General features: G+C 67.0%; 112 protein-coding genes (1 of these 112 cut by a window edge). 41 read left to right on the top strand and 71 right to left on the bottom strand.

The window, feature by feature from the left end:
- Positions 1-331: 331 nt before the first annotated feature.
- The 8 genes from rpsO to rimP form a co-directional block, all read right to left on the bottom strand.
- Complete coding sequence (rpsO, locus tag R2733_15210) at positions 332-610, bottom strand: 30S ribosomal protein S15 (protein ID MEZ5377854.1); 279 nt, start codon at positions 608-610, stop codon at positions 332-334.
- Between the two features lie 163 nt (positions 611-773).
- Positions 774-1730 (bottom strand): bifunctional riboflavin kinase/FAD synthetase, encoded by a 957-nt coding sequence (locus R2733_15205; protein ID MEZ5377853.1) that lies wholly within the window; start codon positions 1728-1730, stop codon positions 774-776.
- Positions 1731-1774: 44 nt separating this feature from the next.
- The gene (gene truB, locus R2733_15200; GenBank protein MEZ5377852.1) at positions 1775-2647 is read right to left on the bottom strand and encodes a tRNA pseudouridine(55) synthase TruB; all 873 of its coding nucleotides are present in this window, start codon (positions 2645-2647) and stop codon (positions 1775-1777) included.
- Positions 2647-3108 carry a 30S ribosome-binding factor RbfA gene (rbfA, locus tag R2733_15195; GenBank protein MEZ5377851.1) on the bottom strand — a complete coding sequence of 154 codons (462 nt, stop codon included), beginning with the start codon at positions 3106-3108 and terminating at the stop codon, positions 2647-2649. The genes truB and rbfA overlap by 1 nt, the downstream gene beginning before the upstream one ends.
- An 85-nt stretch (positions 3109-3193) precedes the next feature.
- Complete coding sequence (locus R2733_15190) at positions 3194-3484, bottom strand: DUF503 domain-containing protein (protein ID MEZ5377850.1); 291 nt, start codon at positions 3482-3484, stop codon at positions 3194-3196.
- A gap of 29 nt (positions 3485-3513) precedes the next feature.
- On the bottom strand, positions 3514-6339 hold the full coding sequence (gene infB, locus R2733_15185) for a translation initiation factor IF-2 (protein MEZ5377849.1): 2826 nt from the start codon (positions 6337-6339) through the stop codon (positions 3514-3516).
- Between the two features lie 373 nt (positions 6340-6712).
- On the bottom strand, positions 6713-8074 hold the full coding sequence (gene nusA, locus R2733_15180) for a transcription termination factor NusA (protein ID MEZ5377848.1): 1362 nt from the start codon (positions 8072-8074) through the stop codon (positions 6713-6715).
- Complete coding sequence (rimP, locus tag R2733_15175) at positions 8067-8756, bottom strand: ribosome maturation factor RimP (protein MEZ5377847.1); 690 nt, start codon at positions 8754-8756, stop codon at positions 8067-8069. The genes nusA and rimP overlap by 8 nt, the downstream gene beginning before the upstream one ends.
- 184 nt (positions 8757-8940) lie before the next feature.
- Here rimP and R2733_15170 point away from each other — a divergent pair, with 184 nt between their 5' ends.
- Positions 8941-9369, top strand: coding sequence for a hypothetical protein (locus R2733_15170; protein MEZ5377846.1), 429 nt, complete (start codon positions 8941-8943; stop codon positions 9367-9369).
- A gap of 5 nt (positions 9370-9374) precedes the next feature.
- On the opposite strand, the gene ispG is transcribed toward R2733_15170, so the two are convergent.
- The 12 genes from ispG to R2733_15110 all read right to left on the bottom strand — a co-directional run bounded on the left by ispG (position 9375) and on the right by R2733_15110 (position 23901).
- Positions 9375-10613: a flavodoxin-dependent (E)-4-hydroxy-3-methylbut-2-enyl-diphosphate synthase gene (ispG, locus tag R2733_15165; GenBank protein ID MEZ5377845.1), complete on the bottom strand. Its 1239-nt coding sequence runs from the start codon at positions 10611-10613 to the stop codon at positions 9375-9377.
- 23 nt (positions 10614-10636) lie between these two features.
- The gene (locus R2733_15160; GenBank protein MEZ5377844.1) at positions 10637-11935 is read right to left on the bottom strand and encodes an RIP metalloprotease; all 1299 of its coding nucleotides are present in this window, start codon (positions 11933-11935) and stop codon (positions 10637-10639) included.
- Positions 11932-13128, bottom strand: coding sequence for a 1-deoxy-D-xylulose-5-phosphate reductoisomerase (gene dxr / locus R2733_15155; protein MEZ5377843.1), 1197 nt, complete (start codon positions 13126-13128; stop codon positions 11932-11934). The genes R2733_15160 and dxr overlap by 4 nt, the downstream gene beginning before the upstream one ends.
- The gene (locus tag R2733_15150) at positions 13125-14414 is read right to left on the bottom strand and encodes a CDP-archaeol synthase (protein MEZ5377842.1); all 1290 of its coding nucleotides are present in this window, start codon (positions 14412-14414) and stop codon (positions 13125-13127) included. The genes dxr and R2733_15150 overlap by 4 nt, the downstream gene beginning before the upstream one ends.
- A gap of 84 nt (positions 14415-14498) precedes the next feature.
- On the bottom strand, positions 14499-15068 hold the full coding sequence (gene frr, locus R2733_15145) for a ribosome recycling factor (GenBank protein ID MEZ5377841.1): 570 nt from the start codon (positions 15066-15068) through the stop codon (positions 14499-14501).
- Positions 15065-15796, bottom strand: a complete 732-nt coding sequence (gene pyrH / locus R2733_15140; GenBank protein MEZ5377840.1) for a UMP kinase — start codon at positions 15794-15796, stop codon at positions 15065-15067. The genes frr and pyrH overlap by 4 nt, the downstream gene beginning before the upstream one ends.
- A gap of 153 nt (positions 15797-15949) precedes the next feature.
- Positions 15950-16729 (bottom strand): translation elongation factor Ts, encoded by a 780-nt coding sequence (gene tsf / locus R2733_15135; protein MEZ5377839.1) that lies wholly within the window; start codon positions 16727-16729, stop codon positions 15950-15952.
- Between the two features lie 38 nt (positions 16730-16767).
- Positions 16768-17739 carry a 30S ribosomal protein S2 gene (rpsB, locus tag R2733_15130; protein MEZ5377838.1) on the bottom strand — a complete coding sequence of 324 codons (972 nt, stop codon included), beginning with the start codon at positions 17737-17739 and terminating at the stop codon, positions 16768-16770.
- A 360-nt stretch (positions 17740-18099) separates the two neighbouring features.
- Positions 18100-19758 (bottom strand): peptidoglycan DD-metalloendopeptidase family protein, encoded by a 1659-nt coding sequence (locus tag R2733_15125; protein ID MEZ5377837.1) that lies wholly within the window; start codon positions 19756-19758, stop codon positions 18100-18102.
- A gap of 373 nt (positions 19759-20131) precedes the next feature.
- Positions 20132-20908 carry an RNA polymerase sigma factor WhiG gene (gene whiG / locus R2733_15120; protein ID MEZ5377836.1) on the bottom strand — a complete coding sequence of 259 codons (777 nt, stop codon included), beginning with the start codon at positions 20906-20908 and terminating at the stop codon, positions 20132-20134.
- A gap of 282 nt (positions 20909-21190) precedes the next feature.
- Positions 21191-22387 (bottom strand): DNA-processing protein DprA, encoded by a 1197-nt coding sequence (locus R2733_15115; GenBank protein MEZ5377835.1) that lies wholly within the window; start codon positions 22385-22387, stop codon positions 21191-21193.
- Positions 22387-23901, bottom strand: coding sequence for a YifB family Mg chelatase-like AAA ATPase (locus R2733_15110; protein ID MEZ5377834.1), 1515 nt, complete (start codon positions 23899-23901; stop codon positions 22387-22389). The genes R2733_15115 and R2733_15110 overlap by 1 nt, the downstream gene beginning before the upstream one ends.
- Before the next feature lie 209 nt (positions 23902-24110).
- Here R2733_15110 and R2733_15105 point away from each other — a divergent pair, with 209 nt between their 5' ends.
- On the top strand, positions 24111-24371 hold the full coding sequence (locus R2733_15105) for a hypothetical protein (GenBank protein MEZ5377833.1): 261 nt from the start codon (positions 24111-24113) through the stop codon (positions 24369-24371).
- 44 nt (positions 24372-24415) lie between these two features.
- On the opposite strand, the gene R2733_15100 is transcribed toward R2733_15105, so the two are convergent.
- Complete coding sequence (locus R2733_15100; protein MEZ5377832.1) at positions 24416-24802, bottom strand: cytochrome c; 387 nt, start codon at positions 24800-24802, stop codon at positions 24416-24418.
- 177 nt (positions 24803-24979) lie between these two features.
- On the opposite strand from R2733_15100, the gene R2733_15095 reads away from it, so the two are divergent.
- Together R2733_15095 and R2733_15090 are read left to right on the top strand one after the other, a co-directional pair.
- Positions 24980-25330: a hypothetical protein gene (locus tag R2733_15095; GenBank protein ID MEZ5377831.1), complete on the top strand. Its 351-nt coding sequence runs from the start codon at positions 24980-24982 to the stop codon at positions 25328-25330.
- A gap of 82 nt (positions 25331-25412) precedes the next feature.
- Complete coding sequence (locus R2733_15090; protein ID MEZ5377830.1) at positions 25413-25727, top strand: ArsC/Spx/MgsR family protein; 315 nt, start codon at positions 25413-25415, stop codon at positions 25725-25727.
- 140 nt (positions 25728-25867) lie between these two features.
- Here the strand turns inward: R2733_15090 and R2733_15085 are convergent, their stop codons facing one another.
- The 12 genes from R2733_15085 to R2733_15030 all read right to left on the bottom strand — a co-directional run bounded on the left by R2733_15085 (position 25868) and on the right by R2733_15030 (position 35306).
- Positions 25868-26242, bottom strand: coding sequence for a YraN family protein (locus R2733_15085; GenBank protein ID MEZ5377829.1), 375 nt, complete (start codon positions 26240-26242; stop codon positions 25868-25870).
- A 43-nt stretch (positions 26243-26285) separates the two neighbouring features.
- The gene (locus R2733_15080; GenBank protein ID MEZ5377828.1) at positions 26286-26573 is read right to left on the bottom strand and encodes a DUF2469 family protein; all 288 of its coding nucleotides are present in this window, start codon (positions 26571-26573) and stop codon (positions 26286-26288) included.
- Positions 26574-26600: 27 nt separating this feature from the next.
- Entirely contained in the window at positions 26601-26948 is a 348-nt protein-coding gene (rplS, locus tag R2733_15075; protein ID MEZ5377827.1) for a 50S ribosomal protein L19, read from the bottom strand.
- Positions 26949-27098: 150 nt separating this feature from the next.
- A complete protein-coding gene (gene trmD, locus R2733_15070; protein ID MEZ5377826.1) occupies positions 27099-27821 on the bottom strand; it encodes a tRNA (guanosine(37)-N1)-methyltransferase TrmD in 723 nt (240 codons plus the stop codon).
- Positions 27822-27832: 11 nt separating this feature from the next.
- The gene (gene rimM / locus R2733_15065) at positions 27833-28306 is read right to left on the bottom strand and encodes a ribosome maturation factor RimM (GenBank protein MEZ5377825.1); all 474 of its coding nucleotides are present in this window, start codon (positions 28304-28306) and stop codon (positions 27833-27835) included.
- Complete coding sequence (locus R2733_15060) at positions 28303-28560, bottom strand: KH domain-containing protein (protein MEZ5377824.1); 258 nt, start codon at positions 28558-28560, stop codon at positions 28303-28305. Before R2733_15060 ends, rimM begins: the two co-directional genes overlap by 4 nt.
- Positions 28557-28892 (bottom strand): 30S ribosomal protein S16, encoded by a 336-nt coding sequence (gene rpsP / locus R2733_15055; GenBank protein MEZ5377823.1) that lies wholly within the window; start codon positions 28890-28892, stop codon positions 28557-28559. Before rpsP ends, R2733_15060 begins: the two co-directional genes overlap by 4 nt.
- Positions 28893-29090: 198 nt before the next feature.
- Positions 29091-30581, bottom strand: a complete 1491-nt coding sequence (ffh, locus tag R2733_15050; GenBank protein MEZ5377822.1) for a signal recognition particle protein — start codon at positions 30579-30581, stop codon at positions 29091-29093.
- Between the two features lie 12 nt (positions 30582-30593).
- The gene (gene ftsY / locus R2733_15045) at positions 30594-31805 is read right to left on the bottom strand and encodes a signal recognition particle-docking protein FtsY (protein MEZ5377821.1); all 1212 of its coding nucleotides are present in this window, start codon (positions 31803-31805) and stop codon (positions 30594-30596) included.
- A gap of 78 nt (positions 31806-31883) precedes the next feature.
- The gene (locus tag R2733_15040) at positions 31884-33221 is read right to left on the bottom strand and encodes a trypsin-like peptidase domain-containing protein (GenBank protein ID MEZ5377820.1); all 1338 of its coding nucleotides are present in this window, start codon (positions 33219-33221) and stop codon (positions 31884-31886) included.
- 166 nt (positions 33222-33387) lie between these two features.
- Complete coding sequence (locus R2733_15035) at positions 33388-34590, bottom strand: HAMP domain-containing sensor histidine kinase (GenBank protein MEZ5377819.1); 1203 nt, start codon at positions 34588-34590, stop codon at positions 33388-33390.
- On the bottom strand, positions 34587-35306 hold the full coding sequence (locus R2733_15030) for a response regulator transcription factor (GenBank protein ID MEZ5377818.1): 720 nt from the start codon (positions 35304-35306) through the stop codon (positions 34587-34589). The genes R2733_15035 and R2733_15030 overlap by 4 nt, the downstream gene beginning before the upstream one ends.
- Positions 35307-35375: 69 nt before the next feature.
- Here R2733_15030 and R2733_15025 point away from each other — a divergent pair, with 69 nt between their 5' ends.
- The 3 genes from R2733_15025 to R2733_15015 are packed head-to-tail and all read left to right on the top strand — an operon-like array spanning position 35376 to position 38766.
- On the top strand, positions 35376-36806 hold the full coding sequence (locus R2733_15025; GenBank protein ID MEZ5377817.1) for an AAA family ATPase: 1431 nt from the start codon (positions 35376-35378) through the stop codon (positions 36804-36806).
- Positions 36803-37795: a DUF58 domain-containing protein gene (locus R2733_15020; GenBank protein ID MEZ5377816.1), complete on the top strand. Its 993-nt coding sequence runs from the start codon at positions 36803-36805 to the stop codon at positions 37793-37795. Before R2733_15025 ends, R2733_15020 begins: the two co-directional genes overlap by 4 nt.
- Positions 37792-38766 carry a VWA domain-containing protein gene (locus R2733_15015; GenBank protein ID MEZ5377815.1) on the top strand — a complete coding sequence of 325 codons (975 nt, stop codon included), beginning with the start codon at positions 37792-37794 and terminating at the stop codon, positions 38764-38766. The genes R2733_15020 and R2733_15015 overlap by 4 nt, the downstream gene beginning before the upstream one ends.
- Here R2733_15015 and smc read toward each other — a convergent pair.
- The 6 genes from smc to rpmF form a co-directional block, all read right to left on the bottom strand.
- Positions 38735-42337 carry a chromosome segregation protein SMC gene (gene smc / locus R2733_15010; protein MEZ5377814.1) on the bottom strand — a complete coding sequence of 1201 codons (3603 nt, stop codon included), beginning with the start codon at positions 42335-42337 and terminating at the stop codon, positions 38735-38737. The two genes, R2733_15015 and smc, sit on opposite strands and share 32 nt — an antisense overlap.
- Before the next feature lie 154 nt (positions 42338-42491).
- Positions 42492-43319 carry a DNA-formamidopyrimidine glycosylase family protein gene (locus tag R2733_15005; GenBank protein MEZ5377813.1) on the bottom strand — a complete coding sequence of 276 codons (828 nt, stop codon included), beginning with the start codon at positions 43317-43319 and terminating at the stop codon, positions 42492-42494.
- Positions 43312-44031 (bottom strand): ribonuclease III, encoded by a 720-nt coding sequence (rnc, locus tag R2733_15000; protein MEZ5377812.1) that lies wholly within the window; start codon positions 44029-44031, stop codon positions 43312-43314. Before rnc ends, R2733_15005 begins: the two co-directional genes overlap by 8 nt.
- Positions 44031-44297 carry a phosphopantetheine-binding protein gene (locus tag R2733_14995; GenBank protein ID MEZ5377811.1) on the bottom strand — a complete coding sequence of 89 codons (267 nt, stop codon included), beginning with the start codon at positions 44295-44297 and terminating at the stop codon, positions 44031-44033. The genes rnc and R2733_14995 overlap by 1 nt, the downstream gene beginning before the upstream one ends.
- A gap of 106 nt (positions 44298-44403) precedes the next feature.
- Positions 44404-45402 carry a phosphate acyltransferase PlsX gene (plsX, locus tag R2733_14990; GenBank protein ID MEZ5377810.1) on the bottom strand — a complete coding sequence of 333 codons (999 nt, stop codon included), beginning with the start codon at positions 45400-45402 and terminating at the stop codon, positions 44404-44406.
- Between the two features lie 46 nt (positions 45403-45448).
- Positions 45449-45628: a 50S ribosomal protein L32 gene (gene rpmF / locus R2733_14985; protein ID MEZ5377809.1), complete on the bottom strand. Its 180-nt coding sequence runs from the start codon at positions 45626-45628 to the stop codon at positions 45449-45451.
- Positions 45629-45888: 260 nt separating this feature from the next.
- On the opposite strand from rpmF, the gene R2733_14980 reads away from it, so the two are divergent.
- Positions 45889-46563 carry a hypothetical protein gene (locus R2733_14980; GenBank protein MEZ5377808.1) on the top strand — a complete coding sequence of 225 codons (675 nt, stop codon included), beginning with the start codon at positions 45889-45891 and terminating at the stop codon, positions 46561-46563.
- Positions 46564-46587: 24 nt separating this feature from the next.
- Here R2733_14980 and R2733_14975 read toward each other — a convergent pair whose 3' ends face one another.
- The 4 genes from R2733_14975 to R2733_14960 all read right to left on the bottom strand — a co-directional run bounded on the left by R2733_14975 (position 46588) and on the right by R2733_14960 (position 48949).
- A complete protein-coding gene (locus R2733_14975) occupies positions 46588-47130 on the bottom strand; it encodes a DUF177 domain-containing protein (protein MEZ5377807.1) in 543 nt (180 codons plus the stop codon).
- Position 47131: 1 nt separating this feature from the next.
- Positions 47132-47686, bottom strand: a complete 555-nt coding sequence (locus R2733_14970) for a hypothetical protein (protein MEZ5377806.1) — start codon at positions 47684-47686, stop codon at positions 47132-47134.
- Positions 47683-48162, bottom strand: coding sequence for a pantetheine-phosphate adenylyltransferase (gene coaD, locus R2733_14965; protein MEZ5377805.1), 480 nt, complete (start codon positions 48160-48162; stop codon positions 47683-47685). Before coaD ends, R2733_14970 begins: the two co-directional genes overlap by 4 nt.
- A 148-nt stretch (positions 48163-48310) precedes the next feature.
- Positions 48311-48949 carry an RsmD family RNA methyltransferase gene (locus R2733_14960; protein MEZ5377804.1) on the bottom strand — a complete coding sequence of 213 codons (639 nt, stop codon included), beginning with the start codon at positions 48947-48949 and terminating at the stop codon, positions 48311-48313.
- 32 nt (positions 48950-48981) lie between these two features.
- Here R2733_14960 and R2733_14955 point away from each other — a divergent pair, with 32 nt between their 5' ends.
- Complete coding sequence (locus R2733_14955) at positions 48982-49158, top strand: hypothetical protein (GenBank protein MEZ5377803.1); 177 nt, start codon at positions 48982-48984, stop codon at positions 49156-49158.
- 100 nt (positions 49159-49258) lie between these two features.
- On the opposite strand, the gene recG is transcribed toward R2733_14955, so the two are convergent.
- Positions 49259-51451: an ATP-dependent DNA helicase RecG gene (recG, locus tag R2733_14950; protein ID MEZ5377802.1), complete on the bottom strand. Its 2193-nt coding sequence runs from the start codon at positions 51449-51451 to the stop codon at positions 49259-49261.
- Between the two features lie 294 nt (positions 51452-51745).
- Here recG and R2733_14945 point away from each other — a divergent pair, with 294 nt between their 5' ends.
- Positions 51746-51985 carry a hypothetical protein gene (locus tag R2733_14945; protein MEZ5377801.1) on the top strand — a complete coding sequence of 80 codons (240 nt, stop codon included), beginning with the start codon at positions 51746-51748 and terminating at the stop codon, positions 51983-51985.
- Between the two features lie 67 nt (positions 51986-52052).
- Positions 52053-53726, top strand: a complete 1674-nt coding sequence (locus R2733_14940; GenBank protein ID MEZ5377800.1) for a phosphoenolpyruvate carboxykinase (ATP) — start codon at positions 52053-52055, stop codon at positions 53724-53726.
- Positions 53727-53805: 79 nt separating this feature from the next.
- Here the strand turns inward: R2733_14940 and R2733_14935 are convergent, their stop codons facing one another.
- Positions 53806-54165, bottom strand: coding sequence for a hypothetical protein (locus tag R2733_14935; protein ID MEZ5377799.1), 360 nt, complete (start codon positions 54163-54165; stop codon positions 53806-53808).
- Between the two features lie 74 nt (positions 54166-54239).
- On the opposite strand from R2733_14935, the gene R2733_14930 reads away from it, so the two are divergent.
- Complete coding sequence (locus tag R2733_14930) at positions 54240-54533, top strand: hypothetical protein (GenBank protein MEZ5377798.1); 294 nt, start codon at positions 54240-54242, stop codon at positions 54531-54533.
- Positions 54534-54647: 114 nt separating this feature from the next.
- Here the strand turns inward: R2733_14930 and R2733_14925 are convergent, their stop codons facing one another.
- From R2733_14925 to R2733_14915, 3 genes are all read right to left on the bottom strand, one after another.
- Positions 54648-55442 carry a PIG-L family deacetylase gene (locus R2733_14925; GenBank protein ID MEZ5377797.1) on the bottom strand — a complete coding sequence of 265 codons (795 nt, stop codon included), beginning with the start codon at positions 55440-55442 and terminating at the stop codon, positions 54648-54650.
- A 93-nt stretch (positions 55443-55535) separates the two neighbouring features.
- Positions 55536-56681 (bottom strand): CaiB/BaiF CoA-transferase family protein, encoded by a 1146-nt coding sequence (locus R2733_14920; protein MEZ5377796.1) that lies wholly within the window; start codon positions 56679-56681, stop codon positions 55536-55538.
- A gap of 82 nt (positions 56682-56763) precedes the next feature.
- A complete protein-coding gene (locus R2733_14915) occupies positions 56764-57639 on the bottom strand; it encodes an alpha/beta hydrolase (protein ID MEZ5377795.1) in 876 nt (291 codons plus the stop codon).
- A 65-nt stretch (positions 57640-57704) separates the two neighbouring features.
- Between R2733_14915 and R2733_14910 the strand changes: the two genes are divergently transcribed.
- From R2733_14910 to R2733_14885, 6 genes are all read left to right on the top strand, one after another.
- Positions 57705-58187, top strand: coding sequence for a GNAT family N-acetyltransferase (locus R2733_14910; GenBank protein ID MEZ5377794.1), 483 nt, complete (start codon positions 57705-57707; stop codon positions 58185-58187).
- Entirely contained in the window at positions 58184-58849 is a 666-nt protein-coding gene (locus tag R2733_14905; GenBank protein ID MEZ5377793.1) for a redoxin domain-containing protein, read from the top strand. The genes R2733_14910 and R2733_14905 overlap by 4 nt, the downstream gene beginning before the upstream one ends.
- Positions 58849-59433: a hypothetical protein gene (locus R2733_14900; protein ID MEZ5377792.1), complete on the top strand. Its 585-nt coding sequence runs from the start codon at positions 58849-58851 to the stop codon at positions 59431-59433. The genes R2733_14905 and R2733_14900 overlap by 1 nt, the downstream gene beginning before the upstream one ends.
- A gap of 35 nt (positions 59434-59468) precedes the next feature.
- On the top strand, positions 59469-59924 hold the full coding sequence (locus R2733_14895; protein ID MEZ5377791.1) for a DUF3291 domain-containing protein: 456 nt from the start codon (positions 59469-59471) through the stop codon (positions 59922-59924).
- Between the two features lie 76 nt (positions 59925-60000).
- Positions 60001-61050, top strand: a complete 1050-nt coding sequence (locus R2733_14890; protein ID MEZ5377790.1) for a CoA ester lyase — start codon at positions 60001-60003, stop codon at positions 61048-61050.
- A gap of 15 nt (positions 61051-61065) precedes the next feature.
- Entirely contained in the window at positions 61066-61944 is an 879-nt protein-coding gene (locus R2733_14885; protein ID MEZ5377789.1) for a CoA ester lyase, read from the top strand.
- 21 nt (positions 61945-61965) lie between these two features.
- On the opposite strand, the gene R2733_14880 is transcribed toward R2733_14885, so the two are convergent.
- From R2733_14880 to R2733_14855, 6 genes are all read right to left on the bottom strand, one after another.
- Complete coding sequence (locus R2733_14880) at positions 61966-62427, bottom strand: response regulator (GenBank protein ID MEZ5377788.1); 462 nt, start codon at positions 62425-62427, stop codon at positions 61966-61968.
- A complete protein-coding gene (locus R2733_14875) occupies positions 62424-64307 on the bottom strand; it encodes a CHASE domain-containing protein (GenBank protein MEZ5377787.1) in 1884 nt (627 codons plus the stop codon). Before R2733_14875 ends, R2733_14880 begins: the two co-directional genes overlap by 4 nt.
- A gap of 134 nt (positions 64308-64441) precedes the next feature.
- Positions 64442-65845, bottom strand: coding sequence for an NAD-dependent malic enzyme (locus tag R2733_14870; GenBank protein ID MEZ5377786.1), 1404 nt, complete (start codon positions 65843-65845; stop codon positions 64442-64444).
- 31 nt (positions 65846-65876) lie between these two features.
- A complete protein-coding gene (locus R2733_14865) occupies positions 65877-66122 on the bottom strand; it encodes a DUF2510 domain-containing protein (GenBank protein MEZ5377785.1) in 246 nt (81 codons plus the stop codon).
- A gap of 75 nt (positions 66123-66197) precedes the next feature.
- Positions 66198-66878 (bottom strand): helical backbone metal receptor, encoded by a 681-nt coding sequence (locus R2733_14860; protein ID MEZ5377784.1) that lies wholly within the window; start codon positions 66876-66878, stop codon positions 66198-66200.
- Positions 66879-66931: 53 nt separating this feature from the next.
- Positions 66932-67570, bottom strand: a complete 639-nt coding sequence (locus R2733_14855) for a PH domain-containing protein (GenBank protein ID MEZ5377783.1) — start codon at positions 67568-67570, stop codon at positions 66932-66934.
- 40 nt (positions 67571-67610) lie between these two features.
- On the opposite strand from R2733_14855, the gene R2733_14850 reads away from it, so the two are divergent.
- Positions 67611-69608 (top strand): ATP-dependent DNA helicase UvrD2, encoded by a 1998-nt coding sequence (locus tag R2733_14850; protein ID MEZ5377782.1) that lies wholly within the window; start codon positions 67611-67613, stop codon positions 69606-69608.
- Positions 69609-69649: 41 nt separating this feature from the next.
- Here the strand turns inward: R2733_14850 and R2733_14845 are convergent, their stop codons facing one another.
- Complete coding sequence (locus R2733_14845; GenBank protein MEZ5377781.1) at positions 69650-70396, bottom strand: PaaI family thioesterase; 747 nt, start codon at positions 70394-70396, stop codon at positions 69650-69652.
- Entirely contained in the window at positions 70389-71180 is a 792-nt protein-coding gene (locus tag R2733_14840) for an exodeoxyribonuclease III (GenBank protein MEZ5377780.1), read from the bottom strand. The genes R2733_14845 and R2733_14840 overlap by 8 nt, the downstream gene beginning before the upstream one ends.
- Before the next feature lie 69 nt (positions 71181-71249).
- Here R2733_14840 and R2733_14835 point away from each other — a divergent pair, with 69 nt between their 5' ends.
- The gene (locus R2733_14835) at positions 71250-71849 is read left to right on the top strand and encodes a DsbA family protein (GenBank protein ID MEZ5377779.1); all 600 of its coding nucleotides are present in this window, start codon (positions 71250-71252) and stop codon (positions 71847-71849) included.
- Between the two features lie 69 nt (positions 71850-71918).
- Positions 71919-75710 carry a multifunctional oxoglutarate decarboxylase/oxoglutarate dehydrogenase thiamine pyrophosphate-binding subunit/dihydrolipoyllysine-residue succinyltransferase subunit gene (locus R2733_14830; GenBank protein MEZ5377778.1) on the top strand — a complete coding sequence of 1264 codons (3792 nt, stop codon included), beginning with the start codon at positions 71919-71921 and terminating at the stop codon, positions 75708-75710.
- An 87-nt stretch (positions 75711-75797) separates the two neighbouring features.
- Here R2733_14830 and R2733_14825 read toward each other — a convergent pair whose 3' ends face one another.
- Complete coding sequence (locus tag R2733_14825) at positions 75798-76448, bottom strand: HAD-IA family hydrolase (protein ID MEZ5377777.1); 651 nt, start codon at positions 76446-76448, stop codon at positions 75798-75800.
- A gap of 68 nt (positions 76449-76516) precedes the next feature.
- Between R2733_14825 and R2733_14820 the strand changes: the two genes are divergently transcribed.
- The 7 genes from R2733_14820 (at position 76517) to nucS (ending at position 84565) form a co-directional block, all read left to right on the top strand.
- A complete protein-coding gene (locus tag R2733_14820; protein MEZ5377776.1) occupies positions 76517-78133 on the top strand; it encodes a hypothetical protein in 1617 nt (538 codons plus the stop codon).
- A 169-nt stretch (positions 78134-78302) separates the two neighbouring features.
- Positions 78303-79994 carry an energy-dependent translational throttle protein EttA gene (ettA, locus tag R2733_14815; GenBank protein ID MEZ5377775.1) on the top strand — a complete coding sequence of 564 codons (1692 nt, stop codon included), beginning with the start codon at positions 78303-78305 and terminating at the stop codon, positions 79992-79994.
- A 99-nt stretch (positions 79995-80093) separates the two neighbouring features.
- A complete protein-coding gene (locus R2733_14810; GenBank protein ID MEZ5377774.1) occupies positions 80094-80333 on the top strand; it encodes a hypothetical protein in 240 nt (79 codons plus the stop codon).
- A gap of 28 nt (positions 80334-80361) precedes the next feature.
- Positions 80362-81132, top strand: a complete 771-nt coding sequence (locus tag R2733_14805; GenBank protein MEZ5377773.1) for a 3'(2'),5'-bisphosphate nucleotidase CysQ — start codon at positions 80362-80364, stop codon at positions 81130-81132.
- A 10-nt stretch (positions 81133-81142) separates the two neighbouring features.
- Positions 81143-81982, top strand: a complete 840-nt coding sequence (locus tag R2733_14800) for an enoyl-CoA hydratase-related protein (protein ID MEZ5377772.1) — start codon at positions 81143-81145, stop codon at positions 81980-81982.
- A gap of 146 nt (positions 81983-82128) precedes the next feature.
- A complete protein-coding gene (locus R2733_14795; GenBank protein ID MEZ5377771.1) occupies positions 82129-83859 on the top strand; it encodes an AarF/UbiB family protein in 1731 nt (576 codons plus the stop codon).
- Positions 83860-83908: 49 nt separating this feature from the next.
- Positions 83909-84565 (top strand): endonuclease NucS, encoded by a 657-nt coding sequence (gene nucS, locus R2733_14790; GenBank protein ID MEZ5377770.1) that lies wholly within the window; start codon positions 83909-83911, stop codon positions 84563-84565.
- Between the two features lie 105 nt (positions 84566-84670).
- On the opposite strand, the gene R2733_14785 is transcribed toward nucS, so the two are convergent.
- Positions 84671-85540, bottom strand: coding sequence for a MaoC/PaaZ C-terminal domain-containing protein (locus R2733_14785; GenBank protein ID MEZ5377769.1), 870 nt, complete (start codon positions 85538-85540; stop codon positions 84671-84673).
- A 10-nt stretch (positions 85541-85550) separates the two neighbouring features.
- The gene (locus tag R2733_14780) at positions 85551-86477 is read right to left on the bottom strand and encodes an SDR family oxidoreductase (GenBank protein ID MEZ5377768.1); all 927 of its coding nucleotides are present in this window, start codon (positions 86475-86477) and stop codon (positions 85551-85553) included.
- Between the two features lie 141 nt (positions 86478-86618).
- On the opposite strand from R2733_14780, the gene R2733_14775 reads away from it, so the two are divergent.
- The 4 genes from R2733_14775 to R2733_14760 all read left to right on the top strand — a co-directional run bounded on the left by R2733_14775 (position 86619) and on the right by R2733_14760 (position 93314).
- The gene (locus R2733_14775; protein ID MEZ5377767.1) at positions 86619-88481 is read left to right on the top strand and encodes a VanW family protein; all 1863 of its coding nucleotides are present in this window, start codon (positions 86619-86621) and stop codon (positions 88479-88481) included.
- Position 88482: 1 nt separating this feature from the next.
- Entirely contained in the window at positions 88483-89760 is a 1278-nt protein-coding gene (locus tag R2733_14770) for a geranylgeranyl reductase family protein (GenBank protein ID MEZ5377766.1), read from the top strand.
- A gap of 99 nt (positions 89761-89859) precedes the next feature.
- Positions 89860-91524 (top strand): AMP-binding protein, encoded by a 1665-nt coding sequence (locus R2733_14765; protein ID MEZ5377765.1) that lies wholly within the window; start codon positions 89860-89862, stop codon positions 91522-91524.
- Between the two features lie 167 nt (positions 91525-91691).
- Entirely contained in the window at positions 91692-93314 is a 1623-nt protein-coding gene (locus R2733_14760; protein MEZ5377764.1) for an AMP-binding protein, read from the top strand.
- Here R2733_14760 and R2733_14755 read toward each other — a convergent pair.
- The 4 genes from R2733_14755 to R2733_14740 are packed head-to-tail and all read right to left on the bottom strand — an operon-like array spanning position 93311 to position 98691.
- Positions 93311-94645 (bottom strand): hypothetical protein, encoded by a 1335-nt coding sequence (locus R2733_14755; GenBank protein MEZ5377763.1) that lies wholly within the window; start codon positions 94643-94645, stop codon positions 93311-93313. The genes R2733_14760 and R2733_14755 overlap by 4 nt on opposite strands.
- 19 nt (positions 94646-94664) lie before the next feature.
- Positions 94665-96005, bottom strand: a complete 1341-nt coding sequence (locus R2733_14750; GenBank protein MEZ5377762.1) for a hypothetical protein — start codon at positions 96003-96005, stop codon at positions 94665-94667.
- Entirely contained in the window at positions 96002-97351 is a 1350-nt protein-coding gene (locus tag R2733_14745; protein MEZ5377761.1) for a zinc ribbon domain-containing protein, read from the bottom strand. Before R2733_14745 ends, R2733_14750 begins: the two co-directional genes overlap by 4 nt.
- Positions 97348-98691 carry a zinc ribbon domain-containing protein gene (locus R2733_14740; GenBank protein MEZ5377760.1) on the bottom strand — a complete coding sequence of 448 codons (1344 nt, stop codon included), beginning with the start codon at positions 98689-98691 and terminating at the stop codon, positions 97348-97350. Before R2733_14740 ends, R2733_14745 begins: the two co-directional genes overlap by 4 nt.
- Before the next feature lie 87 nt (positions 98692-98778).
- Between R2733_14740 and R2733_14735 the strand changes: the two genes are divergently transcribed.
- Together R2733_14735 and R2733_14730 are read left to right on the top strand one after the other, a co-directional pair.
- Positions 98779-99210, top strand: coding sequence for a CBS domain-containing protein (locus R2733_14735; protein MEZ5377759.1), 432 nt, complete (start codon positions 98779-98781; stop codon positions 99208-99210).
- 115 nt (positions 99211-99325) lie between these two features.
- Positions 99326-100789: an NAD(P)/FAD-dependent oxidoreductase gene (locus R2733_14730; protein MEZ5377758.1), complete on the top strand. Its 1464-nt coding sequence runs from the start codon at positions 99326-99328 to the stop codon at positions 100787-100789.
- Between the two features lie 146 nt (positions 100790-100935).
- On the opposite strand, the gene R2733_14725 is transcribed toward R2733_14730, so the two are convergent.
- The 5 genes from R2733_14725 to R2733_14705 form a co-directional block, all read right to left on the bottom strand.
- Positions 100936-102018 (bottom strand): DUF459 domain-containing protein, encoded by a 1083-nt coding sequence (locus R2733_14725; protein ID MEZ5377757.1) that lies wholly within the window; start codon positions 102016-102018, stop codon positions 100936-100938.
- Positions 102019-102091: 73 nt separating this feature from the next.
- Positions 102092-103534, bottom strand: coding sequence for an MBOAT family protein (locus R2733_14720; GenBank protein ID MEZ5377756.1), 1443 nt, complete (start codon positions 103532-103534; stop codon positions 102092-102094).
- Between the two features lie 49 nt (positions 103535-103583).
- The gene (locus R2733_14715) at positions 103584-104015 is read right to left on the bottom strand and encodes a Zn-ribbon domain-containing OB-fold protein (GenBank protein ID MEZ5377755.1); all 432 of its coding nucleotides are present in this window, start codon (positions 104013-104015) and stop codon (positions 103584-103586) included.
- Positions 104015-105169 carry a thiolase domain-containing protein gene (locus R2733_14710; protein ID MEZ5377754.1) on the bottom strand — a complete coding sequence of 385 codons (1155 nt, stop codon included), beginning with the start codon at positions 105167-105169 and terminating at the stop codon, positions 104015-104017. Before R2733_14710 ends, R2733_14715 begins: the two co-directional genes overlap by 1 nt.
- Entirely contained in the window at positions 105166-106002 is an 837-nt protein-coding gene (locus R2733_14705; GenBank protein ID MEZ5377753.1) for an enoyl-CoA hydratase, read from the bottom strand. The genes R2733_14710 and R2733_14705 overlap by 4 nt, the downstream gene beginning before the upstream one ends.
- 193 nt (positions 106003-106195) lie before the next feature.
- Here R2733_14705 and R2733_14700 point away from each other — a divergent pair, with 193 nt between their 5' ends.
- The 4 genes from R2733_14700 (at position 106196) to R2733_14685 (ending at position 109333) form a co-directional block, all read left to right on the top strand.
- Positions 106196-107098, top strand: coding sequence for an SDR family oxidoreductase (locus R2733_14700; protein ID MEZ5377752.1), 903 nt, complete (start codon positions 106196-106198; stop codon positions 107096-107098).
- 30 nt (positions 107099-107128) lie between these two features.
- On the top strand, positions 107129-107755 hold the full coding sequence (locus R2733_14695; GenBank protein ID MEZ5377751.1) for a phosphatase PAP2 family protein: 627 nt from the start codon (positions 107129-107131) through the stop codon (positions 107753-107755).
- A complete protein-coding gene (locus R2733_14690) occupies positions 107748-108470 on the top strand; it encodes a mismatch-specific DNA-glycosylase (GenBank protein MEZ5377750.1) in 723 nt (240 codons plus the stop codon). The genes R2733_14695 and R2733_14690 overlap by 8 nt, the downstream gene beginning before the upstream one ends.
- Positions 108471-108553: 83 nt before the next feature.
- On the top strand, positions 108554-109333 hold the full coding sequence (locus R2733_14685; GenBank protein ID MEZ5377749.1) for a hypothetical protein: 780 nt from the start codon (positions 108554-108556) through the stop codon (positions 109331-109333).
- A gap of 49 nt (positions 109334-109382) precedes the next feature.
- Here the strand turns inward: R2733_14685 and R2733_14680 are convergent, their stop codons facing one another.
- Positions 109383-109649, bottom strand: coding sequence for an antitoxin (locus R2733_14680; GenBank protein ID MEZ5377748.1), 267 nt, complete (start codon positions 109647-109649; stop codon positions 109383-109385).
- 191 nt (positions 109650-109840) lie between these two features.
- Here R2733_14680 and R2733_14675 point away from each other — a divergent pair, with 191 nt between their 5' ends.
- On the top strand, positions 109841-112279 hold the full coding sequence (locus R2733_14675) for a DUF87 domain-containing protein (protein MEZ5377747.1): 2439 nt from the start codon (positions 109841-109843) through the stop codon (positions 112277-112279).
- A gap of 21 nt (positions 112280-112300) precedes the next feature.
- On the opposite strand, the gene R2733_14670 is transcribed toward R2733_14675, so the two are convergent.
- Both R2733_14670 and R2733_14665 read right to left on the bottom strand, forming a co-directional pair.
- Entirely contained in the window at positions 112301-113263 is a 963-nt protein-coding gene (locus tag R2733_14670) for an LLM class F420-dependent oxidoreductase (protein ID MEZ5377746.1), read from the bottom strand.
- 50 nt (positions 113264-113313) lie between these two features.
- Positions 113314-114312 (bottom strand): hypothetical protein, encoded by a 999-nt coding sequence (locus R2733_14665; protein ID MEZ5377745.1) that lies wholly within the window; start codon positions 114310-114312, stop codon positions 113314-113316.
- 116 nt (positions 114313-114428) lie between these two features.
- Between R2733_14665 and R2733_14660 the strand changes: the two genes are divergently transcribed.
- A complete protein-coding gene (locus tag R2733_14660) occupies positions 114429-114614 on the top strand; it encodes a hypothetical protein (protein MEZ5377744.1) in 186 nt (61 codons plus the stop codon).
- 35 nt (positions 114615-114649) lie between these two features.
- Positions 114650-114815: the 5' end (the start) of a steroid 3-ketoacyl-CoA thiolase gene (locus tag R2733_14655; protein ID MEZ5377743.1), read on the top strand. The gene runs 1034 nt beyond the window's last position; only the first 166 of its 1200 coding nucleotides appear in the window; the start codon lies at positions 114650-114652; the stop codon falls past the right edge of the window.

Here is a 114815-nt window from a genome sequence, read left to right as displayed (position 1 = left end):
CAGAGCCCAGATTTCGGCCACTGCACCGTGCACGACCATCCGTGACGCCGCTACGACCTGGTCGAACGGGGCGCGCTCATCGCTGACCTGGGTCAACGACCGGCACCGACGCGGGAAACAGTCAGGCCGGGCGGGAGGAGGTGGGCGGGCTCAGGGGCCGGAAACTGGTCGCTGATCTACCGTCAAACGTCGCCGACACGATGCCGACGACCCTCCAGAGGCTAGCGGGTGCGCGTCGAAACCACGCGGATCGGCCGCGCAAGGGCCACCCGGCCCAGCGACACAGCGTGTCGCCCGACCCAGGAACCTCGTTGTGAGGAGCGAGCGAGGATCAGCGGCGCAGGCCGAGTTCGGCGATCAGCGCCCGGTAGCGCTCGACGTCGATGCCGGCGAGGTAGTCGAGCATGCGACGGCGCTGACCGACGAGCATCAGAAGGCCACGACGGCTGTGGTGGTCCTTCTTGTGCTCCTTCAAGTGAGCGGTCAGGTGGTTGATCCGATCCGTCATGAGCGCGATCTGCACCTCGGGCGACCCGGTGTCGTTCTCGCCGCGCGCGTGCTTGGCGATGGTCTCGGCCTTGTTGGGCAGGTTGGCGGCAGGCTTGCTCATGATGGAATGCTCCTCGAAGCGTGTGGGATCGTTGGCCCGGCCGTGTCACGCGTCGGACGGGGTGTCCGGTCGTCGCGCACAGCGGCGGACAACGCTAGCGGGGTGATCCCCGACCTCCACTCGTGACGAGGGCGCGTCAGCATCGCTCGCTGACGCCGGCGCGTCAGGACTGCTCGTCGCGGGCCAGGATGTCGATCGCTTTGGCGATGTCGAGATCGAGCTGCGCCTTCAGCGCCTCGATGCCGTCGAAGCGCTGCTCGGACCGGATCAGCTCGACGAACTGCACCCGGGCGAGCTCGCCGTAGAGGTCACCGCCGAACCCGATCAGGTGTGCCTCGACCAAGGAATGCTCGGCCTCTTGGTAGAACGTGGGCCGCTTGCCGATGTTGATGGCCGCCGGGTGTCGGGTGCCGTCGGGGCGCACGTACCAGCCCGCATACACGGCGTCGGCCGGCTTGGCTCGCTCGAGCGGGACCGCCACGTTCGCTGTCGGGAACCCGATGGTGCGACCTCGTTGATCGCCGCCGACGACCACACCTCGGATCTCATGGTTGCGCCCGAGCAGTGCGGCGGCGGTGCGCACCTCACCACCGGCCAGTGCTCGCCGGATGGCGGTCGACGACACGGATTCGACCTTGCCGTCGGGACGAGGCAGCAGCTGGATGCCCTCGACCACGAAGTCATGCTCGATGCCCAATTTCGTGAGCACGTCGACGTTGCCGGCGCGGTTCTTGCCGAAGTGGAAATCATGACCGACGACCACGGCCTTCGCACGCAAGCAGTCGACGAGGACGTTGACGACGAACTCCTCGGCGGTCTCCTCGGCTCGTTCGGCGTCGAAGGGCACGACCACGACGGTGTCGACGCCACTCGCTTCGAGCAGTTCGAGCTTCTGGTCGAGATCGGTCAGCAGCTTGGGCGCCGAGTCGGGCCGCAGCACCTGGGCCGGATGGGGGTCGAAGGTGACGACGGCGCTCTGGAGGCCACGCTCGGCCGCCATGGCCCGGGTCGCAGCGATGACCGCCCTGTGCCCCTGGTGTACGCCGTCGTAGGCGCCGATGGTCAACGCATGACCAGGGCCATTCGATGGGCACGACTTCGGATCTCGGATCACCTGCACAGGACGGAAACGGTACCGGCAGTGGGGTCCGGCGGCACAATTGGTCAGTGCGCCAGCACCTTCAGGGGTTTGAGCAGACCATCGACCGCCTCGTAGATGGCGACGACGTCGCCGGCATGGTTGCAAATGGCGAAGCGTCCGGAACCGGCGCTCTCCCCCAGCGGTCGACCATTGCGCACCAACGCGAGCACGTCGTCGTCGACCTCGAGCCGAGGCATGCCTCGCAGCATCTCGCCCACCGGCAGGAGCACCGGCTCGTCGAGCGTCGAGGCGTCGGCCAGCGTGAACGGACCCACCGACGGGCGGCGCAAGGCGCGAATGTGGGCACCGCCGCCGAGTGCAGTGCCCAGGTCGGCCCCGAGCGTGCGCACGTACGTGCCGGAGCTGCAGTGGACTGCCATGGTGTAGACCAGCGGATCGTCGGTTGCTGCCGTGGCCAGTGAGAAGACGGTGACGGGTCGGGCCTCGCGTTCGACCTCGATGCCCTCACGGGCCAGCTCGTGGAGACGCTTCCCGTCGATCTTGATCGCCGACACCATGGGTGGCACCTGCAGGATGTCGCCGACGAACTGCTCGGCGGCCTCGGCCACCTGCTCGGGCCGGAGGTCGGCCATGTCGTGGCGGCTCGTCACCTCGCCCGCAGCGTCGAGCGTGTTGGTCTCGGTACCGAAAACGACCTCGCACTCGTAGGTCTTGTCGGCGCCGCTGACGAACTGGAGCAGCTTGGTGGCCTTGCCGACCCCGAGCACGAGCACACCGGTGGCGTCGGGATCGAGGGTGCCGGCGTGCCCGACCTTGCGGGTGCCGAGCGAACGACGCAGCCGGTCGACGACATCGTGGCTGGTCATGCCGGCAGGCTTGTCGATGATGCAGCAGCCCGACACCCCGGAGTCCGGGCGCTTGGATCGGCGGGCCATCAGTCGGTGCCACCGTCGAGATCGTCGGTGCCAGTGCCGTCGACCTCGGTGTCATCGACCTCAGTGTCGGGGTGGAGGTCGAGCGTGGCGAGGATCTCCTCGACCCGGGCGCCGTGGCGAACGCCCTGATCGAACTCGAACACGACCATCGGCGTCTTGCGCAGCTTCGCCTCGGTGGCGATCGCCCGCTGGACCGGCTTGCGGTGGCTGTCGAGCGCCTCGAGCAGCTCGTCGTCATCGTCGCTCGCGCCTCCCAGTGTGGACACGAAGACCTGGGCGACGTTGAGGTCGGCGTCGACCTCGACCCCGGTGATGGTGAGGAATCCGAACCGATCATCGTCGGCTCGCTCGAAGTAGTCGGCGACGATCTCGACCAGCAGCGAGTTCAGACGCGCCGTGCGAGGGAAATGCCGCTTCGTTGCCGGTCGGGACTTGCGTCCTCCGCTCGATCGCTTCGCCATGGTGGTTCCTCGCTCCTCGGGGAGCTGACGATCCTACCTGGGCCCAACCGAGCGAGGCGCCGGGAGGCCAACCGGCGACGGGCCGTCAGCCCAACCACGACCAGGTGATCTCGAGGACCTCGATGTCAGGTCGCGACCAGACGTAGCGCTCGACGGCATCGGCCCGTTCCTCCACCGACGCGGCGCTGCTGCCCACCACCGCAATGCCGATGGCCGTCCGTTGCCACAAGTCTTGATGTCCGACTTCGGACGCGCCGACGCCGGTCCATCCGTCGAGTGTGCGAACGATCGACTGCACGATCGAACGCTTCGCCTTCAACGATTGGGCGACCGGCAGATGGAGCTCGGCGCAGAGGGTGACGGAATGCAGCGACACCGCAGAACGAGGCACAGCCGTCCGTCGACTCAGGTGCGGGGGATCTCCCGCTCCTCGTAGGTTTCGATGATGTCGCCTTCCTTGAGATCTTGGAAGTCGGTGAGGCCGATGCCGCACTCGAATCCGGACTGGACCTCTCGGACGTCGTCTTTGAATCGACGCAGCGAGTTGACCGCACCCTTCCAGATGATGGTGCCGTCTCGGAGGAAGCGCACCTTGGAGCCACGGGTGATGGTGCCGTTGAGGACGTAACAACCGGCGATCCCGCCCACCCGGGGCACCCGGAAGACCTCGCGGACCTCGGCTTCGCCGGTGACGACCTCTTCGAACTCCGGAGCGAGCAAGCCGAGCATCGCGTTCTCGATGTCTTCGAGGAGCTTGTAGATGATCTCGTAGTTACGGATCTCCACCTTCTCCTGCTCGGCGAGCTCGCGAGCCTTGCGGTCGGGACGCACGCCGAAACCGAGGATGGTCGAGTTGGTCGCTGCGGCCAACTGGACGTCGTTCTCGGAGATGCCGCCCACACCGCGCAGCACGAACGACAACTTGACGTCGTCTCGCTCGAGCTTCTTCAGGCTGTCGGTGACCGCCTCGAGCGAACCGTTGACGTCGGCCTTGACGATGAGGTTGAGCGTGGCGGTCTCGCCCGACTGGATCTGCTTGAAGATGTCTTCGAGCTTCGCGCCACCACCGGTGGCCGAGGCATCACGACCGAGACTGGCCAGGCGCTGCCAGTGCTCGCGGGTGTCGGCGACCTTGGAGGCGATCTTCTCGTTGGGAGCAACGCTGAACGAATTGCCGGCGGTGGCGACGTCGGACAGGCCGAGCACCTGGACCGGCTTCGACGGCCCCGCAGTAGTGACGTTCTCGCCCTTGTCGTCGAGGAGGGCACGGACCCGACCCCAGGCGGCGCCGGTGACCATCGGGTCGCCGACCGAGAGGGTGCCCTGTTGGACGATGACCGTAGCTACCGGGCCACGACCGATGTCGAGGTGCGACTCCAGCACCGAGCCGACGGCCCGACCATTGGGGTTGGCCCGCAGGTCTTCGAGCTCGGCGACCACGGCGAGGTTCTCGAGCAGGTCGTCGATGCCGTCGCCGGTCATGGCCGAGATCGGCACGTAGATGGTGTCGCCGCCCCACTGTTCGGGCACGAGCTCGCGCTCGGCGAGCTGGGACATGACACGGTCGGGGTCGGCACCTTCGCGGTCCATCTTGTTGATGGCCACCACGATCGGCACCTCGGCCGCCCGGGCGTGCTGCAAGGCCTCGAGGGTCTGGGGCATGACGCCGTCGTCGGCGGCGACGACCAACACGACGATGTCGGTGGCCTCGGCGCCGCGAGCTCGCATGGCGGTGAACGCCTCGTGGCCCGGGGTGTCGAGGAAGGTGAGGGTTCGACCATCGGTGTCGACCTGGTAGGCGCCGATGTGCTGGGTGATGCCGCCCGCTTCGCCCTCGATGACGTTGGCGGAACGGATGCGGTCGAGCAGCAGGGTCTTGCCGTGGTCGACGTGGCCCATGACCGTGATGACCGGCGGCCGCAGCGGGTAGCCGGCGAGCACGTCGTCGTCGACGTCTTCGTCGAGTTCGATGTCGAGCAGCTTCAACAGCTCGACCTCTTGCTCTTCACCCGGGTCGACGAGGCGGATCTCGGCACCGATGTCGTCGGCGAATGCCTGGATCATCTCGTCGTTGAGCGACTGGGTGCCGGTGACCATCTCACCGTTCATGAGCAGGAAGCGCACGACGTCGGCCGCTGTCCGGTTCAGCTTCGAGCCGAGGTCTTGAGCGGTGGAGGCGCGCTCGATGACGACCACACCTTCGGGCACCGACGCATCGGACGAGGTGTAGGTGGGCACATCCATCGGCGTGAGTTCCTCGGAGGAACGACGACGACGGCTCTTGCGACGGGGGCGACCGCGGTTGGGACCGCCACCACCGGGGCGGCCACCACCACCGGGGCGACCACCACCACCGGGAGGGCCACCACGACCGGGGAACCCACCGGGGCCGCCAGGAGGCGCTCCGCCGGGAGCGGGACGCGCCCCACCAGGGCCGCCGCGATAGCCACCCGAACCGGGGCCACCACGACCGGGGGTCGGGGCAGGACGAGGCTTGCCACCGCCGGGAGGCGGCGGGATGGGCTTGCCACTACGACCACGGGGCGGACCGGGGGGAGGCGGAATTGGCTTACCACCCGGAGTACGCGGGGGCGACGGCGGACCGTCGGCCGCCGGACGAGTCCCGGGCGGCGCAGGCTGCGGGGCGCGTGGCGGCGCCTTCGGTGCGGCGTCGGCCACCGCCGGCGCCGGTGCTTCAGCAGCGGGAACAGCCGCAGGCGCCGCAGGAGCCTCGGCCGCAGGCGCCACAACAGGTTCGGCGACGGGAGCAGGGGCTTCGGCCGCTGGGGCGGGAGCGGCGGCCGGAGCTTCGACGGGCGGGGCTGGCGCTGGCGCTGGAGCCTCGGCCGCAGGGCGCGGTGCAGGACGAGCCGCCGGGGGCGGCGGTGGGCTGGCCGGACGGGCGGGCTCAGGGCGCGATCCGCCCGACGACACGACGCCGCCCGAGGTGCCGCTGGCGGTCGACTTCACCGCTCGAGCCTTCTTGGCGATCGGCGGGGCCGGCTTCTCTGGCTCGGGTTCCGGCTCGGGCTCGTTGTCGTCGTCTTCGACCACGTCACGGACGAGACCTTCACGGTGCGCCTTGCGCCGCAACCGGTCCGCCTGGGCCTCGACGATGCTCGACGAGTGGCTCTTCACCCCGATGCCGAGTTGCTCACACAACTCGAGGGTCTCCGCGTTGGAGAGACCCAGTTCTCTCGCTAGCTCGTAGACGCGGACTTTGGATGCCACAGGTAAATCTCACCCTCGAGGGTTGGCGGCTCATCGTGAGCCGGACGCGGCCACGGCGGCAGCGCGAAACGAACTCAGAGCCTACCCCGGCCGTGCGGTTGTACCACGTTGAACGCCAATGCCGAGTTCAGTCACCAACACCTCGATCAACTCACCCGAGACCGGGCGGCGGAAGGCGCGAGCGAAGCCGCCACGTTTGGCTGCCTGCTCGACGCACCCGATCAAGGTGTCGGCGCAGAGCCACGCGCCGCGTCCTCCGGCTCCGACCACCGGGCCGCCGCGGTCATCGAGCCGGATCCGCACCAGTTCGGCGCGATCGCGAACCGCCCGACACCCGATGCAGGTGCGGGGGTTCGCACGCTTCGTCGTCGACTCAGTCGTCGGCGACCTCTTCGTCGACCACCTCGCCGTCGGTCGCCTCTTCGACGGGGGCGGCAGCCTCGTCGACGGGGGCAGGAGCCTCGTCGGCGGCAGCGGTGTCGCTCGCCTCGGCAACGGCTTCGGCATCGCCGGCGGCGTCATCGCCAGCCTCGTCACCGGTCTCGTCTTCGGCCGCGTCGGCTTCCGATTCCGCCACGACCTCGGCGTCGTCGCCGTCGTCGGCCTCGATGATGATGTCGCCGCCCTGGTGCCACTCTTCGGCCGAGATCGCCTCGCTGCCGTCGGCCGGCTGCCACTTCTGCTCACCGGTCTCGGGATCGACGATCCACTCGCCCTGTGCCCATTCCTCGGTGTCGTAGTCTTCGATCCCGAGGGCCTCCTCGGCCAGCTGGGTCTCGGACTTGATGTCGATGCGCCAACCGGTCAGGCGGTGAGCGAGCCGGGCGTTCTGGCCCTCCTTGCCGATGGCGAGCGACAGCTGGAAATCGGGAACGATGACCTCGGCGGTGCCGGTGTCTTCGTGGATCCGGACCTCTTTGACCTTGGCCGGCGACAGCGCCTTGGCCACGAAGTCGTAGGTGTCCTCGCTGAAGGGGATGATGTCGACCTTCTCGCCGTTCAACTCGTTCACGACCATGCGCACGCGCGAACCGCGAGCGCCGACGCAGGCGCCGACCGGGTCGACGTTCTGGTCGTGAGACCACACGGCGATCTTGGTGCGGTGTCCGGGTTCACGGGCGACGGCCTTGAGTTCGACGATGCCGTCGGCGATCTCGGGAACCTCGAGTTCGAACAACCGCTTGACCAGACCTGGGTGCGTGCGGCTGACCACGATTTGCGGGCCCTTGGCGGTCTTGCGGACCTCGACGATGTAGGCCTTCAAGCGGCTGCCCGCCTCGGCCCGAGGGCCCACCGACACCTGTTCGGCCTGCGGCAGGAGCGCCTCGACCCGACCGAGGTCGAGCAGGGTGTAGCGAGAGTCGGTCTGCTGGACGATGCCGGTGACGATCTCACCCTCTTTGCCCGCGTACTCCTCGTATTTCTGCTCGCGTTCGACCTCGCGGATGCCCTGCATGAGGATCTGCTTGGTGGTCTGGGCGGCGATGCGGCCGAAGTTCTCGGGGGTGACGTCATATTCGTCGCCGAACGGCTCGCCGTCTTCGTCGATCTCCTGAGCCCACACGCGAATGTCGAACGTGGCCGGGTCGATGGTGACCCAGCTGTATTCGTAGCTGTCGGGCTGGCGCTTGTAGGCCGACTCGAGGGCGTTGGCCATGATGCCGAACAGCTTCTCGACCGAGATGCCACGGTCTTCGGCGAGCGCCTGGAGCGCATCGATCATCTCATTACTCATGACGAGAAGCCTCGCTTCGTGTTGACGACGGGTGGGGTTCCGAGCTCGGCGGTGGGTCGAGCTCGTCTTGCTGTTTGACCTTGGGCTGCTTCTTGGCCTTGGGCTGACCGGGCCGGGGCTGACCGGCGGTGCGCTGGTCGGGTTTCGCCTTGGCGGCCGACTTCTTGGCCGCCTTCTTCGCTCCCGAGGGGCCGCCGATCTTGGGAGTGGGACCCCAGGCGAAGACGGTGCGGGTCTTGGCGATGTCGGCGAGCGCGAGCAGGTGGGTTTCGGGGGATGCCAGGTCGACACCGTCGAGTTCGACGGCCTCGACCGTGATCGTGCCGGCCGCCTCGTCGAAGGCGCTCAGGCGGCCCTTGACTCGCCGGGGCTCGTTGCCGGCCTCGAGCTTGACGACGACGTCTTCACCGATGGCTCGGGCGTAGTGGAGCGGCTTGGTCAGCTTGCGTTCGACGCCGGGGCTCGACACCTCGAGGGTGTAGCGGCCAGGGACCGGGTCGTGCTGATCGAGGATCGGCGAGATCAGCCGATTGACGTCGGCCAGCCGATCGGTGGTGATGCCGTCGGCTTCGTCGACCACGATGCGAAGGCTCGATCCGACCCACTCGACATCGATCAGCTCCACGCCGAGGGTGTCGATCACGGGGCCCAACAGTTCGGTGACGTTGTCGACGACGGACATGGGGCCACCTCCTTCGTGGGCTCGGCCGGAATGGATCGAATGGACAGGGTTGTTCGCAACCGGATTGCCGGAGGCACGGGTGCAGAGCAAAGTTCAGAGACAGGGGTGCATGAGACAACAAAGGCGTGGGCCAGAGCCCACGCCTACCCGGCATGCCACGACAGCATAACCCTAAGATGCCGCCATGGGACTGTTGGGCTCGATCACCCGCTGGCTACGCAAGGAGTCCGCCGACATCGGCGAGGCGCTCGACGACGTCACCGAATCACTCGATCGTGACCTGAGTCGCAAGGAACGTGAGCTCGCTGCCAGCCCAGAAGAACGGATCTCGATGATCCAAGACGAGATCGCCGACGACCCGTTTGCCGCCATCCGTGACCGGATCGAGGCCAGCTCGGCACACGCCGACGCCGAGGCCGACGTCGATGCCATCGATGGGCCGGTCATCGAGGACGACGCGAGCGGTGCCGAGTTCAGGACCGGCGAGGTCGGCGACCACGAGGTCACCGAAGCGGAGATCGCCGACGCCGAGGTCGTCGAGGACGCAATCGTCGACGAAGACAGCGCCGACGAAGACAGCGCCGACGAAGGCAGCACCGACCGCGAGGGCTGAGCCGCTCAGTCGTCTCGCTTTCGCTGGATCTCGGAGATGATCACCTCGGTGTGGTTGGCGTCCTCGCCGCGTTCGCCGAGATTGCGATCGCGATCCTCTTCGGCGGCCCGTCGTGCCTGGTCACGGGTCGATGCCGCCCGCTCCATGGCCGCCTCGGTCCCGTGCTCGTTGATGAACTCGGCCCACTCGACGAGCGCGGCCACCATCTCCCGCTCGGGGACGACGGCGACATTCGTGCCCTTCACGAACAGGTGGCCCCGCTTGTTGCCGGCGGCGATGCCGATGTCGGCGTCGCGGGCCTCACCCGGACCATTCACGACACAACCCATCACGGCCACCTGGAGCGGGAGCTGTTTGTCGGCGAACGCGGCCTGCGCCTCGGCCGCGATCTTGTAGACGTCGATCTCGGCCCGACCACATGACGGGCAGGCGATGAGGTCGACGTTCTTGCGCTCTCGCAGCCCGAACGCCTCGAGCAGGGCCCGACCGGCCCGGGCCTCGTCGACGGGATCGGAGGTCAGCGAGTAGCGGATGGTGTCGCCGATGCCTTCGGCCAGCAACGTGGCAATACCGGCGGTGGCCTTGAGCAGGCCATTCGGTGGAGGACCAGCCTCGGTGACGCCGAGGTGCAACGGGTAGTCCACAGCATCGGACAGCTGACGGTACGCCTCGATCATGAGCGGAACGTTCGACGCCTTCACCGAGATCTTGATGAGATCGAAGTCGACCTCCTGGAAGTAGCGGATCTCCTGCAGGGCGGACTCGACCATGGCCTCGGGCGTGACGCGGCCGCCGTACTTCTCGTAGAGCTTGGGGTCGAGGCTGCCGCCGTTGACGCCGATCCGGATCGGCACGCCACGGTCCTTGGCTTCCTGCGCGACCGCCTTGATGTGTTCCGGCTTGCGGATGTTGCCCGGGTTGAGCCGCAGGCAGTGGACCCCGGCTTCGAGGGCTTCGAGCGCACGCCGGTACTGGTGGTGGATGTCGGCGACGATCGGCACCGGGCTCCGGGGCACGATCTTGGCCAGGCCGACGGCCGCCTCGGGCTCGTTGCAGGTGCAGCGCACGATGTCGCACCCGGCCGCAGCGAGTGCGTAGATCTGCTGCAGCGTGGCTTCGTGATCAGCGGTCTTGGTGATGGTCATCGACTGCACCGTGATCGGGGCTCCGCCACCGACCGGCACATTGCCGACCATGATCTGCTTGGTCTTCTTGCGTGGGAAGGTGACCGCTCCAGCGTCCATGCGTCGAATCTATCGGCGAGTGATCAACCGATGGGTTGGACGATGTCGAGCCAGACCGTCGACATCATCAGGAACGCCAGCAGCGCCACGACGGCGTAGGTGAGTGGCAGCAGCTTGGCCACATCGACCTCGTGGCGCCGGCCCTTGCGCGAGCGAAGCTTCTCGTAGGTGGCAATGGCGGCGTGGCCCCCATCGAGCGGGAGGAGCGGCACCAGGTTGATGAGGCCGACCGAGACGTTGACCAGCGCCAGCATCTCGATCGGGATCGACCAATCGAAGCCCGGATTCCCGGCGATCCGGACGGCGCCGACTACCGAGATCGGCCGGTCCTCGATCTCGCCGGTGTCGGGATCGGTGCCCGAGTTCGAGTCGAAGACCGCCGAGGCAAGCCGCCCGAAGGTCGACGGGCTGAGGAAGTCGGGAATGAACCCGAGCGTCTGGACGAACATCGAGCCGAACTGCTCGGCGCCCGCGAGCGGCCCGTAGGTGACGCGGTCGAAGGTGGGTCCGATGCCGATGAACCCTCGGGTGGTGCCGTCGGGGTCGGTGTACTCCACCAGTTCGACCGTCGACGTGGTGGTCGTGCCGTCGGCCTTGCCGACGACGATGGTGACTTCTTCACCCGCCCGGTCCTCGACCGCCGGGCGCAGATCGTCCCACGTCGGGATCGGGACGCCGTCGATCGACACGATCGTGTCACCCGGCTCGATCCCGGCCGCCACGGCCGGCACTTCACCGGTGGTCAGGCCGGAGATCTCCCCGACGGTCCATGCACCGGTGGGAAGCCTCGGCACACCGACCACCGAGTACAGCAGCGTGAACAGCACGATGGCCTGGAGGAAGTGCATCATCGATCCGGCGGTGATGACCACCATGCGCTTCCAGTAGGCCTGGTTCTTGTAGGCCCGGGGCTCGTCGCCCGGCGGGACCGGATCGAGGTTGTTCATGCCGATGATGCGGACGAACGCCCCGGCGGGAATGGCTCGCACGCCGTACTCGACCTCACCCCGTTTGAACGACCAGATGCGAGGTCCCATGCCGAGGAAGAACTGGGTGGCCTTCATGCCGGTCCAGCGAGCGGTCATGAAGTGACCGAGTTCGTGCAGGAAGATCATGATGACCAGGCCGACGACCACCAGGAAGTAGCGGGGTCCGGCGGCGAAGTACAAGAACGCGAACAGCCCCACGAGCATGATGAGACCGAGCGGGTTCGACGCCGGTTCGGCGTCGGGTGCGTCGACCGGATCGCCCATCACCCACGAGCCGCGACGCTGTTCGGGGTCGGGAGGGTTCATCTGTTGCAGATCGGTGGCGCTGGTCACGCATGTTCCTTTCCAGCGACGATGGCCGCAGCATGGGCACGAGCCGCGGCGTCACCGTCGAGAACCCCGTCGAGGGTCAATCCATTTCCACCATCATGCATGCTGAGGACCACCTCGTTGACGTCAGCAATATCGACCCAACGGATCCGACCCTGTAGGAATGCGTCGACGGCGACCTCGTTGGCTGCACTCAGCCAGGCCGGTGCCGTTCCGCCGAGGCGACCCGCGGCGTACGCAAGACCGAGACAGGGGAAGGCGTCGAGGTCGGGCGGTTCGAAGTCGATCCGGCCGAGCGTGGTCCAATCGATGGCGCCATAGGCGACGCCTCCACGATCCGGGTAGGCGAGGGCGTAGGCGATCGGCAGCTTCATGGTCGGCAACGAGAGCTGGGCGATCGTCGACCCGTCGGTGAACGTGGCCATGGAGTGCACGATCGACTGGGGGTGGACCACCACGTCGATCTCGTCGAGGCCGATGTCGTGCCCGGCGTCGCCGGCGGGTCGCCCGAACAGCTCATTGGCCTCGATGACCTCGAGTCCCTTGTTCATGAGGGTCGAGGAATCGACGGTGATCTTCGGCCCCATCGACCAGGTGGGATGGGCGAGGGCGTCGTCGACGGTCACGGTCTCGAGGTCGGTACGACTCCGCCCTCGGAAAGGACCACCCGAAGCTGTCAGCTGGATCCGGGCGAGGCGTTTCGGCACGTCGTTCGATCGCAGGCACTGGTGGACGGCGGCATGTTCGGAGTCGACCGGTACCAGTTCTGCACCCGGCGTGCGGCGGGCCTGCTGCACGACCGGGCCGGCGGCGATCAGCGACTCCTTGTTGGCCAAGGCGAGCCGCTTGCCCGCCTCGAGCGCAGCGAGGGTGACGGTGAGGCCGGCGAAACCGACCACGCCGTTCACGGTGACGTCGGCCATACGGGCGCACTCTGCCAGTGCCTCGACACCGGCGCCGACCTCGATCTCGGCGGGCAGCGCCTCACGCAGCCGAGGACCGAGATCCGGATCGGCGATCGCCACGAACTGCGGCCTGACGGCGAGTGCCTGCTCGATCAGATGGTCGACCGAGCGGCCGGCGGCGAGCGCGACGATCTCGTAGCGATCCGGCTCGTCCTTGACGACGTCGATGGTCTGCGTGCCGATCGAGCCGGTGGAGCCGACGACGGCGACCGTGCTCGGGCCGTCGCTCATGCGAGATCGAGAAGGAGCGCGAGGTAGTACGTCGCCGGAAGGACGAACAACAGCCCGTCGATGCGATCGAGCACGCCGCCGTGACCGGGGAGGATGTTCCCCATGTCCTTCACACCGAGATCTCGCTTGACCATCGACTCGGTGAGATCGCCGATCGGGGCCATGATGCCGGCGAGCAGGCCGAGGATCACGGCGTGCTCGATCTTGATGCTGAAGGGCGAGACGTCGAGGATCCCCATGACGGCCCCGGCAGCGACGGCGGCGAGCACACCGGTGATGGTGCCTTCCCAGGTCTTGTTGGGGCTGGCGGAGTGGAACTTGTGGCCGGGCCGGCCGAAGACCGATCCGCCGGCCAAGGCGCCGGTGTCGTAGACCGCCGTACAGACGATGGCGGCGACGATCATCGAACTGCCGTCTTCGAGCTTGAGTAGCAGCCCGGCGAATCCGGCGGTGACACCGATCCACCCGACACCGAGGAACGTCAGGCCCAGATTGAGCGCCGGTCGCTGGGTGTCGGCACCGGACAGGTACCAGAGCGCCCCGAACACGACCATCAGCGCGAGCACCATCGCGAACGCGGCATCACCCCGGTAGTAAACTGACACCGGGAGCGCAGCGGTGGCAACGAGCCCGAGGAGCGTGGCCGGATGGCTGCCCGCTCGGCGCATCGCGTCGAAGGCTTCGACGGCAGCGAGGACGGCGACGACCGTGATGAGCGCCAACGCCGGCAGATTGCTCTCGCGCCGGAAGATGAGCAGCGCGACCGCGGCCAACGCCAGCCCAACGCCGATGGCTTGAGGAATGTTGCGTTCACCGGTGGGGGCATCGAGTCGGCTGGGGCGAGTGGCGCGAGCCCGTGCGGGTGCCACGCGTTGGGGATCGCCGGCGGACGATTCGTCGAATTCCTCGGGGAGGACGTCGTCGTCGATGACGACCTTCTTCCTCGGTGCGTCGCCGAGCACGACATCCAGATCGTCGCCTGCCCACTCGGGGCCCTCGCCATGCCATCGCGGACCACCGAGGTCGCTCCAGTTCTCGTCACCGGAGGAGGCCACCACCTTCGGGACCTGGCCCGTGGCGGGCTCGGTCCAGTGCGGCAGATCGACCGGTGCCGCCGTCGGCACCACCGGATCGGGTTCGATCACGACCTCGTCGAGCGACACGATCGGCACGGGTCCGAACTTGTTGGGGTCGTACTCTGGCGGCGGATCGAAGTCGAAGATCCCGGGCGCCTGCGAACTGCTGGTGGTCTCTGGTTCGGTGTCGTCGCTCACGTTGGGGGCCATCTCGTTCCTTGGCAGATGAGCGGTGCGCCGCACCACTCGATGGTGTTCGGGGTGCTGTCGGTGCGTAGGTGCACCTCCAGCCGATCAGACCTCGAGGAGCTCGGATTCCTTGTCCTCGAGTGCGGCATCGATCTGAGCTTCCGCCGCCTGGGTGGTCTTGTCGAGTTCCTTCTCGGACCGGTCGAGATCGTCCTTCGACATCTGACCGTCCTTCTCGGCCGCCTCGAGTTCCTTTCGGGCCTCTCGACGAACGTTGCGGATGGCGACCCGGCCGTCTTCGGCCATCGACTTCACCAACCGGACCAGCTCCTTGCGGCGCTCTTCGGTGAGCGGCGGGAAGTTGAGACGGATCGAGCGCCCATCGCTGGAGGGCGACAGTCCGAGGTCGGAGTTGCGGATGGCTCGCTCGATGGCGTCGATATTGGCCGGATCGTGGGGTGTGATGGCCAGCTGACGAGCTTCCGGCACCGAGATCGACGCCAGCTCGAGGATGGCCATTTCGACACCGTAGGCCTCGGCTCGAATACGTTCGACCAGCTGAGGGGCGGCGCGGCCACTTCGGATCTTGGAGAATTCCTGCTTCGCGTGGGTGATCGCCTTGGCCATACGATCGCTCGCGTCGTCCAGCACCAGTTCGATCAGCTCGTCACTCATGAGACCAGCGTACCGATGGATTCGCCACAGAGCAGGGAACGCAGGTTGCCATCGCCCAACAGGTCGAACACGACGATCGGCATGTCGTTGTCCATGCTGTGGGTGATGGCGGTGGAATCCATCACCTTCAGACCGTCGTTGAGGACGTCGAGGTAAGTCAGCTCATCGATCTTGGTGGCCGACGCGTCGACCCGCGGATCGGCGGTGTAGATGCCGTCGACCCCGCCGTGCGTGCCCTTGATCAGCACGTCGGCGTCGATCTCGACGGCCCGCAGTGCCGCCGTGGTGTCCGTGGTGAAGAAGGGGTTGCCGGTGCCGGCAGCGAAGATGACCACACGGCCCTTCTCGAGGTGGCGAATGGCCCGGCGGCGGATGTACTCCTCGGCGACCTGCGGCATCCGGATGGCCGACTGGACCCGAGTGGGAACGCCCCGCTGCTCGAGCACATCCTGGAGCGCCAACGCGTTCATCACGGTCGCCAGCATGCCCATGTAGTCGGCCTGGGCCCGGTCGAGCCCACCCTCGGCGCCGGTCATCCCTCGCCAGATGTTGCCGCCGCCGACCACGATCGCCATCTCGGCACCCAGGTTGTACCGGGCATCCATGATGTCTTCGGCAATGCGCTGGACGACCGCACCATCGATCCCGATGCCCTTGTCGCCGGCGAAGGCCTCGCCCGAGACCTTCAGCAGGACCCGTTTCCACCGGAGAGTCGATTGATCTGCCATGCGTGCTCCTTCGAGAGTTCGAGCGGGCCGGGTCGAGACGCGACCGAGCCCCGGGCGAGGTTATCGCCCAGGGCTCGGTCGATTTCAACGATGCTGACGATTGCCCAAGCGGGCAACGTGCAGCTGCCCAAGCGGGCAGCGAGTAGCGAGAGGTCAGCCGATCGTGGACAGCACGAATCGAGTGATCGAACCACTCCCGATGCGCTGCGACACGGTCTCCTTCTCGCCGAGGACGCCCTGCTCGAGCAGGACGCGCTCGCCGAACCAGGAATTCAGGCGGCCGTCGACGATCTTCTCCCACGCTGCTTCTGGCTTGCCCTCGCTCTTGGTGATGTCGAGCAGCGCGGAGCGCTCCTTCGCAACCTCGTCGGCCGGGACATCCTCGCGGGTCAAGTAGGTGGGCTTGGCGAACGCCACGTTGAGCGCCACCTCGTGGAGCGTGTCGGCGTCGACACCTTCACCCTCGACCAGCACACCGGCGCGACCGCCGCCGTGGAGGTAGGCATCGATGGTCTTGCCGTCGGAGGCGAGGAAGCGCTCGACGGTGCCGATCTCGATGTTTTCCTTGATGACGAGCTTGAGGTCTTCGATGGCCTCTTGCTTCTCGGCAACGGCCTCGGGGCCCTTGGCCAGCACGAGGTCGGCCAGCTCCTGGACCAGCGCCTGGAAGGCGTCGGACTTCGCGGAGAAGTCGGTCTCGGACTTGAGCTGCACGAGTGCAGCGCCGGTGTCGTCCTGGGCGATAGCAATGACGCCTTCGGCGTTCTCGCGATCCGCTCGGGTGGCGGCCTTGGCCAGCCCCTTTTCACGAAGGATCTGGACGGCGCCGTCGAAGTCGCCGCCCGAATCGACCAGGGCGCGCTTGGCGTCCATCATGCCGGCGCCGGTCGACTTCCGAAGTTCTTGCACGTCTTTCGCGCTGAAATCAGCCATGAAACGTTCCTCTCGAATGGATTCGTGATGCGGGACGATCAGCTCTCGGCTGCGTCGTCGGATGCGGACTCGGCGGCAGCTTCCTCGGCGGGAGCCTCCTCGGCGGCAGCTTCGGCGGCCGGGGCTTCGGCAGCAGCAGCGGCAGCCTCGGCGGCTTCGGCCTGCTCGGCGGCCTTGGCGGCAGCGAGGCGGGCCTCGCGGGCTGCGGCCTCGGCGGCAGCGGCGGAACGGGCGGCTTCCTGACGGGCGGCGAACTCGGCCTCTTCCTCGGGCGAGCGCTCGATGACCTCGGCCGGGGCCGTGGGCACGCCGTGCTTGGAGGCGTACATGAGCTTGCCCTCGGCGATGGCCTCGGCGATGACACGGGTCATCAGCTCGGCCGAGCGGATGGCGTCGTCGTTGCCCGGGATCGGGAAGGTGATGAGGTCGGGGTCGACGTTGGTGTCGACGACGGCGACGATCGGGATGTTCAGCTTGCGAGCCTCGGTGACTGCGATGTGTTCCTTGATGGTGTCGAGAATGAACACCACGTCGGGCGACTTCGCCATGGTCTTGATACCGCCGATGTTGCGGTCGAGCTTCTCGAGCTCACGGGTGTAGAGCAGGGCTTCCTTCTTCGGCATCTGCTCGAACTCGCCGGCGGCGCGCATGCGCTCGTACTCGACCAGCTTCGACACTCGCTTCGAGATGGTCTGGTAGTTGGTGAGCATGCCGCCGAGCCAACGCTGGTTGACGTAGGGCATCCCGACCGACTGGGCGTGACGCTTGATGGGCTCCTGCGCCTGCTTCTTGGTGCCGACGAAGAGCACGGTGCCACCCTCGGCGACGGTGTCGCGGACGAAGATGTAGGCCTTCTCGATGCGCTGAAGCGTCTGGACGAGGTCGAGGACGTAGATGCCCCCACGCTCGCCGTGGATGAACCGCTTCATCTTCGGGTTCCAGCGACGGGTCTGGTGCCCGAAGTGGACACCCGCGTCGAGGAGCTGCTTCATGGTGACGACTGCAGTCACGTGATTTCCTCCGGTTGAGAGAACAAGCGGTGTTGCACGCCGAGGCGTGACCGTGGATGTGCACCACTTGCGAAATGAAAACGACCTGGACGTTCCAGACCGGAGTGGCAGCCTATCGGGACACCCACCCAACCTCGCACGCCACCCCGTTCTGGCCCCGAACGTTCTGGCCCTGACCGTTCCGCTCCTGACCGTTCTGTGCGTCAAACACCTCGCGATCCCCGTTCTGTGCGTCAAACTTCCCGGCTGCGGGAACTCTGACGCACAGAACGGGTGGGCGCGGTGACTCTGACGCACAGAACGGGTGGGGGCGGTGAGAATGGCGCACAGAACGGGGGTGTCTCGGCGCGGCGAGCGGAGTCAGTCGACGAGGGCGATGATGCCGAGACCCGTAGCGACCAGGTCTTCGGCTTCCTGGATCACACCGGTCTGGGCGACGGCGATCAAGTGCTCGGCCAGCGAACGACAGCCGGGCAGCCGACCGGCGATCACTCGACCGAACTCATCGCCAACGATGGACAGGCCCGGGAGCTCGCTGTGGAGGCCGGGGGCGTCGGCTACGTCGGCCGGCACGATCACGTTGGTGGCACCGTCCCACCAGGTTGCCGAGAGGGGAACGACGAGATCGGTCGAGCCCCCGATCGACACGACCCGCACGCCCTCGGGTGGGGGCGACGGCGGCTCGAGCGCCAGCGGCCCTGTCGAGGCCACCTGCGCAACCGAGATGGCGTCCCACACGTCACTCACCGGACCAATGGCATCAAGCGCAGCTGACGTAACCGACCCCGGCTCGACCGCAAGTGCGGCGTCGGCCAGGTTGACGCCCTGATGCGGTGAGCCGATGGTCACGACCGTCGACGGCAGCACGGCGCCCGGCCGCTCGACGAGCAGCTCGAGTGCCCGACGGGCAACCACGCCCCCGAGGCTGTGTGCGGCGATGTCGATCGGCTGCCCGGGACGGGCGACAGCCACCGCCTCGATCAGGTCGGCCAGGCGACCGGCAGCCAGATCGACATCGGCGTAGGTGTCCGACGGCCCATACGGCTGCGACCCGAGTGCAACCGCAAGCGAACTACCCCCGATCGGATCGAGACCGAACGGCGACGGCGTGCACCCACCGGCGTAGGAGAACCCGACGATGTCTCCCGGGTCGTAGCCAAGTCCCACCAGATCGAGCTGGCCGATCGATGCGTCGTCGCTGGACGAGCCCAGCCCTCCTACCTGGATGACGACACGCCCGGCCGCAGGAACGTCGGCACCAAGCGCGACCGCTTCACCGCCTCCCGCTGCGTCTCCACCTGCGCCTTCGCCACTCACACCTTCGAGATCTGCCTCGTCGGCACCAGCGCTTTCACCGCTGACACCCTCGACGCTCCCGCCGTTGATCGGGCGACCATCGGCTCCTCGTCCGCCGATCGCCCCTCCGTGCCCCGAATCGCAGTCTTGTGTTTGCCACCGCCGCACGACCTCCAGCCCCAACTCGGCGCTGTGTCGAAAGGTGACGGCATCGGCCAACGCCCGGCCGACCACCTCGACGCCTGGGAGGCTCCAAGTGCGAGCGGTCTCGACCGGCGCCGAACGGCCATTGCTCGCCGGCCCCGGGGTGAGCGCAAGGATCACCTCGGCGCCGGCGAACAGCAGTGCTGGGTCGATGTAGGTGTCACCGAGCCGTGCCGTCAGGTGGAAGCCCGGACCGGCGCGAGCGATGAGGTCGCCCTGCGCCACGTGTTGCCCTCGCACGACGAGCACCGTCTCGACAAACGCCGAGGTCGAGCGCAGGCCGTTGCCGTGATCGATGGTGACGTGCTTCGCTCCACCGACGGCGCCGGCGAACACCACTCGACCGTCAGCCACCGCAACCACGGGATCGCCCGAACTCGTGGCGTACTCGATGCCACGGTTGCCCGCGGCGTATCGATTCGCCGGCGGCCGAAACTCGTCGACTACGCCGGCATCGACCGGGACGATCCACGCCTCGCCGTGTCCGGACTCGACCGAACGCCCGGCACTGGCGGACACCGGGACCGACCCGACGGCGAGAACGGCGAGAACGCTGAGCAGCGCCGCAGCAACTTGAGTCGGGGCCGGCAAACGAACGGCCCGACAACGAATGGCCCGGCAAGGAGCAGCCCGACGACAGCGCACCCAGCGACCGCCGTCACGAACACCGCTGACGCACTCATCCCCTGTGCCTACATCCCCTGCGGCGACAGTGCCTACGTCGCCTGCGGCGACGGTGCATCCGCACCCGATTCCGACCATGCACACACCACCTGGTTCGGTTCGCCGTCGGGCGAACGCTCACGCTGGGGGAAGTGCAGTGATTGGGGGGGGAAGCTGGAGGTCGGACACATCCGTCGGGCGACGGCGTCCGCTGGCGAGCGAGGCTGGATCAGACCGCTTCTCGCTCGTTTGCCGTCAGTTTGGATCGCAGCTGGAGGACGGCCTTGGTGTGGATCTGGCAGACGCGGCTCTCGGTGACACCGAGCACCCGCCCGATCTCGGCCAGCGTGAGGCTCTCGTAGTAGTACAGCGTGAGCACGATCTTCTCTCGCTCACCCATACGGTTCACGGCGTCGGCCAGCGTCTGGCGCATCTCGACCCGCTCATAGACACCGCCTGGACCGTCGTGACGGTCGGCGAGCGTGTCGCCGAAGGTCATCGAATCGCCTCCACCACCGAGCATCTCGTCGAGGGCAACGAGGCCCAGGCTCGAGATCTGGTTGTAGATGTTGGTCAACTGCTGGTCGGTCATGCCGAGCTCAGCGGCGATCTCTTCGTCGGTCGGGGCGCGATGGAACTCGGACTCGAGCTTGGCCATCGCCCGCTCGACCGACTTCGCCTTGGCTCGCACCGACCTCGGGACCCAATCGATCGAGCGCAGCTCGTCGAGCACTGCCCCCTTGATGCGCGAGATGGCGTACGTCTCGAACTTGAACCCGCGGTCGAGATCGAACTTGGTGATCGCGTCGATCAAGCCGAACATGCCGTAGCTGACGAGGTCGGCCTGGTCGACGTTCTGAGGAAGACCGGCAGCAATACGCGACGCAACGAACTTCACCAACGGTGCGTAGTAGACGATCAGCTGGTCGCGGTCCGCCTGGTGATGCTTCTGTTTGTACCGCTGCCAGACTTCTGCCAGATCGGTTTCGGTTTCGATACTCGCCACGTCTCCCGCCAAGGTGTGTGGTCCTCCAGTTGTCGTCGCGCTGCCACGGGCCACACCCGTCAGCAATCGCTCCCACTCTCCGTCGGCACTTGACCACTCTTTGTGAGTATTTGGCGAAAGGTTTTCAGAAAACGTTGATCGTTCGGCCGTCGTTGCGTCGACCGGCGACCGGTCCGGGATGACCTCGATGTCGTCACGCGTCGAGGCTCCATCGGCACGCACCTGGGTGAATCCAAGGGCTTCGAGGTAGCGGGCGTGCGCAGCGGTGGTCACGGCTCCAACCTATCCGGGCGTTCGCCGGGCTTCGGACGACAGCGAGACGGTCGAACCGACCTGGCCGACCCGGCCGGCGACCGCCAGGTGTTGGATGGCCATCATCACCTCGGCGAGGCCGTGACCGCTGACCGCCACCAAACGATCGATCGACATGGAGCCGACCGCCAGCTCGGCGAGCAGTGATCGTTGGAGCGGGGTATCGCTCGCCGACCCGGAATGGCCCGACGTGCCGGTGTCGACGCTCGACGCATCGTCGAACAGCACACCCTGCGACGACGACTGGGTTCCGACGCCGAGAACGGCGAGCGCATCGGCGACGGAACACAGCGGCACCGCTCCGTCGACCAGCAGCCGATTGGTGCCGCTCGAGGCCGCAGAGCGGATCGAACCCGGCACGGCCATCACCGGCACCTGGCGTTCGATGGCTTCGTCGACCGTGATCAAGGCGCCACCCTTGGCGTGGCTCTCGACCACGATCACCACATCGCTGAGTCCGGCGATCAGTCGATTGCGGGCGGGGAAGCGCCAGCGATCGCCGTTGGTGCCGAGCGGTGATTCACTCACCACCGCACCGAGGCTCGCCACCTGCTCGGTCAGCGCCCGGTGGAACCGCGGCGACACCCGATCGAGTCCGTTGGCCACGACGGCGATCGGGAGACCGCAGGGTGCGCCCTGGTGGGTCAGGACACGGCAGGCCCCCACCGTGCCGGCATGGGCGGCGCCGTCGATCCCCAACGCAAGACCGCTGACCACGTCGACGCCGGCCGTTGCCAGCTCCGCCCCGAGGTCGTTCGCGATGCCCCGCCCGAGATCGGTACAGCGCCTGGTGCCGACGATCGCCGCCCTCGGCCGCCCATGGAGCGAGCCAGGGTTTCCCCAGACATACAGCACGGATGGTGGCTCGGGATCGCTGCTGAAGGGCCAGTGCGGGTCGCCGGGGACGAGTACCTCGATACCACTCGATCGATGTCGTGCGAGCGCGGCTTCGGCGTCGACGGTGCGGGCGGCCGCCTGCCATCGGGCGACCAGTGCAGCGTTCACCCCCCGAGGTGGTGCACCATCATCGATCGGGAGCGACCCTCGGCGCAGCCCGTGCAGCGTCATCGCCGCCGATCGCTCCCCCATCAGCCAGCGCAGCCGCGCCGGACCGACACCCTCGAGTTGCGACAGCGCCACGCGCGCCGCCCGTTCATCGTCGCTCATCATGCCCCCACCACCGAGAACGGGGTGGCGCGAAGCGCCATCGCCGTGGCGATCGCTTCCTCCCCCACCGGGCCGTCGCAGCCGGCGAGATCGGCCACCGTCCGGGCCACGGTGCGCACCCGTCGTACGCCACGCCCGCTCAGCAGCCCCCGCAAGAGCGTGGCCTCGATCAATCGCCGGGCGTCGCTGGTGAGGGGCGCCAGCGTGTCGAGGTCGCGTGCTGCCAGCTCGGCGTTGCAGCGCAACCCGCGACCGTGGGCGATCTCGCGTGCCAAGGCGACCCGATGGGCCACCACGGCAGTGGTCTCGTGCGGCGATTCACCGATCAGGAGATGCGGATCCGGCGGTTCGACCTCGATCCGCAGATCGAAACGGTCGAGCAGGGGTCCGCTGAGCCGACGGGCATAACGAGCACGGGCCACGTCGTTGCAGCGACAGGTACGACCGGGGCGGGCCTCGCCGCATGGACAGGGATTCATGGCGCCAACGAGTTGGAAGCGTGCTGGCATGACCGCACTCGAGTTCGCCCTGGCCACGCGCACCACTCCTTCCTCGAGCGGTTGGCGGAGCGCTTCGAGCACCGCCACCGGGAACTCGCCCATCTCGTCGAGGAACAACACACCATTGCTAGCCATCGAGATCTCGCCGGGCCGAATCGTGTGGGACCCGCCGCCGATCAGCGCAACCGCCGAAGCCCCATGGTGTGGCGCCCGGAACGGTGGTCGCCGCAGGAGGCCACTGTCGGGGATCCGAGCGCCCGCCACCGAGTGAACCTTGGTGACCGATACCGCCTCGTCGAGGTCGAGATCGGGTAACAACGCCGGCAGGCGCGCCGCCAACATGCTCTTGCCGGCGCCTGCCGGCCCGACCATCAGGAGGTGGTGACCACCGGCGGCGGCGATCTCGAGTGCCCGTCGTGCCAGCATCTGACCCCGGACCTCGGCCAGCTCGAGCCGAGGCTCGTCATCGGACGGATCGTGAGGACTGGTGGTCGCCAATGCCAGCGGGGCACCCTCGCCGGACAGGGCGTCGAACACCTCGCGTAGTGACCGAGCCGAGATGGCTTCGCCCGGTCGAACCGCCGCCACGCTCGACCCCTGGGCATCCGGCACGATCACCCGGCCCGCGGGAACGGCGTGGGCCAGCGCCACCATGCCGTTGACCGGTCGCAGCGACCCGTCGAGCCCGAGCTCGCCGAGGGCGCCGAGCCCCTGCACCGACTCGGGCGTGAGCTGCTCGCTCACCACCAGCACGCCGAGCGCGATGGCGAGGTCGAAGCCCGCACCGGTCTTTCGCACGCCGCTCGGCGACAGGTTGACGGTGAGCCGAATCTGCGGCCAGTCGAGGCCCGACGACAGCAGCGCCGCCCGCACCCGATCGGTGGCCTCGCGACACGAGGTATCGGGCATGCCGATGATGTTCATGGCCGGGAGGCCGGGCCCAGTCTTGATCTCGACGTGGACGGCGAGCCCGTCGACACCTTCGACCACGGCGGTGGGTATGCAAGCAAACACGGGGAGTTCCCTGTCCGTTGGCAACGAAGAGGGGGCGAACCCACCGAGGTCTCGCACACTAGCGGCGGGCACTGACACTCACGACCCACGCCGGTACTGCATCGATCACCCAGCCGCCATGGGCCGTTTGGTTCAGCCCCATGGCCGCTGCGCTGGGTGATGCTCACCAATCGATCAACCGGCCTCGCGGGCGTGCCGTCAGAGTCCACATGACGACGCCATCCGACCCCCGACCGATGCTCCCCGGCTGGTATCTGCGGGAAGACATGCCATCACGCGAGCGCTTCTGGAACGGCTCGATGTGGACCGATCTCGAACGAGATGCACCGCTGCTCTCGGAGTTCCTCGGCCCGATCGAGCCGACGATCAGGGCACTGCTCGATTCCTATGAACGAGCGATGGCAGGGCCGTCGGTCCTCTCCCGAGTCGCCTCGCACCAGCGCCGCGAGACGGCGACGATCGAGCTGTAGCCGACGGCTCCGGCCGTCGGCCTCGAAGCCCGTTTCGGTGGCGGTCAGCCGTCCGAGCCGCCGCTCTCTGCCAGCACCTCGCGGGTGTAGCGGACCACTGCGTCGAGCTCGGCGTCGTCGAACCGCCCGCCGAACGCCGGCATGGCGTTCCTGCCCTCGCTCACCACCACCAGCTGATCGGCGATGTCGGGGTAGGCGGCGAGCACCGCACCGTCGTTGAGCTTCGTGCCACGCCCGCCACCGCCGTCGGAGCCGTGACACGACGAGCACTGACGGATGTAGAGCTCGCGACCCTGTTCGAGGACCGGATCGCCGTTGGTCACCTCGGGCGTCGTCGCCGCCGCACACCCCGCGATCAGCAGCGTCGCTGTGACCCCGACCACCAGGGAGCGAACACGACCGGTCAAGACGGCCATCTCGGTAGAACGCATCCGCTGAGGATGTCAGCCCGGTCGCCGAACCACACCCGATGTGGCGAACAGCACCCATAATGGCTGGGTGGGATTCGACCCGAGGCGCCAACACCGACGAAGCACGTTCGACTACTACTTCGTGGCCGCAAGCGTCGTCGCGGTCGTCGCCCTCCTCGTCTGGGCCCTGTTTGCCTGATGTCTCGACCGAAGTCGTCACGGGATCCGGGCAAGAGCAAGGGACCCAACGCCAAGGAGAAGCGTCACCGGGCGAAGCCGGCCAACGCCAAACGCAAGGGCTCGGCGGCCAAGAAGCGGCGTCGTTCGAGCGGGAGCAAACGAGCGGCCCGCCGGCCCGATCCGTCGGACGTCCCGGGGGCCGAAGTCCGGTTCATCCAGCCCTACGACGCCGTGAAGGGCTACGTGTGTCCGGGCTGCAATCGCACCATCCCACCGGGTCTCGGCCACATGGTGGTGGTCCCGCCCGATGACCCCGACCTCCGTCGACACTGGCACCGCGGCTGCTGGGTCAACCGGCCGACCCTCTGAGCCCGCCGGGTAGGGTGGACCAATGGCTGACGTGATCCTGTTCCACAACCCGCATTGAAGCTCGTCGACCGCAGCACTGGACGTGCTGCAGAACAAGGGCATCGACCACGAGATCGTGCTCTACCTCAAGGACAAGCCTGACCGGGCCACCCTCGAGCGAGTGCTCTCGAAACTCGAAGATCCGCCGGGCGATCTCGTGCGACGAGACAAGTTCTTCAACGAGACCGTGGTGGGGCGAGACGGCTTCGATCCCGAAACGCTCGACGACCCCGCGGTCGTCATCGAACTACTCGTGAAACACCCCAAGCTGCTGCAGCGGCCGGTGATCGAGACCGCCACCACCGCCATCATCGGCCGCCCCCGCGATCGGGTACCTGCACTGTTCACGTCGTCGTAGCCGGCGCTCGACCGCTGGAGGTGCGTTGGCAGTGGCGAAGGACGGCGGTGCGCCTCGAAGAGGCGAGCTTCCCCCGCCACTGCCTCAGCGCGGACAGCTTCGGCCGACACTCGTCGCACATCAGGGCAGCGCTCGAATCGTCAGAAGGCCTGCTCGTACATACGCACGTGCCCGCTGGCATCGACATCGGCCACGTCGAAGCGGAGTTCGACATATCCCCGATGGGGGCTGGCGGTCTCGTGAAGCCAGATCGTCGCCAGCTTGCGAACCTGCTGTTGTTTCGACCAACCCACCGCCTCGTGCCCATACCCGAATCGAGTCGAGGTGCGAGTCTTGACCTCGCAGATCACGACCAACGAGCCCTTCTTCACGATGACGTCGAGTTCGCCGCGCCCGTAGGCAGGCGGGCAGAACCAGTTCTGCTCGAGCACCTCGAAGCCCCGCTCGCGGTACCACTCGGCAGCGCGATCCTCGCCGAAGCGCGCCAGCTCGGTCCTGGTCCGCCCCGCACTCATGGCGACCTCCGTTGGCATCGATGATGCCCGAGGTCGCGGCCGCTCAGAGCTCGGAGGCCGGCAGCTCCTCGACGGCAATGCCCCGCGAACTCGCCACGGTCACCCGGTGCAAGAAACGCGTCTGGCGGTACATATCCCACACCCATGCGTCGGTCAGCTCGTATTCCACGAAGGCAGCGCCAGGTGCGGAGAGTCGCACGACCTCGTTGGCGAGGTAGAAACGGCGGTCGGATTCGACCACGAAACGAAACATCTTGATGACGTCTCGGTACTCCCGGTAGAGCTCCAGCTCGATCTCGGCTTCGTAGCGTTCGAGATCGTCGGTACTCACCGGTTCATGCTCGATCGAGCATCACGCTCAGTTGAAGCGCTTCTCTTTGACCTTGGCGGCCTTGCCGACACGGTCGCGCAGGTAATAGAGCTTGGCCCGGCGGACGTCGCCACGGCTGACGACCTCGATCTTCTCGATGATCGGCGAGTGGACGGGGAAGGTGCGCTCCACGCCGACACCGAAGCTGAGCTTGCGGACCCGGAAGGTCTCGCGGGCGCCAGCGCCCTGACGACCGATGACGACGCCCTGGAAGATCTGGACACGCTCGCGCGTTCCCTCGACCACCTTCACGTGCACTTTCACGGTGTCACCGGGATCGAAACTGGGAACGTCGTCACGCAGCTGTGTTTGTTCAACGATGTCAGTCAGGTTCATGACACTTTCCTGGTGGCGTAGAAGCCTCACTGGCGAGGAGGCTCGTGGAGAGCGAGGGCCGGAACGGCGCAGCAAACGAGGATATGGCGGCCACGCCACAATTCCTCTCCGCGAGACTGCTCCACGGCGCCCAGACCGAGCGAGCCCAGCTCAGTCCAGGTCGAATTCGGCGAGGAGGGTACGATCCGCCTCGTCGAGCCCACCGCGAGCGGCGATGAGGTCGGGGCGATGGTCGATGGTCCGTCGCAAGGACTGTGCTCGTCGCCATCGCTCGACGAGCGCATGGTTGCCCGAACGCAGCACCGCCGGCACCTCCCACCCCCGGTACTCCGCTGGTCGGGTGTAGTGGGGATACTCGAGCAGCCCATCGCTGAACGATTCGTCGGCCGCCGATTCGGTGTTGCCCAGCACACCCGGCACCAGCCGGGCGACCGTTTCGAGAACGACGAGTGCTCCCAACTCGCCACCGGCCAGCACGTAGTCCCCGATCGACACCTCACCGTCGATCAAGTGGGTGCGCACCCGCTCGTCGACGCCTTCGTAGCGACCACACAGCAGGGTGAACCCGTCGAGCGTCGAGAGCTCACGGGCGTAGGCCTGGTCGAGCGTGCGACCGGTGGGCGACAGGTACAGGATCGGCCTCGGGACGTCGGCTGCTTCGACGGTCCGGAAGATCGGGTCGGGCATGAGCACCATGCCCGCGCCACCACCGAACGGCGAATCGTCGACCGAGCGGTGAGGGTCGTCGGCGGCGGCGCGTAAGTCGTGAACACGCAGATCGAGGTGGCCGGCATTTCGGGCCCGCCCGAGGATGCTGGCCCAGCCGTACGCCTCGATGACCTCGGGGAAGATCGTGATGATGTCGACCCTCATCGCGGCCTGGCTCAGTCGTCGCCGTCGAGCAGTCCGGCGGGCACCTCGACCGAGATCAACCCATCCGATGTCGACAGCACGAAGACCATGGGGACCAGCCGGCCGTCGGCCAACTCGAGCAGGTCGCTCGCCGGGTTGGCAACGACCGAGACGACCTCGCCGTGATCGGTTCCGTGTTGATCGACGACCTTCCGACCGATCAGTTCGTGGACGAACAGCGCGTCGGCGTCGTCGAGCGGGTCGGCGACCACCAGCTTGCTCCGCAACAGATCGGCCTGTTCCCGACGGTCGACACCGTCGAGGTGGACCAACCACTGCTGCTGGTAGGGCTTGGCGCTGGTGACGACATAGTCGGCGTCACCGATGCCGAGACGCGAACCGACCGCCGTGCGTTCTGCCAGGCGGTCGGTGGTGAACTTGATGAGGACATCGCCACGAAGCCCGTGGGACTTCGCGACCCGGCCCACTTCGAGCCGCTTCGTCACTCGACGAACTCGACCTCGGTGGTGACGCCGTCCTTGGCGCCCGCAGCACCGACGACGGTGCGGATGGCCGACGCCACACGACCGCGGCGCCCGATCACGCGGCCCATGTCGTCTTTGTTGACGGTGACGTCGAAACGAATCCGAGCGTCGTCGACGCTCGATGCCTCGACCGACACGTCGTCAGGTGAGCTGACGACCGACCGGCACAGGTGCAACAGCACCGCTTCGGCGGTGGGGGCGAGGGTGTCGCTCACGCTTCGACCGCAGCGGACTCGGCGGCAGCGGCTTTCTCGGCCGCAGCAGCCTCGGCGAGCTCCTCGGGGGTCTTGCCGTCCTTCCAGGCCTGCATGGCACCGGAGACCTCGAGCAGCTTCTGCACCCGCTCGGTGGGCTGAGCGCCCACGGCGAGCCAATGCACGGCCTTCGCCTTGTCGATGATGATCTCGGAGGGCTCGGTACGAGGGTTGTAGGTGCCAACGATCTCGATGAACCGACCGTCGCGGGGCGAACGGGCATCGGCGGCGACCACGCGGTAGGTCGGCTGCTTCTTCTTACCCATTCGCATGAGACGGAGTCGAACGGCCACAGGATTTCCTCTTCAGTGATAGGACGAGATGGTGTTGGTCTGCCCTCGGCGTGACGACACCGATCAGTGGATCGGATCCGCCACCGATGGAGCGAACAGACAAACGACGGATGAGCCTACCGTCGCGAGTGTTGCACTCCACTCCGAAGCGGACGTGGCGCTTGTCAAGCTCAGGACTTGCGACCGAGCTCGTCCAGTTCAGGACTTTCGACCGAGCTCGTCGAGCTCGGTTGCCAACTGCTCGAAGTCGGCATTGTCGAGACGATCGAGACCGGGCAGCATCAGCGGCGCCTTGGTCTTCTTCGTTCCGGGCTCGGAGATGCGGGCGGTCTGCTTCGCGGTGACTCGACCGCCACCACGGTTCGCCTTCTTGTTCTTGCGTGCCTTGCGGTTGGCCTTCTTCGTGCCGAAGCCACCCATTCGCTTCATCATCTTCTGCATCTCGGAGAACTGCTTGACCAGCATGGCCACCTGGTTCGGGTTGGTGCCCGACCCCTTGGCGATCCGGCTGCGGCGAGAGGCGTCGATGGTGTCGGGATTGGCCCGCTCCTGCTTGGTCATCGACTTGATGATGGCTTCGACCCGGGCGAGCTCACGGTCGTCGACATCGACGTCGCGCATCTCCTTGGGAAGCCCCGGCAGCATCTTCACGAGTCCGCCGAGCGGACCCATCTTCTTGAGCTGCTGCATCTGCTCGAGGAAGTCATCGAGCGTGAAGGTGCCGTCCATGAGGGACTCGGCAGCCCGCTCGGCCTCTTCCTTCTCGTAGGTCTGCTCGGCCTTCTCGATGAGGGTGAGCACATCGCCCATGCCGAGGATGCGGCTGGCCATCCGGTCGGGGTGGAACAGCTCGAACTCGTCAAGCTTCTCGCCGGTCGCGGCGAAGGCGATCGGGCGACCGACCACCTCCTTCACCGACAGCGCAGCACCACCGCGGGCGTCGCCGTCGAGCTTGGTGAGGATGACGCCGTCGAGTTCGAGCTTGTCGTGGAAGGCCTCGGCCACACTGACCGCGTCTTGGCCGGTCATGGCGTCGACGACGAGGAAGGTGTAATCCGGCGAGACCGCCTCGGAGATCTGGCGGACCTCCTCCATCAACGCCTCGTCGATGGCCAGACGGCCGGCGGTGTCGACGATCACGACATCTCGACCGAGACGCTTGGCTTCGGCGATCGCGTTGCGAGCGACGGTGACCGGGTCGGACGGCTCGGAGAAGACCGGCACGTCGACCTGACGACCGAGGGTGCGCAGCTGCTCGACGGCGGCCGGGCGCTGGAGGTCGGCACCGACCAACAGCGGGTTGCGGCCCTGGGCCTTGATCCACTTGGCGAGCTTGCCCGAGGTGGTGGTCTTACCCGAGCCCTGCAGACCCGCCATCATGATGACGGTGGGCGGCTTCGAGTTGTAGCGGAGGTTGAAGGTCTCGCCACCGAGGCTCGCCGTGAGCTCCTCGTTGACGATCTTAACGACCATGTTGGCCGGGTTGAGGGCCTTGTGGACCTCTTCGCCAACGGCACGTTCCTTGATCCGGTTCCGAAGGCTGCGCACCACCGAGGTGTTGACATCGGCCTCGAGCAGTGCGATGCGGATCTCTTTGAGGGCCTCGTCGACGTCGGCTTCGGTGAGCACGCCCTTCTTGGAGAGCTTCGAGAAGACGCCTTCGAACTTGTCGGTCAGATTCTGGAACATGAGGTTTTCAGCCTATTCGAAGAGGGCGTCGATGAACGCGTCGGGGTCGAAGTCGACGAGGTCGCCGACCCCTTCACCGAGACCGACCAATTTGACCGGCAGACCCAGCTCGCTCTCGATGGCGAACACGATCCCGCCCTTGGCCGAACCGTCGAGTTTGGTGAGCACCACGCCCGTGACATCGACGGCGTCGGCGAAGACCTTCGCCTGACTCATCCCGTTCTGACCGGTGGTCGCGTCGATCACCAGCAAGACCTCGGACACGTGCCCGGGCTCCTTGGACGCAACGCGACGAACCTTCGACAGCTCCTCCATCAGGTTCGACTTGTTCTGGAGTCGACCGGCGGTGTCGGCCAGCACCACGTTGCATCCTCGTGCCTTGGCGGCCTGGATGCCGTCGAAGATGACCGACGACGGGTCGCCGCCCTCGTTGCCACGAACGATCTCGGCTCCCGAGCGTTCGGCCCACATGGTGAGCTGCTCGGCGGCGGCAGCGCGGAACGTGTCGCCGGCCGCCATCAACACGGTGTTCCCCTCATCGGCGAGGCGACGGCCGAGCTTGCCGATCGTGGTGGTCTTGCCCACACCGTTCACCCCGACGAACAGCCAGACATTGGTCTCGCCTTCGTCGATCGTGAGCGATCGATCCTCATTGGCGATCTCGGCCCGCATCTCCTCCTTGAGCAGGGCCAAGATGCCCGGACCGTCGTCGACGCCGGCCTCCTTCGCCTTGTCCTGCACCTCGGCGATCAGCTTCATGGTGACGCCCACGCCGACGTCGGCTCGGATCAGCGCCTCCTCCAGGTCTTCCCATGCCTCGTCGTCGACCTTGCCCAGGCCGACGAGGCCTCCGAGATAGCCAGTGAGGGCCGAACGCGCCTTGCCCAGGCGGTCGAAGAACGACGGCTTGACGAGCGGTTCCTCGACGAGCTTGTCGTCGGCCAGCGCCTCTTCGAGCTCGTCGATCGTGGCGATGTCATCGGTCGTGGCCCTGTCATCGGTCGTGGCCGTGTCGTCGACCACCACCGAGTCATTGACATCGAGCGTCTCGAGGACCCCATCGAGGTCGTCGCGTTCTTCGACAGCAACGCTTGACGCGGCGGCGACCTGCCCGGTCCCACCGCCACCGGGAAGCGTGCGACGGCCCGACATGAACCTGGTGGCCAAGAGCGCGAGCAGTGCCAGGGCCACAGCGGCGATGAGAATGATCCAAATGGTGTCCACGAGCATCGAGCCTAATGGGGGTGGCACCTCACCCAGCCCGCCACTGAATTGCCGGCGATCGTGCCAGCTGCGACGGGGCTATTTCTCGCCGAGCGTCACCGTGATCTCGAGCGTCTCGCTGCCACGGATGATCTCGACCACGACCTCGTCGCCGGGGAAGCTCGTCTGGATCAGACCGGCCAGCTCCTCGAAGCTCGACACGGGCGCACCGTCCAGGCTGATCACTCGATCACCCACCTGGATACCGGCCAGGTCGGCCGCAGCACCGGGCGTCACGGTCGCCACCGACACACCGACGAGGTCCTCGCCCGGCGCCTCACCGGCAATACCGAGGAAGCCAGGGGTGAGGGTCTCCCCATCGAGAATGCGAGTGGCGATGTCGTAGGCCGTGGTGATCGGCATGGCGAACCCGATGCCGGCGTTGGTCGCGCTCACGCCGTCGGTCTGGATGGCGGTGTTGATCCCGATCACCCGGCCCTCACGATCGGCCAGCGCACCACCGGAGTTGCCAGGATTGATGGCCGCGTCGGTCTGCACCATGGCATTCCAGCCGGCACCGTTGTACACGGGGCGGTTGACCGCCGAGACGATGCCCGAGGTCACCGTTTGCTGCAGGTCGAACGGGCTACCGATGGCGACGGTGTACTGCCCGACTTCGAGGACCTGGTCGGTCGCCAGTGTGGCGGGGGTCAGGTTGTGGCCCGTCCCCACCGACACCACGGCGATGTCGGTGCGAGGATCGGTGCCCACCAGTGTTCCCGGCAGGGACCGGCCGTCGCTGAGCCGCACGCTGATCTGCGTGGCCCGGTCGATCACGTGGTTGTTGGTCATGATCAGGCCGTCGTCGAAGATCACGCCCGATCCGAGTCCGAGCTGGGTGTTGATCTGCACGACCGACGGCCCGAGGATCGAGGCGACGAACGCCGCCGGTTCGCTGGTGTCGAGGTCGGGCGGGGTGACGACGATCGGATCGCTGGTCGTTGCCGCCGGCACCGTCGCCCCGGTGGAGGTGGCGAGCTGGTTGTCGTCGCGCGTGTTCATGCCCACGCCGAAGCCCACGGCGGTCAACGCACCGCCGGCAACGAACGCCGCAAGAGCGCGCCAGCCCCATCGACTGCCCCCGCTCGAGCGTTGCGAACCACCCGCCCCCTGTGGCGTCGTCGCCGTTCCCGACCACGACGGCGCAGCTGCGGGTGCAACGGGGGCCGAGACCGGCACGCCGAGACCCTGCTGGTTCCACAACCCGGCGTTCGGGTTCGAGGCCCCCGGGTAGCCGAACGGGTCGGGCGGTGCCGGCGGAGCGGGCGGGGCGCCGGCGTCGATGTTGAAGGCCGAAGGTGTCGCTGCGACCGAGCGCTGACGCACGGGGGGCGCCGTCGACGGCGTCGGATCGAATCCCCACTGAGGTGCAGTCATGCTCGTGTTCCCCTTCCGTTGCCGGCGAAGCTGGCGCGGTGCGCCGTCACGTCTCCGTCTTCGTCAACCGCTGCCCCAACTGTAGGAATCCACCCGAAAAGTCGAGGTAAAGGCCGTCGGCAACCGTGGGACGAGCACCGTCCCGCTCGTTTCGCCCGACCGACCATCACCCCGTCAGTCTGGCCGAGGAACCGCGCTGGTCGGGAAGTCGGATGACGAATCGAGCACCTTCGCCCAGTGCGGAGTCGAGCACGACCGACCCACCGTGCCGCTCCGCGATGCGACGCACGATGCTCAGACCGAGTCCGCTCCCGGCACCGACGTCGTTGCCGCGCCAGAAGCGCTGGAAGACCGATTCGTGGTCGGCAGGGTCGATGCCCGGCCCCTCGTCACGGACCTCGAGTTCGATCCACCCGTCGACGGCGCGACTGGCGAGCGAAATCGTCGAACCCGCCGGGGCCAGTCGCAGCGCATTGGCCACGAGATTGACCACCGCCCGGCGCAGCGCCGGCTCGTCGCCGAGCACCTCGAGCGGCGTCGCACCGATGCCGCTGAGATCGAGGTGGACTGCCGCCGCCCCCGCCGCGGCTCGGTACTCACCGGCCAGGCCGGTCAACAACCGGTTGACGTCGACGCAGGTCTGCTTCAGCTCGCTCACACCGTTGCGGGCCTGCTCGAGCAGGTCGTCGACCAACACGCTCATCCGCCCGGTCGACCGATATGCGATGACCGCCGCCCGACGCAGCTCGTCATCGTCGTCGCTCGCCTCGGGAATCCGACCCCCGGCGGTCAACGCCAGCTCGAGATTGGAGCGGGCGATCGCCAACGGATTACGTAGTTCGTGCGACGCCTCGTGGACGAACCGGCGCTGCTCCTCGAACGCGTCCTGCACTCGGTCGAGCATCCCGTCGAAGGTGTCGGCGAGCTCTTTCAGCTCGTCGGGAGGTCCTGGCATCTCGATGCGGCGCGACAGGTCGGAGCCGGTGATGTCGCGGGCCACCGCGTTGATCGCCTTCACCGGACGCAGCGCCGTTCCGGCCAGCGACCAGCCGGCAGCAGAGCTGATGAGGGCCAGCGCGGCGACGCCGAAGAGGCTGTTGCGACGCAACTGCTCCAATGAACGCTTGTTGACCTCACGTTCGAACAACTCGAGCTGGGTCCGTCGCACCTCGTCGCCGGTCAGCAGAGCGAACCGCTGACCTGCCCCCTCGACGACGACGCCCTCGGCAACGACCGGTTCGTCGAGCTGGCGAGCTTGGAACACATAGAGTCCGCCGACCAGCAGGCTGCCGAATGCGAACACCACCAGCCCATAGTTGAGCGCCAGTCGGAAGCGGATCGTGCTGGTCCAGCGAGGTGACCGTCTCACGACGTCGGTGCCTCGCGTTCGCCGTCAGGAGCGGTCGACGGATCGACCAGGCGGTAGCCCGCTCCGATCACGGTCTCGATCAGGACCAGGTCGGTGGCGGCGGCCAGCTTGCGGCGCAGCGTGCCGACCGTGACCCGCACCGTGTTGGTGAACGGATCGACCATCTCGTCCCAGACGTGTTCGAGGAGTCGCTCCTGGCTGAGCACCGCTCCCTGGTTCGTCATGAAGTACCGCAGCAGTGAGAACTCCTTCGTGGTGAGTTCAACCGGTGTTCCTGCCCAGGTGACGGTCCGGCGTGCGGTGTCGAGGCGCAACTCACTGACCTGCAGCACGGCATCTTCGCCCGTGACTTCGCGTCGCAGCAGGCTACGCACCCGCGCCGACAGTTCGGCCAGCGCGAAGGGCTTGACGAGGTAGTCGTCGGCGCCGTCGTCGAGACCGGCCACCCGGTCGGCGATCTCGTCGCGAGCGGTGACCATGAGCACCCGGGTGGACGGGTCGTAGCGAGCGTCGGTCCGGATGAGCCGACAGACCTCTCGACCATCGAGGTCGGGAAGTGTCAGGTCGAGGGTGACGAGGTCATAGGGGTTGAGCATCAGGCGGTCGAGGGCGTCGGTCGCCGTGTTGGCGACATCGACCGCATAGCCGTCCCGCCGCAGCGACGCGGCGATGGCCTCGGCCAGCTCGGGTTCATCGTCGACCACCAGGATCCGCATGGCCACAACGCTAGGTGGACAATTCGAGCCTTTCGTCGCGCTTTCGCTCACATCGGATTGACTGTTCGCATGAATGCGCACTCCCCTGGCGAGCTCCACCGGTCCGGCGATGGCGGCGGTCCGCTCGCTGCCCGCACCGAGTTCGGCACGCCACAGTCCGCCGCCGAGCACCTCGAGCGGGTGCTGTTCGAAGTGAAGAAGGTCATCGTCGGGCAGGACCACATGGTGGAGCGGCTGCTCGTCTCCCTCCTGGCCCGGGGCCACATCCTGCTCGAAGGCCTGCCCGGGCTGGCCAAGACGCTGGCGGTGTCGACGCTCGCCCAGGCCATCGGCGGCTCGTTCGTGCGCCTGCAGTTCACGCCCGACCTCCTTCCCTCCGACCTCATTGGTACCCGTATCTGGCGAGCCGACGAGCAGCGCTTCGACATCGAGTGGGGTCCGGTGTTCGCCAACCTGCTCCTCACCGACGAGATCAACCGTGCCCCGGCCAAGGTCCAGTCGGCGCTGCTCGAGGTCATGGCCGAGCGCCAGGTCTCGATCGGCGGCGAGACCCGTCCGCTTCCCCGGCCATTCCTCGTGCTCGCCACGCAGAACCCCATCGAGTCCGAAGGCGTCTACACCCTCCCCGAGGCGCAGCGCGACCGTTTCCTCATGAAGGTCACGGTGGGCTACCCCTCGCCGGCCGAGGAGCTCGAGATCGTGCGCCGCATGGGAACGTCGACACCTCATGCCGATGGTGTGATGACCCTCGGCCAACTCGAGGAACTCCAGGCCATGGCCGACCGGGTCTACGTCGATGTCTCGGTGGCCCAGTACGCGGTCGACGTGGTGATGGCCACCCGCGAACCATCGTTGCGCGGCTTGCCCGAGCTGGCGCCCCTGATCGAATTCGGCGTGAGCCCCCGGGCCTCGCTCGGCCTCGTGGCGGCCGGTCGCGCCATTGCGCTCCTCCGTGGCCGCAGTTATGTCGTCCCACAGGACATCTTCGACGTGGCTCGCGACGTCCTGCGCCACCGGCTCATGCTCTCCTACGAGGCGTTGGCCAAGGGCTTGTCGACCGACGACGTGATCAACCGGCTGCTCTCGGTCGTACCTGCGGCCACCGCACGATCGTTCACTCCGGCGGCCAACGGCAACGGCTGGCCATCCGGCACCGGCAACGGATCGAGCACCCCGGCCCCGACGTCTGCCACATCGGCGTCGGCAGGGGCCACGCCGTCACCGGTGTCCCCCACCGATGCCACCACACCGATGAACCTGCCGCCACTGCCGAACCAGGATTCGTTCCCGACGCCCCCGATGCCCTCGGGCGACCAACGCATGAGCGCTCCCGGCACCAGCGGTTCCGACCTGCCAGCCGTGCCGGCGCCCGACACCACCGCTGGCACTCCCGCCGACACCACGTGGGCACCGAGCACGGCGCCAGCGCCGAACCATCACACCGCTGATCGCGCCACCACCGATCCGTCCACTCCCCCACCCCCGGGTAGCCCGTCGTGATCGACGCGTCCGATGTCTCCGATGGGCGCACCCGCGAGCTGTTGCGTCGTCTGGAGCTCGATGTCACCGTGCGCCTCGATGGGCTCCTGCACGGCGACCATCGGGGCCTGGTCCCAGGACACGGCACCGAGCTCGGTGAGACCCGTCGCTACGCCCCCGGCGACGACGTTCGCCGCATCGACTGGAATGTGACCGCTCGCCTGTCCGAGCCGTACATCCGCCAGACCATTGCCGACCGTGAGCTCGAGACCTGGATCCTCGCCGACCGCTCGCCGCGCCTCGACTTCGGCACCGCCAACGTGGAGAAGCGCGACCTGGTACTCGCCGGCACCGCCGCCGTGGGGTTCCTGACCAACCGAGATGGCAACCGGATCGGCGCCGTGCTCGCCGGCCAGCGGCAGAGTGACCTCATAGAGCACAAAGGTCGACCACCCAGGGGTCAGCACATCAGCGACGACCGCAACGGCGGTCACACCGTCATTCCGGCCAAGGGCACCCGGCGGCACCTGCTCCACATCCTGCACTCGCTGGCGTCGAGCCCCCGTCATGACTCCGGCGGCGTCACCGATCTGGCCGGCGCCCTGCATCGAGTCAACGGGATCGCCAAACGCCGGGGCCTCTTGGCCGTGGTGTCCGACTTCCGGGTGGGCGCAGGGTGGGAGGACGCGCTGGCGATCGCCGCTGTGCGCCACGACGTGTTGGCGATCGAGGTCAGCGACCCGCGCGAGGCCGAGCTCCCCAACGTGGGCCTCCTCACCGTCGTCGACCCAGGTACCGGCCAGCTCCGCGAGCTCGCGACCAACAAGGCCTCGGTCCGCCAGGCCTACGCCGATGCGGCCGCCGCCCATCACGAGCACCTGGCGGCGACCTTTCGCAAACATCGCATCGAGCACCTTCGTCTCTCCACCGACCGTGCCTGGCTCGACGACGTCGTTTCGTTCATGGCCAATCGTCGGCTGCGCATGAATGCCCCCGGAGCCCGCCGATGAGCTTCCTCTCCCCCGAACGCCTGTGGCTGCTGGTCGTCGTTGGGCTGCTCGCCGTGTTGTACGTGGTCGCTCAGCGTCGACGCAAGGCCTACGCAGCGCGTCTCGCCTCGGCCCACATGCTCGACTCGGTGATCCCGAACCGTCCGGGCTGGCGCCGCCATGGCGTTACCGCCATCTTCCTTGCGGCGCTCACCACGTTCGTCACCGCCTTCGCCCAGCCCGCCACCGAACGACAGGTGCCGCGCGAGCGCGCCACGGTGATCGTCGCCATCGACGTCTCGCTGTCGATGGAGGCGGCCGATGTCGATCCCACCCGACTGCTGGCGGCGCAAGAAGCTGCCAACCGGTTCGTCGATCAACTGCCGCCCACGCTGAACGTGGGAATCGTCGCGTTTGCGGGGCAGGCCTCGGTGCTCGTCCCACCCACCACCGATCGCGCCGCGGCCCACCGGGCCATCGACCGTCTGCAACTCGCCGAGTCGACCGCCATCGGTGAGGCGATCTTCACCTCGCTCGACGCGCTCGCTGCGGCACCCGGCGCCGACGAGAACGGCGAGATCCCGCCGTCGCGCATCGTCCTGCTGTCCGACGGCGAGACCACCGTCGGACGACCTGACGCCGAGGCCGTCGCCCAGGCGGTTGCCGACGACGTCCAGGTCTCGACCATTGCGTTCGGTACCAGCAACGGCGCCATCGCCTACGACGACCCGGCCACTCCGCAGGTCGAGCAGGAGATGATCCCGGTGCCGGTGCGCGACGACAACCTGCGGGCCATCGCCGACGCCACCGGCGGCAGCTTCTTTGCCGCCGAGAACCTCAGCGAGCTGGAGGCGGTCTACGCCGACATCGGCTCCGCGATCGGCTACGAGACCGAGCTGGGCGAGGTCACCGACTGGTTCGTCGGTGGTGGCCTCGTCCTTCTCCTGGTGTCATCGCTGCTCAGTGCTTGGTGGTTCCAGCGTCTGATCTGAGGTCGACATCGTCGGTCGCGGCCGCCGTGCCGTCGGCGGTGAGATCGATCTCGGCTCGCTTCTTCTCGACCTTCTCGCTCACGACCTTCGACGACCCACCGGGCTTCATCGACACGCCGTAGAGCACATCGGCTGCTTCCATCGTGCGCTTCTGGTGGCTCACGATGATGAGCTGGGCGTCCTTGCGGAACTCCTCGATCAGCGACAGGAAGCGGCTGATGTTCATGTCGTCGAGCGCCGCTTCGACCTCGTCCATCACGTAGAAGGGCGAGGGCCGGCTGCGGAAGACGGCGAAGAGGAACCCGAGCGCGGTGAGCGAACGCTCGCCACCGGAGAGCAGGGACAGCTTCTTGACGTTCTTGCCGCCCGGCTTGGCCTCGATCTCGACACCGCAGTTGAGCAGGTCTTCGGGATTCGTCAGCTGCACCGTGCCCTTACCACCGGGGAAGAGGGTGTCGAACAGCTCGGTGAAGTTGGTGGCGACGTCGGCGTAGGCCTCGGAGAAAACCGTGACGATCCGCTCGTCGATCTCGCGGATGAGCCGCTGCAGTTCGCGCCGGCTCGACTTGATGTCGTCGAGCTGACCCGTCAGGAACTCATGACGCTCCTGGATTTCGGCGAACTCCTCGAGCGCCAGCGGATTGATCGGCCCGAGCAACTTGAGCTCACGCTCGAGATCGCGCACTCGGCTCTCGGGTGTCGCGTTCGCCGGCACGTCGGGCAGCGGCGCTGCCATCGCGACCTCGGGCTCGACGTCGAGCTCACGGCGCATGGCTTCGGTGAGGGTCTCGAGCCGGACTCGGGCTTCGGTCTCGCCCAACTCGACCTTCGAGCGACGTTCGCGTACCTCGACCAGCTCCCGCTCTGCCTGCTTGCGCTCACCGCGCTTGGCCGACAGGTGCCGCGACACGTCCTTGACGGCCACGGACTGTTCCTGTTGCTCGGCCTCGAGCGCCACCAACCAGTCGGCGAGGCGGCGGCCATGTTCGTCGAGTTCTCGGGCAAGTCCCTGGACGACACCAAGCTGCACTTCGAGCTTCTCGCGTCGGACCCGAGCCTGTTCGCGTTCGACCACGAGCCGTTCGAGTCGCTGCTCGACCTCGCTCGTGCGGCGACGCAGGATCTCTTCGCGCTCGGTGATGCCGGCCGCCTTGACCTCGAGGTTGGTGCGGACCGACGACAGGGCACGGTTGCGGTCCTCGAGTGACGCCCGGAGCCGGCCCATCTGTTGGGTGCGGTCGAGGTGTGCCGCCTCATCGGCTTCGAGGCCTGGGAGCTGCAGTTGGAGGTCGTCGAGTTCGCTGCGATCCCGATCCTGGCGGGCGGCGATCTCGGCTTGCTGGTTCTGGAGGCGGAGCCGATCGGCGGAAACCCGTTCCATCTCGACCTTGGCCCGCTCGGCCGCAGCCGTGGCGTTCTCGAACTCTCGCTTGGCCACCCGCAGCTGCTCCTCGAGCTGGCGCCGCTGCCGTTTCGCCTCTTCGAGTTCGGCTCGAGCGTCGTTGACCTGGGCCGTTGCGTCGGCGGCCCGCCGAGCGGCCGTCTCGGCTTCGTGGCGAGCTTCGTCGAGCGCGGCGCCCGTCGCTCCGGTTCCCGCCTGGCCGATGCGCCAACCCGAACTGGCGAAACGGTCGCCTGATCGGGTGACAACGGTCAGTTCGGGATGTTCCAGCGCCGTGTCGACCGCCGCACGCCAATCGCCCTCGACGGCGATGGCGTCGGCGAAGAGCGCGTCGAGCAGCGGTTCGACGTCGGACCGTGTGGCGCGGACATGGGACCGCACCGATGCACCAACACCGGGCACCGTTGGTGCGCCCACTTCGCGCACCGGTGGTACGCCGACATCGCGCACCGTTGGTGCGGTGCGCCGTGAGGACAGGGCGAGCACGGCGCCGGTCAGGTCGCTGGATGCGAGCGCCGCCAATGCGGCCCGACCGTTGTCGACGTCATCGACGACGACGGCCTGCAACGCCTCGCCCGCGGCGGCCTCGACCGCGGCATCCCAGCCGTCATCGATGTCGACCAGGTCGAGCAGGATGCCGAGGACGCCGGACGCCTGTGCGAGCGCGTCGGCCCCGGCGGCACTTCGAGCCGACGCGAGAGCCTGTTCGAGGGCGTCGGCCCGGGCCTGCCAGCGGTTGACGTCGGCGTCGGCGGCGCGTCGTTCTTCGGTGGCGGCTTCGAGTTGGACCTCGGCTCGGTCACGGTCGTTCTGGGCGAGGGCGAACGCCGACTCGAGTGCCGGGAGTTCGTCGGCCTCGAGCCGGGCGGCATCGGCGGCAGCCGCCGCACCGTCGCGTTCGAGCCGATCGCGACGCTCCGAGATGGTCTCGAGCTGTTCGAGGATGCGGTTGCTCTCCTGACGATCTCGCTCGGCGGCCGAGCGCAGAGCGGTCAGCTGGGCCCGGACCTCGGCGGCGGCGACCGGCGCCGGACCGACCCCTTCGCCCCACTCTTCCTCGAACGCGGCGAGGTCGGCAGCCATGGCGGCAGCTCGTTGCTCGAGCGATTCGAACTCGGGCGCCAGCGCCTCCTTGTCGGCGAGTGTTGCGGCGAGGTCGGCGGCGATGCGGGCCGATTCCGCCTCGAGGCTGGACACCACGCCTTCGTCGACCGTCGACTGGAGTTCGCCGGAGAGGCGACGGTGACGTTCGGCGACGACGTTGACCTGACCTCGGATCCGCTCCCGCAGGCTTCGGGCTCGGCTCAAGATGTCGGTGACATCGGAGCCGCCGAGCGCGTTCAGTTCGGCTTCGGCGTCGATGACGATGGCGTCGAGACGAGCCAGCGAGACAGCGAGGTCGCGCTCACGAGCGTCGAACTCGTGGTGCTGCCGCTTGGCCGACTCGAGTGCGGTGGTGATCGACCGGAGCTCGCGTCCGGTGAGATGGAGCTTGAGCGCTGTGAGTTCGGTGATGAGGTCGCCGTGACGACGAGCGGCGTTCGCCTGTTTCTCGAGCGGCTTCAGCTGCCGCTTGACCTCGCGCACGAGATCGCTGAGTCGGGCCAGGTTGTCGTCGGTGGAGGCGAGGCGCCGCTCGGATCGTTCCTTGCGCTTGCGGTACTTGAGGACGCCGGCGGCCTCCTCGATGATCTGGCGGCGATCTTCGGGACGGGCGTTGAGCACGGCGTCGATCTGTCCCTGCGACACGATGATGTGCTGCTGGCGACCCACGCCGGAGTCCGAGAGCAGATCTTGCACGTCGAGCAGACGGCACGACACGCCGTTGATGGCGTACTCGGATTCACCCGTACGGAAGAGGGTGCGGGTGACCTGTACCTCGGAGAATTCGATCGGGAGCGTGCCGTCGGAGTTGTCGATCGTGATCGAGACCTCGGCCCGGCCCAGCGCCGGCCGCTTGGCGGTGCCGGCGAAGATCACGTCGTCCATCTTTTGCGAGCGGACGGCCTTCGGTGCCTGCGCACCGAGCACCCAGGCCAGGGCATCGACGACGTTCGACTTGCCCGAACCATTGGGGCCGACGACGACCGTGACACCCGGTTCGAGCTCGAGCGTCGCCGGATCGGCAAATGACTTGAACCCCTTGATCGCCAAGGATTTCAGATACACAAAGACACCTCGTCGTCCGCCGGTGAGCGTGAAAGCTTACCGATTGGATCCCGCACCGAGCGTCGGCTCCGCCAGGGCCGACCCGCTCCCCGAGTTGTGAGCGCAGCGAACAACTCGCAGGAACCCCAAAGGCCCCCAGGGCCGACGGGTTCCCCTAGACCTGGGTGTTGCAGTAGTAGACGGTGCGGCCCTTGAACTGCGCCTTCTCGATCGGGAGCCGAGAGCGGGGGCTGAGATCGCCGTCCTTGCCATAGACCGCCAGGTGGTCCCCGTACTCACCCGGCGCACCGGTGAGATCGATGAACGGGCGACTCTCGAGCGACACCCCACGGTACTTGATGGCGTCGTAGAGGATCCCGACCACCGATCGGTAGAGGCGACGCAGCTCCTGCGTCGACAACTCGTTGGCCGGACGGTCGAAGCGCAGCCCGGCGTCGAACAAGATCTCGTCGGAGTAGATGTCGCCGATGCCGACAAAGGCGCTCGGGTCGGTCAGCACGGTCTTGAGCGGCGCATCGAATGACTTCATGTAGCGCTCGAAGATCACCCACGAGATGGGGCGAGCCAACAGATCGAGACCACCGGCGTTCGGTAGGACGTCGTTCAGTTCCTCGGTCGGGACCACGGCGATCTGAGAATCGGTCCCGGGGTCGACGACTCGGAGGTCGCCGCCCTGGGTGAAGGTGAAGACGAGCGCCGTTCCCGACTCGGTCGACTCCTTGCTGGCCACCCGGGAGAGCGACGCATCGCCGAGGAGCTCGATCACGATCGAGTGTTCGTTGTTCAACTGCAGCACGATGGCGAGGTCGATGCGCTCGACCACGACCACCTTCGCTCCATCGACCAGGTCGGAGAAGCTCTTCTTCGTACGGTGACGCGGCATCGTCTTGAGCACCTTGATGTCGACGCTCTTGATCTTGCGCCCGGCGATGTCGCGTTCGAGATCTCGCTTCAGCGTTTCGATCTCTGGAAGTTCAAGCATTGCTCTCGCCCATTTCCCCTGCGTGTGAAGCATTGAGGGCCGACCACGCTGCGCTTGCCGCCGCTTGTTCAGCCCGTTTCTTGGATGTACCCGAGCCCTCGCCCCGTGCGATCCCCTGCACGAGCGCGACAGCCACGAAGTTCTTGTCGTGGTCCGGCCCCGAGCCGGTGATGCGGTAGACCGGCGAGCCGAGTTCGAGCTGCGCGGTGAGTTCTTGGAGGCGGGTCTTGTAGTCGAGTCGACCCGGCCGCTGCGCCCCGTGGGCGATCTGCTCGCCAAGACACTCGAGCACGATCTCGTTGGCACGCTCCCAGTCACTGTCGACGTAGACCGCACCGATCACCGCCTCGAAGGCGTCGGCGAGGATCGATTCCTTGTTCCGCCCGCCGGACATCTCCTCGCCACGGCCGAGGCGGAGGTCGTCGCCCAGCCCGATCTGCTGGGCGACGTCGGCCAACGTGGTGGTGTTGACGACCGAAGCTCGCAGCTTGGCCAGTTGCCCCTCGGGCAGTTCGGGGTAGGCCGAATGGATGTAGCCGGTGACCGCCAACCCGACGACAGCGTCGCCGAGGAACTCGAGCCGCTCGTTGGACTCGGCGTCGTCGTTCTCGGCGCAATAGCTCCGATGCGTGAGCGCGAGGGTCAGCAGCGCTTCATCTCGAAACGCATACCCGAGCCGCTCATGAAGGGAGTTCTCGCTGTCGGCCGTGATCAGGACTCGGCCCCCGCCTTGGCGTAGACGTAGTCGACGGCATCGCGGACGGACTTGAGGTCCTGCAGGTCTTCGTCGTCGATCCGGAAGCCAACCGTGCGGTCGGCGAGTTCTTCCTCGAGCGCTTCGACCAATTCGATGAGCGCAAGCGAGTCGGCCTCGAGATCGTCGGCGAACGACGCACCTTCGCGGATTTCCTCGGGTTCGATTTCCAGGATGTCCGCCAAGCGGTCGCGCACCAGTTCGAGGACTTCGGCACGGGTCATTGGGGATTGCTCCATATGGGTCTCGGCAGGCATTCGTGCTCCTCGGAGGGGCCAGAACGCCGAGAGTGTAGCCGGTCCGTGGCCGAGTGGAGTGCTTGAATTCGATTCAGGAACGCGAGTCGATCATGTCGCGCAGGCGGTCGACGATGCCGTCATCGGCGATGCCCGCCGCTGTGATGATCGAACGCGCGATCGTGGCTGCATCGGACGAACCGTGTGAGATGCACGACACCCCACGGACGCCCAAGAGGAGCGCCGTACCGGTCTGCTCGGTGTCGAGACGATCGATGACCGGGTTGATCAGTGGCGCGATGACCTCGCTGGCCTGCGCTCCTTCGGGCGTCGAGGCCATGGCAGCCCGCAGTTGGGTCCGGGCGACCAACATCGCCCCCTCGATCGACTTCAGCACGACGTTGCCGGTGAACCCGTCGCAGACGATGACATCGCAGACGCCGAGCATCAGGTCGCGACCCTCGACGTTGCCGATGTACTCGGCGCCGACGTCGGCCGCCCATCCCGGCTCCTCGAGGAGCTTCGCTGCGTCCTTGACCAGCTGGTTTCCCTTGCCCGCCTCCTCGCCGATGGTGAGCAGCCCGACCCGGGGGCGTTCGACACCGAAGCGGACGCGGTTGTGCACGGCACCCATCTCGGCGAATTGCACCAGCCACTCCGGCTGGCACTCGGCATTGGCACCGCAGTCGAGGAGTGTGGTCTCGGTGGAGCCGAAGACCGGGAACGGCACGGCGATGGCCGGTCGGGTCAGACCTTTGATTCGGCCCATCCGCAACAAGGATGCCGCCATGGCCGCGCCGGTGTTGCCGGCACTGACCAGGGCACACGCCTCGCCATCGCGAACGGCCTCGGCCGCACGCACGATCGAGGAATCCTTCAGCCGCCGCACGCTTGCGGCCGGCTCGGCGCCCATCTCGACGACCTCGGACGCCGGCTTGATCGGGAGACTGCCGACGTCGCCGAGGCGGTCGGGATCGCCGACCAACAGGACACCGACGCCCTGCTCAGCGGCCAGACGCGCCCCTTCGACCAGCACCGATGGCCCGCTATCGCTCCCCATTGCGTCGAGCGCAACGGGCAGACGTCCGCTCATGAGCGTCGTGTGGTCATGGCAGGTGGATGCCAGCGCCGAGCGGCGCTCAGCCGACGTCGAGTGCCTGACGGCCCTTGTACCAACCGCACGAACCACAGACCCGGTGCGGCAGCTTGGCGGTGCCACAGCGAGAGCAGCTGCTCATCGCCGGGGCGCTGAGCTTCCAGCTCCCTGCCCGACGGCTGCGGGTCTTGGCCTTCGACTTCTTCTTCTTCGGTACGGCCATGAGTGGGTTCCTGAACGTCTCGATCCGATGTGCACACCGGCCGGTGGCACGAACGCTGAAGGATAACGGGGCCGAATCCCGATTCCCTCCACGGCGGCGGCGAGTCACAACGAGACGTTGGGCTCACCGCACGAGCGAGACCGCCACCAACCGACGGTGCCATACTGCGGCAAGCGGCGAACTCACCGCGACCAGCAGCGCCGTGAAAGCAGCACAGCGGCACGACCGCCGCGACCGCCACGTCCAGGAGGGAAACGGGCATGACCAACACACCACCCCCGTGGGATCCCGGATCGGGTGACCCCGTACCGCCGTCGTTCCCGCCGCCGGGAGCCGCACCCCCGGGATCCACACCACCAGGATCCGTACCGCCGCCGGCCACTGCCTACCCACCGCCGGGATCCCCGCAATCGCCGCAGCAGCAACCGCCGCCGTACCAACAACCGGGGTATCAGCCGCCCGGGTATCAGCAGCCGGGCTACCAGCAACCGGGCCCGGCGTTCGACGCTCCCGAGCCCCAGCGCCGCAAGCGCAAGATCTGGCCGTGGGTGCTCGGCATCTTCGCTCTCTTCGGCCTCGCCATCGGCGGCTGCAGCTTCGTGTTGTACCGAGCGGTCAAGGGTCCGATCGACCAGGCCAACGAGTTCCTCGCTGCCGTCGACGCCGGCGACCTCGATGCCGCTGCGGCCATGGCGTCGAAGGACGCTCGCTGCTTCGGCGAAACCGCCCAACGCGACCTCACCGACTACTTCGGCAACGCCGACATCACCGGCTATCGCCTGTCGTCGGTCAACGTGTCGAACACGAACGGTGACTCGACCGGTGACGTCTCGGGGACCATCGACATCGCCGGTCAGCCGACGGCGCCCATCGCGTTCTTGATGGTCAAGGAGGGCGGCGATTGGAAGGTGTGCGGCATCAACATCGAAGGCTGAACGCGCGTCGCGCCCCTCGCTCGGTCAGTCGAGCTCGATGTCCGACAGCGCCGCCCAACGGGGATCCGGAGCGGGCGGCTCTGCCGCCTTCTCGGCCAGCTGCCGTTCCCACTCGTCGGCGGTAACGGCGGGATAACGCTCGGGATCGGGCCCGGCACAGTCGTCGCGACACAACGGGGCCAGCGGAAGCCCGACCAGCACGGCATCACGCACGAGCGGGAGCAGATCGATCTGCTCGCCGTCGAAGTCGATGATGTCGGAATCGTCGGGCGCCTGAACCTGGAAGATCTCGTCGATCGGTGCGGTGGTCTCGCCCCGCACATCGTCGAGACAACGACGGCACTCACCTTCCCAGCCGAAGCTGACCTCGCCCAGCACCGTGACGCCGCGCTCGATCGAGTCGACCACCACCGAGCCAGTGACCGGCTCCTCGTGGCGGAAGCGGCTGGAGATGACACCGAGCGGCGGGAGTACAGCGTCGATATCGAGCGTCATGCGCTCGCCCAGCCGTCGCCGGAGTTCGGTGACGTTCACCAGCAGATGCCGTGTGGGACGCGGTGACTCCATCTCAATCCCACTCGGCGTAGGTGCCGTCGGGATGCGTCGCGTCGTCGGGCGCCGGTGGAGGCGGTGGCAGCTGGTCGGCGGCGGAGGTGCCGAGAAGCTTCTCTCGACCTTGCTGCACGGTTCGCTGGGTCTTCTCGAGCACGATCTCGAACGATGCCAACTTCTGGTCGCAGTAGTCCTCGACCTGATGACGCAGCATGCGGGCCTCGGCCCGGGCCTCCTCCACGATCGCCCGGGCCTTGGCATCGGCGGCCTTGACCACCTCTTGCCGTTCGATCATCCGAGCCACCTGGGTCCGGCCTTGCTCGATCAGTTCGTCTCGCTCGTGTTCGGCCTGCAGGAGGAAGTCGTCGCGCTCCTTGAGCAGCCAGCGAGCGGCGCGAAGCTCTTCGGGGAGGCGAGCCTGTGCTTCTTCGAGGAGGTCGAGGAGCTCGTCGCGGTTGACCTTCACGGTCGACGACATCGGCATCGGACGAGCCTGCGAGATGATGGCGATCACATCGGCGAGGATCTCATCGACCACCGGGGCGGTGTACTGATTCGATTGCGCAGTCATGACGGGAACCTCTCATTGAGTTGAGCGGCGACAGCGGAGGGGACGACGGAATTGATGTCGCCGCCCATGGCGGCGATCTCCCGCACATAGCGACTCGACACCAGCGAGGCCTCACCCATGGCGGGGGCGAACAGCGTCGGCACGCCGGCAGTCAGCGAGTTCATCGCCGCCTGCTGCATCTCGGCGTCGAGGTCACCGGCACCACGCACCCCCTTCACGAGGCAGTCGGCTCCGAATCCGATGGCCGCAGCCGTGGCCAGCCCGACGAAAAGTTCGACCCGAACGTTGGTGAGGCCGGCGACCGCGCTGCGGATCATGGCGACCCGCTCGTCAGGGGTGAACAGTCCTGACGGCTTCTCGGGATTGTGCCCGACACCGACGATCAGGTCGTCGAACAACGGCGCAATCGTCTCGATCACTTGGAGATGACCGTTGTGGATCGGATCGAAGGAGCCTGGGTAGAGGGCAACTGACACGTGGATTCCTTGTGGTCGACCCAACCCATGTTGGACCGACGCTGTCGCTGGACGAAACATCTCCTGCCCAAGCGTCAACGAACGCCGACGCTGTCCCCCCGCTTCCGACAGAGTAGCGGGCCCAAGACGATGGCGACCGCGCGAAGCGCTACTCGTCGCTTCGGTCGACCTCGCTTGCGACAGCGTCGTCGGGCGTCGACGAGGAGTCGAGCGACCCCCCTACCTCGAGCGACGCCCCTACTTCGAGCGACCCCGTGACCTCGATCGACCCGGCGGCCAGCGACGCGATGACGATCTTTGCCCGGCCGTAGCTGCGTCGCCGTTCCTCGACCCACCGGTCGGTCAGCGCGATCGGGCGCTCGGCATGACCGACGATCAGATCGGCGTCGATGCCGGCCAGGAGGGTCTCCCAGATGTCGAGCCGGTACGGCGGGTCACAGAAGGCGATGTCGGCGTGCCCGATCGTCTGGATCGCCCGCTCGACCGGCATCGACAAGATCGTTGCGCGTTCGGCGAACCCGAGCGTGGCGAGATTCCCCTCGAGAGTGCGGAGCGCGTTGCGGTCGCTCTCGACGAACGTCACGTGCGCAGCGCCTCTCGACAGACTCTCGAGCCCGAACGATCCGCTGCCGGCGAACAGGTCGAAGACGACGGCGTCATCGACGCCACCGAGGCTGACGAGCATGTTGAAGATCGCCTCTTTGGCCCGGTCGGTGATCGGGCGAGTCCCCCGCCCCTCGGGGGCCTTGATCGTCCGTCCTCGGGCCGTCCCGGCGATGATGCGCACGGGCCGACGCTACCGGGAATAGCGTCGGGGGTATGCCGATGCCCGATGCCGAGATCGTTTGTGTCGACTGTGGGGGCACCTGCTACCCGCTCGGTTGGTTCCCCGAGGACGGCGAACTCGATCCAGGCACGGTGCTCCCCTATCGCTGCAAGGACTGCCTCGACCGCTGGGACATCGTCATCGCCGACGACGACACCGACGCCTACTGACCCCCAACCAAAATCCACGCAACTTTGGAGAGTTGGCACCTCTGAGCGGCAACAACTCTCCAAAGTTGCGATGGTCTTTTGGGTGACGGCGGTGGTGGGGTCAGCCTTTGAGGAGGAATTCGGCGTCGGCTTCGTCGAGGAAGACCTCGAGCTCGGCGGCGAGGGCCGGATGATGGGCGAGCGTGGGGTCGGCGTCGACCAGCTCGATGGCGACCTTGCGAGCCTGCACGACGGTCTCGCGATCGAGCCGTAGCGAGGCCAGCTTGAGATCGTTGCGACCCTTCTGCCGCTCCCCGAGGATCGTGCCCTCACCCCGAAGGTCGAGATCGACCTCGGCCAGCTCGAACCCGTCGGTACTGGCAACCAGCGCTTCGAGTCGGGCCTCGCCGTCGGGTGTGGTGGCCTCGCCGACGAGCCAACACGTGGATGCGTGCGCCCCACGCCCCACCCGGCCGCGCAACTGGTGGAGCTGGGCGATGCCGAACCGGTCGGCGTCGAGGATCACCATGATCGTGGCGTTCGGCACGTCGACACCGACCTCGATCACGGTCGTGGCCACCAAAACGTCGAGATCACCCCGCCGGAAGGCGTCCATGGTGGCGTCCTTGTCGGCCGGCGCCATCTTGCCGTGCAGCAACCCGATCGCTTCGCCAGCGAGTTCGACCATCTGCAGTCGCTCGTAGATCGACTCGGCCGACGCGACCTCGAGCTTCTCGGACTCGTCGATCAGGGGGCAGACCACATAGACCTGACGTCCCTCGGCGATGGCCGAACGCACCGATGACCACATGGCATCGAGCGCCGTCGCGGCGTCGGGCGCCAACTCGCCTTCGAGCGAACCCGGCGCCCGCACCCAACGAGTGTCGATGGGTGTACGACCCGGCGGGAGCTCGTCGAGGATCGACACATCGAGATCGCCGTAGACGGTCATCGCTGCGGTGCGCGGGATCGGTGTTGCCGTCATGACGAGGACGTCGGGGAGCGCGTCGCCCATGGACTTGTCGCGCAACGCCGCCCGCTGCTCGACACCGAATCGATGTTGCTCGTCGATCACGACGACCCCGAGCGAATGGAACTTCACCTTGTCCTGGATGAGCGCGTGGGTGCCGATCACGAGGTCGACCTCGCCGACGACGAGATCGTTGAGGATGCGCCGCCGATCGGCGGCGGCGGTCCGGTTCGACAACAGCTCGATCTTGAGAGGCCGATCACCGAGCAGGCTGTTGGGCGCCGGCACGGTGAGACCGTCGAGCATACGGCGAATGCCTGCTGCGTGCTGCTCGGCCAAGACCTCGGTGGGCGCCATCATCGCCGCCTGGTGCCCGCCATCGATCGCGGCGAGCATCGACGCCACCGCCACCATGGTCTTGCCCGCACCGACATCGCCCTGGAGCAGACGGTGCATCGGGATCGGCCGAGTCAGATCGCGCCCGATCTGATCGATGGCCCGTTGCTGGGCGCCGGTGAGCGGAAACGGCAGGCTCTGGTAGAACCGCTGCACGAGCGGGCCGCCGACCGTGTGCACCAGCCCCACCTCGGTCGCCTCGATGGCCCGTTTGCGCATGACCAGTGCAAGTTGCATCCGAAAGAGTTCATCGAAGACCAGGCGACGCTTGGCGATCATGGCTTCGGCCATCGACTCGGGTTCGTGGATCCCGGTGATCGCCGCCTGCCGGTCGATGAAGTCGAATCGATCGAGGATCGACATCGGCAGCGGATCAATGATGCCCCGCGCCCCGTCGCCGACCGTGCGCCGCAGCGCCTCGGCCACGAAGCCGACGACGTCGTTGGTGTGCAAGCCCGACTTCTCCGACTGTGGGTAGACGGGAATGATGCGACCCGTCTGGTTGCCGACGAGGTCGACCACGGGGTTCGACATCTGTCGTTCGTTGCGGAAGAACGACAGCTTCCCGTAGACCACGGCCTCCCGACCCTCGACCAGCTGGCGCGTCCGCCAGTGCTGGTTGAAGAAGGTCAGCTTCATCGAGGTGTGACCGTCGGTGACGGTCGACGTGACCATCACCCGATTTCCCTTGATTCGACGGGACTCGGTGCGTTTGACGGTGACGAACACGCTCGCTTCCTCGCCGTCGTGCAATTCGGCGATCCGCGCCTCCTTGGTGCGGTCGATGTAGCGACGCGGATAGTGGGTGAGAAGGTCGAGCAGTGTGGCGATCTCGAGGGCGGCCAGCCCCTTCAGCTTCTTCTCGCCGACACCGTTGAGTCGGGCGACGCCGATCGCCTGGAGATCGCGGTACCCGAGGGGTCCGGTGGTCGGCGTGGCGGGCGTCATAGCAACTCCAGTGTGCAGCGCCGGAACCGTGAGTCCACGCTCGTGACTTGCAAGCGTTTACACTCCCGTGCAGCAGAAATGCGACGCGGATACGTCGCACCGATGGGCGCGATTACCCGGAGCGATACTGTACTTCCGGGCTTTCATCGGCCCCGGGACTTGGCGTACCCTTGGATTTCACGTCGCCTTCGGGCGGCGGTGCGGCGCACGATGTCGTGCACCACATCAGGTGTGAGAACCAAGGCGCGACGCCGCTCGGCACAGCGCAATCACAAGACGGAGAACGAGGAACTCATGCAAGGTGTGGTGAAGTCGTACGACCCAATGACCAAGGATGGTGTCGTCCTGAGCGAACGAGATCTCACCGAGATCGATCTCGCCGAGGACGCCCTTCGAGGTTCGGTCTTCCGGATGCTCCGACCGGGACAGCGAGTGAACTTCGACCTCAACGACCAGCACCAGGCCATCAGGGTCCGGCTCGGTTCCGAGGTCGACATGGGCACCCCCGCCTGGCTGCAGGAAGACGACGACTGAGCAACCCGGCCACCGTCTCCGCGGTGACCACTCCCCCACCCGTTCGACAACGACGTCGGAGTACCACGTGACAACAAACCGTACGACCGCTGATGTAGCCGCAGAGCTCGAGGAGAAGTTCGGCCTCAAGGGCATCGATCTCCAGTTCGGGCTCAGCCAGGACGACCTCTTCCACGAGGCCATCGCCAACGACCGTGGGCGCGTCAGCCTCGACGGTCCAGAAGACGCCCAGAAGGCCTTCCCGACCGCCCTCGGCGTCGACGGCCCGCTCGTCTACTACAGCGACCCCACCTGCACCGGTCGCCCGGTCCAAGACACCTTCGCGGTGGCTCGCCCCGAGTCCATCGACACCGTCTGGTGGAAGAACGACTTCAAGCAGTTCGACCCCGAGAAGTTCGACGAGCTGCTCCCGCGGGTGATCGACCACCTGAACGCGAAGAACGCCCGGCTCTACGCCACCGACGTCTTCTGCGGCACCGACCCCGGCTTCTCAGAGGCTTACCGCTTCGTCGGCGAGTACGCCACGCACGCCTACTTCTGCAACATCATGTTCCCCAAGGGCATCCGCAACGATGCCGACCGGGCCGAGAACGGTTGGACCCTCATCAACGTCCCGTCGTTCGAGTGCGACCCCGAGCGCGATGGCACCCTCACCAAGCGGGCCGTCATCATCGACCTCGGCAAGCGTGTGGCGCTCGTGCTGGGCAAGGCCGACTACTGCGGCGTGAACAAGAAGACCATGTTCACACTCATGAACTACGTGCTGCCGGCCAAGGGTCAGCTGTCGATGCACTGCTCGGCCAACGTCGGCCCCAACGGCGATTCCGCCATCCTCTTCGGGCTCTCCGGCACCGGCAAGACCACGCTGTCGGCCGATCCGAACCGTCTCCTCATCGGCGACGACGAGCACGTCTGGACCGAGGGCGGCATCTCGAACTTCGAAGACGGCTGCTACGCCAAGCTGATCGACCTCGACAAGGACAACGAGCCGGTCATCGCCGCCGCCATGTCGATGAAGAACACACTCATCGAGAACGTGCCGGCGCTCCCGGGCAAGGCCATCGAGGCCACCGACCCGCAGGAGTTCGACCTCACCGACGACTCCATCACCGAGAACACCCGGTTCGCCTACCCGCTCACGTGCAACCCCGGCGTTGCCGAGGGCGCGCGGGGCCCGCACCCCGAGACCATCGTGCTGCTGACAGCCGATGCGTTCGGCGTGCTGCCGCCGGTCTCGATCCTCAATGCCGACGAGGTCATGTACCACTTCGTCACCGGCTTCACCTCGAAGCTGGCCGGTACCGAGGTCGGCGTCACCGAGCCGCAGGCCACCTTCTCGGCCTGCTTCGGCGGACCCTTCATGTCGCAGAAGCCATCGGTCTACGCCCAGCTGCTCGCCGATCGGATGGAGAAGCATCAGACCCGCTGTGTGCTGCTCAACACCGGTTGGTCCGGTGGCGGCTATGGCGTCGGCAAGCGCATGTCGCTCAAGTACACCCGGGCGCTGCTCGACGCGGCCCTCAATGGCGACCTCGACGACGTGCCGACCGAGACCCAGGAGATCCTGGGTCTGCGTATGCCCACGTCCTGCCCCGGCGTTCCTGACGAGATCCTGAACCCTCGCAACACGTGGGAAGACAAGGACGCCTACGACGCCAGCGCCACCAAGCTGCGCGACATGTTCCGGGCGAACTACGAGACCAAGGGCTTCTCCGAGCTCGGTATCGCTGCCGCCATGTGATCGATCGGTGTGGCTGCCCGCCGCGCCGAGGAACACCATCGACCCCGTCCGGCATTCGCTGGGCGGGGTCGTTCGCGTCTCAGGCGAGGAAGATGGCGCGCAACCCGAGACCCATCAAGAACAGACCGCCGAACCCATAGAGCAGGTAGGTCCAGGCTTCGAGCTGTTGTCGGTAGCTGTAGATGATCCCGACCGAGGCGAACGCGACGAATCCGTAGAACATGTGGAACTCGCCGATCTCCTTCTCCTCGAGCTGGAGGGCGAGGACACCGAGCAGCACCTGGATACCGATCGCGACTTGGGCCGCGGCGGTGACGATCCACAAGGCACGGTGACGGAGCGCCGGGAGACGATGGGCTCCCAATGCCCAGAGACCGGCGACGGCGTTGGACACCACGACCACCCAGGCCCAGACACCGTGGATCCCTGCAAACGTCACGGACCGCATCGTACCGGCGCCTGCTCGGCCGACATCGTCCCTCGTGGCCCGGGTCGCCCACTACCCTGCCCCCGATGAAGCACCGCCAGTACTACGTCGAACAGCTGGCGGCTTCGGGCCGCGACCTCCCGCTCGTCGGCGGCGATCTCATGGTCGTGCGCTACCCGGAGAACCCAAATCTGGACTGGGAGCTCATCGTGAGGACCCGGGCAAACGAGGCGCTCGACCAGGCGCCCTACCGCCTACTGATCTCGGGACCCGAAGGCAGCTTCACCGGCGATGCCGTGCTGGTCCGCTCCGACGGTCGAGCCCACGTGTTCCGAGGAGCAGGCGACCTCGGCGGCTTCGACGAAGGCGATTTCGCCTGACCCACGTGACCGAAGGCGATTTCGCCTGACCCACGTGACCGAAGGCGATTTCGCCTGACCCACGTGACCGAAGGCGACTTCGCCTGACCGAGATGCCCCGACCCGATGTGGGCGTCAGAGCCCGGGAAGGAGCTCGACCACTTCGGGACCGCCGGTACCGGTCACGCCAGGAATGGCGTAGGTCTCCCAGCCGAACATCGTGACGAACGCTTCGTCGGGCATGGCCAGGAAAAAGTCGTCGGGCGAGACCTGCGAGCGATGCTGCGAGAGGGCCTCCTTCTTCACCTCGGCGAACGCCGTGGCGTCGATCTCGTACGACAGATCGTTCTCGGGCATCCCGAACTCTGCAAAGTCGTCGGGATCGGGCAGATCGGCATCGGGCCCCAGGTGTTCTCTCATCGCGCTGAAGCCGGCGAGGGCACGATCGCGGTTGACGGTACCCAGGTAGACATGGTCGAGGCCGACCAGCTCGGCGGCTCGGAGGCCGACCTGATGCACCTTGATGTGGTCGGGATGGCCGTACAAACCATGCTCGTCGTAGATCGTGAGGACGTCGGGCTCGATCTCACGTAGCAGATCGGCCAGTCGGCCCGCGGCGTCGTCGAGATCGGCTTGCCAGAAGCAGGCCGGATTGTCGTTGGCCGGCTCGCCCATCATCCCCGAGTCCTCATAGCCCATGAGCAACAGCTCGGCGCCGAGGATCTTGGCCGACCGTTCCAGCTCGACCAGACGTCGCTCAGCGAGCGGCTCACCGTCAGCCAGGACTCCCGGCTTCGGTTCGCCCTGCTCACCGTTGGTCGCCGTGATCAGCACCACTCGATGACCGGCGGCCGCAGCCTTGGCCATGAGGCCGCCGGTACCGATGGCTTCGTCGTCGGGATGAGCGTGGAAACACACGAGTGTCGACATGGTGCAAAGGCTAGGAGGACCGCGCCCGAAGCCGCGAGATCGAGCTCGCCGCCGGAAGGCGCCAGGCCGAGCTCGGCGCCCAAAGGCGCAAGATCAGGCGATCGCTCCGCCGGAGCGGAGGTTGGCGATCGCGTCGGCGTCGAAGCCGTAGTCGGCGAGGACCTCGTCGGTGTGCTGACCCGGGTGCGCCGCCGGTGCCGGCGTGCCGGGTGAGGTCTTGGAGAACCGAGGCGCCGGCGCCGCCTGCGTGAGTCCGGCCACCTCGATGAAGGTGCCGCGAGACACGTTGTGCGGGTGCTTCGATGCGTCGTCCATCGACAGCACCGGGGCGAAGCAGACGTCGGTGTGCTCCATGATCTCGCACCATTCGGCACGGGTCTTGGTCTTGAACACCTCGGCGACGATCTCCTTCATGGCGGGCCAGTCGCCGCGGCTGTTCTGCGACGGGAAGTCGGCACGCTCGCCCAGCCCGGACAGCCGCATCAGCTCGGCATAGAACTGCGGCTCGATCGAACCGATCGAGATGTAGAGACCGTCGGAGGTCTCGTAGACGTCGTAGAACGGCGCGCCGGTGTCGAGCATGTTGGTGCCGCGCTCGTCGTTCCAGAACCCGCTGGCCCGCATGCCCCAGAACATGTTCATCAGGGCAGCGGCACCGTCGACCATGGCGGCGTCGACGACTTGGCCTTCACCGGTGGAGCGGGCCGAGATGATGCCGCACGCCAGACCGAACGCCATCAGCATCCCGCCGCCGCCGAAGTCGCCAACGAGGTTGAGCGGGGGCATCGGCGCCTCACCGGCACGACCGATGGGCTCGAGCGCCCCGGCAAGCGCGATGTAGTTGATATCGTGCCCGGCTGCGAGTGCGTAGGGACCTTCCTGGCCCCAGCCGGTCATGCGTCCGTAGACGAGCTTGGGATTCCGGGCGAGGCAGACGTCGGGCCCGAGACCCATCCGTTCGGTGACACCGGGGCGGAAGCCCTCGATGAGGCCGTCGGCCTGCTCGATCATCTTGAGCACGGTCTCGACGCCTTCGGGGTTCTTCAGATCGACGCCAATCGAGCGGCGACCGCGGGTCAGTGCGTCCTTCGGCGGGTTGGCAGGGTCGCCGCCCGTCACGGCCGACGAACGCTCGACCCGGATGACCTCGGCGCCCATGTCGGACAGCATCATCGCAGCGAACGGGCCAGGCCCGATCCCGGCGAGCTCGATGATCTTGACACCCTGCAATGGACCCATGGACTGCTCCTGCTACTCGGCGAACGTCGCCAACGTAGAACGCTGCGCCCGAGAGGACAAAGCGAGTCGACCGCGTTGTCGCTCAAGCGATCAGCGTCGCCGCCTCAGCCGCAAGGCGCGACCACAGCGCGGGCGGGAGATCGTGGCCCATGCCGTCGATCTCGACGTACCGAGCTCCGGCGACGCACGCTGCGGTGTGCCGACCTCCCGACGGGTCGATCAGGGTGTCGGCCGAGCCGTGCAGGACGAGCGTAGGTGCCCTCACCGCGCCGAGTTCGGCGTCGCGCATCGGGCTCGCAAGCACCGCTCGGTACTGCCGGGCCGTGCCCTTGGGATCGATCCCGTGATCGAACATCGCCTCGCCCTTCGCCCGCACCCACGCCGGGTCCCACAGCGCCGGCGACGCCCAGTAGCGCTCGGTCTCGACCCGGTGATCGAGCCAGCCGGCGCGGTCGTTCGGCGGCACCGACAGCAGCCCTGCCTTCGCCGACGCACTCGGATGGCCCACGCTCCGATTGCCGGTGGAGGACATCAACGACACCAGGGCGAGGAGACGCTCAGGATGGTCGATCGCCAACTGCTGGGCGATCATCCCACCCATCGACTGTCCGAACACAACGGCTCGATCCCAGCCGACGGCGTCGAGCACGGCCACGGCGTCACGCGCCATGTCGGCCAGTCGATACCCGGGCTCGGTCGGGCTCGACGCCGTGATCCGACTGGACCGACCGAGGTCACGATTGTCGAACCGCACGACGTCGAAACCGACGGCCAGGAGCTCGTCGACGAAACCCTTCTGGTACGCCACCGACGGCGAACCCAGGCCGTTGATCAGTAACAGCGGTGTGGCTCCGTCGCCCCCGACGAAGTGCTGGTACCACAGCTCTACGTCGCCATTGCGGGCGTAGGCGCCAGCCACACGATCGGGATCGGGCGGATGCGGCATCGGTTCGCTCATGAGCTCTTCCTACTCCCTCCGGCGGCGCGGTGTCATGCGCACCGGCCTCGGCGAGACTGACCGCCGTGCCCGAATCAACCATCAACCCGCTCGCCGTCGCCGGCCCCGACCTCGGCGCCCGCCAACTCCATGATCTCCTCAAGCTGCGGGTCGACATCTTCGTGGTGGAACAGGAGTGCCCGTACCACGAGATCGACGGGCGTGATCTTCTCGACTCGACCGAGCACGTCTGGCTGGCCGACGAGCTCGGCCCTCGTGCCGCACTGCGAGTGCTCGCCGACCCCGAGGGTCGACGCATCGGCCGTGTCGTCACTCGGGCCGACCAACGGGGTCAGGGCCTCGCTGCGCAATTGATGGAATGGACCCACCACCACATCGGTTCCGTGGTCACCGTGCTCGACGGGCAGAGCCATCTCCGAGCGTTCTACGAGCGCCTGGGCTACGAGGTGTCCGGTCCTGAGTTCATCGAAGACGGCATTCCCCACCTCCCCATGCGACGCACACCGAACGACGCCGATCACCGACCCCGAACCATGGACGAACGATGAGCAAGGCCGCGATCGCGGCGGTCCTCCTGGGCGGACTCGCTGCGCTCGCCGTGTTCGGCCCGCTGCTCGGCGACGGGTCCTCCGGCACATCGAGCGACCCGCCGGAAGAAGCCGCGAGCGACACGCCGACCAGCGCTCCGACAACAAACGCACCAAACCCAGCCGCACCAACCCCACTCGCACTGACCGAGGCACCCCCGATGCTCGGCCCGGCACCTGATCTCGTCGAGCTCGACGGCTGGCTCCAGACCGATGCCGCAAGCTTCGCCGACTTCGCCGGTCGCGTCCGCGTCGTGCAGTTCTGGACCTTCACCTGTTCGAACTGCCGCAACACCCTGCCCCACCTCCAGGCGCTCCACGCCGATGCCGGGCCGCGTGGCCTCCAGATCATCGGTGTGCACGCACCCGAGTTCGATCGAGAACGGGATCCCGCGGCGGTCGCCGCGGCTGCGATCGAGCTCGGCGTGACCTGGCCGATCGCCCTCGACACGGAGAAGGTCAACTTCCGCGCGTGGCAGGGCAATCGGCGGTTCTGGCCCCGTACCTACGTGATCGACCAGGCCGGGGAGATCCGTTTCGACCACATCGGCGAGGGTGCCTACGACGAGTTGACGGCCACCGTCGACTGGCTCCTCACGAACCCACCATCAGCAGGATCGTGATGCGACTCCTCATCGAAGGCATCGCGTCGGCGCCGCTCCCGTGCTCGCTCACGCTGCTCGTCCCCGCCTTGGCGGTCGCGCTGGCGGCGCGAACCGAGTCGACGGCAGGACTCCTCGGCTTCGGCGCGACGGCCGTCGGGTATTCGTGGCTCCGTTTCGCCGATCGAACCGAACCGTTGCCCTCGCTCACCATTGCCGGACTGGTCGCAGCCGGCGCGATCGTGTTGGTCCTGCCCGTGGTGCGGCGGCTCGATGTGGTGTCGGCGCTGGGCGGAGTACTCGTCGGGATCGGAGCCGCCGCACTGTGGGAGCCGTGCGTCGGCGCCGAGTTCGGTCACCTGCTCGATCGCCTGCCGAGCCGCGGTGCGGTCGGCTTCCTCCTGTTCGCCGCCTATGCCCTCGGTGTGCTGTCGCCGATCGTGGCGATCGGTGTCGCTTTGCACCTGTTGCCCGACGGGATCACCCTCCCGATCCGTCCTGCAATGCTGGCGGTCGGCACGGGGGCGCTGGCGTTGCTGGCGTTCACGGTCGCCATCGGACAGCACGATCAGGTGCTGGGCCAGCTGTCGCGCCTGTCGACCTGACCCGGATCACCACCGATCGGGGACATACTGCAACGATGACGACTTGGCATCTCGCGCAGTGCAACATCGCCGTCGCAAACGGACCGACGGACAGTCCGGTGATGGCCGAGTTCATGGATGCCCTCGACGCCATCAACGCCGCAGCCGACGCGGCATCGGGGTTCGTCTGGCGTCTCGCAGACGACAACGGCAACCTGACCGACGTGCGGGTCTTCGACGACCCCGACACGCTCATCAACATCTCGACGTGGGTGTCGATCGATGCCTTCCGGGCCTATGTCTACGGCGAGGCACACGGCCCCTACGTCAAGCGCCGCCGCGAGTGGTTCTCGAAGCCAACGGACCTCCCGGTGCTGGTGATGTGGTGGGTGCCCGAGGGCACCGAGCCGAGTGCGCTCGAAGGCAGGCGCCGGCTCGAACTGCTCGCAGCCAACGGGCCCGGGCCCGAGGCGTTCACGTTCGCCAAGCGATTCGGGCCGCCCGCCACCTGAGGACCGCGAGCCGACGACGAGCGTCACACTCGACGGTCTCGACTCAGGTGACACAAACCTTCTACTCTGCTTGGTCGTGCGCAGCTCCAAGGACTTCTTCAAGCCTCTCGCCGTCGGTGCCCCGGCCCCGGTCCGCGAGATCCCATTCGCCCCCTCCCGGATGATCCACTTCTTCCCGCCGTCGAACGAGAAGATGGTGGCGAAGGTCCCCGACATCGCGCCGACCGTCGACATCCTGCTCGGCAACCTCGAGGACGGTGTGCCGGCATCCGACAAGGAAGCCGCACGGGCCGGGCTGGTCCAGGTTGGCAAGACCGTCGACATGGGCAGCACCCAGCTGTGGACCCGGGTGAACTCGCTCGACTCGCCGTGGGCGCTCGATGACCTCACCACGCTGGTCACCGAGATCGGCGACAAGCTCGACGTCATCATGATCCCGAAGGTCGAGGGCCCCGAGGACATCCATTACGTCGACCGCCTGCTGGCCCAGCTCGAAGCCAAGGCCAACCTGTCGAAGCCGCTGCTGGTCCACGCCATCCTCGAGACAGCTCGCGGCGTGGCCAACGTCGAGGCCATCTGCGGTGCCTCGCCCCGGATGCAGGGCCTCTCGCTCGGACCAGCCGACCTGGCCGCCAACCGCCGCATGAAGACCACCCGGGTCGGCGGCGGCCATCCTGGCTACCTGGTCCGCAACGATCCGTCGGGCGACGACATCCACGAAGCGCGCGCCACCCATCAGCAAGACCTGTGGCACTACACCATCGCCCGCATGGTCGACGCCTGCGTGATGCACGGCATCCTCCCGTTCTACGGGCCCTTTGGCGACATCAAAGACACGGTGGCCTGCGAAGACCAGTTCCGCAACGCCTACCTGCTCGGCTGTGTCGGCGCTTGGAGCCTGCACCCCGTCCAGATCGACGTGGCGAAGAAGGTCTTCTCGCCCGATCCGGCCGACGTTGCCCATGCCCAGCGGGTCATCGACGCCATGGGCGACGGCACCGGCGCCATCATGCTCGACGGCAAGATGGAAGACGACGCCTCGGTCAAGCAGTGCCACGTGATCGTGGAACTGGCTAAACGCCTGTCCGAGCGCGACCCCGAACTCGCCGCCACCTACGGCTTCTAGAGAAAAGACAACACCATGGCTGACACCTCCACCGCGTCGCGCCCCCGCCGCAGCGTCCTCTACATGCCCGCCGCCAACGAGCGGGCACTCGAGAAGGCGAAGACGATCCCCTGCGATGCGCTGATCTTCGACCTCGAAGACGCCGTGGCCCCTGACGCCAAGGACGCGGCGCGTGCCCAGGCCGTCGCCGCTGCCCAGTCGGGCGAGTACGGCCACCGAGAGATCACCATCCGGTGCAACGGCCTCGACACCCCGTGGGGTGCCGCCGACGTCGCTGCTGCCGCCCAGTCAGGCGCTGCTGCGGTCGTCATTCCCAAGGTCGGGTCGGTCGCGTACGTCGACGAAATCTCTGCGGCGCTCGACGCCGCGGGCGCGCCGGCCGAGATGAAGATCTGGGCCATGTTCGAGACCCCTACGGCGATCCTCGACGCCCGCCACATCGCTGCCCACCCTCGAGTCGAGGTGATCGTGATGGGCACCAACGACCTCTACCGCGAGCTCCGGGCCCAGATGGTGACCGGACGAGGGCCCATCCGGTCCCATCTCGCCACCTCGATCCTCGCCGCACGCGAGGCCGGCAAGGCCATCCTCGACGGGGTCTACAACGACGTCCGCGACGACGAGGGCTTCCGGGTCGAAGCCGTCGACGGCTTCGAGATGGGCTTCGACGGCAAGACCCTCGTGCACCCGAGCCAGGTCGAACCCACCAACGACATCTGGGCACCGTCTGCCGACGAGATCGAGCACGCTCGCAAGGTGATCGCGGCGTTCGAGGCCGGCACGGCCGAGGGCAAGGGCGTCATCACCGTCGACGGCAAGATGATCGAGAACCTGCACGTCGAGATCGCGCGCCGCAGCCTCGCCATCGCCGACGCCATCGCCAACCTCGGTTGAGGCCAGCGCCCCGTCGGTGGCTCAGTGGGTGACGCCCTCGGCACCAACCGACTCCGGTAGGCAGACGCCCTCGGCGGCCGCCTCGACGGCCCGGAACTCGCGCACACGCTCGACCAGTTCAGCCACGTGCTCGGCGGTGATCGGCTTCACGATGTAGCCGGCAACGTCCCGCGTGTCGGCGTCGTGGACATCGCGCATGTGATCCGACGTCGTGCAGACATAGATCGGTACGTGCCGGAGTGCGGGAATGGCTCGGATGTGGTCGATCAGCTCGAAGCCGTTGACCCGCGGCATGTTGAGATCGACCACGACCACACAGGTGGGCACATACGCCGGATCCATACGCTGCGCCGCCAGCAGGTCGATGGCCTCCTGTCCGTCCTTGGCCCGCACCAGCAGGTCGCCCGCTCCGAACTTGCGGAGCTGACGCTCGATCCGCTCGGCGTCGAGATCGTTGTCTTCGACCACGATGATCTTGCTCATACCGCACTCATCTCCTTGCTCGTGTCGCTCTGCTGGTCAACGGGATCAGTCGTTGTTCTGCTGTCGTTCGCAGTGGCCGTGCCGTTCGCAGTGGCCGTGTCATTCGAGGAGGCACCGTTCGTCGCCGTCGCGACGATGTCGGCGAGCGGCCATCTCACGATGAAGGTCGTACCCCGGCCCGGTTCCGACTCGACGTCGATGCTGCCGCCGCGACGATCGACGATCTTGCGCACCACCGAGAGACCGATGCCGGTGCTCTCGCCCCCGAGCGTCTGGAACACCTCGAAGATCCGTTGCCGGTGGTGCTCCTCGATTCCTGCGCCGTTGTCCCGAACGCTGAACTCGAGTTGGGCGCCCGTGATCTCGACGTCGATCTGCACGAAGGCCCGCTCCCGATTCGGGTGGTGTTGAATCGCATTGGTGACGAGATTCGACATGACCTGACGAAGCAGCGATGCCGAGGTCGTCTTCACGGCCGGCGGGCCGCACAGCACGAGCTGGTTGTGACGCAGGTCGAGATCGAGGCGGAGATCGTTGAGGTCGCCGGCCAGATCCACCGTCGTGGCGTCTGGCTCATCGGTGAAACCAACACGGGAGTATTCGAGCAGACCGGCGATGAGTTGGTTCATGCGCTCCAGCTGGTGCTTGAGTCGGCCGAGGTTTCGACGAACGTCGCCCGGTGCCTCGTCGCCCGGCAGGAACTCATCGAGGTCTTCCTCGATCCACTCGGCAAGACTGCCGATCCCTCGCAGCGGGGTCTTGAGGTCGTGCGACGCAACGTAGGCGAACCGCTCGAGTTCGACGTTCGACTGCTCGAGACTGCGAGCGTTGTGCGTCAACTCGCTCGTCAGATCATCGGCGAATCGAATCGCTCGACGATTCGAACGTGTGAGGCCGATGAACATCGTGAGCAGCAGACCGTCGATGAGGAGCCCGGCGCCGAGGATGATCCACGGCTCGCTGTTCGAGGCGGCTTCTCGGAACCCGAGGGTGGTGCGCGTGGTGACGATCCACTGGCGTCCGTACAGCTGGAGTGTCGATTCCCGCATGAACATCGGGTCAGGATCGAAGTCCTCGTTCTCGGGGGTGTTCTCGTCGAAGAGCACCTCGCCGGCGTCGCGGATCGTCAGGGCGACCGAACGTTGCGAGCTGGCCAGTGCGCCGTCGACGAGGTCCTTCACCACGAACGGTGCGTACACCGCCCCGACGAAGTTGGCGGATCGATCGGCCGTCGGTGGCGTCGAGCGGTCGTACCACGGCGCGTAGAACAAGAACCCGGGGGTCTGGCCTTCGTCCTGGACCAGCACGATCGGTCCGGTCATCCACGCCAGCCCACTGAGTCGAGCCATGGAGATGCCGTTGTAGCGATTGGCCTCGTGCGCCATGTCCAGCCCGACGGCGGCGCTGTTGGTTGCCAACGGTTCGATCGAGGTGATCGGCAGGAACTCGGGTTGATCGTGCGGTGGATGGATCTCGAAGTCGGGTCGCGTCAGCCGCTCGTTGGCGATGAACGCATCGACCTCGTCGGGCGCAACCTCGTGGATCACCCCGATGCCATTGGCACCCGGATACTTGTCGACGACGTCGAGGGTTTCGGCGTACACCTTCCACTCGGCATCGGTCACGTCGCCGCCGTTGGCCTGGATCGCTGCCACCCCACCCCACAGCGCCCCTTCGTAGTGGTGGAGCTGCTCCGAGAGCAGACCGAGACTCCGTTCGGTGTCCTCGGTGAAGGTTGCTTCGGCCCGAGCATCGACCTCCCGCTTGGTCACATAGGACGCAACGAAGGTCAGGGAGAGCGACAGCACCATCACGAACCAGTGCAGGCGCGACAGGCTGCCGCCGCGAACGAGGTCATCGCGAGTCTGCTCGGTCGTCATCGATCGACCAGCCGTGTCGCTCACCTGATTGGCCAACTGACGAACCCGCTTCCTACTCCGGACGACGGGCCGTCGACGGCCGTGGTCGCCTCGTCAGCGAAGCATCGGTTCGTGAAACCGCTCTATGAGTGGGATCAGGTGCGCACCACACCGTCGGCCACGGCGGCCGCCGCAACCGCAGCCGCCACCCGCATCGACACGGTCTTGTCGAACACCGGCGGCATGATGAAGGTCTCGCACAGCTGGTCGTCGGTGACCGATTCGGCGATCGCCTTGGCCGCGGCGAGCTTCATGTTCTCGGTGATGTCGGTGGCCCGCGCGTCGAGCGCACCGCGGAAGATGCCGGGGAAGGCCAGCACGTTGTTGATCTGGTTCGGGTAGTCGCTTCGGCCCGTGCCGAGCACCCGAACCAGGTCGCCGACCAGTTCGGGTCGGATCTCCGGATCGGGGTTGGCCATGGCGAAGACGATGGGGTCATCGGCCATCGCCTTCACGTCGTCGACCGTGAGGACGTCGGGGGCGCTCACCCCGATGAACACGTCGGCACCGACGATCACGTCGGACAGCGAGCCGGAGCGATCCTCAGGGTTGGTGTTCTCGGCGAACCACTGCTTCCAGGAGTTGAGGCCTTCGCGGCCGATGTGCACCGCGCTCTGGGAGTCGACACCGATGATGTTCGTCGCCCCGGCGCCGAGCAGGATCTTGCCGATGGCCACACCGGCCGCACCGACACCTGAGATCACGATGGCCAGGTCTTCCATTCGCTTCCCGGTGATCCGCAACGCATTCTCGAGCGCCGCCAGCGTGACCACCGCGGTGCCGTGTTGATCGTCGTGAAAGATCGGAATGTCGAGGTGCTTCTTCAGCTCCTCCTCGACGTAGAAGGCACCGGGTGCCGCGATGTCTTCGAGGTTGATGCCACCGAACGTCGGAGCGAGGCGGATCACCGTCTCGACGATCTCTTGCGGCGACGCCACGTCGAGGCAGATCGGGAAGGCGTCGACCCCGCCGAACTCCTTGAACAGAAGGGCCTTGCCCTCCATCACCGGCATCGCGCCCTTCGGGCCGATGTTGCCGAGACCGAGCACCGCGGTGCCGTCGGAGACAATGGCGACGGTGTTCTTGCGGATGGTGTACTCGTCGGCCTTGGTCTCGTCCTGGGCGATGGCAGTACAGACCCGAGCCACACCGGGGGTGTAGGCCATCGACAGGTCGTCGATGTCGCCGACCGGGCACAGCGACAGCACTTCGATCTTGCCGCCTTCGTGCATCTTGAACGTCCGGTCGTACCAGCCGACCAGCGTGATGCCCGGCGTCTCACTCACCACGTCGACGATCGTCTGCTGATGCTCGACGTCGGTGCAGTTGACGACGATCGTCCGCTCGACCGTGGTGCCCTTGGCAACAAAGGCGTCGACGGCGTAGATGTTGCCGCCGGCCTCGCCGATGTTGGTGGCGAGTCTGCCGAGTACACCGGGCACGTTGTCGAGCACGACGTTGATGGCGATCGAATACTGCGTTGCCGGCGGCTTGGTCATGGGGAGGCAAGCTATCGCCGGGCCAACCCGATCAACGCCCGCAGTGGTGGCACGGGACGGGACCGAAGTGGGTGACGCGTTCGGTCCACTCGGTGCCGTCGTGCCAGCGAAGCTTGTGGATCGCCATGGGATCGGCGTGCCATCCCTTGCTGATCGAAGTGGGGAGGACGAGTTCGGGAGCAGTCTCGGCCGAACCGGCATGGATGTGGATGGCTGGGGTCTCGGCGGCTGGGGTCTCGGTCGCTGGGGTCTCGGTGATCAGGGTGATGGTGGTCATGCCCATCACGATGACGCCCGGCGGCAGCGAGCGAATCGGGGGCTTCCCCTCATCATCGGGGAAGCTCTCGGGGGATCAGCCGATGGCGGCCCGTAGCCGTTCGACGGCGGTAGGTGTCCTGGTCCCCCACCAGAACAGGTCCTGGCCGTCGACCTCGACGACGGGTGCCAGTGCTCGCAGTTCGTCGAGGTGGTGCGCCTCGAAGCCGTAGGGCTCCGAGGGCACGAGGACGAGATCGGGCTGGCGTGCCGCGACGTCGTCGAGCGCCACCTCGGGATAGGCGCCGTCGCCGGGTGCACCGTAGATGTTGTCGAAACCGAGCCACGTCAACACGGTGGACCCGTAGGTCGCTGCGCCGATGGTCATCCAGGGTCGTCGCCAGATCGGCACGAACACCCGACGGCGATCGACGCCCGGGTCCGGGGACACGCTGAAGTCGGGCCACGTGCTGGTCTGCGACGCCAGCCCGATCCGGGTGGCCACCCGATCGAGCTCAGTGGCCACCTGATCGAGGCGACGAACGTCGGTGACGAAGACCTCGATCCCGCGGTCGGCCAAAGCCTCGGCATCCTCTCGACGGTTCTCCTCCCGGTCGAGCATCACGACGTCGGGGGACAACGCCTCGATCGCCGCCAGGTCGGGGTTCTTGGTCCCACCCACCGTTGCCAGGTCGGGCTGCTCGCAGTATTTGGTGCAGGCGATCGGGTCGTGCCCCCACGCTCGCAGCGACTCGGTGATCGACGGCACCAGGCTCACGACTCGCACGCTCGTTGTCGTGGCCTCTCCGGTGGGCTCGGAAGTCGACGGGCTCACATTCGCCGAAGGAGGTCGGCCTTCTTCTGGTCGAACTCCTCGTTGGTGAGCAACCCTTGCTGACGGAGAGCGTCGAGCTGTTGGATCTGTTCGGCGATCGACACCGGTGCCGGAGCTGGTGCTTGGACCCCCTGCATCCCCTGGGCCACCCGATCGAACTTGCGGTTCTCGTTGTTCTCCATCTGGATGTAGATCTCGTTCTGCACATCCAGCGGGCGGCGGATGTCGCTGAAGCTCGAGACCCCCATCTCACCCGCCGATTCGATGCGAAGGTCGCCGGAGCCGATCATCCGCTCGAAGATCGACTGGGCGAAGAAGACGGTGTTGATACGTTCGAGCGGGATCTCGACCCCTTCACGCCGCAACACACCGCTGCGCGAGATGAGCCGATCGGTGGTGACGACGAAGTTCGTCGTGTTCCACACGATGTACCGGGCGACGAACCAGATGACCGCAGCGACGATCAACAGCCCGGCGATGATCCGCACGGGACCGTTGTCGATGGCGAGTGACGCGATCCCGATCACGATGGCGCCGGCGAGTGCCAGCGCCTGGCGAGACATGAACCACCAATGCGGTCGAAGGTCGAGGACGACCTCCTCACGAGCGTGGAGCTGATCAGTGGGGTAGCCCATGGGGGAAGTCTAGACCGCTCCCCGGGATAGGGTCGGCGCCGTGAGCGGTCAGCATCTCCTCGACGGATTGAACGAGCGCCAGCGCCAAGCGGTGACCACCACAGGCGGCCCGCTGGTGGTGCTCGCCGGCGCAGGCTCGGGCAAGACCAGGGTCCTCACCCGCCGAATCGCGTATCGAGTGCTCGAAGGCGACACCGACCCTCGCCGGGTCCTCGCACTCACCTTCACCCGCAAGGCCGCCGGCGAGATGCGCACCCGGCTCCGCCACCTCGGCCTGCGCGACGACGTCGTCGCCGGCACCTTCCACGGTGTGGCACTCACCCAGCTCCGCGAACGGTGGGCCGAGCGAGGGATCCAACCACCCACCATCCTCGACCGAAAGTACCGAATGGTCAGTCAGCTCCTCGGACGAGGCCGCGGGGTCGAGCCCATGGACGTGGTCGCCGAGATCGAGTGGGCGCGTGCCCGGATGGTCGAGCCCGCCGACTATGCAACGGCCGCCCGCCTGGCCGGGCGAACGCCACCGCTTCCCGCCGACGACATGGCCGACCTCCTGCATCGATTCGCCCAGGAGAAGCGGCAGCGACGCGTCGTGGACTTCGACGATCTCCTTGCTCTGGCGCTGCGCGATCTGCTGGCCGACCCCGACTACGCCAACGCGGTCCGCTGGCGCCATCGCCACCTCTACGTCGACGAGTTCCAAGACGTCAACCCACTGCAATTCGAGCTGCTGAAGGCATGGCGAGGACGCTCCGACGACCTGTTCGTCGTCGGCGATCCGAACCAGGCGATCTATGGCTGGAACGGTGCCGATCCCGACCTCCTCGGTCGCTTCGCCAAACGAGAGCGAACGGCTGTCGTCATTCCACTTGCCGACAACTACCGCTCGACGCCACAGATCCTGACGGTGGCCTCGGCCGCGCTCGCCGGCAAGGCGGGCCAGCTCATCCCCCACCGCCACGACGGCGTCGTTCCCACCATCACTGCCTACCCGAGCGAGGAGGACGAGGCCGTCGGGATCGCCGAGGCGCTACGAGCCGCTCGCTCGGTGGGTGAGCCCTGGTCGCACCAGGCCGTCCTCGTTCGCACCAACGCCCAGCTCGTGCCGATCGAACAGGCACTCGTCGCGAGTGGCATCCCGGTTCGGGTGCGGGGAGGGAGCGGTCCGCTCAACAGTCCGGAAGTGAAGTCCAAGCTGCGCGAGCTCACCCGGCCGGGGGTCGACCTTCGACGCGCCGTTGCCGACCTCGTCGACACGAGCGAGGGCGCCGAGCCGAGCACGCTCACCCCAGCCGAGATCGAGCGACGCCAGAACGTCGATGCACTCGGCAACTTGATCCGTGACTACCTGGCCGTCGACCCCATGCCGAACGGTCCCGGCCTCGCGGCCTGGATCGCCACGATCCAGGCCGGCGAGGTGGCCACCGACACCGACGCGGTCGATCTCGCCACCTTCCACGCCGCCAAGGGCCTGGAGTGGCCGGTCGTCCACCTCGCCGGGATCGAGGCCGGATTCGTTCCCATCAGTTACGCCGAGACCGGCGGACAGCTCGCCGAGGAGCAACGTCTGCTCTACGTTGCGGTGACCCGAGCCGAGCGCGAACTCCATCTGTCATGGGCCGCCAGCCGGACCTTCGGCACCCGCGCTCGGCGGCGGACCCCGTCGCCGTACCTCGAGCGCATCAGCGGGGCCATCGAGCATCTGACGAGCGGTCAGCGCCCGCTGGATTGGCGGGCCAAGGTCGAGGATTCACGCACGACGCTCGAGGTCGCCGCCGCCACCACGGTCGACGTCCGGGCGCCTCGCCTGCCGAACGACAAACTGTTCGACATGCTGCAGGCGTGGCGGCGCGACCGCGCTCGCGCCGCCGACGTGCCGCCACACGTCGTGTGCAACGACCAGACGCTTCGAGCCGTCGCCGCGACTCGACCAACCAGCCGCTCAGGGCTGTCGACGATCAAGGGCCTCAGTGCCGCCAAGCTCGAACGCTACGGCGACGAACTCATCGAGGTCGTCCGGTCGGCGAACGACGCCTGACCGGTTCGCCCGACCGGCTCCGCTCGGTCAGGTCGCTTGACTCAGGTCTCGTTGTTCCGGGCCGCCATCATCGCAGCAAGCTTCGCGAAGTCGACGCTGATGAACAGACCGGTGGCCTCGGCGCACAACCGATCACCGGCATGAAGCGTGGCGTCGACGAAGATCTTGCGTCCCTCGGTGCGAGCGGTCCACGCCTCGCAGACGAGGAGTTCGTGTAGCGGCGTCGGCGACCGGTAGTTGATCGTGAGCGAGCCAGTCATACCGGGGTTCCCGGTAAGGGCCTGCGCCGCCCCCATCACCTCGTCGAACGCCGCCGCCACCAGCCCGCCGTGCACGTTCCCGGGCGGCCCTTCGTAGGCCGATCCGAAGCGCACCTCGGCCCGCACCTTCGGCGGATCGATCGTGAAGTTCATGAGGGGCGCGATCGGGTTGGCGCGCCCGATGAGCGGACTGTATTCAGCATGGCCCTTGGGCGGCCCGGCACCGGCGGTCGAGGCCTCGGCGAACTGCACGTAGCGACGCCCATGCTCGAAACCTCGGAGGGTCTCGACCATGGCCTCGAGATCGTCGGCCATGGCCGCGAACGCCTCGTCGGGAGCGCGATTGTCGACCAGTCGATCGATCATCTCGCGCATGGCGTCACCCACCCGCCAGGTCAATCGCTGACGTGGCGTCAGCAGCGAGGTGTCGGCGTCGGAGTAGTAGCCCGACAACGCAACGGCAGGTGCCTCGCCGACTTGCAGCTCGCCCTCAGACAGGCCTTCCTCAGACCGCTCTTCCTCAGACATTGGCGGCCTCACGATCTCGGTACACGGCGATGACGGGCACGTGGTCGCTGGGCTTGGTTCCCTTGCGACCGTTGCGATCGATCAGGTCGACGATGCAGCGATCGGCGAGACCGCGCGATGCCAGCAGGTAGTCGATCCGCATGCCCTGGCGTTTGTGGAAGCGCCCGGCTTGATAGTCGTAGTAGCTGAACAACCCGGGATCAGGATGGCGTTGGCGGAAGGTGTCGACCAACCCGAACGCCTTGACCTCGTCGAGCGCCGAGCGTTCCGGCTCGGTCACGTGCGTGCTGCCCTCGAACACCGATCGATCCCACACGTCGATGTCGGTCGGCGCGATGTTCCAGTCGCCGGCCACGATCACGTCATCGTCGGGCGACGTGGTCTGGTCGAGGTGGGCCCGCAGCCTTCCCAGCCACGACAGCTTGTAGACGTAGTGCTCGTGGCCGACCTCGCGACCATTCGGCACATACACGCTGTGTACTCGGATCCCGCCACACGTGGCCGACACCAGCCGGGCATCAGGGTCGGGCTCGATTCCGCCCGCGAACCCACCGAGCGGCTGCTCGATGCCGACCCGCGACAGGATGGCGACGCCGTTCCACTGGCCCTGGCCGTGGTGCACCGACTCGTAGCCGAGCGAGCGGAAGGTGTCGGCCGGAAAGGCGTCGTCGGAGAGCTTGGTCTCCTGGAGGCACAGCACGTCGGGTTCGACCTGTGCGAGCCAGTCCTCGACCCTCGGCATCCGCGCGTTGAGGGAATTCACGTTCCAAGTGGCGACGAGCATGCGCCGCACCCTACCGAATCGCCCTGGTCACCGAGAAGCTTGCTGACCCCCGAGGACTAGGCTCGACCCATGGCATTCACGGTCACGACCTGGACCGACTACCTCTGCCCCTGGGCCTACCTCGGGAGACGCCACTCCCAGTGGATCCGCAACGCCGGCGTCGACGTCATGATCCGTGGCTACGAACTCCATCCCGATGTCCCACCCGAGGGTCGCCCGATCCGGCCCGGCGGGAGTTACGACCGGCTCCTCGACCGGCTACAGGCCGAGAGCCGGGCGAACGGCGTCGACTTCAACAAGCCGTCGCGCACCCCCAACACCCGCGCCGCCCTCGAGCTGCTCGAACTCGTGCACCACCATCAGCCCGATCGGGCCCTCGCCTACGACGACGCGCTCGCTGCGGCGACCTGGATCGACGGTCGACCAATCGACCAAGCCGACGTCCTGCGAGACCTCGCAACGGAGGCCGGCGTCGACGACGACCTCGTTCGCCTGCTCGATCTCGGTCGAGGATCCGAACTCCTGGAGGCCGGTCGAGCTGAGGCGATCGAGTTCGAGGTCAGCGCCACACCGTCGTGGCGAATCGGCGAGTTGACGATCGCCGGCGTCCACGAAGACGCTCAGTTCCAGCGGTGGGCTGGGCGCCTCATCGAACGAAACTCCAGCTGAGAAAACACCTCGTCCAAGTCGAGCGCCGGGACGACCTCTGGCGAAGTCGCGCAGCTAGGCTGGCTCGCCGTGGCCCCGCAACCGTCAACTGCCCCTTCCGGACCCAACGACTGGCTGATCGAAGAGCTTCGCCAGCAGTATCGGGAGAACCCCCGATCTGTCCCGGAAGCGTGGCGCACCCTCTTCGCCGAGTCCGAAGGTGGCGCCACTGCGGCGCCGCCGACCAATGGCTCAGCCACCAACGGCTCGGCCACCAACGGCGTGCATGTCAACGGCGGGCCGACCAACGCGGTCGCCAACGGTGCTCCAGCTGCACCAACGGGTGCGCTCCCCGAGCCGGCACCGGCCCCCGCTGCTGCGCCCGCAGCAACGCCCGTTGCCGACGACGCGCCTACTGCGGCTGCGCCCACGCCAGCGGCGCCAGCAGCACCGGCGCCAGCCTCCGCTGCCGACTCGAACGACCCCCCGGTCGACGAGGCCGGTGAACCACTGCGTGGCGTGGCGGCCCGCATCGTCGCCAACATGGAGTCGAGCCTGACGGTCCCGACCGCCACGAGCTTCCGTGAGATCCCGGCGAAGCTCCTCGAGGTCAACCGGAAGATCCTCAACAATCACTTGGGTCGCGTCCGTGGCGGCAAGGTGAGCTTCACCCACATCATGGGGTACGCCATCGTTCGGGCCATCGTCGAGACCGTTCCCAACATGAACAGCGTCTACGTCGAGGGCGCCGACGGCAAGCCGCGCGTGGTGCGCGGCGGCCCCATCAACTTCGGCCTGGCGGTCGACCAGCAGAAGGCCGACGGCACCCGCTCGCTGATCGTCCCGGTCATCAAGGACGCCGGGACGATGAACTTCGCCGAGTTCGTCGCCGCCTACGAGGGCCTCATCAAGAAGGTTCGCGACAACAAGCTCACGGTCGACGACATGACCGGCGCCACCGTGAGCCTCACCAACGTCGGCACGATCGGCACCGTCCAGTCGGTGCCGCGGCTCATGCCCGGTCAGGGCGCGATCATCGGCGTCGGCCGTATCGACTACCCCACCGCGTTCGAGGCCGCCGACCGAAAGGTCATCGCCCAACTCGGCCTGTCCAAGGTCGTCACGATGACCTCGACCTACGACCATCGCATCATCCAGGGCGCCGAGTCCGGGTCGTTCCTCAAGCGGGTGCACGAGCTCCTCATCGGGGGCGACGACTTCTACGACGGGCTCTTCGCCGACGTGGGCGTGCCGTACACCGCGGTCAACTGGCTCGACGACCACGGTGCCACCGAGGCCGACGACACCCAGGGCTTGCACGCCAAGCAGATGGCCGTGAGCACGCTGGTCAACCAGTACCGCGTCCGTGGTCACCTGATCGCGAACACCAATCCGCTCGCCGACTCGGCTTCGGTGCTCCACCCCGAGCTCGACCCCGCCACCTTCGGACTCACAATCTGGGACCTCGACCGCGAGTTCCTCACCGGCATCCGCGACGGCGTGTACGCATCGATCGGCGGCCAGGCCAAGCAGATGCCGCTCGGCGACATCCTGGGCGTGCTGCGCGATGCGTACTGCCGAAGCATCGGCGTCGAATACATGCACATCGCCGATCCGGCCGAGAAGCGCTGGATCCAGGAACAGGTCGAGGGCCACCCCTACACGATGGGTCGCCAGCAACAGCACCATGTGCTCGAGCGTCTCACCGCCGCCGAGGCACTGGAGAAGTTCCTCGCCGCCCGCTACGTGGGCCAGAAGCGCTTCGGGCTCGAAGGCCTCGAGAGCACCATTCCGGTGATTGACGCACTGTTGACCCGAGCAGCCGACACCAATCACACGCGTGCCGTGATGGGCATGGCCCACCGTGGCCGCCTCAACGTGTTGGTCAACATCATGGGCAAGGCCTACAACGACCTCTTCAAGGAGTTCGAAGGGGCGGTCTCGGAGAGTTCGATCCAGGGCTCGGGCGACGTCAAATACCACCTCGGCTTCCAGGGCACCCACGAGAGCCCTTCGGGCAACGTCATCGAAACCGAGCTTGCGCCGAACCCGTCACACCTCGAGACCGTCGGACCGGTCGTGGTCGGCATGGCGCGTGCCTACATGGACCAGGTCGACGAGGGCAACTACCCGATCCTGCCGATCCTGCTCCACGGCGACGCCGCCTTCGCCGGCCAGGGCGTCGTGCCCGAAACCCTGAACCTCTCGCAGGTGAAGGGCTACAAGGTCGGCGGCACCATCCACGTCATCACCAACAACCAGCTCGGCTACACCACCGCACCGCACCACTCCCGCAGCTCGGAATACTCCACCGACGTTGCGAAGATGGTGCAGGCGCCGATCTTCCACGTGAACGCCGACGACCCCGAGGCCTGCGTCCGGGTCGCCGAGCTGGCGTTCGCGTACCGGCAGGAGTTCCACAAAGATGTCGTCATCGACCTCATCGGCTATCGCCGCCACGGTCACAACGAGGGCGACGATCCGAGCTACACGCAGCCGATCATGTACCGCAAGATCGCCGAGCGACCGTCGGTGCGCACCCTCTACACCCAGAACCTGATCGATCGCGGTGACATCTCGGTCGCCGAGGCCGAGTCGGCGATGGACTACTTCCAGGACATCCTGCAAGGAGCACTCGACGCCACCCGCGAGTCGGCACCGCCTGCCGGCCTCCTCGCCAAGCCATCGCCGCCCGCGATCGGCGTGCTTCCCCACATCGAGACCGGCGCCAAGCGTGAACAGCTCGATCGCATCTATGACGTGATGAGCCGTACACCCGAGGGCTTCACCGTCCATCCGAAGCTGGCGCGCCAGTTCGAACAGCGTGACGCCATGTACGCGTCGGGCGAAGTCGACTGGGCGTTGGGCGAGGCCTTCGCCATCGGCACCTTGCTCGATCAGGGTATCTCGGTGCGCCTTGCCGGTCAGGATTCACGGCGCGGCACCTTCGCTCATCGGCATGCGACGCTGCACGACTACGAGAACGGCCACGAGTTCACTCCGCTCACCGAGGCCGGGCCCGACGGCACCGAGTTCTGGGTCTACGACTCGACGCTGTCGGAGTACGCCGCCCTCGGCTTCGAATACGGCTACACGCTCGCCAACCGCCAGGCGCTGGTGATGTGGGAGGCCCAGTTCGGCGACTTCGTCAACGGAGCACAGATCATCATCGATCAGTTCCTCGTTGCCGCCGAGGACAAGTGGAACACCCGCTCGAGCCTCACGATGTTGCTCCCGCATGGCTACGAGGGCCAGGGACCGGAGCACTCCTCCGGTCGCCTCGAGCGGTTCTTGTTGCTCTGTGCAGAAGACAACATCCAGGTCGTCAACGCCACCACCGCAGCCCAGTTCTTCCACCTGTTGCGGCGCCAGGTCCTGCGCGACACCCGCAAGCCGCTCGTGGTGTTCACGCCGAAGTCCGGGCTGCGAGCCAAGTGGTCACGCAGCCCGATCGCCGATCTACTCGAGGGCTCGTTCCAAGAAGTCCTCGACGACAACGGCGCACCGAAGGCGAAGTCGGTCAAGCGAGTCATCCTCGCCAGTGGCAAGGTGGCGGCCGAAGCACAGGCCCACCGCGACGAGATCGGCGCTCCCGCTGCCGTCGTGCGGGTCGAGCAGCTCTACCCGTGGCCGTTCGCCGATGTCGCCGCCGCGCTCGAGAAGTACAAGAACGCCGACGAGATCGTGTGGCTGCAAGAGGAGCCAGAGAACATGGGTTCGTGGAACGCGGTCAAGGGCCACCTCTACGAGGCCCACGGCGAGACCCATCGGATTCGTCGGGTGAGCCGCACCGAGTCGGGCAGCCCGGCCACCGGTTCGCTCGCCGTCCACAAGCAGGAGCAACAAGAGCTCCTCGAGCGAGCCTTCGCCGGCATCGACTGACCCCGAACCAACGCACGAACCCTCGCAACTTTGGCGAGTTGGCACCGCTCAGAGGTATCAAACCGCCAAAGTTGCTGCGGGGTTTGGTCAGTCGAACTCGACGCCGATGATCTCGGAGAGCTCGGCCAAGGCAACATCGGGATCGCCCACCTTGATGGTGGTCATGCCCATCGCCTTGGCCGGCTTGAGGTTGATGCCGAGATCGTCGAGGAACACCGCGTCGCTCGCTTCGATCTCGAGCAGCTCGAGGGCCTTCTCGTAGAAGCCGAGCTCGGGCTTGCGAATGCCGATGCGCGACGACTCGATCACTTCGTGGAACTGCGCCATGACGGCGTTGCGCGCCGGATCACCTTCGCTGACGCCGCTGCCCTTCCCCTCGCCGCTCTCACGTGACAAGAAGTTGTTGGTGAGGCAGGCGGTGATGAATCCCTCAGCGCGCACCTTGGCGACGGCCGCCGCCATACGGGGGCGCACCTCACCCGACAGCAGACCGAGGATGTCGCGACCGTTGATCTCGTGGCCGATCGCCGCCGCCTCTTGCTCGAACAGCTCGGCAAACCCGTGGACGTCGACGTCACTCCGCTCGAGCTTGGCCCAGGCGTTGTCATCGGGGTTGGTGGCGTTGATGGTTCGGATCACATCGGCCGGCAAACCTTTCGAAGCCTCGTAGCGATTGAAGGCTTCGAAAGGTGATGTCAGGATCACGCCGCCGAAGTCGAAGAGCACTGCTTTGATCATCCGGCAATCCTAGAAGAACCCGCACGATCCAACGTTTCTGGGCTTGACGGTGCTTGACTGGTGTCAACATGACATCCAAGACACGACATCTCGTGGTCGACGGATCCAACATCGCGACAGAGGGTCGATCCCTCCCGAGCCTGAAGCAGCTGGATGAGGCGGTTCGCTCCGTCCTCGCCGAGCGTGACTTCGACTCCGTGACCGTGATCGTCGACGCAACCTTTGCGCACCGAATCGACGCGTCCGAACGCGAGGAGTTCGAAGCCGCCATCGAAGCGGGCGAACTCCTCATGCCACCGGCCGGTGTGGTCGGGCGCGGCGACGCCTTCATCCTGCAGGTCGCCGAGAAGGCGAACGCGGCAGTGTTCTCCAACGACTCGTTCCAGGAGTTCCACGGCGAGCACGGCTGGCTGTTCGACGACGGACGGCTCGTCGGCGGCAAGCCCGTCGAGCACGTGGGTTGGGTCTTCGTCGATCGCATCCCCGTGCGCGGTCCCGCAAGTCGCCGCGCCACCCGCGAGGCTCGCGGTCGCGGCAGGCGATCCCGTTCGAACCAGACCAGCTCCGGCGTCGAGCTCGGCCCACCGCCGAAGCCGAAGGCACCACCTCCCGCTCGCCGCCCCAGCGCCCCGGCCGACGAGCCGGCAGCGACCGAGACCACCTCGCGTCGACGCCGGGGCCGTCGCTCTGGCGGCGATGCGGCAAAGAACAACGACGCGAACGCATCGAACGCCAAGGCGTCGGCCCGCGCCGCCGGCAGCGGGTCGCAACTCAACGAGCCCATGGATTTCCTGAACTTCGTCGCCAAGTACTCGATCGGCGATGAGCTCATCGCACCGGTCGATCGCTACAGCTCGCACGGCTGCTACCTCAACGTCAGCGGGGCCCAGGCCTACCTACCGCTGAAGTCGATGGGCGACCCTCCCCCGACCAAGGCACGCGAAGTCGTGTCGATCGGACAGCTCGTCAAGGCCCGGGTCGACTCGCTCGACGCCGACCGACGAGGCATCAACGTCGTGTTGCTCGATGCCCTCAACGGCAACGATCCCACCGGCGAGGCTCATGAACAACTATTGTCTGCCGACGACTCGGCGGGAGTAGAGCATCTCACAAGGAGCGAGACAGACGTGGCTACCAAGCGAACGGCATCCAAGGCACCCGCCAAGAAGGCTGCCGCCAAGAAGGCACCAGTGAAGCGGGCGGCCAAGGCCACCGCGTCACCACGTGTGAAGAAGGCTGCAGCAAAGAAGGCTGCGCCGGCAAAGAAGGCTGCACCGGCCAAGAAGGCCGCCGCCAAGAAAGCGCCGGCCAAGAAGGCCGCCGTGAAGAAGGCCGCACCGGCCAAGAAGGCCGCCGCCAAGAAAGCGCCGGCCAAGAAGGCCGCCGTGAAGAAGGCCGCACCCGCAAAGAAGGCCGCCGCCAAGAAAGCGCCGGCCAAGAAGGCCGCCGTGAAGAAGGCCGCACCCGCAAAGAAGGCCGCCGCCAAGAAAGCGCCAGCCAAGAAGGCCGCCGTGAAGAAGGCCGCACCCGCAAAGAAGGCCGCCGCCAAGAAAGCGCCAGCCAAGAAGGCCGCCGTGAAGAAGGCCGCACCCGCAAAGAAGGCCGCCGCCAAGAAAGCACCGGCCAAGAAGGCCGCCGTGAAGAAGGCCGCACCCGCAAAGAAGGCCGCCGCCAAGCGCAAGTAGACACCCGCTCAGACCAGACCGAGTCCAAGCGTCAAGTCGAAGCCCCGGGCAGTTGCCCGGGGCTTTGCGCGTCAGCGTCACGGGCGCGTCGGTGCAACGGGTGCGCCTGCAACGCCGCTCCAGCGTCCGGTACTCACGGACCGAACGGCACCCCGGTACGCTCGCTGCCATGTCGGCGCAATTCGTTTACACCATGCACAAGGTCGGCCGGTACTACCCGCCCGACCGCCAGATCCTCGAGAACATCACGCTCGCCTTCTATCCCGGCGCGAAGATCGGTGTGCTCGGCAGCAACGGATCCGGCAAGTCGTCGCTGCTCAAGATCATGGCCGGCATCGATGACGGCTACACGGGCGAGGCACGACTCACGCCCGAGTTCAGTGTCGGCTACCTCGAGCAGGAACCACAGCTCGATCCGGCGAAGACGGTGCGAGGCAACGTGATGGACGGTGCGGGTGAGACCGTGTCGCTACTCGCTCGCTACGAAGAGGTGCTCGCCGGCTGGGCCGACCCCGACGCCGACTACGACAAGCTCGGTGCAGATCAAGCTCGCCTCGAGAGCGAGATCGAGGCGGTGCAGGGTTGGGATCTCCAGCGCACCATCGAGATCGCCATGGACGCGCTTCGCCTGCCCCCGCCCGAGTCGTCGGTCGAGAACCTGTCGGGCGGTGAACGTCGCCGTGTGGCGTTGTGCCGTCTCCTGCTCTCGAAGCCCGACCTCCTACTGCTCGACGAGCCGACCAACCATCTCGACGCCGAGTCCGTCGCCTGGCTCGAACGACACCTGTCCGAGTACCACGGCGCCGTCATCGCCATCACCCACGACCGCTACTTCCTCGACAACGTGGCCCGTTGGATCCTCGAACTCGACCGAGGCAAGGGCATCCCGTTCGAGGGCAACTACTCGAGTTGGCTCGAGCAGAAGCAGGCACGACTCGACTCCGAGGTACGTGCACAGGCGGCACGCAAGCGGACGCTCGAGCGCGAGCTCGAGTGGGTGCGCATGGGGTCCAAGGCTCGCCAGGCCAAGGGCCAAGCCCGACTCAATGCCTACGAGGCCCTGCAGGCCGAGGCCGAGGCCTACGATCCGCGCGACGAGAAGGTGCAGATCCACATCCCGCCCGGGAAGCGGCTCGGCGATCAGGTCTTCGAGATCGAACACCTCAGCAAGGGATTCGACGACCGGCTCCTCATCGAGGATCTCTCGTTCAAGTTACCGAAAGCCGGCATCGTCGGTGTCATTGGTGGCAACGGCGCCGGAAAGACCACGCTGTTCAAGATGCTGATCGGCGCCGCCACCGGCGACGCCGACGCCGAGCAGCCCGACGGTGGCGAGATCAAGGTCGGCTCGACCGTCGAGCTCGCCTACGTCGATCAGTCCCGCGACCTCCTCGATCCTGACGACACCGTCTACGACGCGATCACCGAGAAGCACGACGTCCTCGAGGTCGGCGGCCGTGAGATCAATGGTCGTGCCTACGTTGCCTCCTTCAACTTCAAGGGCTCCGACCAACAGAAGAAGGTCGGTGTGCTCTCCGGAGGTGAACGCAACCGTGTCCATCTCGCTCGGGTGCTGAAGAAGGGCGGCAACGTGCTGTTCCTCGACGAGCCGACGAACGACCTCGACGTCGACACCTTGCGTGCGCTCGAGGACGCGCTCGACCGCTACCCCGGTTGTGCGGTGGTCATCAGCCACGACCGTTGGTTCCTCGACCGCATCGCCACCCACATCCTGGCCTTCGAGGGCAACTCGCAGGTCCGCTGGTTCGAGGGCAACTTCTCCGAGTACGAAGACTTCCGCCAGCGCGAATTCGGCGACGACGCCCAGCCGCACAAGCTGACCTACAAGAAGCTCGCCTGACCGACCAGCGTCGGTGCTCGCTCCAAGTGGCGCCCACCGACACGCGCCCGCCGGGCAGGTTCTGCTCAAGCGCTGCCGAATCATGCCGAGACTCATGTCATGGCATCAATGGTGGCAACGAAGATCAAGCCCATCACCCGTGCGGTCGTTCGCCTGATCGAGGCCGGGTCGATGGTGGACTGTGCGTACTGCGAGAAGCAGCTGAAGTTCCGCGCTCGTCAGCGTGATCTCCAGGTGATCTGCAACGTGTACGAGGACGGTCGCTGGGACCGTGTCGAGCACTTCCACGCCGAGTGCTACGCCGAGGCCGGCGAGCCCCACGGCGACGCCAACGACTGAGCAATCCCCCAGTCGTTAGAGTGTCGCGGTGCCATTGAACGAATCACCGCTCGTCACGCCCGATGACCACCGTCTGGCGGCCGACCTCGCCACCCAGACCGGTGAGCTGCTCACCGATCTCCGCCGGCGGCTGGTCCAGGGCGGCATCACGCACTACGAGCTGAAGGATGCCGGCGACGAGGCGGCGCACGATCTGATCGTGCGAGTGCTCGCCGAGCAGCGCCCCGACGACGCCGTGCTCTCCGAAGAAGGAGCCGACGAACGGGCCCGACTGTCGGCCACTCGCACCTGGATCGTCGATCCGCTCGACGGCACCCGCGAGTTCGCCGAACCGCCACGAACCGACTGGGCCGTCCACATCGCACTCGTCGTCAACGGCGATCCGGTCGCCGGCGCCGTCTCGCTACCGGCGCAGGGGCTCACGCTGTCCACACATCAGCCTGCTGTGCTGCCCGCTCCCAGTCCACAAGCACCCCGGGTCATCGTGAGTCGCACGCGACGCCCTCCGGCGGCGCAGATGCTCGCTCGCGAGCTCGACGCCACCTATCTCGAGATGGGTTCGGCCGGGGCAAAGGCCATGGCGGTGGTCCAGGGCCACGCCGACATCTACGCCCACTCCGGCGGCCAGTATGAGTGGGACAACTGCGCGCCCGTCGCCGTCGCCCTCGCGGCCGGTTTGCACTGCTCCCGCCTCGACGGGTCGCCGATGGTCTACAACAACCCGGATCCCTACCTCCCCGACCTCCTCATCTGCCGCCCCGAATGGGCCGAGCAGTGCCTGGCGATCCTGAACAAGTGAGCGCGGTTCGATGACCGGCACCACATCGGAAGAGATGCCCGACCTTCGGGCGGTCAGCTACACCGTCGATGAACGCATTGCGATCATCACGCTCGACCGCCCTCATCGGAACAATGCGTGGACCGGCACGATGGATCGTGAGTATCGATTCTGTCTCGATCTCGCCGAGTCCGATCCGTCGGTGAGCGCCATCGTCGTCACCGGGGCCGGCGAACGGTTCTGCGTCGGCGGCGACTCCCAGGCCCTCGAGGGCCACGTCGAGCGGGGCGGCTACGACACTGGACTCGTCGGCGACGAGGCCACGCCCGGCTACGGCGTCGAGCCGATCTTCGATCATCCCTTCGCCTGTCACTTCGGACTGTCGAAGCCGGTGATCGCTGCGGTCAACGGCGCGGCCGCCGGCATCGGCATGGCGCTCGCCATGTTCGCCGATCTCCGCTTCGCCACGCCTGGAGCGAAGTTCACCACGGCCCACGGCAAGCTGGGCCTCCCGCCCGAGTACGGCCTGTCGTGGCTCCTACCTCGCATGGTTGGCTTGCCCCGAGCGCTCGATGTGCTGCTGACCTCGCGAGTGTTGTTGGCCGAGGAGGCGCTCGAGTGGGGGCTGATCAACGGCATCCGGCCGCCTGACGAACTCCTCGCCTTCTCCGTCGACTACGCCAAGCAGCTCGTCGCCAGCGTCGCCGGCGGCTCCCTGCGTGCGTCGCGGCAGCAGGTCTATCGTGACCTCCACGGCGACATCGGCACCTCGGTCGTCGACTCGATGCGACTGCTCAACGAGATGATGGGCGGTGACGAGTACCGAGAGGGCGTTGCTGCGCTCGTCGAGAAGCGCCCACCCCGCTTCTAGCCGCACCCTCCGCCATCCGAGCGGTACCGCTGCGCCGCCGAACCGAGCCGACCGGCCGAACCGACCGACCTCGCATCACCCCAGCGCGCCGGGCACAATCGGGTTCTCTCCGAAGCCCACCTCGATCCTCCGCCGGTGACCCACCCATGACCGACGCTCCCAAGACCAGCGACACACACCTCCCGTCCGCTCCCGCTGCCGACGACCTCAGCTCCGCGCCCGCTGCCGACGACCTCGGCTCTGCCCCCGCTGCCGACGACCTCGGCTCTGCCCCCGCTGCCGACGACCTCGGCTCTGCCCCCGCTGCCGACGACCTCGACGTTGGCTCGTTCAGCGAGGTGCAGCCGTGGAGCCTGGCAAAGCGGCCGCCGAAGTGGATCGGTCGAGTCCCTGAGCTTCGGGCAACGCAGCTTCGTTCCCTTCCTCGCCTGACCCGAGCACCCAAGCTGCCACCGGTCCGTCGCGCCATCACCGTGGTGCGCGTCCTCGGGCTCGAAGTCGGCGTCTGGGCACTGCGTGAACGGGGCACCTCGGCCTCGCGTGCCGGGATCTCGCGTCGCATCCGCAAGGCTGCCGAACAGCTCGGGCCCACCTACATCAAGCTGGCGCAGATCATCTCGTCGGGCGAGGGTGTCTTCCCGGCCGAGCTGGTCGCCGAGTGCAAGAAGTGCCGCGACCAGGTGCCGGGCGTCTCGTACGACGAGGTCGTCGCCATCGTCGAACAGCAGCTCGGACGTCCGATGCACGAGCTCTTCCGCTCGTTCGAGCCCGAACCACTTGCTGCGGCTTCCATCGCCCAAGTGCACGCGGCCGTGCTGAAGTCCGGAGAGCCGGTGGTCGTGAAGGTCCAGCGACCCGGCATCGACGAGCTGGTGCTGAAGGATCTCAAAGTCCTGGCGTGGCTCGCTCCGTTCCTCGTCGGCCGTATCCCGGTGTCGGCGCTCGCCAACCCGCCCGCACTCGTGGAACTCTTCGCCGAGACGATCGTCGAGGAACTCGACTTCCGGCTCGAGGCCGCCAACATGCTCGACGTCGCTCGGGTGTTCGTCGACCTCGACCAGCGAGGGTTCGTCGTCCCTCGACCACACCCCGACTTCGTGACCGAGCGCATCCTCGTCATGCAGCGGCTCGATGGTTTCCGGTTCGATGACGTCGTCGGCATGAAGGACGCCGGCGTCGACACGCACGCCGTCATCCGCACCGGCATGCTCGGCTTTCTCGAGGGTGCGTTCCTGCACGGCGTCTTCCATGGCGACCTGCACGGCGGCAACCTGTTCGTCCAACCCGACGGACGCACGGCGCTGCTCGACTTCGGCATCACCGGCCGGCTCACCCAGACCGAACGTCTGGCGTTCCTGCGGATGATGATGACCGCCACCATGAACGACGTGCATGGTCAGGTCGCTGCACTCCGTGACCTCGGCGCGCTGCCGCCCGACACCGACATTGCTGCCGTGGTCAAAGATCTCGGCCTCGACGGTCCACCGCTCGACCCCACCAAGCTCGAGCCCGAGGAGCTCGTCGCCGAGCTGCAGCGAGTCATCAAGGCGCTCCTCGCCTACGGCGCCCGCATGCCCAAGTCGCTGATGCTGTACGTGAAGAACCTGATCTTCATCGACGCCGCCATTGCCTCGTTGGCACCCGAACTCGACATGTTCGCCGTCGTCACCGACATCGCCACCCACTTCGCCACCACCCATGGCGCAGCCATCGCCGCCCAACTCGGTGTCCACCACGACGAATGGCAGCTCGACCTCGACGGCATGAAGGCTGGCTTCGGTGTCGATCCGAACGAGCTGGAGCAGCTCACCTACGCCGAACTCCAGGAACGACGGGCGCTGATCCAGCGACGCCTGACCGGTCGCCGGCTCGACTGAACGACGACCACCCGCCGGTTCGCCGTGCCGTCGCGCTAGAACCAAGGGCATGCGTCTCGTCATCGCCGACTGCACGGTCGACTATCAGGGCCGACTCACTGCTCACCTCCCGAAGGCGCCGCGGCTCATCATGGTCAAGGCCGACGGCTGCGTTGCGATCCACGCCGACGGTGGCGCCTACAAACCACTCAACTGGATGAACGCGCCGAACACGTTGCGCGAGGACGACGGCATGTGGACCGTCACGTCACCCAAGGGTGAGCAACTGATCATCACGCTGCACGAGGTCCACAGCGACTCGGCGCACGAGCTCGGGGTCGACCCCGGTCTGCAGAAGGACGGCGTCGAGGCCCATCTCCAGGAGCTGCTTGCCCTCGATCCCGAGCGAATCGAGCCCGGCCTCAAGCTCATCCGGCGCGAGTACCCGACCGACATCGGACCGGTCGACCTGCTGTGCCGCTCGGCCTCGGGCGACGTGGTCGCCATCGAGATCAAGCGACGGGGCGAGATCGACGGCGTCGAACAGCTCACCCGCTACCTCAGCTTCCTCAATCGGGCGGGCCTCGGCGAGGTGCGGGGCACGTTCGTCGCCCAGGAGATCAAGCCGCAGGCCAAGGTGCTCTGCGGCGACCGCTCGATCCTCGCCGTCGAAGTCGATTACGACGAACTCCGAGGCATCGAGCGGCCGCAGCAGCAACTGTTCTGAGCGAGCAGCCTCAGCTGTCACTCGCAGCCTCAGCTGTCACTCGCAGCCTCAGCTGTCACTCGCAGCCTCAGCTGTCACTCGCAGCCTCAGCTGTCACTCGCAGCCTCAGCTGTGCGTGAGCCCGCCGTTGTTGATCACGACCCGGCCGTCGCCGCCAACGGTCTGGAAGATCGCATGATCATCGGCGTCGTTCCAGATGTTGATCGTGAGCGCCTCACCCGGGAGCACCGGTGAACTGAAGCGACCTTCCATGGCGGAGAACCGGCTCGGATCGCCGCCGCACGCCCCCTGTAGCAGCGCTCGCCCGGTGAAGCCGTAGGTGCACAGTCCGTGCAGGATCGGCTTCGGGAAGCCACCGACATCGCTGAACTGCTTGTCGGAGTGCAGCGGGTTGCGGTCGCCGGTCAGGCGGTAGAGCAATGCCTGATCGGGCCGTGTCTGATAGGTGATGCTGACATCAGGCGCACGATCGGGTGCCTCGTTGGTCTTGACCGACGGTCCCCGGTCCCCTCCGAACCCACCCTCGCCGGTGATGAACACCGACGACGTGGCTTCGTAGAGAGGTTGGCCATCAGCGACGAGCGTGGCCACCGTGGTGGTCGCCACCACCGCACCCTTGCCCTTGTCGTAGATCCCGGTGACCTCGTCGACCAGGTCGACCGCGCCCTCGACCGGGATGGGTCGCAGGAGGCGGATGCCTTGTTCGCCATGGACGAGCATGCGTGGATCGAAGGTACCGATCTGGGACATCGCCGATGACCCGCCCGAGGCGACGAAGCCGAACGTCACCGGGAACGTGGGGAGCACCATTTGATCCACACCATGGGTGTTCTCGGTGGTGAACTGGAGTTCGGACCCCACCGGATCCTCCATACCGGCGCCGACACCGAGTGCGTAGAGGAGGGCATCCTTCGAGGTCCACTCGGCCCGGCGAGCTTCGCCCTTCGCGCCGACCGCTTCTGGTTGCAAAGGCATTCGAGGCTCCTCAGTAGGCGGTCGGACGGCCGGGCCCGGTGGCCGGAGCGCCCGACATGTCGCTGTTGGGTTGGGCCTTGCCCATGAGGTCCTTCACGATCGGACCCAGGAGGGTGGGATCGTCGACCGGTGTGGCGGTCGGGCCACGATGCCACGACTCGGCGATGCCGAAGACCTGGCCGCTGGCCTCGAAGACCCGGCCGGTCACAGGCGCGCTCTCGGTGCTGCACAACCACGTGGCAATCGGGGCGATCCAGCGCGGCGACATGGCCTCGCGGGCCTCGCCGTCGAGTTCACCCATGCCGAGGTTCTCGGTCATGCGAGTGAGCGCAGCGGGAGCGATCGCGTTCACGGTGACGCCGTAGCGGGCCAGCTCCTGGGCGGCGATCATCGTGAACGTGGCGATCCCCGCCTTGGCGGCGCCGTAGTTGGTCTGACCCGGGTTGCCGTAGATGCCGGACACCGACGTGGTGTTGATGATGCGGGCATCGTTGGTCTCGCCGGCCTTGGCCCGCTCCCGCCAGTACGCAGCGGCCCAACGAGCGGGGGCGAACGTGCCCTTCAAGTGCACCTTGATGACGGCGTCCCACTCGGCCTCGGTCATGTTCGTGAGCATGCGGTCACGCAGGATGCCTGCGTTGTTGATCACGGCATCGAGCTTGCCGAAGTTCTCGACCGCGGTATTGATCAGGCGTTGTGCACCCTCCCAGTCGGAGACGTCGTCGCCGTTCACCACGGCATCGCCGCCCATGCCCTTGATCTCCTCGACCACCTCGTGGGCCGGTGACTGATCACCGCCGGTGCCGTCGACCGAGGCGCCGAGATCGTTGACCACCACCTTGGCACCGTGCTCGGCGAGCATGAGGGCGTGTTCGCGTCCGATGCCGCGTCCGGCACCGGTGATGATGACGACTCGATCGTCGCACAGTCGATTCATGGGATCTTCCTTCACTCCAGGTGGTTGAGGACTCACAGCTCGTCGATCGACGCCGCGAGGCCTGTGGATCATGTCACAGCGGAAGCGGGGGATGAAAAGCTGACGCCTCTCGCGCTACCACAGGTGGCAGACTGTCACCTCGTGTCTCAACGCAAGCGGCTTCTCCTCATCGCCGGCGGCATTCCGCTCGGGGTCCTGCTGTTCGTCGTCGCGGCCTGGGGCATCGACACCGCGGTCACCGGCGATCGTGTCGTGCGCAACGTCAGCGTCGGTGAGCAGTCGGTCGGCGGGCTCGATCAGGCCGACCTCGAGGCCGTCGGCGTCGAGCTCACCTCCGATCTGTCGAACCGGCCGGTCGAGCTGGTCGTGGGTGACGAGACGATCGCCACCGATGCCTTCGCCCTCGGTGTCCGAGTCGATGGTCCCACGCTGGCGCAAGAGGCACTCGATGCCCGACGCGGGGGCTTCTTCCTCCTCCGCCCGTTCAAGTGGGTCGGCACGTTCTTCTCCGACGAACAGCTCGAGGTGCCGTACGTGATCGACGAGGGAGCCACCGACCAGTCGGTGGCGCAACTCGTGTCCACCGCGCTCGACGACCCGGTCGAGCCCTACATGACGCTCGAGAACGACGAACTCGTTGTGGTCCCGGGCGCCGATGGCGCCACGCTCGATCCCCAGCTCGTCATCGACGCCCTGCCGGCGATGCTTGCTGCCGGCGAGCCGTATTCCCTGGCACTCGAGTCCGATCCGCTGCACCCCGAGCTCGACACGGCCGAGCTCGACGCCGTCGCCGCCGAGGCCAATACCGCCACCGCCAACGACGTCACGATCCGAGTCCTCCGGAGCACGACCGACGTCAGCTCATCCCAGCTGCGGTCGTGGGTCGAACTCGACCTGTCCGGCGACACGCCCACCTGGAAAATCGACCAGCCGACGGCGCTCGACGAGTTGCGCACGATGCTCCCTCGCCTCGGTTCCGAGGATCAGCTGGCGCACTTCGACATCGTCGACGGCAAGCCGATCATCGTGCCACCGTCGGAATCGGTGGTGTGCTGCGCCGACGACACCCCGGAGACCCTGAAGGCCGCCTTGCTGGCCGGCGGCAACGTCGATCCTGTGGACGAGGGCGACGGCGAAGATCCGGACGATGAGACCGACGACGAGAGCGAAACGCCAACCGCCCCAACGGTCCTGATCGAGCTCGAAGCCAAGACTGCCGGCGCCGATGAAGGCATCGCCGACCTCGAGGCGCTCGGGATCATCGAAGAGATCTCGACCTTCACCACCAAGCACGACTGTTGCCAGGGCCGCGTCACCAACATCCACAACATGGCCGACATCGTGCGCGGCGCCGTCATCCCTCCGGGCGAGAGCTTCAGCCTCAACGGGTTCGTTGGCAAGCGGACGACCGAGCGAGGTTTCGTACCGGCCCACGCCATCGCCGACGGCATCCTCGAAGATCAGGTCGGCGGAGGTGTCAGCCAGTTCGCCACCACCACCTTCAACGCTGCCTTCTTCGCCGGCATCGAGATCCCCGAGTACCAGAGCCACTCGCTGTACTTCAGCCGCTACCCCCGCGGTCGCGAAGCCACGATCTCGTGGCCCAAGCCGGATCTCGTCCTGCGCAACCAGACGCCCTACGGCATCTTGATCTGGACCAGCTACACCGACACCAGTCTCACGGTCACCATGTACTCCACCAAGCACATTGCGGTCGAAGACATCGGTCGCAACGAGACCGCCCAGGGGGCGTGCACCCGGGTCACCACCACCCGCCAGCGCACCTACGACGACGGCACGGTCGACCTCGATACGTTCTTCGGCCTGTATCGACCCGGCGAAGGCATCGACTGCAACGGCAACTCCACGGTCCCCACCACCGAGCCGCCCCCGGTCGAGGAAGAGCCCGAAACCACCGACACCACCGATCCGAACGCTCCGCCCACCACGGCGCCCCCGGTCACCGAACCGCCGGCCGAGACCACCACCACCTCGACTCCCTGACATGCCCGGCGACACGCCCTCGCGACGCGAGCTTCCGTCGACCGCCGACCTGGTGATCGTCGGCGGTGGTCCTGCCGGCAGCGCGGCAGCCATCGAGGCTGCTCGAGCAGGGATCGACGCCGTCGTGATCGACAAGGCGACCTTCCCTCGTGAGAAGTGTTGCGGCGACGGCCTCACGGCCAACGCGCTGCGGCATCTGGAAGCGCTCGGACTCGATCCGGGCGACGTTCCGAGCTGGCAGCCGGTCGACGATGTCCGCGTGGTTGCTCCCTCGGGCCGGGCCATGGTCCTTCCGCTCCCCCGCGGGCAGGGCAACTTCTCGGTCGTTGCTCGTCGCAGCGAGCTCGACCTGGCCCTGGTCGAGCTGGCCAAACGGGCGGGCGCCGACGTGCACGAAGGCGTCGAACTCATCGGGATCAGCCAAGACGACAACGGCGTTTCGGTCACCACCACGCACGGCGCCGTCACGGCAACGGCGGTGATCGCAGCCGACGGCATGTGGTCGCCGACCCGCAAACTGCTCGGTCTCGCTCCCGCCGGCTACCGAGGCGAGTGGCACGCCTTCCGTCAGTACGTCCGCAACGTCGCCCCGGCAGCACGACGCGAGCTGATCGTGTGGTTCGATGCCGATCTGCTTCCCGGCTACATCTGGTCGTTCCCTCTCGCCGACGGTTCGGTCAACGTGGGCTTCGGCATCCAGCGCGACCGCAACCATCGCATCCAGGAGATGGGCAAGCTGTGGCAGGACATCCTGCAGCGTCCCCATGTCGCCGAGGTCCTCGGCCCCGACGCCGAACCCGAGGGGCCCCACCGGGCTTGGCCGATCCCGGCTCGGCTCGGCGAACTTCCGATCACCGCGGGCCGCATCTTCTTCGTCGGCGATGCCGTGGCGGCCACCGATCCCATGACCGGCGAGGGCATCGGCCAGGCGATCGAGACCGGCCGGCAAGCGGCGCAACGGATCGCGGCGTTTGGGCGGGCCGATCCCGCCGGTGCGGCGGCGGACTACGAGCACGAACTGCGTGCCGGCATGGTCCGCGACCATCGCCTTGCCGCAACGCTGTCGAACCTCCTGGCCACCGAACGGTGGGCGAACTGGAGCGTGGCGATCGCCGACACCAACGACTGGACCCGACGCAACTTCGGTCGCTGGCTGTTCGAGGACTATCCCCGGGCCTTGCTCGGCACACCGAAACGGTGGGGGCGCGGGGTCTTCCACCAGCCCGGGGCCTTTGCCGAGCGCTCCGCCGCGCCGGTCGACGCCGCCACATCACGCTGACGCAGCGGCGGAGCCGAACCCTGCTGACCCGGTCGACAGAGTCGAACCCTGCTGATGTGGCGTTCGAACGCCCGAGGTGTGCCGCCTACACTTCCCGCCGTGACCGACACTTCGACGAACGCTGCCAACGCTCCGGCCTCCAACGGCTGGACCTACGCCGACATCTGGGAGACCGTGGCCACCTGCATCCCCGATGCGCCCGCCCTCCTTCACGGCGATCGCGTCGTCACCTGGGCCGAGTTCGATGCTCGGGCCGACGGTCTTGCCCGCTACCTGCTCGACGCCGGCTGCGGCCATCAGGACAAGGTGGTCTTCTACCTGCACAACCGCCCCGAGTACGCCGAGACCTTCGCTGCGTGCTCGAAGGCGGCGTTGGTGCACGTGAACACGAACTACCGCTACGCCGACGACGAGCTGGTCTACATCTGGGACAACGCCGACGCCGTCGCTGCCGTCTTCGAAGACACGTTCACCGAGACCATCGAGCGCATCCGGGATCGGGTCCCCAACATCACCACGTGGCTCTGGGTCGGCGACGATCCCACGAACTGTCCCAACTGGGCCACCCCCTACGAGTCGGCAACGGCGACACCCAACGATGGCCGCGTGCGCGGGCCGTGGGGTCGCAGCGGCGACCAACTCGTCCTGCTCTACACCGGCGGCACCACCGGCATGCCGAAGGGCGTGATGTGGCGGGAAGACGATCTCTTCGGCGTCAACGACAAGTCCAACGGCACACCCCTGCCGGTGATCCCCGATCTCGATGCCGACGGCTTCTCGGCCGCCGTCCGGGCCCGCACGCCGAAGCCCGGTCCCATCAGCCTCCCGGCCTGCCCACTCATGCACGGCACCGGTCTCTTCAACGCCCTCAACACCCTCAGCCTCGGCGGCGCGATCGTCACCCTCGAGGGCATCAAGTTCTCGGTCGAGGAGATGCTCGACCTGATCCAGCGTCACGGGGTGAAGAGCATCTTCATCGTCGGCGACGCGTTCGCCAAGCCGATCCTGGCGGCGCTACGAGCCGAGCCCGATCGCTGGGACATCTCGAGCCTGCGCGTGATCATCTCCTCTGGGGTGATGTTCTCGCAGGAGTCGAAGGTCGGACTGTCCGAGTTCAACTCGCGCATGGTGATCGTCGATGCCTTCGGCTCGTCCGAGGCCATCGGCATGGCCAAGTCCGTGTCGACCGGTGGCGCATCATCGAGCACGGCATCGTTCGAGCTGAGCCCCGACTCGGTGGTCATCACCGACGACGGTCGCATCCTCGAACCCGGGTCCGACGAGATCGGCAAGGTCGCCCTCAGCTCGCGTACCCCGATCGGCTATTACAAGGACCCCGAGAAGTCCCAGGCCACCTTCCCCACTATCAACGGTCGTCGCTATTCGATCCCCGGTGACTTCGCCACCGTGGCGGCCGACGGCTCGATCACGCTGCTCGGTCGAGGCTCGGTGTGCATCAACACCGGCGGCGAGAAGGTCTTCCCCGAAGAGGTCGAGGAGGCGCTCAAGCAGTTCCCGACCATCCACGACGCCATCGCCGTCGGCATCCCCGACGACCGCTTCGGCCAGGCTGTCACCGCCGTCGTCGAGCTCGAAACTCGCGGCGCCGAGTTCGACGAGGCCGCCGTGATCGATCACGTCAAGTCGCACCTCGCCCACTACAAGGCGCCCAAGCGGGTGATCGTGGTCGACTCTCTCGACCGGGCGGCCAACGGCAAGATCGACTACAAGCGCTGGACCGCCCACGCCGAGAGCAACGTCTGATCTGGCTGCGCTCGTCGGGCGGCCCACCGACCGGTGGCTCGCCGACTGGTGGACCGGGCGCGCCATGCGCTAAGCAAACGAACGGCGATCGTCGTTGAACGGCCGCCATCGCTGAACGACAGCCATCGCTGAACGACAGCTGTCAGCCAACCGTCTCTGGGGGACACATGAGCAAGTGGAATTTCGCCGACCTGTGGGAGCACTGCGCCGAGATCCGAGGGGATCAGCGGGCGCAGGTCTTCGGCGACCAGACCACGAGCTGGACCGAGTTCAACCGGCGAGCGAACGGCGTCGCCCAGACCATGATCGACGCCGGCGTGAAGAAGCAGGGCAAGTCGGCGCAGTACATGTACAACTCGCCGCCCTACATGGAGTCGGTGTTCGCCTCGTTCAAGGCGTCGCTCGTGCCGGTCAACACGAACTACCGCTACGCCGACAACGAGCTGCTCTACCTGTGGGACAACTCCGACGCCGAGGTGGTCACGTTCCACGCCACGTTCGTCGACACGATCGAGCGAATCCGTGACCAGCTGCCCAAGGTCAAGCTATGGCTGTGGGTCGACGACGGCACCAACCCCTGCCCCGACTGGGCAACCGACTACGAAACTGCGGCGGCCGCCGGCACCGACGAGAACGTCTCCGCCCCGTGGGGCCGCTCGGGCAGCGATCTGTGGTTCCTCTACACCGGTGGCACCACCGGGATGCCGAAGGGCGTCATGTGGGATCAGAACACCCTGATCGAGGTCACCACCAAGACCCACCCGATGCCACTCGGGCCCGACGCCGACATCGAGGCCTGGAAAGAGGTCACCCGTCAGATCGGCGAACTCGCACCGGTGATGCTGCCAGGCGCACCCTTGATGCACGGCACCGGCCACATCAGCGCGATGAACGCGCTCACCGCCGGCGGCTGCCTGGTGACCCTGCCCAACCGTCACTTCGATCCGCCGCTCATGCTCGATGCCATCGAGCGCGAGAAGGTCACCGCCGTCATCATCGTCGGCGACGCCTTCGCCCGCCCGATCGTCGAGGCGCTCGATGAGCACCCCGACCGGTGGGACCTCTCGACCGTCGCCAGCATGGTGTCGAGCGGCGTCATGTGGAGTCAGCCCATCAAGGAACGGCTGCTGTCGTACATGCCCGACCTCATCATCTTCGATTCGCTCGGGTCGTCCGAGGCCATCGGCATGGGAGCGAGCTACTCCTCCAAGGACAACATCGGCAGCACGGCCAAGTTCGATCTGGGTGACAGCGGCATCGTGATCCGCGAAGACGGCGAGCTGGTCGAGCCCGGCTCGGGCGACATCGGCCGCCTGGGCGTGAAGGGCCTCATGCCGGTCGGTTACTACAAGGACGAGGTGAAGACCCAGGCCACCTTCCCCACGATCAACGGCGTGCGCTACTCACTGCCGGGGGACTGGGCCACGGTCGAGGCCGACGGCACCATCACCCTGCTCGGTCGGGGTTCGCAGTGCATCAACACCGGCGGCGAGAAGGTCTTCCCGGAAGAGGTCGAGGAAGCTCTGAAGATGCATCCCCGTATCGTCGATGCCATTGCCGTCGGTGTGCCCGACGAACGGTTCGGGTCGATCATCACTGCCGTGGTCGAGCCGACCGTCGGCCCCCCGCTCGACGAGGACGAGATCATCGCCCACGTGAAGACCCAGCTGGCCCACTACAAGGCGCCGCGCAAGGTATTCACCGTCGACTCGCTGACCCGGGCCGCCAACGGCAAGATCGACTACAAGAAGTGGACGGGCTACGCCGCCGAACAGGCAGGCGTCAGCTAGCCGACGACGTCGGCATCGACGAACACCGCCGTGCCGAGCAATCGCTCGGGCAGCTCGATGAGGGTGGCCTCGTCCGTGGTGGTATCGAGGATCTCAACCCCTCGATCGACCACTCGTGCCATCCATCGACCGTTCGAGGAGGTGGTCGGTCCCGCGCCGGCGTAGGCATCGAAGGCCACGACAGCGACGGTGTGCTCCTCACCGGACGACAGATCGAGGACGCGCGCCCGGGTGGCGAAGTCGTCGAGGTCGATGACGCTCAACCAGGCCGAGCCCTCGCCGAGCGACACCGCATCGAACGCATCGGTCGGCACCGCCAACGCCAGCGGCTGCCAGGTCCTGCGATCGAGCCAAGCGAGATCGCAGCTGTCGGGAGCGGTGCAGTCGCGGACCAACACACGGGTGCTGTCGGCGGCGAGGAGGGTGCCATCGCCGACCCTCGTGAACCTCCCGCCACTCGACTCGTAGATGCCGCCGCCGACTCCTGTCACCAGATCAGGGAGCCCCGGTGTCGTGAGTGCTCGATTGCCGAGCGGCAGACCACGACGCTCGTCGTAGTCGATCTCGTCGAGAATCGATCCGTCTGCCGCATCGAGGAGGAGGTAGTTCGAAAAGGCGCCCTCCTTGTAGGCAACCCAGACCAGATCGGTTCCTCGGTGCGACGAATCCACCTCCTGGATCGGCGCGGACGGCAGCAGGAAGACGGGCTTGGCATCGAGCTCGTCGAATCGCAGCGAGATCAACCGCTCGTAGTAGCGGGCAAGGAGCAGATCGCCGACCACCGCCACGGGATCGAGCGGCGGCTGGCCGGGGACACCGTCAACGAACGCACCGGTGTCGAGATCGAGGATCGCCACCCCTTCACGGCTGGCTCGAAGGAAGAGGAGGAGGCCGGTCGGCTCGCCGAGCAGTGGTCCACCGTCACCGATGATCCTGGCACCTGGTCCAGCGAAAAGTAGGCCGGTGCTGGCCGCATCCCCGTCCCGCTCGTCGAACGCAGCGTCGGACGACGTCGTCGTAGGAGGGCGCGCAGTGGTCGGCGGCAAGCTCATGTGCTCCAGGGTCGATGACGTCGTGGTCGCGGCAACCGAATCAGCGCCCTCACCATCGTTGTCGCCGCCACCGACCGTGATCGCCCAGCCGAAAACGCCGATGAGTACCGCTGCTGCGACGGCGACGAACCGAAGGTCGAGTCCGTCGGCATCGACGTGCGTCGTCGTGACCGGGGCGGCTCCGAGCACCGCCGATCGCTCGTCGACCGCTCGTCCACACGCCGAGCAGTACCGAGCGTTGTCGGCGCGATCGGCCCCACAGATGCACTGCGTTGTCACGGCTTCCCGCCGATTTCGGTCACGGGGTACCGCCGATCCCCACCTCGGCGGTGGTGAGCACCATCGCCCCGGTCAGCCCTTCGACGCCCTCGATGACGTGGCGACGGTCGGTCGTCAGATCGACGATCACGAGGTTCGGCGATTCGTGCAGCGCCAGCCAGCGCCCATCGGGCGATATGGGTGGAGCCGACTGCTCGAAGTTCAGGTGCTCGCCGGCCTCCAGCAGTCGCAGGTCGCCCGAGACGACGTGGAACAGCCACTGCTGCTCGAACCCGGTTTGCGACTTCGTGAGCAGCAGCCAGTCCGTACCACCCACGAAGGTGGCGCCGTCGATGTCGACCATTGGCACGGCGAGATCGACCGGTTGCCACGTCGCCCGGTAGAGCCAGCCGAGGCGGCACGCCAACGCCTCGTCACACTGCTCGACGAGCGCCCGCTCGTCGTCATTGGCCACGAGTCGTCCTTCGGCCGTACGAAGGGGCAGCGTGTCGTCGGAAACGTAGACCCCACCATCGTTCGTCGAGAACACGCGCTCGCCGTCCTCGACATCGCTGCGGATCCACGTCCCGGGCCGAACGCCATAGGGAGGCCGGAACGCATCGATCGCTGCGCCACTCGCCACGTCGACCGTGACGAAGCTGGGACCGCCGTCGTCGTACTTCACGACCTCGATCGTCCCGTCGCTGCGGGGCTCGGGGAAGATGATCGACAAGGCAAAGGGTTCGAGACCATCCTCGCCGAGCAGGTGCACCGGGCGAGCGCCGAGATCGCCGAGCGGAACGGCCGACAGGGTCACATCGATGCGTGCCACCAACCAGTCACCGGAGACCACGAGGGGCTCGAACCAGTTGTAGATCGTCGCTCCCGACGTCAGCACTCCCGAGTCGAGATCGAGCACCGACACCCGGCTCGACGATTGGACGAAGATGGCTCGGAGCCCGGTCACCTCACCGAGCAGTGGTGCACCGGTGCCGATCTGGCGAGTTTGCACTCGTTCGGCAACGACCGGCGGCGGGTTGCTCCCATCGGCGCCGACCGCGTCATCGATGCGATCGACCTCGGTCACCTCAGCAACAGCCGACTCGGACACGGCGTCGGCGGTCGGGCTCGACCGATCATCGACCGAGCCTCTCGGCCATGTCGACCACGCCACGACCAGGGCGAGGAGCGGTGCCGCAACGACGAGCCAGCGTCGATCGAGGCCGGTCGTCCGTGCCGTGTCGACCACGGTCGTTGAACTGCGCTCGGCCGTCGCGTACTCGCTGTCGAGGGACCGGCCACAGGCCGAGCAGAACCGTGACGCATCGATCAGCCTCTCACCGCAGGAACAACGGCGGACCGAGGCCAGGTCGACGCTCACTCCTCGGCGTCCTCGCCGGTTGCGAGCGGCGGCTGGATCCCCGCCTCGGCATCGGTGAACAGCATCATCGAGTACGAGACGTTGACACCTTCGATCAGGGTCTCGGTACCCGCCTCCAGGTCGATGATCGCCAGGTCGCGACCGGCGACCGTTGCGAGCCACCGACCGTCGGGGGAGATCGGCGGCGTGAAAGCGCTGTAGGGGTCGAACTGATTGGGCGCAACGTCCCTCGTACGCCCGTCGGCGACGTTGAGCAGCGTCGCCGGCGCTCCATCGCTGGTGTACCACCGCAGCACCAACCAGTCGGTGCCGGCCGCGAACATGACCGAGTCAGGCTCGCCCTCCGGGACGGCGAGGTCGAGCGGTTCCCACTTGGCTCGGTCGAACCATCGCTGGATGCAGCGCAGGTTGCGATCACAGGTCTCCACCAGCACCCGCCGATCGTCGACCGCCACGAGGTGGCCGTCGGCCACCTCTCGGTAGTCGTCGCCGTCGATTTCGTAGATGCCACCGCCCAGAGGATCGATCAAGGCAGGCAGTGCGTCGGTCGGGGGGAGCTGCCAATACTGGTTGCTCCCGGTGCCGAGGTCATCGGCGTAGCGCTCGATCGCGCCACCCGTCGCCGCATCGAGGCGCACCAGCTCCGAGCCATCCTCGCGATACCCACGGACCCACAGCGTTCCGTCACGACGCGGCGAGGGATCTGCGAGATGCCAGATCCCGGGCTCGCCAGAAAGCAGTTCGACAGGTTCCGCACCGAGGTCGTCCAGCGGGAGCGACACGAGGCGCTCGTTCGATCGACCGACGAGCCACGCTCCCGACACCACGAGCGGCTGGAACCAGCTCTTGCGTTCGTTCGTGTACAAACGGCCCGTATCCAGTTCGAGAACCGATGGCTGCTTCGAGTCACTACCGATGAGGAGGCGGAGCCCGGTGGGTTCACCGACGAGCGGCGAGCCATCGCCGACCAGCGTCGCGATCCCGTCAATCGGAGCGGTCGTGCTGGGTGCAGACGTCGGCCGGGGGCGGGTGGTCGTTGTCGGGGCCGAGGTGGAGGTGGTCGGAGCCGATGATGTGGTGCCAGCCGAGTCGTCGTTGGCCAGTGACTCGCTCGATCCGCCTGACCACACCGACCAGCCGATCACCGCCGCGAACAGGAGGCCGGCGACGGCCATCCAGCGGCGGTCGATGCCAGGGTCGACGCCGGCCACCTCCTCAGTCGATGCGCCGAGGAGTACGGACCCACCGCCGAGGGCCGACCCACACGACGGGCAGAACCGCGCGGTGGCGGTGCACTCGTGCCCGCAGAGGCACTGCTGGTGCGGTACGCGCACGTCGTCGCTCATCCGCTGGCCCCGTCTTCGGCGATCACGATCGGCCGGAGGGCATAGCCAACGTCGAGCGTCGTGAAGACCGACTGGTTCGAGTACAGCCCGATGTCATCGAAGTGCCACTCGGCATCCGACGCCAAGTCGACGATGACGAGATCGCCACTGATCGTTGCCGCCCCCCATCGACCGTCGGTCGACACCACCGGTCGCTCACCGACGAAACCCGAGTAGGGGTCGGTGACGAGGGGACGCTGGCGGCCCGTGACGACGTTGAACATCTCGGCGCTCGGCTCTCGACCCCATTGGTAGAGAATCATCCAGTCGCTGCCGTTCAGGAACGAGATCTCGTCGGCTCTCGATGACGGGACCTCCAGCGGCGCCGGCTGCCAGGTCCTGCGATCGAACCACTCCCGGCGACACACCAGCTCGTCATCGCAGGACTCGACGAGTGCTCGACGGTCGTCGGCGACGATCAAGTGCCCCTCGCTCACCTGGCGATAGCGACCTTCGGTGTACTCGTACACACCGCCGCCGGCATGGTCGACGAGCAGCGGACCATCCGACGTACCAAGCGCGAACCGGACAACACCAGGCCGGACATGGCCGTCGGCGAAGGCCTCGTCGATCGGCTCGCCCGTGGCGAGGTCGACCAGCATCAGCGTTGCGTTCTCGTCATAGGTGTAGACCCACGCTCGGCCATCGGTTCGCGGCGTCAGATCCGCCAGGTCGAGCCACGGACTCGAGTTCTCAGGAAGTAGCGTGACCGGATCGGCGCCGAGATCGTCGAGCGGAACGGCCACCAGCCGCTCGGATTGCCGAGCGACCAGCCACTCGCCAGATACCAGCTGCGGATCCAGTCCACCGCCCGAGCGCGACGCCGTCACGAGCTCGCCGGTGTCGAGATCGAGGATCGACGGTCGGTACGAGTTCGCTCCGATGATCAGCCGAAGCCCCGTTGGTTCACCGACCAGAGGTCCACCATCGCCGACGATCGTGACCGTTGGCGGCTCGGGCTCGGTCGTGGTTGTCGTTCGCTTCGTCGTGGTGGGCCCGCCGGTGCTGGTGGTCGGGGGGACGGTGGTCGTCGTGGTGTCGTCGCCGAGCTCCGCACCGCGTTGGTCCTCGCCCGGTGTCGCCTCGTTCGATCGACCAGATGACACCGACCAGCCGATCACGGCGATCAGCAACGCCCCTACCGCCACCATCCAGCGGCGGTCGATTCCCTCGGTGGTGGCCACATTCGTGACGGTCGACGTCGTTCCCAGAAGGCCGACCGGCTCCCCGAGGGCAGCGCCGCACGACGCGCAGAACCTGGCGTCGTCTGCATTGCTGGTGCCGCACTGGCATGGAGCCACCTCGACACGCTAGCTCGCCCTTTCCAAGGGGACGGATCGGGTCCTTCTGCCCTGGTGACCAGGTGGCGGCGAGCGCCAAGGTGAGGCATGGGCAATCCACGAACCATCACCAGCTTGCAGGCCCCCGTCAGCCAGGCGATGGCCTCGGTACCCATCGAGATCCACGTGCACCTCTCGATCGCCGAGGCTGCGGCCCTCATGGCCGAGAACGACATCGGTGCGTCGCCGGTCCTGCTCGACAACTCCGCACGTGATCTGGCCGGCATCATCTCCGAGCGCGACATCGTCCGCTCCCTCGCCGACGACGGCGACCCAAACGACGAGCGGGTCAGCGATTGGATGAGCGTCGACCTCAGCACCGTCACCCCCGACACCACGATCGAAGTGGCCACCGAACTCATGCTCGAAGGCGGGATGCGGCACCTCCCGGTGGTCGAGACGGTGGGCGGCCACCGAAAGGTCGTCGGCATGATCTCGGTCCGCGACCTGCTCGCCGCGTATCGCTCCGTCCCGGAGTAGGGCTCACCGGCCAAACCACCGCATACGGATCGTCGCGAGCGATCCGCCACGCCACCTGGCCCGCAGGGCACACTGACGCCATGTCCGGCATCGTCGTCACGTCCTTGCGGCCCCTATGAGCGGGAGCGAGCAGCTGGACGCGGTGGTCGTTGGCGCCGGCCCCAACGGCCTCGCCGCCGCGATCACGCTGGCCCGAGCCGGCCGATCGGTGCGGGTGTATGAGGCAGCGGCAACGCCCGGAGGCGGCGCCCGTTCGGCGGAACTGACGCTGCCCGGCTATGTACACGACGTCTGCTCGGCCATCCACCCGCTGGCCTCGGCGACCTCGTTCATGGCGTCGCTCGACCTGGAGGGGCACCAGCGTGCCGGTGCTTCGCTGTCGTTCGCTGCTCCCGAGGTCGACTTCGCCCATCCCATCGGCGGCGATCGTGCCGGAGCGGCCTATCGATCGCTCGACGCCACGATCGAGCGGCTCGGTACCGACGGGAAGCGGTGGGAGCAGCTGGTCGGCTGGGTGGCCGAGCGCTGGGACCGGCTGGCCGACGATCTGTTCACGCCGATCACCGAGCTCCCGAAGCACCCCCTGTCGATGGCCGGCTTCGGCGCTCGCGCCGCCCTTCCCGCCACCATCAGCGCCAGGGGATTTTCGACACCCGAGGCCAGCGGGCTCTTCGCCGGCGCCGCCGCCCACTCGTTCCTTCCGCTCCACCGACCCCTCACCACCACCTTCGGCCTCCTGCTCGGCGGTGCGGCGCACGTCGCCGGCTGGCCGTCGATCAAGGGCGGCTCGCAGGAGCTGATCCGAGTCATGGTCGACATCCTCGAATCGCTCGGGGGCGACGTGGTGTGCGACCGCCCCGTCCGCTCGCTCGCCGATCTGCCCGAGTCCGCCGTCGTGCTCTTCGACCTCACCCCGCGTCAGGTGCTTGCGATCGCCGGCGCCGAGCTGTCCGCCCGTGACCGACGAACCTTCTCGTCCTTCCGCCATGGACCGGGCGTGTTCAAGGTCGACTACGCGCTGAGCGAACCGGTGCCGTGGACGGCCGAAGTCTGCCGCCGTGCCGGCACGGTGCACGTCGGGGGCACGATCGACGAGATCGACGCAGCAGAGTCCCTCGTCGCGAAGGGCACGATGCCCGAGCGACCGTTCGTGTTGGTCGCCCAGCACAGCATCTTCGACGACTCCCGCACCCCGGATCCCGCCGCCGGCGAGCAGCGAGGACACACCTTGTGGACCTACGCGCACGTGCCCAACGGCTGTCCGATCGATGTAACCGACGCCATCGAGCAGCAGATCGAGCGCTTCGCTCCGGGGTTCCGAGACACGATCGTGGCCCGACACACTGCGTCGCCGTCCTGGTATGAGCAATACAACGAGAACAACGTCGGCGGCGACATCGGCGGCGGTGCGGTCGACGGGCTCCAACTGTTCGCCCGCCCCGGACTCCGCCGTCACCCCTACCGCACGGGCAATCCCCGACTGTTCCTCTGCTCGTCGTCGACCCCGCCCGGCGGTGGCGTTCACGGCCTCTGCGGCCACAACGCCGCCCTCGACGCCCTCCGCTCCACCCTCGCCTGACCCACCCTGGCCCGTCCCGAACTCTCGGCTGCTGAGCCCACCATCAACCAACTCTCGGCTCTCCGGCCCGGAAGTGGGCTCCTGAGCCGAGAGTTCACTTCGAGTGGGCTCGACAGCCGAGAGTTCAAGCTCGATCGTGGGTGGGGTCAGGGGATCGGGGGGAGGAAGCCGCGTTCGGTGAGGATGGCGAGCACGTTGGCCGAGATGACCTGGCCACCGGAATCGGTGAGATGGATGCCGTCGTTGGCTCGCAGCTGTCGTTCGGAGCCGTCGGCGCCCGGACCGTACGCCGTGTAGCCGTTGGGCGAGAGGAGCGGACGGCTGTCGAGGTAGGTCACGCCGGGCACGAGGTCGGCCTGCTCCCGATAGATCTGATTGATCGTGGCGATCTTGGATTCGAACGACTCCGAGCGCATCGTCGGCTGCGAGATCCAGAGAACGGTGCGGCCATCGGCGGCCAGGTACTCCATGGCGCCCCGCACCCGGTTGCCATACTCGGTCACCCACTCGGCCGACCCGAACTCGTACACGGAGCCATCCACCACGAACCCCTGGGCGTCATTGCCGCCGAACATGGCCACGACGACTTCGGGGTTTCGCTCGGGGATGACCTCGCGCAGGTGCGCCGGCCAGTCGTAGAAGTCGGGGCGTGAGAAGCCCGACGACGCCCGAGCGTCGAGGATGCTCTCGGCGATCCCCGTGTCGGCGAGCGAGCGCTGCAGCGCCTTCCCGGTCTCGATCATCGTCGAATCGCCGATCAGCGAGACCCGCAGCGGTTCGGCGGCCGTCGGCACCCGAGGCGCTGCGGACGTCGGTGGTGCCGTCTCGACCGTCACGGTGGTGGTGGTCTCGGCCGGTGTGGTGACGCCGGGGTCACCAGCGACGGTCGAGTTCGTCGAGCCGTCGCCTCCTGGGGTCGTCGTCGCTGTGGCACCGTCCTCCTGCCCGGTCCCGCCGCCGGCTGCGACGTCGAACGTGCCACCGGTCTCACCCCCGGTCGAGCCGTTGGTGACGGTATGGCCGTACCGAACGACCTCGAGAACCGAGCGCGGCGCTTCGAGTCCGAGCGGCGAGGCGACCGCGTCGATCGGCTCCCAGATCGCAAGCGCTCGATCCCGACTCGCACCCAGCGGCTGTTGCGAGGCCCGCTCTGCCTGGCGCCCGGCGTTGAACACTGCCGCCAACCCGAGCGCAAGGACCATGATGGCCAGGGTGCGACCTGCGCTCATGACATCGACCCTGTTGGGACGAGTCGGATCGGGCGCCCGCAGATGCTGCATGTCGGGAGACGTCATCGGCTGCTCAGAACTGGAAGTAGATGAAGGGGGCAACGCCCTCGGGACCGAAAACATCGATCGCGGTCAACAACAATGCCAGCGACAGGCCCTGGACGTAGACCGGCATGGTGCCGAACTGACGTTGGGTCTGGTCGCCCAGACGAGGCGGCATGAGCTGGCTCGCCACCATGACGGCGATCACCGCCACGAGCAGCACCGTCACGAGCGAGGTCGACGACGCCCCGCCGCCGACGATGCGGCCCACCATCTCGAAGGCGAGCGTGGCGTCGCTGGCTCGGAAGAAGATCCAGGCGAAACACACGATGTGGAACGTGACCGACCACTTGGCCATCGTGACGATCGGAGTCGGGAACCCGATGGGTCGCCACGCGGCGCTCAGCAGGCGCTCGACCGCCAGTGCCGTTCCGTGGATCGCCCCCCACAGCACGAAGTTCCACGCGGCACCGTGCCACAACCCTCCGAGCACCATGGTGAGCCAGAGATTCCGGTAGGTGAGCAGGGTGCCGCCCCGGTTGCCGCCGAGCGGAATGTAGAGATAGTCACGCAGCCACGACGACAGCGTGATGTGCCACCGTCGCCAGAAGTCCTGGATGCTCAGGGCCCGATAGGGCGAATCGAAGTTCTGCGGGAATCGGAACCCGAGGAGCAGGGCACAGCCGATGGCGATATCGGTGTACCCACTGAAGTCGGCGAAGATCTGCACGGCGTACGCGTAGATCGCGAACAGGACCTCCCAGCGCGAGTACTGCGACGGCACGGCGAAGACCGGGTCGACGATCTGGGCCGACAGGTAGCTCGACACCACGACCTTCTTGAACATCCCACCGGCGATGAGCCAGATCGCCTCGACGGCCGGTATCCGCCGGGGATCCGGCGGGGCGACGATCTGCTCGGCCATGTCGGTGGCACGCACGATCGGACCGGCCACCAGCTGGGGAAAGAACGAAAGGTAGAAGGCCACGTCGAGCAACGACATCGGGCGCTCGAACTCGCCGCGGGCGACGTCGATCACATAGCTGATCGCCTGGAATGTGAAGAACGAGATGCCAACCGGGAGGATGATCTCGAGCAGCGGTGGTGAGGCCCCGATCCCGACCGAGTCGAGTGCGTTGGTCAGCGAGGTGGCGAAGAAGCCGTAGTACTTGAAGAACCCGAGCACGACGAGGTTGAGCGCAATCGAGATGCGCAGCGCCATCCGGCCTGATGGCCCGAGCTTCGTTGCCCCTCCTACCTCGAGGCGGTCGGCTGCGACGGCGTGCGCCGCCAACCAGTTGCCGATGACCGATGCCGCCAGCAGACCGGTGAACTTGGCATTCCAGTACCCGTAGAAGAAGAAGCTCAACGCGATCATGGCGAGGCGCCACACATCGTGACGAGGCCGGAGCAGCCAATTCACCAGGAACGCGACCGTGAAGAAGGCAGCGAAGGCGGTTGTGGGAAAGAGCATTCGAGGCAGCAGGGATCGGCGGGCAGCCAGCGGTTGGCCGCCGCTCAGACTACGCCCCCGTCGTACCGATCTGCTGGAATCGCAGGACGGCCATCCCCTCGGCGGTCGGGTCGAAGATCGCGGTCACGGGCTGGCCGCACTCGAGGGTGTCGAGATCGGCGGCGACGATGTTGGTCATCACCCTCGGCCCCTCGTCGAGCTCGACGTAGGCCAGGACATACGGGACCACCTTGCCCCAACTGCCCGGCGTCCGACGAGCAATCGAGTAGGAGTACACCGTGCCCCGGCCCGACAGTTCGCGCCACTCGAGCTCGGCATTGCCGCAGCCTGGGCAGATCGGCCGCGGATACCAGACGAGTGCGTCGCATGATCCGCAGTGCGGGAGCCGTATGACCCCCTCGGCCAGGCCGTTCCAGTATGGCGCCGTGTCGGGGGTGATGGTCGGCTCGTGGGTGGGCAGTCCAGATGATGGCGTCGACATCACAGACCTCGCTTCATGATCAAGGTGGCCGAACCGTGCCGGGTGGCGAGGCTGCCGCCGGTGCCGTGCGCCAGCACCAGTTCACAGTTGGGGACCTGGACGGCAGGGTGTGCCTCGCCCCGGACCTGGCGGACGGCTTCGATCACCTTGGTGATGCCGCCCCGGTTTGCCGGATGGTTGTTGCAGAGGCCACCGCCGTCGGTGTTGAACGGCAACGTCCCATGCGGCGCCTGCAACGCCCCGTCGGAAACGAACCGGCCGCCATCGCCCTTGGCACAGAAGCCGAGGTCTTCGAGCGTTTGCAGCACCGTGATGGTGAACGAGTCGTAGATCGATGCGTACTGGATGTCGGTCGGCTTGACGCCTGCCTGGGCGAACGCGATCGGGCCGGAGTACACCGCGCCGGTGTAGGTCAAGTCGATCGGCGACGGCGAGGCGCTCTTGAAGCCGAAGCCGGCGCCGATCACCTCGGCGCTCGCCCGACCGAGCGACGCCGCCACCTCGGCGCTCACCACCACCAGCGCTCCCCCGCCATCGGTGATCACACACGAATCGAGTCGGTGCAGCGGATCGGCGACCATCGGCGATTCGAGGACCTCCTCGACCGTGACCACGTTGGGGAGAAAGGCGTTGGGGTTGTGCTGGGCGTGGACCGAGGCGGCGACCTTGATCTCGGCCAGCTGCGCGCTGGTCGTGCCGAACTCGTACATGTGGCGGGTGGCCGCCATGGCGTAGCCGGAGACGACCGAGAGCCCGAAGTCGGACTCGAACGGGGATTCGGGAGCGGTGGGCCGGGCCGAGGCACCGGGCAGCGTGCCGCCCGTTCGCGGCTTGCCGGCCAACGTGATCAGCGCCACCGAGATCGCCCCGTCGGCGATGGCCTGCGCCGCGTGTTGCACGTGGACGAGGTAGGACGATCCGCCGGTCTCGGTGTTGTCGAGCATCTTCGGGCGAACCCCGATGTACTCCGCCATCGACAGCGCGCCGAAGCCTGGCCCATCACCGGCGCAGTAGTACGCATCGACGTCGGCCAAGGTCAGGCCGGCATCGGCGAGCGCGCCGTGCGCCACCTCGGCGTGGATCTGGGGGACCGTATGATCAGGCAGGTGCCGGCCGGGGTGCTCGAACGCTCCGACGATGTGCGCGGTGCTCACAGATCACCCAGCGGCGCGAAGTTCGGCGGACGCTTCTCGAGGAAGCTCGCAACGCCCTCCTTGAAGTCGGTGCGGCGCAGCGATTCGACCATCATCGAATTCGACTCGGCGAGCGCATCGGCCACCGACATCTGCGGGTGGGTGTAGACCTGCTGCTTCATGACCGCCATCGATGCCGGCGCGCAGTTCACGGCGAGGTCGCGGGCGTACGCCATCGTCTCGGCCAGCAGCTCGCCGGGTGCGACCACCCGGTTCACCAGACCGAGCTCGAGCGCTTCTTCGGCCAGCACGACCCGCCCCGACATCAGCAGGTCGAGCGCAACGGCCTGGCCGACCAGGCGAGGCAGGGTCCACGACAGGCCGTGCTCGGCGATCAAACCCCGACGGGCGAAGGAGGTGGTGAGCTTCGCCCCGGCGGCAGCGAAGCGAAGGTCGCACGCAAGGGCATGTACGAAGCCAAGGCCAGCCGCAGCACCGTTCACCGCCGCGATGACCGGCTTGGGAATCGTCATGGCGTGGGTGTGGGCCGGTCCGGCAGCGGCGGAATCGGCGTTCCCCGAGTTGCTACCGATGCCCTGGAGGACGTCCATGTCGGCCCCGGCGCAGAATCCCTTCCCAGCGCCGGTGACCACGATGACCCGCACGTCGGGGTCGGCGGCGGCCCGATCGAGCGAACCGAAGTAGCCCTCGGCAATGGCGCCGTTCCATGCGTTGAGCCGGTCGGGGCGGTTCAGCGTGATCAGCGCCACCCCCTGATCCACTTCGTAGAGCACCGCTGCTTCGGCCGCTCCTTGGTCGGGCCCTTCTTGGTCTGGCGCGGTTTCGTTCGACATCACATTCCCCCTGGCGTCACGATCGGTCGGTTCGAGTGCAACCTAGAAGACGAGCGCAGGTCCGGCCAAAGTGCGAAGCCACCTGCTGCACCCGAGCGGCTTTCGACCAACACCGCTGACCGGCTCTAGGATCGTCCCGCCGCGTGTGCACCCCCGTGCATGCGGCAGACCACACGAAATGTAGGAGTTCAACATGGCAGATCTCGGATTCGACGGCCAGGTCGCAATCGTCACCGGTTCGGGCGGCGGTCTGGGTCGTGAGCACGCACTCGAATTCGCACGACGTGGTGCTCGGGTCGTCGTCAACGACCTCGGCGGTGCCGTCGACGGCAGCGGTAGCAGCGCCACGGCCGCCGAGAAGGTCGTCGCCGAGATCGAGGCGCTCGGTGGTGAGGCCATCGCCAACGCCGATTCGGTGGCCACGCCCGAGGGCGGCGCCGCCATCGTGCAGTCCGCCATCGATGCCTTCGGCCAGGTCGACATCGTCGTCAACAACGCCGGCATCCTGCGCGACAAGACCTTCCACAACATGACCGACGACCTGCTGTCCCCGGTCATCGACGTCCACCTCAAGGGTGCGTTCTACGTCACCCTGCCCGCCTGGATCCACTTCCGTGAGCAGGGCTCGGGCCGGGTCATCAACACCTCGTCGAACTCCGGCCTCACCGGCAACTTCGGCCAGTCGAACTACGCCGCCGCCAAGATGGGCCTCGTCGGCCTCACTCGGGTCCTTGCGGCCGAGGGCGCCAAGTACAACATCAAGGCCAACGCCATCGCGCCGGTGGCTCGCACCCGGATGACCGAGGACATCCTCGGCCCGATGGCCGACTCGCTCAATCCCGAGTTGGTCACCCCGCTCGTCATCTGGCTTGCGCATCAAGACTGCGACACCAGCGGTGCGGTCTACTCGGCCGCCGGTGGCACCGTCGCCCGCTACTTCATCGGTCTCACCCAGGGTGTGCACCGTGGCACCGAGATCACGGCCGAGTCCGTGCGTGACGACTGGGACGCCATCAACGACGAGACCGGCTACATCGTGCCGGGCAGCCCGGCCGACGAGTTCGGCAAGCTCCTCAACCAGTGGAAGAACGCCTGAGCGACCGCTGTCGCTCCCTAAGATCGTCCGATGCCCCTTCGACCACGAGCAACCGAACTGGTTCGCTCGTTCGATCGGTCGGTCGATCAGGCGTTCGAACCACTGCGGTCAAGTCACGTCGCCAATCGGGTGGCGTACCTGGCCAGTGAGAGCGCCCACAACTCGATGCTGTGGCACGCCATCGGCATCACCATGGCGATCGTGCGGCCCGACCTGCGTGGTCGGGCCGTACGCATGGCCATCACGCTCGGGATCGAGTCGATCCTCGTGAACGGAATGATCAAGCCGCTCGTCCGGCGGGAGCGGCCGGGGAACTGGGAGGTCGACCAGCACCAGGTGCGCCGGCCCAAGACCTCGAGCTTTCCGAGCGGACACTCATCGTCGGCCGTGGTTGCCGCCACCCTGCTCGACGAGGCGATGCCCCGAGGGCGCGTCGTGTGGTGGTCGATGGCGCTGGTCGTCGCCACCAGCCGCATCCACACTCGCATGCACCACGCCAGCGATGTCGTCGCCGGCGCCGTGATCGGCCGGGTCATCGGTGTGCGTGCCCGGTCGGCACCGATTCCCGGTCACACGCCATCGGCGCGACCAGCCGGTAGCGTCTCCGGGTGGCGATCCCTTCTCACCATCGATCCTTCGGGAGCCAACGATGAGTGACATCGTCGTCAAGGCCAACTCCGAAGACGTTGGTCTGCGTCGCGAGTCCACGCTCGACGTCGGGGCGCTGCCGCTCTGGCTCGCCCGACTCCATCGAGCGCTTCCCGTCGACGCCACGGTCCGCGTCACGATGCGGGGCGACCTCCCCGTGGCCAAAGACGTGTTGATCGAGGGAGCCGGCTTTTCCACCGACGCCGACAAGCTCGTCCGGGAGCGCACGCTGCCCGACATGTTGTCGCCGGGGCTCCGAGCCGTGATGGTCGGTCTGAATCCCAGCGTGCGCTCGGCGGACGCCGGCTACGGGTTCGCCGGACCCGGAAACCGCTTCTGGGACGCTGCGGTCGAGGCCGGACTCCTCACCGAGGTTCGCAAGCCGGAACAGGCGATGATCCACGAGTCGGTCGGCTTCACCGACCTGGTCAAGCGGGCCACGGCCCGGGCCAACGAGATCAGCGCCGCCGAGTACCGCTCGGGCCTCGTCCGACTGAACCTGGCGTTGGGATGGATCGCACCGAAGATCGTCATCGTCGCCGGTCTGACCGGCTGGCGGCATGCCACGGGTGAGAAGCGCGCGGCGGGCTGGCAGCCATCGACGCTCGGAGGACGCCCGGTCTACCTCATGCCGAACCCCTCGGGTCTCAACGCGAGCACCTCGCTCGATGACCTCGTTGCCCACCTGCGAACGGCGTTGCAGGGCCCGCCGTCCGCTCACTGACCCGCCACGTCGCCCCGTCGGACCCCGACTCAAGCAGCGGCCGAAACTGTCCGACCATCTGGGTGGAAAGGAGCAACCGCTCCATGACCCAGACAGCGGGATCAGGACAACCCATCGAGTCGCACCCAGCTCGCCGCGCTCTCCCTCCCGAGGCGACGACACGCCGCGCTCGCCGCGGGCTGCGGCTCGACCAGATCGTCTTCCTGCTGAGCGTCGCGTTGGCTGCCTTCGTTGCGGTGACGACGACGGCCTCAGCGAACGGATCCGACGTCATCGGCGCCTCGGCCCGTCCTCTTGCGACCCCGACGACCGTCGCAGGCGGATCGAGCACCATTCCAGCCGATGCACTCGATGCGGGTGTCGACGGTGTCTCGAGCTGGGCCGGCACCGATCGGGGCGGCCTCGTGCGCTACGAGACCGAGCGGACAGCGCTACTCGGTGGGGCGGCGCTCGACCGGTTGGACTACGACTGGGAGGCCAACCTGCCCGGCTGGCGCATCGACTTCATCGAAGGCAACGACCGCATTGCCGGCTACACGTGGAGCAACGAGGCCCGCATCGAGGTGTTCGTCCGGCCAACGGCGTCGAGCGCCGATGTGGCTCGGATTCTCGCCCACGAACTCGGCCATGCCGTCGACGTCACGCTCAACACCGGCGACGAGCGCAGCGCGTGGCTGGCCCAGCGGGGAGCGACGGAGGTCCAGTGGTGGCCGTCGAGCGGCGCTGCCGACTTCGAGACGGGGGCCGGCGACTTCGCCGAATGCTTCGCCGTGCTGCTGGTCGGAGCGGATGACTACCGCTCGAAGGTGGCGCCGGCGCCAACCGCCGCCGACTTGGCACTGATCGCCCAGCTCGCCACCTAGCGCGCCGGGCGATCGAGCGCCCAAGTTCTCGATCGATTCGATCGAATGGTCAGTTGGTCGGATCGATCTTGTCGATCGCGTCGGCCGCTGCGTCCTCGGCAGCATCGGCCGCGCCATCGACTTCGCCGTCGATCTTGTCGACGAGGTCGCGTGCCTTGTCGATCTGGTCGTGCAGCTTGCCGCCAGTGGCCTTGTCGGCTGCATCGAGGCCCTTGTCGACCACGTCTTCGGCCTTGTCGCGCAGGCCGTCGGCCACGTCGCCTGCCTTCTCGGCTGCGTCACCGAGCATGTCCTTGGCCTTGTCGAAGATCCCCATATCGCCACTCCTATCTGTGGTTCGTCGACCGCCGCTCGGCAGTCATTTCGCTCCGCCGGGTGGCGGCCGCGTCGAACAGTGTGCCCGAGTCAGGGGTCCCGCGTCTTCGATACCGAAGGATTCGCTGCGAATTCGCCGGCCCTGCGGCCGGTGTGCGACGAGGTGCCGCACCGACATGCCATCCTGGGGGCATGGAACGATCAAAAGGCAAGCTCTTCATCGGCGAGGGGCTCGACCCCGAGAGCGGCGATCGCAACGGTCACGGCGTCCAGCTCGACAGCGCAGACTTCACGACCCACGGTGTCATCGTCGGCATGACCGGATCGGGCAAGACGGGCCTGGGCATGGTCCTCCTCGAGGAGACGCTCCTCTCCGGCGTGCCCGTGCTGGCCATCGATCCCAAGGGCGATCTCGGCAATCTCTGCCTCACGTTCCCCGATCTCGCACCGGTCGACTTCGAACCGTGGATGGACGCCGGCACCGCTCGGGTCGAGGGCACCACCACCGCTGCCCTCGCCGAGAAGACCGCTTCGATGTGGAAGGACGGTTTGGCAGGCTGGCAGCTCGATGGCACCGACGTGGCCCAGCTTCGGTCGGCAGCGCGGCCGATCATCTACACCCCGGGCGCGAACCACGGCGTTCCTCTCGACGTCCTCGGGCGTCTCACGGCCCCGGCGACCACCGATCCGAGTGCCCGACTCGACGAGGTCGACGCCACCGTGTCCGGGCTGCTCGGGTTGATCGGGGTCGACTCCGATCCGCTGTCGGGTCGTGAGCACATCCTCATGGCCAACCTGATCGCACGGGCGTGGGACGCTGGCAACGACCTCGATCTCCCCACGTTGCTCGCGCAACTGCTCGACCCACCGATCCGCAAGCTCGGCGTCCTCGACCTCGACACCTTCTTCCCCGCCGCCGATCGCCAGGCATTGGTGATGCGCCTGAACGGTCTGCTGGCGTCGCCCTCGTTCGCCTCCTGGGCCGAGGGCGCACCCGTCGACATCGAGCGCATGCTCTGGGACGCCGACGGTTCGGCTCGTGCTGCGATCATCTCGCTCGGCCATCTCGAGGAGACCGAGCGCCAGTTCGCCATCACGCTCATCCTCTCCAAGCTGATCAGCTGGATGCGTACCCAAGCGGGCACCAGCGAGCTCCGGGCCATGGTCTACCTCGACGAGGTCATGGGGCTCGCGCCGCCCGTCGGGAACCCACCCACCAAGAAGCCGATCCTGACCCTCCTCAAACAGGCTCGCGCCTTCGGGGTGGGCCTGGTGCTGTCGACCCAGAACCCCGTCGACCTCGACTACAAGGCCATCAGCAATGCCGGCACCTGGCTGATCGGACGACTCCAGACCGATCAGGACAAGAACCGTCTCGTCGACGGTCTGCGCGGCGCCGACGGCGCGGTCGACATCGCCGAAGTCGAGCGCACGATCTCCGGTCTCGGCAAGCGCCAGTTCGTGCTCCGCACCTCCAAGTCGAGCGCCCTGCCGAAGCTCACCACCCGTTGGGCGATGAGCTATCTCGCGGGACCACTCACCCGAGAGCAGATCGCCACCCTCATGGACGACAAGCGGGCGGCCGCCGTCGGGAGCCCATCGCCAGCGGGCGGGCAGGCCGCAACGCCGACACCTGCAACCGCTGCAGCAACGGCGACGGCAAGTGCGGCTCCCGAGGCGGCTCCGCTCGCCGACGACGAATCGACCGTGCCCCCCACACTGCCCAGCGGGATGACACCACTCACCGTGCGGGCCTCTGCCCCATGGCTCGACACACTCGGCATCGACCCGTCGGCCAACCGTCTCGAACCTGCGCTCGCAGCTCGAGTCAGCCTGCTCTTCGACGACACGAAGGCCGACCTTCGACACACCGAGGAGTGGGAGGCGATCATCCCGCTCACCGGCCGCTCGATCGACGTCGCCGAGGCCGTCGAAGTCGACTTCGATGACCGGGACTTCACCGACACCATGCCCGGGGGTTCGGTGTACGTCCTCCCCTCGTTCGAGCTCACCACCACCCTGGTCAATCAGACGCAGCGAGACCTGAAGGACCATCTCTATGCCAAGCAGTCGCTCGCGCTGCTCAACAACCCCGAGCTCAAGCTGTGGTCGCGGCCGGGCGAGAGTGCCGACGACTTCGGGCGCCGGTGTCAGGAGGCGGCCGAGACCGGCGCCGACGCCGACGCCGAGAAGATCCGCGCCAAGCTCGAAGCGAAACGCTCGTCGATCGAGACGGCGATCGCCAAGGCCGAGGATCGAGTGGCCGAACTCGAAACCCAGGCGGCCGGCGCCCGCAACAAATCGATCATCGACATCGGGTCGAGCATCCTCGGTGGATTGCTCGGCGGGCGCAAGCGGTCATCGAGTCTGGCGACAGCAGCTCGACGTGCGGCGTCGGGCAACAAGTCGACCTCGGCGGTGAATGCCCGACTCGAGTCGGCTCGCAACCGGGCCGCCGAGAAGATCGACGACCTTGAACAGCTCGAACTCGACCTGCAAGAGGCGATGATCGAGATCGACGACGAGTGGAATCAGAAGGCGGCGGTCATCGAGACCGTCGAGATCCCACTGGAGAAGACCGACATCACGGTGGCCGACATGGACGTGGTCTGGCTCCCTCGGTCGCGCTGATCGGATCGGCGCCGACCAGAATCAGGCCGGCGCGAGGTCGCGCATTGCCTGCAGTGGATCGAGTCCACCGAACGGCATGATCGCCAGCGCGGGGGTGTCGATTCCCGCCTCGACGTACCGGGCGACGTGCTCACGGCACTCCTCGGGCGTGCCGTGGATGATCAGCTCGTCGACCACCGAGTCGGGGATGGCAGCGAGCGCTGCCTTGCGGTCGCCGGCCTTCCAGTTCTCCCACATCCCGGCGAGCACGTCGCCGCGCCCCATCCACTCGTGGAAGGCGGCATAGACCGGGACGTTCAGGTAGGCGGCGATGGCGAAGCGGGCCTGAGCCCGCACGGTGTCGGCATCGGGGTTCGGACAGACGAACAAACGAGCCACGATCTCCTTGCCCTCACCCTGGGCGTGCACGATCGGTGCCACTCGCGTGACGTCGTCGACCGACAGCCAATTCAGGATGGCACCGTCGCCTTCTCGGCCTGCCAGCTTCAACATTCCCTCGCGCAGCGCGGCGATCAGGATGGGCGGCCGCTCAGCGGTACGGACCCCGAGCCGGAAGCCGTCAACACTGAAGGTGTCGTAGGTCTGCGTGACCTTCTCGCCCTCGAACGCCGCCTTCACGAACCGCACCATGTCTCGGGTGCGCTTGTAGGGCTCCTCGAACGGGATGCCGTTCCATTTCTCGACGATCACGTTGGAGCTCGAACCGATGCCCATGACGAACTTGCCCGGTGCGGCGTCGGCCAGCGAAGCGATGGTCTGGGCCATCAGCGCCGGTCCGCGGGTGAACGCCGGGATGATGGCCACGCCGAGTCGGAGTTCGGGCGCCCATGCGGCGGCCAGCGCCAAGGGCGTGAACCCGTCGGTGCCGTCGGCTTCAGAGCTCCAGACGTCGGTGTAGCCGAGGTCGACGAGCTCGCGATAAATCTCGCGATGCTCGACGAGGCTCTTGCCGCCGAGGGGAATGGTGATGCCATAGCGCGACATGGTGGATCCTTCGAGGTGCCGATTCATGAGTGGGTCCCCAGCGTGGCCGCTCAGTCGTGTTCGCGCCAGACGACGTGTGAACTGGCGGCGAGCAACCGTTGGCGCGGCCGTCTGCCCCACCAGGCGCCGAGCAGCAGCGAGGGTCCGGAGGTATGGACCACGGCCATCGGGCCGGACAAGCCCGGTAGCCCCGTGGTGGCAAACGTCGGACCGAAGTCCTCGACCACGGCCGCCCACACCGCGTCGGTGGTGACCGGGTCGGGTGGCCGGTCGAGATGCCGATCGCCGAGCACTGCTTGTGTCGCCGCCTGCGCGGACTGACTCCGTCGGCTCGAACGCCACCAACGGCTGGGGGCGAACCCCGGACGGAGCGCGACTTCGGTGCCGCTCAGCAGCGTGCGGAGCAACTCGTCGAGCCGACGGCTCGGGGTGGCAGCAGCAAACACCGCCACGTCGAGGACCTCTGCGCCGAAACCGAACCCCCAGCGAAGTCGGCGGTAGTCGGACACCACCCAGCACTGGGCATCGAGCAGATGGTCAGAACGGATGATCACCCGCTCGAACCCGATGGGCCCGAACTGCCAGGCGCGCAATCTGCCGCGACCCGACCAAACGCCCACTCGGGCCTCGGTGTCGCGGCGAGGCCGAACCGACTCCCACAGCCGCTGGGCGTCGAGCAGCGCCTCTCGCGCCGCGATCCGCTCGTCGTCGAGGTCGGCCGAGGTCAGTGAGCCGTCATGCGAGCGGTCCGAACGAGCGCCGGCCGAACCCACCCGCCGCGGCATGATGTTGCCGAGTGCCGGGTGACGCCGAATCTCGGGTTCCGGGCGCTGGTCGGTCTCGATCACCCGGGCGAGACGGGTGCGCGCCTCGACCACGGCCTCGGCCGCCCGACGGCTGACCGACTCATCGCCGAGCGCCGCCAGGGAGCGACGTTCACGCCAGGCGAGCACGCCTTCGCCCACCGCAAAACAAGCGATCGCCAACGCTGCGATCACCAACGCTGCGACCAGCAGCGGGAACGACAGCACCGGGAACGACGTTGACACGCGGCGACGATAGTCACCCCCGACGATGCTGCCGGGCATCCCCCCGACACACCACGACACACACCTGTGTTCTCCCAGCTCAGAGCCGTGTCACACCCCCTCCCCATACTGTTCCCATGGTCCAAGCACAGCTGCTCCTCCTCCCCACCGACACCACCTGGCGCCTCGACCCGTCCACCCGTCGTATCGGGCGCGAGGGGATCGCTGCGGCTCGCGCCGCACTCGCCGCCGCCAGCCACACCGACGCCAACTCGAACAACGCTGCGAGTCCCGCTCCTCACGAGCACACCCTCGCAGCTTGACCGCCGACGGGGCGATGCCCCTACGCTGCGCTGCTATGGCTACTCCCACCTCCCCCACCGACGTCGTGATCATCGATGCGGTCCGTTCCCCCATCGGTCGTCGCAACGGCGGTCTGTCCACCATGCATCCCGCCGATCTCCTCGGCAAGGTCCACGAGGCCCTGTTCGAGCGCACCGGCGTCGATCCGGCCCAGGTTGGGC

The organism is Acidimicrobiales bacterium, from assembly GCA_041394265.1.
In the GTDB taxonomy this organism is placed as follows: Bacteria; Actinomycetota; Acidimicrobiia; order Acidimicrobiales; family SZUA-35; genus JBBQUN01.
The sequence above is the reverse complement of the archived record's forward strand: the minus strand, read 5'-3'. Positions and strand labels throughout refer to the sequence as shown.

Bases quoted from the DNA above. Each gene is read 5' to 3' on its own strand.
- R2733_14820 (MEZ5377776.1), top strand. From the start codon at position 76,517: ATGACATCCAAGACACGACATCTCGTGGTCGACGGATCCAACATCGCG.
- R2733_15115 (MEZ5377835.1), bottom strand. From the start codon at position 22,387: ATGAGCGACGATGAACGGGCGGCGCGCGTGGCGCTGTCGCAACTCGAG.
- R2733_14835 (MEZ5377779.1), top strand. From the start codon at position 71,250: ATGGCATTCACGGTCACGACCTGGACCGACTACCTCTGCCCCTGGGCC.
- R2733_15095 (MEZ5377831.1), top strand. From the start codon at position 24,980: ATGTCTCGACCGAAGTCGTCACGGGATCCGGGCAAGAGCAAGGGACCC.
- rpmF (MEZ5377809.1), bottom strand. From the start codon at position 45,628: ATGGCCGTACCGAAGAAGAAGAAGTCGAAGGCCAAGACCCGCAGCCGT.
- ettA (MEZ5377775.1), top strand. From the start codon at position 78,303: ATGTCGGCGCAATTCGTTTACACCATGCACAAGGTCGGCCGGTACTAC.
- R2733_14900 (MEZ5377792.1), top strand. From the start codon at position 58,849: ATGCGACTCCTCATCGAAGGCATCGCGTCGGCGCCGCTCCCGTGCTCG.
- R2733_14885 (MEZ5377789.1), top strand. From the start codon at position 61,066: ATGGCTGACACCTCCACCGCGTCGCGCCCCCGCCGCAGCGTCCTCTAC.
- R2733_14690 (MEZ5377750.1), top strand. From the start codon at position 107,748: ATGAGTGACATCGTCGTCAAGGCCAACTCCGAAGACGTTGGTCTGCGT.
- R2733_14955 (MEZ5377803.1), top strand. From the start codon at position 48,982: ATGCCGATGCCCGATGCCGAGATCGTTTGTGTCGACTGTGGGGGCACC.
- R2733_14760 (MEZ5377764.1), top strand. From the start codon at position 91,692: ATGAGCAAGTGGAATTTCGCCGACCTGTGGGAGCACTGCGCCGAGATC.
- rimP (MEZ5377847.1), bottom strand. From the start codon at position 8,756: ATGTCCGTCGTCGACAACGTCACCGAACTGTTGGGCCCCGTGATCGAC.
- R2733_14975 (MEZ5377807.1), bottom strand. From the start codon at position 47,130: ATGGAGTCACCGCGTCCCACACGGCATCTGCTGGTGAACGTCACCGAA.
- recG (MEZ5377802.1), bottom strand. From the start codon at position 51,451: ATGACGCCCGCCACGCCGACCACCGGACCCCTCGGGTACCGCGATCTC.
- R2733_15085 (MEZ5377829.1), bottom strand. From the start codon at position 26,242: ATGAGTGCGGGGCGGACCAGGACCGAGCTGGCGCGCTTCGGCGAGGAT.
- R2733_15005 (MEZ5377813.1), bottom strand. From the start codon at position 43,319: ATGCTTGAACTTCCAGAGATCGAAACGCTGAAGCGAGATCTCGAACGC.
- R2733_14695 (MEZ5377751.1), top strand. From the start codon at position 107,129: ATGCCCCTTCGACCACGAGCAACCGAACTGGTTCGCTCGTTCGATCGG.
- R2733_14730 (MEZ5377758.1), top strand. From the start codon at position 99,326: ATGAGCGGGAGCGAGCAGCTGGACGCGGTGGTCGTTGGCGCCGGCCCC.
- R2733_14915 (MEZ5377795.1), bottom strand. From the start codon at position 57,639: ATGAGCGAACCGATGCCGCATCCGCCCGATCCCGATCGTGTGGCTGGC.
- ffh (MEZ5377822.1), bottom strand. From the start codon at position 30,581: ATGTTCCAGAATCTGACCGACAAGTTCGAAGGCGTCTTCTCGAAGCTC.
- R2733_14705 (MEZ5377753.1), bottom strand. From the start codon at position 106,002: ATGTCGAACGAAACCGCGCCAGACCAAGAAGGGCCCGACCAAGGAGCG.
- R2733_14680 (MEZ5377748.1), bottom strand. From the start codon at position 109,649: ATGGGGATCTTCGACAAGGCCAAGGACATGCTCGGTGACGCAGCCGAG.
- R2733_14720 (MEZ5377756.1), bottom strand. From the start codon at position 103,534: ATGCTCTTTCCCACAACCGCCTTCGCTGCCTTCTTCACGGTCGCGTTC.
- R2733_14845 (MEZ5377781.1), bottom strand. From the start codon at position 70,396: ATGTCTGAGGAAGAGCGGTCTGAGGAAGGCCTGTCTGAGGGCGAGCTG.
- R2733_14995 (MEZ5377811.1), bottom strand. From the start codon at position 44,297: ATGACCCGTGCCGAAGTCCTCGAACTGGTGCGCGACCGCTTGGCGGAC.
- plsX (MEZ5377810.1), bottom strand. From the start codon at position 45,402: ATGAGCGGACGTCTGCCCGTTGCGCTCGACGCAATGGGGAGCGATAGC.
- R2733_14945 (MEZ5377801.1), top strand. From the start codon at position 51,746: ATGCAAGGTGTGGTGAAGTCGTACGACCCAATGACCAAGGATGGTGTC.
- R2733_14920 (MEZ5377796.1), bottom strand. From the start codon at position 56,681: ATGGGTCCATTGCAGGGTGTCAAGATCATCGAGCTCGCCGGGATCGGG.
- rplS (MEZ5377827.1), bottom strand. From the start codon at position 26,948: ATGAACCTGACTGACATCGTTGAACAAACACAGCTGCGTGACGACGTT.
- ispG (MEZ5377845.1), bottom strand. From the start codon at position 10,613: ATGGACGCTGGAGCGGTCACCTTCCCACGCAAGAAGACCAAGCAGATC.
- R2733_14905 (MEZ5377793.1), top strand. From the start codon at position 58,184: ATGAGCAAGGCCGCGATCGCGGCGGTCCTCCTGGGCGGACTCGCTGCG.
- rbfA (MEZ5377851.1), bottom strand. From the start codon at position 3,108: ATGGCGAAGCGATCGAGCGGAGGACGCAAGTCCCGACCGGCAACGAAG.
- nucS (MEZ5377770.1), top strand. From the start codon at position 83,909: ATGCGTCTCGTCATCGCCGACTGCACGGTCGACTATCAGGGCCGACTC.
- R2733_14795 (MEZ5377771.1), top strand. From the start codon at position 82,129: ATGACCGACGCTCCCAAGACCAGCGACACACACCTCCCGTCCGCTCCC.
- R2733_14660 (MEZ5377744.1), top strand. From the start codon at position 114,429: ATGGTCCAAGCACAGCTGCTCCTCCTCCCCACCGACACCACCTGGCGC.
- tsf (MEZ5377839.1), bottom strand. From the start codon at position 16,729: ATGGCTGATTTCAGCGCGAAAGACGTGCAAGAACTTCGGAAGTCGACC.
- R2733_15150 (MEZ5377842.1), bottom strand. From the start codon at position 14,414: ATGGCCCCCAACGTGAGCGACGACACCGAACCAGAGACCACCAGCAGT.
- R2733_14865 (MEZ5377785.1), bottom strand. From the start codon at position 66,122: ATGACCACCATCACCCTGATCACCGAGACCCCAGCGACCGAGACCCCA.
- R2733_14895 (MEZ5377791.1), top strand. From the start codon at position 59,469: ATGACGACTTGGCATCTCGCGCAGTGCAACATCGCCGTCGCAAACGGA.
- R2733_15100 (MEZ5377832.1), bottom strand. From the start codon at position 24,802: ATGCGTTCTACCGAGATGGCCGTCTTGACCGGTCGTGTTCGCTCCCTG.
- nusA (MEZ5377848.1), bottom strand. From the start codon at position 8,074: ATGAGTAATGAGATGATCGATGCGCTCCAGGCGCTCGCCGAAGACCGT.
- rpsO (MEZ5377854.1), bottom strand. From the start codon at position 610: ATGAGCAAGCCTGCCGCCAACCTGCCCAACAAGGCCGAGACCATCGCC.
- pyrH (MEZ5377840.1), bottom strand. From the start codon at position 15,796: ATGGCAGATCAATCGACTCTCCGGTGGAAACGGGTCCTGCTGAAGGTC.
- R2733_14825 (MEZ5377777.1), bottom strand. From the start codon at position 76,448: ATGATCAAAGCAGTGCTCTTCGACTTCGGCGGCGTGATCCTGACATCA.
- frr (MEZ5377841.1), bottom strand. From the start codon at position 15,068: ATGAGTGACGAGCTGATCGAACTGGTGCTGGACGACGCGAGCGATCGT.
- R2733_14970 (MEZ5377806.1), bottom strand. From the start codon at position 47,686: ATGACTGCGCAATCGAATCAGTACACCGCCCCGGTGGTCGATGAGATC.
- R2733_14745 (MEZ5377761.1), bottom strand. From the start codon at position 97,351: ATGAGCGACGACGTGCGCGTACCGCACCAGCAGTGCCTCTGCGGGCAC.
- R2733_14785 (MEZ5377769.1), bottom strand. From the start codon at position 85,540: ATGCCTTTGCAACCAGAAGCGGTCGGCGCGAAGGGCGAAGCTCGCCGG.
- R2733_14880 (MEZ5377788.1), bottom strand. From the start codon at position 62,427: ATGAGCAAGATCATCGTGGTCGAAGACAACGATCTCGACGCCGAGCGG.
- R2733_14855 (MEZ5377783.1), bottom strand. From the start codon at position 67,570: ATGGGCTACCCCACTGATCAGCTCCACGCTCGTGAGGAGGTCGTCCTC.
- R2733_15025 (MEZ5377817.1), top strand. From the start codon at position 35,376: ATGAATGCGCACTCCCCTGGCGAGCTCCACCGGTCCGGCGATGGCGGC.
- R2733_15170 (MEZ5377846.1), top strand. From the start codon at position 8,941: ATGGGACTGTTGGGCTCGATCACCCGCTGGCTACGCAAGGAGTCCGCC.
- R2733_14675 (MEZ5377747.1), top strand. From the start codon at position 109,841: ATGGAACGATCAAAAGGCAAGCTCTTCATCGGCGAGGGGCTCGACCCC.
- R2733_14700 (MEZ5377752.1), top strand. From the start codon at position 106,196: ATGGCAGATCTCGGATTCGACGGCCAGGTCGCAATCGTCACCGGTTCG.
- R2733_14980 (MEZ5377808.1), top strand. From the start codon at position 45,889: ATGACCAACACACCACCCCCGTGGGATCCCGGATCGGGTGACCCCGTA.
- R2733_14685 (MEZ5377749.1), top strand. From the start codon at position 108,554: ATGACCCAGACAGCGGGATCAGGACAACCCATCGAGTCGCACCCAGCT.
- R2733_14715 (MEZ5377755.1), bottom strand. From the start codon at position 104,015: ATGTCGACGCCATCATCTGGACTGCCCACCCACGAGCCGACCATCACC.
- R2733_14870 (MEZ5377786.1), bottom strand. From the start codon at position 65,845: ATGACCAAGCCGCCGGCAACGCAGTATTCGATCGCCATCAACGTCGTG.
- R2733_14800 (MEZ5377772.1), top strand. From the start codon at position 81,143: ATGACCGGCACCACATCGGAAGAGATGCCCGACCTTCGGGCGGTCAGC.
- R2733_14670 (MEZ5377746.1), bottom strand. From the start codon at position 113,263: ATGTCGCGCTATGGCATCACCATTCCCCTCGGCGGCAAGAGCCTCGTC.
- truB (MEZ5377852.1), bottom strand. From the start codon at position 2,647: ATGGCCCGCCGATCCAAGCGCCCGGACTCCGGGGTGTCGGGCTGCTGC.
- R2733_14840 (MEZ5377780.1), bottom strand. From the start codon at position 71,180: ATGCTCGTCGCCACTTGGAACGTGAATTCCCTCAACGCGCGGATGCCG.
- dxr (MEZ5377843.1), bottom strand. From the start codon at position 13,128: ATGAGCGACGGCCCGAGCACGGTCGCCGTCGTCGGCTCCACCGGCTCG.
- R2733_14875 (MEZ5377787.1), bottom strand. From the start codon at position 64,307: ATGACGACCGAGCAGACTCGCGATGACCTCGTTCGCGGCGGCAGCCTG.
- R2733_15030 (MEZ5377818.1), bottom strand. From the start codon at position 35,306: ATGCGGATCCTGGTGGTCGACGATGAACCCGAGCTGGCCGAGGCCATC.
- R2733_14930 (MEZ5377798.1), top strand. From the start codon at position 54,240: ATGAAGCACCGCCAGTACTACGTCGAACAGCTGGCGGCTTCGGGCCGC.
- R2733_15015 (MEZ5377815.1), top strand. From the start codon at position 37,792: ATGAGCTTCCTCTCCCCCGAACGCCTGTGGCTGCTGGTCGTCGTTGGG.
- R2733_15105 (MEZ5377833.1), top strand. From the start codon at position 24,111: ATGACGACGCCATCCGACCCCCGACCGATGCTCCCCGGCTGGTATCTG.
- R2733_15040 (MEZ5377820.1), bottom strand. From the start codon at position 33,221: ATGACTGCACCTCAGTGGGGATTCGATCCGACGCCGTCGACGGCGCCC.
- R2733_14725 (MEZ5377757.1), bottom strand. From the start codon at position 102,018: ATGAGCGCAGGTCGCACCCTGGCCATCATGGTCCTTGCGCTCGGGTTG.
- R2733_14925 (MEZ5377797.1), bottom strand. From the start codon at position 55,442: ATGTCGACACTCGTGTGTTTCCACGCTCATCCCGACGACGAAGCCATC.
- trmD (MEZ5377826.1), bottom strand. From the start codon at position 27,821: ATGAGGGTCGACATCATCACGATCTTCCCCGAGGTCATCGAGGCGTAC.
- R2733_14810 (MEZ5377774.1), top strand. From the start codon at position 80,094: ATGGCATCAATGGTGGCAACGAAGATCAAGCCCATCACCCGTGCGGTC.
- R2733_14770 (MEZ5377766.1), top strand. From the start codon at position 88,483: ATGCCCGGCGACACGCCCTCGCGACGCGAGCTTCCGTCGACCGCCGAC.
- R2733_14735 (MEZ5377759.1), top strand. From the start codon at position 98,779: ATGGGCAATCCACGAACCATCACCAGCTTGCAGGCCCCCGTCAGCCAG.
- R2733_14780 (MEZ5377768.1), bottom strand. From the start codon at position 86,477: ATGAATCGACTGTGCGACGATCGAGTCGTCATCATCACCGGTGCCGGA.